Annotated in this window: 107 protein-coding genes and 1 pseudogene (1 of these 108 running past the window's edge); 58 read left to right on the top strand and 50 right to left on the bottom strand. The window is 70.2% G+C overall.

Translation table 11 applies throughout. The annotated features are described in order from the left end of the window. Both ACFC06_RS08310 and ACFC06_RS08305 read right to left on the bottom strand, forming a co-directional pair. Nucleotides 1-227, bottom strand: partial view of a glutamate ABC transporter substrate-binding protein gene (locus ACFC06_RS08310; protein WP_375929109.1) — the 5' end (the start) only. The gene continues 610 nt to the left of window position 1, outside the view; the window shows 227 of its 837 coding nt (coding positions 1-227); the start codon lies at nt 225-227; its stop codon lies beyond the left edge, outside the window. A 37-nt stretch (nt 228-264) separates the two neighbouring features. Then, nucleotides 265-993 (bottom strand): amino acid ABC transporter ATP-binding protein, encoded by a 729-nt coding sequence (locus ACFC06_RS08305; RefSeq protein WP_375935307.1) that lies wholly within the window; start codon nt 991-993, stop codon nt 265-267. A 223-nt stretch (nt 994-1,216) separates the two neighbouring features. Here ACFC06_RS08305 and miaB point away from each other — a divergent pair, with 223 nt between their 5' ends. Both miaB and ACFC06_RS08295 read left to right on the top strand, forming a co-directional pair. Beyond that, complete coding sequence (gene miaB / locus ACFC06_RS08300) at nt 1,217-2,761, top strand: tRNA (N6-isopentenyl adenosine(37)-C2)-methylthiotransferase MiaB (RefSeq protein WP_375929108.1); 1,545 nt, start codon at nt 1,217-1,219, stop codon at nt 2,759-2,761. 125 nt (nt 2,762-2,886) lie between these two features. Further along, nucleotides 2,887-3,465, top strand: a complete 579-nt coding sequence (locus ACFC06_RS08295; RefSeq protein WP_375935304.1) for a hypothetical protein — start codon at nt 2,887-2,889, stop codon at nt 3,463-3,465. 55 nt (nt 3,466-3,520) lie between these two features. On the opposite strand, the gene ACFC06_RS08290 is transcribed toward ACFC06_RS08295, so the two are convergent. Continuing rightward, nucleotides 3,521-4,900, bottom strand: coding sequence for a DUF349 domain-containing protein (locus ACFC06_RS08290; protein ID WP_375929107.1), 1,380 nt, complete (start codon nt 4,898-4,900; stop codon nt 3,521-3,523). A 263-nt stretch (nt 4,901-5,163) separates the two neighbouring features. On the opposite strand from ACFC06_RS08290, the gene ACFC06_RS08285 reads away from it, so the two are divergent. The 7 genes from ACFC06_RS08285 (at nt 5,164) to ACFC06_RS08255 (ending at nt 12,053) form a co-directional block, all read left to right on the top strand. Beyond that, nucleotides 5,164-5,937, top strand: a complete 774-nt coding sequence (locus ACFC06_RS08285) for a hypothetical protein (RefSeq protein ID WP_375929106.1) — start codon at nt 5,164-5,166, stop codon at nt 5,935-5,937. Next, nucleotides 5,934-6,881, top strand: coding sequence for a tRNA (adenosine(37)-N6)-dimethylallyltransferase MiaA (miaA, locus tag ACFC06_RS08280; RefSeq protein WP_375929105.1), 948 nt, complete (start codon nt 5,934-5,936; stop codon nt 6,879-6,881). Before ACFC06_RS08285 ends, miaA begins: the two co-directional genes overlap by 4 nt. After that, on the top strand, nt 6,878-7,714 hold the full coding sequence (locus ACFC06_RS08275) for a TrmH family RNA methyltransferase (protein WP_375929104.1): 837 nt from the start codon (nt 6,878-6,880) through the stop codon (nt 7,712-7,714). Before miaA ends, ACFC06_RS08275 begins: the two co-directional genes overlap by 4 nt. A 44-nt stretch (nt 7,715-7,758) precedes the next feature. Then, complete coding sequence (gene dapF / locus ACFC06_RS08270) at nt 7,759-8,649, top strand: diaminopimelate epimerase (protein WP_375935301.1); 891 nt, start codon at nt 7,759-7,761, stop codon at nt 8,647-8,649. 160 nt (nt 8,650-8,809) lie between these two features. Beyond that, nucleotides 8,810-10,240, top strand: a complete 1,431-nt coding sequence (gene hflX, locus ACFC06_RS08265) for a GTPase HflX (protein ID WP_375935299.1) — start codon at nt 8,810-8,812, stop codon at nt 10,238-10,240. A gap of 97 nt (nt 10,241-10,337) precedes the next feature. Then, nucleotides 10,338-11,216: a lysophospholipid acyltransferase family protein gene (locus ACFC06_RS08260; RefSeq protein WP_375929103.1), complete on the top strand. Its 879-nt coding sequence runs from the start codon at nt 10,338-10,340 to the stop codon at nt 11,214-11,216. Between the two features lie 96 nt (nt 11,217-11,312). Further along, on the top strand, nt 11,313-12,053 hold the full coding sequence (locus tag ACFC06_RS08255) for a pirin family protein (protein WP_375929102.1): 741 nt from the start codon (nt 11,313-11,315) through the stop codon (nt 12,051-12,053). Here ACFC06_RS08255 and lexA read toward each other — a convergent pair. Then, nucleotides 12,050-12,766: a transcriptional repressor LexA gene (gene lexA, locus ACFC06_RS08250; RefSeq protein ID WP_375929101.1), complete on the bottom strand. Its 717-nt coding sequence runs from the start codon at nt 12,764-12,766 to the stop codon at nt 12,050-12,052. The two genes, ACFC06_RS08255 and lexA, sit on opposite strands and share 4 nt — an antisense overlap. Nucleotides 12,767-12,996: 230 nt before the next feature. Between lexA and ACFC06_RS08245 the strand changes: the two genes are divergently transcribed. From ACFC06_RS08245 to nrdR, 3 genes are all read left to right on the top strand, one after another. Then, nucleotides 12,997-13,701 carry a hypothetical protein gene (locus ACFC06_RS08245; protein WP_375929100.1) on the top strand — a complete coding sequence of 235 codons (705 nt, stop codon included), beginning with the start codon at nt 12,997-12,999 and terminating at the stop codon, nt 13,699-13,701. Nucleotides 13,702-13,887: 186 nt separating this feature from the next. Further along, a complete protein-coding gene (locus ACFC06_RS08240) occupies nt 13,888-15,081 on the top strand; it encodes a hypothetical protein (RefSeq protein WP_375929099.1) in 1,194 nt (397 codons plus the stop codon). Nucleotides 15,082-15,132: 51 nt separating this feature from the next. Continuing rightward, nucleotides 15,133-15,603, top strand: coding sequence for a transcriptional regulator NrdR (gene nrdR / locus ACFC06_RS08235; RefSeq protein ID WP_375929098.1), 471 nt, complete (start codon nt 15,133-15,135; stop codon nt 15,601-15,603). Nucleotides 15,604-15,609: 6 nt separating this feature from the next. Here nrdR and hrpA read toward each other — a convergent pair whose 3' ends face one another. Then, nucleotides 15,610-19,692: an ATP-dependent RNA helicase HrpA gene (gene hrpA / locus ACFC06_RS08230; RefSeq protein WP_375929097.1), complete on the bottom strand. Its 4,083-nt coding sequence runs from the start codon at nt 19,690-19,692 to the stop codon at nt 15,610-15,612. Nucleotides 19,693-19,861: 169 nt separating this feature from the next. On the opposite strand from hrpA, the gene ACFC06_RS08225 reads away from it, so the two are divergent. Together ACFC06_RS08225 and ACFC06_RS08220 are read left to right on the top strand one after the other, a co-directional pair. Beyond that, complete coding sequence (locus tag ACFC06_RS08225) at nt 19,862-20,503, top strand: Pr6Pr family membrane protein (protein ID WP_375929096.1); 642 nt, start codon at nt 19,862-19,864, stop codon at nt 20,501-20,503. A 54-nt stretch (nt 20,504-20,557) separates the two neighbouring features. Further along, the gene (locus ACFC06_RS08220) at nt 20,558-21,781 is read left to right on the top strand and encodes an aspartate aminotransferase family protein (RefSeq protein WP_375929095.1); all 1,224 of its coding nucleotides are present in this window, start codon (nt 20,558-20,560) and stop codon (nt 21,779-21,781) included. A gap of 80 nt (nt 21,782-21,861) precedes the next feature. Here ACFC06_RS08220 and ACFC06_RS08215 read toward each other — a convergent pair whose 3' ends face one another. Then, a complete protein-coding gene (locus tag ACFC06_RS08215; RefSeq protein ID WP_375929094.1) occupies nt 21,862-22,344 on the bottom strand; it encodes a GNAT family N-acetyltransferase in 483 nt (160 codons plus the stop codon). A gap of 119 nt (nt 22,345-22,463) precedes the next feature. Here ACFC06_RS08215 and ACFC06_RS08210 point away from each other — a divergent pair, with 119 nt between their 5' ends. Next, on the top strand, nt 22,464-23,051 hold the full coding sequence (locus ACFC06_RS08210; protein WP_375929093.1) for a DUF5134 domain-containing protein: 588 nt from the start codon (nt 22,464-22,466) through the stop codon (nt 23,049-23,051). A 58-nt stretch (nt 23,052-23,109) separates the two neighbouring features. Further along, complete coding sequence (locus ACFC06_RS08205) at nt 23,110-24,177, top strand: hypothetical protein (protein WP_375929092.1); 1,068 nt, start codon at nt 23,110-23,112, stop codon at nt 24,175-24,177. On the opposite strand, the gene ACFC06_RS08200 is transcribed toward ACFC06_RS08205, so the two are convergent. The 3 genes from ACFC06_RS08200 to ACFC06_RS08190 all read right to left on the bottom strand — a co-directional run bounded on the left by ACFC06_RS08200 (nt 24,174) and on the right by ACFC06_RS08190 (nt 26,167). Continuing rightward, nucleotides 24,174-24,875 (bottom strand): PhzF family phenazine biosynthesis protein, encoded by a 702-nt coding sequence (locus ACFC06_RS08200; RefSeq protein ID WP_375929091.1) that lies wholly within the window; start codon nt 24,873-24,875, stop codon nt 24,174-24,176. The genes ACFC06_RS08205 and ACFC06_RS08200 overlap by 4 nt on opposite strands. 120 nt (nt 24,876-24,995) lie before the next feature. Continuing rightward, complete coding sequence (locus ACFC06_RS08195) at nt 24,996-25,535, bottom strand: carboxymuconolactone decarboxylase family protein (RefSeq protein WP_375929090.1); 540 nt, start codon at nt 25,533-25,535, stop codon at nt 24,996-24,998. A gap of 44 nt (nt 25,536-25,579) precedes the next feature. Then, nucleotides 25,580-26,167 (bottom strand): peroxiredoxin, encoded by a 588-nt coding sequence (locus ACFC06_RS08190; protein WP_375929089.1) that lies wholly within the window; start codon nt 26,165-26,167, stop codon nt 25,580-25,582. Between the two features lie 79 nt (nt 26,168-26,246). Between ACFC06_RS08190 and ACFC06_RS08185 the strand changes: the two genes are divergently transcribed. The 3 genes from ACFC06_RS08185 to ACFC06_RS08175 all read left to right on the top strand — a co-directional run bounded on the left by ACFC06_RS08185 (nt 26,247) and on the right by ACFC06_RS08175 (nt 28,213). Next, nucleotides 26,247-27,155, top strand: a complete 909-nt coding sequence (locus ACFC06_RS08185; RefSeq protein WP_375929087.1) for a hydrogen peroxide-inducible genes activator — start codon at nt 26,247-26,249, stop codon at nt 27,153-27,155. A gap of 94 nt (nt 27,156-27,249) precedes the next feature. Then, nucleotides 27,250-27,492, top strand: a complete 243-nt coding sequence (locus tag ACFC06_RS08180) for a hypothetical protein (RefSeq protein WP_278264009.1) — start codon at nt 27,250-27,252, stop codon at nt 27,490-27,492. Nucleotides 27,493-27,565: 73 nt separating this feature from the next. Next, on the top strand, nt 27,566-28,213 hold the full coding sequence (locus ACFC06_RS08175) for a serine protease (RefSeq protein ID WP_375929085.1): 648 nt from the start codon (nt 27,566-27,568) through the stop codon (nt 28,211-28,213). Nucleotides 28,214-28,225: 12 nt separating this feature from the next. Here ACFC06_RS08175 and ACFC06_RS08170 read toward each other — a convergent pair whose 3' ends face one another. After that, nucleotides 28,226-29,311 (bottom strand): helix-turn-helix transcriptional regulator, encoded by a 1,086-nt coding sequence (locus ACFC06_RS08170; protein WP_375929083.1) that lies wholly within the window; start codon nt 29,309-29,311, stop codon nt 28,226-28,228. 131 nt (nt 29,312-29,442) lie between these two features. Here ACFC06_RS08170 and ACFC06_RS08165 point away from each other — a divergent pair, with 131 nt between their 5' ends. Genes ACFC06_RS08165 through ACFC06_RS08155 form a run of 3 tightly spaced genes read left to right on the top strand, consistent with a single transcriptional unit; the run spans nt 29,443 to nt 31,322 of the window. Further along, nucleotides 29,443-30,036: a biotin transporter BioY gene (locus tag ACFC06_RS08165; protein ID WP_375929081.1), complete on the top strand. Its 594-nt coding sequence runs from the start codon at nt 29,443-29,445 to the stop codon at nt 30,034-30,036. A gap of 9 nt (nt 30,037-30,045) precedes the next feature. Then, nucleotides 30,046-30,726: an energy-coupling factor ABC transporter ATP-binding protein gene (locus ACFC06_RS08160; RefSeq protein ID WP_375929079.1), complete on the top strand. Its 681-nt coding sequence runs from the start codon at nt 30,046-30,048 to the stop codon at nt 30,724-30,726. Beyond that, nucleotides 30,723-31,322 carry an energy-coupling factor transporter transmembrane component T family protein gene (locus ACFC06_RS08155; RefSeq protein WP_375929077.1) on the top strand — a complete coding sequence of 200 codons (600 nt, stop codon included), beginning with the start codon at nt 30,723-30,725 and terminating at the stop codon, nt 31,320-31,322. The genes ACFC06_RS08160 and ACFC06_RS08155 overlap by 4 nt, the downstream gene beginning before the upstream one ends. Before the next feature lie 30 nt (nt 31,323-31,352). Here ACFC06_RS08155 and ACFC06_RS08150 read toward each other — a convergent pair whose 3' ends face one another. The 5 genes from ACFC06_RS08150 to ACFC06_RS08130 all read right to left on the bottom strand — a co-directional run bounded on the left by ACFC06_RS08150 (nt 31,353) and on the right by ACFC06_RS08130 (nt 37,954). Continuing rightward, nucleotides 31,353-31,907: a hypothetical protein gene (locus tag ACFC06_RS08150; protein WP_375929075.1), complete on the bottom strand. Its 555-nt coding sequence runs from the start codon at nt 31,905-31,907 to the stop codon at nt 31,353-31,355. Nucleotides 31,908-32,063: 156 nt separating this feature from the next. Continuing rightward, nucleotides 32,064-33,266: an adenosylmethionine decarboxylase gene (gene speD / locus ACFC06_RS08145; protein ID WP_375929073.1), complete on the bottom strand. Its 1,203-nt coding sequence runs from the start codon at nt 33,264-33,266 to the stop codon at nt 32,064-32,066. Between the two features lie 7 nt (nt 33,267-33,273). Beyond that, complete coding sequence (locus ACFC06_RS08140; RefSeq protein WP_375929071.1) at nt 33,274-34,380, bottom strand: type III PLP-dependent enzyme; 1,107 nt, start codon at nt 34,378-34,380, stop codon at nt 33,274-33,276. Between the two features lie 104 nt (nt 34,381-34,484). After that, on the bottom strand, nt 34,485-36,983 hold the full coding sequence (locus ACFC06_RS08135; RefSeq protein ID WP_375929069.1) for a DEAD/DEAH box helicase: 2,499 nt from the start codon (nt 36,981-36,983) through the stop codon (nt 34,485-34,487). 26 nt (nt 36,984-37,009) lie between these two features. Then, entirely contained in the window at nt 37,010-37,954 is a 945-nt protein-coding gene (locus ACFC06_RS08130) for a PAC2 family protein (protein WP_336081751.1), read from the bottom strand. 193 nt (nt 37,955-38,147) lie between these two features. Between ACFC06_RS08130 and ACFC06_RS08125 the strand changes: the two genes are divergently transcribed. Both ACFC06_RS08125 and ACFC06_RS08120 read left to right on the top strand, forming a co-directional pair. Next, the gene (locus ACFC06_RS08125; RefSeq protein WP_375929067.1) at nt 38,148-38,870 is read left to right on the top strand and encodes a sensor domain-containing protein; all 723 of its coding nucleotides are present in this window, start codon (nt 38,148-38,150) and stop codon (nt 38,868-38,870) included. Nucleotides 38,871-39,020: 150 nt separating this feature from the next. Further along, nucleotides 39,021-40,187, top strand: a complete 1,167-nt coding sequence (locus ACFC06_RS08120; protein ID WP_375929065.1) for a DUF4192 domain-containing protein — start codon at nt 39,021-39,023, stop codon at nt 40,185-40,187. Between the two features lie 16 nt (nt 40,188-40,203). Here the strand turns inward: ACFC06_RS08120 and galE are convergent, their stop codons facing one another. Together galE and ACFC06_RS08110 are read right to left on the bottom strand one after the other, a co-directional pair. Further along, nucleotides 40,204-41,184, bottom strand: coding sequence for a UDP-glucose 4-epimerase GalE (galE, locus tag ACFC06_RS08115; protein ID WP_375929063.1), 981 nt, complete (start codon nt 41,182-41,184; stop codon nt 40,204-40,206). Between the two features lie 3 nt (nt 41,185-41,187). Continuing rightward, on the bottom strand, nt 41,188-41,874 hold the full coding sequence (locus ACFC06_RS08110) for a metal-dependent transcriptional regulator (protein ID WP_375929061.1): 687 nt from the start codon (nt 41,872-41,874) through the stop codon (nt 41,188-41,190). A gap of 129 nt (nt 41,875-42,003) precedes the next feature. Between ACFC06_RS08110 and ACFC06_RS08105 the strand changes: the two genes are divergently transcribed. Beyond that, entirely contained in the window at nt 42,004-43,245 is a 1,242-nt protein-coding gene (locus ACFC06_RS08105) for an acetoin utilization protein AcuC (protein WP_375929059.1), read from the top strand. Further along, nucleotides 43,238-45,994, top strand: coding sequence for a GNAT family N-acetyltransferase (locus ACFC06_RS08100; protein WP_375929057.1), 2,757 nt, complete (start codon nt 43,238-43,240; stop codon nt 45,992-45,994). The genes ACFC06_RS08105 and ACFC06_RS08100 overlap by 8 nt, the downstream gene beginning before the upstream one ends. Nucleotides 45,995-46,109: 115 nt before the next feature. On the opposite strand, the gene ACFC06_RS08095 is transcribed toward ACFC06_RS08100, so the two are convergent. The 3 genes from ACFC06_RS08095 to ACFC06_RS08085 all read right to left on the bottom strand — a co-directional run bounded on the left by ACFC06_RS08095 (nt 46,110) and on the right by ACFC06_RS08085 (nt 49,625). Further along, nucleotides 46,110-47,078 carry a sigma-70 family RNA polymerase sigma factor gene (locus tag ACFC06_RS08095; RefSeq protein WP_375929055.1) on the bottom strand — a complete coding sequence of 323 codons (969 nt, stop codon included), beginning with the start codon at nt 47,076-47,078 and terminating at the stop codon, nt 46,110-46,112. A 171-nt stretch (nt 47,079-47,249) separates the two neighbouring features. Then, the gene (locus ACFC06_RS08090; protein WP_375929053.1) at nt 47,250-48,767 is read right to left on the bottom strand and encodes a methyltransferase; all 1,518 of its coding nucleotides are present in this window, start codon (nt 48,765-48,767) and stop codon (nt 47,250-47,252) included. Between the two features lie 114 nt (nt 48,768-48,881). Further along, a complete protein-coding gene (locus ACFC06_RS08085) occupies nt 48,882-49,625 on the bottom strand; it encodes a VOC family protein (RefSeq protein ID WP_375929051.1) in 744 nt (247 codons plus the stop codon). A gap of 351 nt (nt 49,626-49,976) precedes the next feature. Between ACFC06_RS08085 and ACFC06_RS08080 the strand changes: the two genes are divergently transcribed. Continuing rightward, nucleotides 49,977-51,230, top strand: coding sequence for an MFS transporter (locus ACFC06_RS08080; protein WP_375935296.1), 1,254 nt, complete (start codon nt 49,977-49,979; stop codon nt 51,228-51,230). Here the strand turns inward: ACFC06_RS08080 and ACFC06_RS08075 are convergent. After that, nucleotides 51,227-51,643 carry a DUF3099 domain-containing protein gene (locus tag ACFC06_RS08075; protein ID WP_375929049.1) on the bottom strand — a complete coding sequence of 139 codons (417 nt, stop codon included), beginning with the start codon at nt 51,641-51,643 and terminating at the stop codon, nt 51,227-51,229. The genes ACFC06_RS08080 and ACFC06_RS08075 overlap by 4 nt on opposite strands. 84 nt (nt 51,644-51,727) lie before the next feature. Here ACFC06_RS08075 and ACFC06_RS08070 point away from each other — a divergent pair, with 84 nt between their 5' ends. Then, nucleotides 51,728-51,967 carry a DUF3039 domain-containing protein gene (locus tag ACFC06_RS08070; protein WP_189024012.1) on the top strand — a complete coding sequence of 80 codons (240 nt, stop codon included), beginning with the start codon at nt 51,728-51,730 and terminating at the stop codon, nt 51,965-51,967. On the opposite strand, the gene ACFC06_RS08065 is transcribed toward ACFC06_RS08070, so the two are convergent. Next, a complete protein-coding gene (locus ACFC06_RS08065) occupies nt 51,937-52,917 on the bottom strand; it encodes a YihY/virulence factor BrkB family protein (protein ID WP_375935293.1) in 981 nt (326 codons plus the stop codon). The genes ACFC06_RS08070 and ACFC06_RS08065 overlap by 31 nt on opposite strands. Nucleotides 52,918-53,314: 397 nt before the next feature. On the opposite strand from ACFC06_RS08065, the gene ACFC06_RS08060 reads away from it, so the two are divergent. Beyond that, nucleotides 53,315-54,994 (top strand): DEAD/DEAH box helicase, encoded by a 1,680-nt coding sequence (locus ACFC06_RS08060; RefSeq protein ID WP_375935290.1) that lies wholly within the window; start codon nt 53,315-53,317, stop codon nt 54,992-54,994. A 17-nt stretch (nt 54,995-55,011) separates the two neighbouring features. On the opposite strand, the gene ACFC06_RS08055 is transcribed toward ACFC06_RS08060, so the two are convergent. Then, the gene (locus ACFC06_RS08055; RefSeq protein WP_375929047.1) at nt 55,012-55,629 is read right to left on the bottom strand and encodes a TetR/AcrR family transcriptional regulator; all 618 of its coding nucleotides are present in this window, start codon (nt 55,627-55,629) and stop codon (nt 55,012-55,014) included. A gap of 137 nt (nt 55,630-55,766) precedes the next feature. On the opposite strand from ACFC06_RS08055, the gene ACFC06_RS08050 reads away from it, so the two are divergent. Further along, entirely contained in the window at nt 55,767-56,504 is a 738-nt protein-coding gene (locus ACFC06_RS08050) for an SDR family NAD(P)-dependent oxidoreductase (protein WP_375929045.1), read from the top strand. A gap of 58 nt (nt 56,505-56,562) precedes the next feature. Here ACFC06_RS08050 and ACFC06_RS08045 read toward each other — a convergent pair whose 3' ends face one another. Further along, the gene (locus ACFC06_RS08045) at nt 56,563-57,111 is read right to left on the bottom strand and encodes a hypothetical protein (protein ID WP_375929043.1); all 549 of its coding nucleotides are present in this window, start codon (nt 57,109-57,111) and stop codon (nt 56,563-56,565) included. Next, entirely contained in the window at nt 57,111-58,853 is a 1,743-nt protein-coding gene (locus tag ACFC06_RS08040) for a DEAD/DEAH box helicase (RefSeq protein WP_375935287.1), read from the bottom strand. Before ACFC06_RS08040 ends, ACFC06_RS08045 begins: the two co-directional genes overlap by 1 nt. A gap of 125 nt (nt 58,854-58,978) precedes the next feature. Between ACFC06_RS08040 and ACFC06_RS08035 the strand changes: the two genes are divergently transcribed. Next, entirely contained in the window at nt 58,979-59,734 is a 756-nt protein-coding gene (locus ACFC06_RS08035) for a TetR/AcrR family transcriptional regulator (protein WP_375929041.1), read from the top strand. A gap of 317 nt (nt 59,735-60,051) precedes the next feature. Here ACFC06_RS08035 and ACFC06_RS08030 read toward each other — a convergent pair whose 3' ends face one another. Continuing rightward, complete coding sequence (locus ACFC06_RS08030) at nt 60,052-60,246, bottom strand: hypothetical protein (RefSeq protein WP_029903635.1); 195 nt, start codon at nt 60,244-60,246, stop codon at nt 60,052-60,054. A 404-nt stretch (nt 60,247-60,650) separates the two neighbouring features. Between ACFC06_RS08030 and ACFC06_RS08025 the strand changes: the two genes are divergently transcribed. From ACFC06_RS08025 to ACFC06_RS08015, 3 genes are read left to right on the top strand one after another with little or no spacing between them, the layout of a single operon-like run. After that, a complete protein-coding gene (locus ACFC06_RS08025) occupies nt 60,651-61,022 on the top strand; it encodes a DUF952 domain-containing protein (RefSeq protein WP_375929038.1) in 372 nt (123 codons plus the stop codon). A 37-nt stretch (nt 61,023-61,059) separates the two neighbouring features. Beyond that, on the top strand, nt 61,060-61,542 hold the full coding sequence (locus tag ACFC06_RS08020; RefSeq protein ID WP_375929036.1) for a cation:proton antiporter regulatory subunit: 483 nt from the start codon (nt 61,060-61,062) through the stop codon (nt 61,540-61,542). Between the two features lie 5 nt (nt 61,543-61,547). Then, on the top strand, nt 61,548-62,726 hold the full coding sequence (locus tag ACFC06_RS08015) for a cation:proton antiporter (RefSeq protein ID WP_375929034.1): 1,179 nt from the start codon (nt 61,548-61,550) through the stop codon (nt 62,724-62,726). Here ACFC06_RS08015 and ACFC06_RS08010 read toward each other — a convergent pair whose 3' ends face one another. The 3 genes from ACFC06_RS08010 to ppgK all read right to left on the bottom strand — a co-directional run bounded on the left by ACFC06_RS08010 (nt 62,727) and on the right by ppgK (nt 66,343). After that, nucleotides 62,727-63,716 carry an MHYT domain-containing protein gene (locus ACFC06_RS08010; RefSeq protein ID WP_375929032.1) on the bottom strand — a complete coding sequence of 330 codons (990 nt, stop codon included), beginning with the start codon at nt 63,714-63,716 and terminating at the stop codon, nt 62,727-62,729. A gap of 250 nt (nt 63,717-63,966) precedes the next feature. Further along, nucleotides 63,967-65,340, bottom strand: coding sequence for an RNA polymerase sigma factor (locus tag ACFC06_RS08005; protein ID WP_375929030.1), 1,374 nt, complete (start codon nt 65,338-65,340; stop codon nt 63,967-63,969). Nucleotides 65,341-65,584: 244 nt separating this feature from the next. Beyond that, nucleotides 65,585-66,343 (bottom strand): polyphosphate--glucose phosphotransferase, encoded by a 759-nt coding sequence (gene ppgK, locus ACFC06_RS08000; RefSeq protein WP_375929028.1) that lies wholly within the window; start codon nt 66,341-66,343, stop codon nt 65,585-65,587. 97 nt (nt 66,344-66,440) lie between these two features. Between ppgK and ACFC06_RS07995 the strand changes: the two genes are divergently transcribed. Beyond that, nucleotides 66,441-67,337 (top strand): inositol monophosphatase family protein, encoded by an 897-nt coding sequence (locus ACFC06_RS07995; RefSeq protein WP_375929026.1) that lies wholly within the window; start codon nt 66,441-66,443, stop codon nt 67,335-67,337. A 13-nt stretch (nt 67,338-67,350) separates the two neighbouring features. On the opposite strand, the gene cei is transcribed toward ACFC06_RS07995, so the two are convergent. Next, entirely contained in the window at nt 67,351-68,034 is a 684-nt protein-coding gene (cei, locus tag ACFC06_RS07990) for an envelope integrity protein Cei (protein ID WP_375929024.1), read from the bottom strand. A 374-nt stretch (nt 68,035-68,408) separates the two neighbouring features. On the opposite strand from cei, the gene ACFC06_RS07985 reads away from it, so the two are divergent. After that, on the top strand, nt 68,409-68,711 hold the full coding sequence (locus ACFC06_RS07985) for a DUF4193 domain-containing protein (protein WP_110035695.1): 303 nt from the start codon (nt 68,409-68,411) through the stop codon (nt 68,709-68,711). Between the two features lie 14 nt (nt 68,712-68,725). On the opposite strand, the gene ACFC06_RS07980 is transcribed toward ACFC06_RS07985, so the two are convergent. Further along, nucleotides 68,726-69,253 (bottom strand): DUF3093 domain-containing protein, encoded by a 528-nt coding sequence (locus tag ACFC06_RS07980; protein ID WP_375929021.1) that lies wholly within the window; start codon nt 69,251-69,253, stop codon nt 68,726-68,728. A gap of 73 nt (nt 69,254-69,326) precedes the next feature. Between ACFC06_RS07980 and dut the strand changes: the two genes are divergently transcribed. Together dut and ACFC06_RS07970 are read left to right on the top strand one after the other, a co-directional pair. After that, nucleotides 69,327-69,797: a dUTP diphosphatase gene (gene dut / locus ACFC06_RS07975; protein WP_375929019.1), complete on the top strand. Its 471-nt coding sequence runs from the start codon at nt 69,327-69,329 to the stop codon at nt 69,795-69,797. Further along, nucleotides 69,797-70,708 carry a DUF3710 domain-containing protein gene (locus tag ACFC06_RS07970; RefSeq protein ID WP_375929017.1) on the top strand — a complete coding sequence of 304 codons (912 nt, stop codon included), beginning with the start codon at nt 69,797-69,799 and terminating at the stop codon, nt 70,706-70,708. Before dut ends, ACFC06_RS07970 begins: the two co-directional genes overlap by 1 nt. A gap of 104 nt (nt 70,709-70,812) precedes the next feature. Here the strand turns inward: ACFC06_RS07970 and ACFC06_RS07965 are convergent, their stop codons facing one another. Beyond that, on the bottom strand, nt 70,813-71,559 hold the full coding sequence (locus ACFC06_RS07965) for an alpha/beta fold hydrolase (protein WP_375929015.1): 747 nt from the start codon (nt 71,557-71,559) through the stop codon (nt 70,813-70,815). A gap of 74 nt (nt 71,560-71,633) precedes the next feature. On the opposite strand from ACFC06_RS07965, the gene ACFC06_RS07960 reads away from it, so the two are divergent. From ACFC06_RS07960 to shbA, 3 genes are all read left to right on the top strand, one after another. Continuing rightward, nucleotides 71,634-72,029 (top strand): OB-fold nucleic acid binding domain-containing protein, encoded by a 396-nt coding sequence (locus tag ACFC06_RS07960; RefSeq protein ID WP_375929013.1) that lies wholly within the window; start codon nt 71,634-71,636, stop codon nt 72,027-72,029. A 3-nt stretch (nt 72,030-72,032) separates the two neighbouring features. Then, nucleotides 72,033-72,776 (top strand): DUF3159 domain-containing protein, encoded by a 744-nt coding sequence (locus ACFC06_RS07955; protein WP_375929011.1) that lies wholly within the window; start codon nt 72,033-72,035, stop codon nt 72,774-72,776. A 122-nt stretch (nt 72,777-72,898) separates the two neighbouring features. After that, on the top strand, nt 72,899-73,519 hold the full coding sequence (gene shbA, locus ACFC06_RS07950) for an RNA polymerase sigma factor ShbA (RefSeq protein ID WP_375935284.1): 621 nt from the start codon (nt 72,899-72,901) through the stop codon (nt 73,517-73,519). Between the two features lies 1 nt (nt 73,520). Here the strand turns inward: shbA and ACFC06_RS07945 are convergent, their stop codons facing one another. Beyond that, nucleotides 73,521-74,192, bottom strand: coding sequence for a potassium channel family protein (locus ACFC06_RS07945; protein ID WP_375929009.1), 672 nt, complete (start codon nt 74,190-74,192; stop codon nt 73,521-73,523). A 2-nt stretch (nt 74,193-74,194) separates the two neighbouring features. Continuing rightward, on the bottom strand, nt 74,195-74,860 hold the full coding sequence (locus tag ACFC06_RS07940; protein WP_375929008.1) for a potassium channel family protein: 666 nt from the start codon (nt 74,858-74,860) through the stop codon (nt 74,195-74,197). 175 nt (nt 74,861-75,035) lie between these two features. Between ACFC06_RS07940 and ACFC06_RS07935 the strand changes: the two genes are divergently transcribed. Together ACFC06_RS07935 and ACFC06_RS07930 are read left to right on the top strand one after the other, a co-directional pair. Next, nucleotides 75,036-77,033, top strand: a complete 1,998-nt coding sequence (locus tag ACFC06_RS07935; RefSeq protein WP_375929006.1) for an APC family permease — start codon at nt 75,036-75,038, stop codon at nt 77,031-77,033. A 37-nt stretch (nt 77,034-77,070) separates the two neighbouring features. Next, complete coding sequence (locus tag ACFC06_RS07930) at nt 77,071-78,432, top strand: class I SAM-dependent RNA methyltransferase (protein ID WP_375929004.1); 1,362 nt, start codon at nt 77,071-77,073, stop codon at nt 78,430-78,432. A gap of 88 nt (nt 78,433-78,520) precedes the next feature. On the opposite strand, the gene ACFC06_RS07925 is transcribed toward ACFC06_RS07930, so the two are convergent. Both ACFC06_RS07925 and glsA read right to left on the bottom strand, forming a co-directional pair. Beyond that, complete coding sequence (locus ACFC06_RS07925) at nt 78,521-79,180, bottom strand: SIMPL domain-containing protein (RefSeq protein ID WP_375929002.1); 660 nt, start codon at nt 79,178-79,180, stop codon at nt 78,521-78,523. A gap of 75 nt (nt 79,181-79,255) precedes the next feature. After that, on the bottom strand, nt 79,256-81,064 hold the full coding sequence (gene glsA, locus ACFC06_RS07920) for a glutaminase A (protein ID WP_375935281.1): 1,809 nt from the start codon (nt 81,062-81,064) through the stop codon (nt 79,256-79,258). A 292-nt stretch (nt 81,065-81,356) separates the two neighbouring features. Between glsA and dxs the strand changes: the two genes are divergently transcribed. Next, on the top strand, nt 81,357-83,249 hold the full coding sequence (gene dxs, locus ACFC06_RS07915) for a 1-deoxy-D-xylulose-5-phosphate synthase (protein WP_375929000.1): 1,893 nt from the start codon (nt 81,357-81,359) through the stop codon (nt 83,247-83,249). A 23-nt stretch (nt 83,250-83,272) separates the two neighbouring features. Here dxs and ACFC06_RS07910 read toward each other — a convergent pair whose 3' ends face one another. The 5 genes from ACFC06_RS07910 to ACFC06_RS07890 all read right to left on the bottom strand — a co-directional run bounded on the left by ACFC06_RS07910 (nt 83,273) and on the right by ACFC06_RS07890 (nt 87,262). Further along, entirely contained in the window at nt 83,273-84,112 is an 840-nt protein-coding gene (locus tag ACFC06_RS07910) for a class I SAM-dependent methyltransferase (RefSeq protein WP_375928998.1), read from the bottom strand. Nucleotides 84,113-84,241: 129 nt separating this feature from the next. Continuing rightward, nucleotides 84,242-85,003 carry an ESX secretion-associated protein EspG gene (locus ACFC06_RS07905; RefSeq protein WP_375928996.1) on the bottom strand — a complete coding sequence of 254 codons (762 nt, stop codon included), beginning with the start codon at nt 85,001-85,003 and terminating at the stop codon, nt 84,242-84,244. After that, a complete protein-coding gene (locus ACFC06_RS07900) occupies nt 85,000-86,133 on the bottom strand; it encodes a hypothetical protein (protein ID WP_375928994.1) in 1,134 nt (377 codons plus the stop codon). The genes ACFC06_RS07905 and ACFC06_RS07900 overlap by 4 nt, the downstream gene beginning before the upstream one ends. 143 nt (nt 86,134-86,276) lie before the next feature. Continuing rightward, on the bottom strand, nt 86,277-86,705 hold the full coding sequence (locus ACFC06_RS07895; protein WP_375928992.1) for a hypothetical protein: 429 nt from the start codon (nt 86,703-86,705) through the stop codon (nt 86,277-86,279). Continuing rightward, nucleotides 86,702-87,262, bottom strand: a complete 561-nt coding sequence (locus ACFC06_RS07890; RefSeq protein ID WP_375928990.1) for a DUF3558 domain-containing protein — start codon at nt 87,260-87,262, stop codon at nt 86,702-86,704. The genes ACFC06_RS07895 and ACFC06_RS07890 overlap by 4 nt, the downstream gene beginning before the upstream one ends. A gap of 483 nt (nt 87,263-87,745) precedes the next feature. On the opposite strand from ACFC06_RS07890, the gene ACFC06_RS07885 reads away from it, so the two are divergent. From ACFC06_RS07885 to ACFC06_RS07870, 4 genes are read left to right on the top strand one after another with little or no spacing between them, the layout of a single operon-like run. Further along, a complete protein-coding gene (locus ACFC06_RS07885; RefSeq protein WP_375928988.1) occupies nt 87,746-88,081 on the top strand; it encodes a hypothetical protein in 336 nt (111 codons plus the stop codon). Further along, nucleotides 88,081-92,589 carry an HNH/endonuclease VII fold putative polymorphic toxin gene (locus tag ACFC06_RS07880; RefSeq protein ID WP_375928986.1) on the top strand — a complete coding sequence of 1,503 codons (4,509 nt, stop codon included), beginning with the start codon at nt 88,081-88,083 and terminating at the stop codon, nt 92,587-92,589. Before ACFC06_RS07885 ends, ACFC06_RS07880 begins: the two co-directional genes overlap by 1 nt. 8 nt (nt 92,590-92,597) lie before the next feature. Beyond that, nucleotides 92,598-92,993 carry an Imm50 family immunity protein gene (locus tag ACFC06_RS07875; protein WP_375928984.1) on the top strand — a complete coding sequence of 132 codons (396 nt, stop codon included), beginning with the start codon at nt 92,598-92,600 and terminating at the stop codon, nt 92,991-92,993. 34 nt (nt 92,994-93,027) lie between these two features. Then, nucleotides 93,028-93,453 (top strand): Imm50 family immunity protein, encoded by a 426-nt coding sequence (locus ACFC06_RS07870; protein WP_375928982.1) that lies wholly within the window; start codon nt 93,028-93,030, stop codon nt 93,451-93,453. Nucleotides 93,454-94,343: 890 nt separating this feature from the next. On the opposite strand, the gene ACFC06_RS07865 is transcribed toward ACFC06_RS07870, so the two are convergent. Both ACFC06_RS07865 and ACFC06_RS07860 read right to left on the bottom strand, forming a co-directional pair. Then, entirely contained in the window at nt 94,344-95,591 is a 1,248-nt protein-coding gene (locus ACFC06_RS07865) for an HRDC domain-containing protein (RefSeq protein WP_375928980.1), read from the bottom strand. A gap of 22 nt (nt 95,592-95,613) precedes the next feature. Continuing rightward, the gene (locus ACFC06_RS07860; protein WP_375935277.1) at nt 95,614-96,165 is read right to left on the bottom strand and encodes a DUF3000 domain-containing protein; all 552 of its coding nucleotides are present in this window, start codon (nt 96,163-96,165) and stop codon (nt 95,614-95,616) included. Nucleotides 96,166-96,482: 317 nt separating this feature from the next. Between ACFC06_RS07860 and hemE the strand changes: the two genes are divergently transcribed. Together hemE and ACFC06_RS07850 are read left to right on the top strand one after the other, a co-directional pair. Further along, the gene (gene hemE / locus ACFC06_RS07855; protein ID WP_375928977.1) at nt 96,483-97,538 is read left to right on the top strand and encodes a uroporphyrinogen decarboxylase; all 1,056 of its coding nucleotides are present in this window, start codon (nt 96,483-96,485) and stop codon (nt 97,536-97,538) included. A 208-nt stretch (nt 97,539-97,746) separates the two neighbouring features. Further along, the gene (locus ACFC06_RS07850; RefSeq protein ID WP_375928975.1) at nt 97,747-99,105 is read left to right on the top strand and encodes a protoporphyrinogen oxidase; all 1,359 of its coding nucleotides are present in this window, start codon (nt 97,747-97,749) and stop codon (nt 99,103-99,105) included. A gap of 63 nt (nt 99,106-99,168) precedes the next feature. Here the strand turns inward: ACFC06_RS07850 and ACFC06_RS07845 are convergent, their stop codons facing one another. Then, nucleotides 99,169-99,576, bottom strand: a complete 408-nt coding sequence (locus tag ACFC06_RS07845; RefSeq protein WP_375928973.1) for a hypothetical protein — start codon at nt 99,574-99,576, stop codon at nt 99,169-99,171. Nucleotides 99,577-99,712: 136 nt separating this feature from the next. Here ACFC06_RS07845 and ACFC06_RS07840 point away from each other — a divergent pair, with 136 nt between their 5' ends. From ACFC06_RS07840 to hemQ, 4 genes are read left to right on the top strand one after another with little or no spacing between them, the layout of a single operon-like run. Continuing rightward, nucleotides 99,713-100,177 (top strand): RrF2 family transcriptional regulator, encoded by a 465-nt coding sequence (locus tag ACFC06_RS07840; protein WP_375928971.1) that lies wholly within the window; start codon nt 99,713-99,715, stop codon nt 100,175-100,177. Nucleotides 100,178-100,180: 3 nt separating this feature from the next. Continuing rightward, nucleotides 100,181-101,419, top strand: a complete 1,239-nt coding sequence (locus ACFC06_RS07835; RefSeq protein WP_375928969.1) for a globin domain-containing protein — start codon at nt 100,181-100,183, stop codon at nt 101,417-101,419. Between the two features lie 52 nt (nt 101,420-101,471). Next, nucleotides 101,472-101,627, top strand: a complete 156-nt coding sequence (locus ACFC06_RS07830) for a hypothetical protein (protein ID WP_278264119.1) — start codon at nt 101,472-101,474, stop codon at nt 101,625-101,627. A gap of 28 nt (nt 101,628-101,655) precedes the next feature. After that, a complete protein-coding gene (gene hemQ, locus ACFC06_RS07825) occupies nt 101,656-102,351 on the top strand; it encodes a hydrogen peroxide-dependent heme synthase (RefSeq protein ID WP_375928967.1) in 696 nt (231 codons plus the stop codon). A gap of 49 nt (nt 102,352-102,400) precedes the next feature. Here hemQ and msrB read toward each other — a convergent pair whose 3' ends face one another. The 4 genes from msrB to ACFC06_RS07805 all read right to left on the bottom strand — a co-directional run bounded on the left by msrB (nt 102,401) and on the right by ACFC06_RS07805 (nt 106,640). Beyond that, nucleotides 102,401-102,823 carry a peptide-methionine (R)-S-oxide reductase MsrB gene (gene msrB, locus ACFC06_RS07820; RefSeq protein ID WP_375928965.1) on the bottom strand — a complete coding sequence of 141 codons (423 nt, stop codon included), beginning with the start codon at nt 102,821-102,823 and terminating at the stop codon, nt 102,401-102,403. Nucleotides 102,824-102,887: 64 nt separating this feature from the next. Beyond that, complete coding sequence (locus tag ACFC06_RS07815; protein ID WP_375928963.1) at nt 102,888-104,207, bottom strand: glycosyltransferase family 87 protein; 1,320 nt, start codon at nt 104,205-104,207, stop codon at nt 102,888-102,890. 82 nt (nt 104,208-104,289) lie between these two features. Continuing rightward, nucleotides 104,290-105,846 (bottom strand): alpha/beta hydrolase, encoded by a 1,557-nt coding sequence (locus ACFC06_RS07810; RefSeq protein WP_375928961.1) that lies wholly within the window; start codon nt 105,844-105,846, stop codon nt 104,290-104,292. Nucleotides 105,847-105,878: 32 nt separating this feature from the next. Continuing rightward, nucleotides 105,879-106,640 carry a pyrimidine reductase family protein gene (locus ACFC06_RS07805; RefSeq protein WP_375928959.1) on the bottom strand — a complete coding sequence of 254 codons (762 nt, stop codon included), beginning with the start codon at nt 106,638-106,640 and terminating at the stop codon, nt 105,879-105,881. Between the two features lie 35 nt (nt 106,641-106,675). On the opposite strand from ACFC06_RS07805, the gene zapE reads away from it, so the two are divergent. Next, a complete protein-coding gene (zapE, locus tag ACFC06_RS07800; RefSeq protein ID WP_375928957.1) occupies nt 106,676-107,695 on the top strand; it encodes a cell division protein ZapE in 1,020 nt (339 codons plus the stop codon). A 29-nt stretch (nt 107,696-107,724) separates the two neighbouring features. Further along, nucleotides 107,725-108,531: a tyrosine-protein phosphatase gene (locus ACFC06_RS07795; RefSeq protein ID WP_375928955.1), complete on the top strand. Its 807-nt coding sequence runs from the start codon at nt 107,725-107,727 to the stop codon at nt 108,529-108,531. A gap of 3 nt (nt 108,532-108,534) precedes the next feature. On the opposite strand, the gene ACFC06_RS07790 is transcribed toward ACFC06_RS07795, so the two are convergent. Further along, nucleotides 108,535-109,074 (bottom strand): GNAT family N-acetyltransferase, encoded by a 540-nt coding sequence (locus ACFC06_RS07790; protein WP_375928953.1) that lies wholly within the window; start codon nt 109,072-109,074, stop codon nt 108,535-108,537. A gap of 37 nt (nt 109,075-109,111) precedes the next feature. Between ACFC06_RS07790 and ACFC06_RS07785 the strand changes: the two genes are divergently transcribed. After that, nucleotides 109,112-110,620: a flavin-containing monooxygenase gene (locus tag ACFC06_RS07785; RefSeq protein ID WP_375928951.1), complete on the top strand. Its 1,509-nt coding sequence runs from the start codon at nt 109,112-109,114 to the stop codon at nt 110,618-110,620. Between the two features lie 68 nt (nt 110,621-110,688). Continuing rightward, entirely contained in the window at nt 110,689-111,654 is a 966-nt protein-coding gene (locus ACFC06_RS07780; protein ID WP_375928949.1) for a LysR family transcriptional regulator, read from the top strand. Here ACFC06_RS07780 and ACFC06_RS07775 read toward each other — a convergent pair. Beyond that, nucleotides 111,651-113,065 (bottom strand): annotated as a pseudogene (locus tag ACFC06_RS07775) (hypothetical protein); the annotation flags it as partial. The gene ACFC06_RS07780 and the pseudogene ACFC06_RS07775 overlap by 4 nt on opposite strands.

Below are 113,065 nucleotides of genomic sequence, written 5' to 3'. Positions count from 1 at the left end.
CCCGCGACGTAGGTGGCCACGTCGACGTCGAAGCCGCTGTAGGTGCCGTCGGTGTTGCGCAGGCCGAGGCCCGGCTGGTCGAACTTGATGCCGATGGTGAGCTTGCCGTCCTTGGCGTTGTCCAGCGCCGAGTTCTCGTCACCACCGCCGCAGGCCGCGGTCACGGTCGCGGCCAGCGCGACCGCCACGGCGCCGATGCCGACGCGCACCGCACGATTGATCCTCATCGAGTTTCCTTCTCCCTCTTGTGGTGTGGATACAGCGTCAGTGGCTGAGAATCTTGCCGAGGAAGTCCTTGGCGCGATCCGAGGTCGGGTTGGTGAAGAACGCTTCGGGCGCGGCGTCCTCGACGATCTCGCCGTCGGCCATGAACAGCACGCGGTCACCGGCGCGGCGCGCGAAGCCCATCTCGTGGGTGACCACGAGCATGGTCATGCCCTCCTTGGCCAGCGAGACCATCACCTCGAGCACCTCGTTGACCATCTCCGGGTCCAGCGCGGAGGTCGGCTCGTCGAAGAGCATCACCTTGGGGTCCATCGCCAGCGAGCGGGCGATGGCCACGCGCTGCTGCTGACCACCGGAGAGCTGGGCGGGGTACTTGTCGGCCTGGTTGGCGATGCCGACCCGCTCGAGCAGCGCCAGCGCGTGCTTGCGGGCGTCGTCCTTCTTCTTGCCGCGCACCTTCATCGGCGCGAGCATGACGTTGTCCAGGATCGTCTTGTGCGCGAACAGGTTGAACGACTGGAACACCATGCCCACCTCGGCGCGCAGCGCGGCCAGCGCTTTTCCCTCGGCGGGCAGCGCGACACCGTCGACGGCGATGTCGCCGGAATCGATCGGTTCGAGCCGGTTGATGGTGCGGCACAGGGTCGATTTCCCCGAGCCCGAGGGGCCGAGGACGATCACGACCTGCCCGCGGGGCACATCGAGGGTGATATCGCGCAGGACGTGGAGGTCACCGAAGTGCTTGTCCACGTTGCGCATCGAGATCATCGGCGGCGCAGCGGCAGTGGCTGGCCCGTCGGCGTTCCCGGTCGCGGGTGCGGCGTCGTCGGTCATGGACAGAAACCTTAGGCGTTCTTCGGAGATTTGCCCGCCTTTCGGCGACTCGCCGTCCCGGCACGCCGGGCCGCAACCCGCCGGTAACCTACCGGGACCAGGCCCGTCTCCCGACCGCGACGCAGACCACCTCGGGTGCTGCCCGTACCCTGGACGGGTGGATTCGAACGGACAGGACGCGACGCAGCGCGCGCACCCGCAGGCGCGCAGTTACGAGGTCCGCACCTTCGGCTGCCAGATGAACGTACACGACTCCGAACGCTTGTCCGGCCTGCTCGAGGACGCGGGCTATGTGAAGGCGGCACCCGAGGACACCCCCGACCTGGTGGTGTTCAACACCTGCGCGGTGCGCGAGAACGCCGACAACAAGCTCTACGGCACGCTGGGTCATCTGGCCCCGGTCAAGCAGGGCCGCCCGGGCATGCAGATCGCCGTCGGCGGCTGCCTGGCGCAGAAGGACCGCGAGACCGTGGTACGCAAGGCGCCGTGGGTCGACGTGGTCTTCGGCACGCACAACATCGGGTCGCTGCCGGTGCTGCTCGAACGCGCCCGGCACAACGAGCAGGCCCAGGTCGAGATCCTCGAGTCGCTCGAGGCGTTCCCGTCCACCCTGCCCGCCAAGCGCGAGTCGGCCTACGCGGGCTGGGTGTCGATCTCGGTGGGCTGCAACAACACCTGCACGTTCTGTATCGTGCCCGCGCTGCGTGGCAAGGAGGTCGACCGGCGCCCCGGCGACGTGCTCGCCGAAGTGCAGGCGCTGGTCGAGCAGGGCGTGCTCGAGGTGACGCTGCTGGGCCAGAACGTGAACTCCTACGGCGTGAACTTCGTCGACCCGGAGCAGCCGCGTGATCGCGGCGCCTTCGCCCAGCTGCTGCGCGCGACCGGGCAGATCGAGGGCCTGGAGCGGGTGCGGTTCACCTCGCCGCATCCGGCCGAGTTCACCGACGACGTCATCGAGGCCATGGCGCAGACGCCCACCGTGTGCCCGCAGCTGCACATGCCGTTGCAGTCGGGCTCCGACCGCGTGCTCAAGGCGATGCGCCGCTCCTACCGCAAGCAGCGTTTCCTCGGCATCATCGACAAGGTGCGCGCCGCCATGCCGCACGCCTCGATCACCACCGACATCATCGTCGGCTTCCCCGGCGAGACCGAGGAGGACTTCCAGGAGACCCTGGACGTGGTGCGCAAGGCGCGCTTCACCAGCGCCTACACCTTCCAGTACTCCAAGCGGCCCGGCACCCCGGCCGCCGACCTGCCCGACCAGCTGCCCAAGGCGGTCGTGCAGGAACGCTACGACCGGCTGATCGCCCTGCAGGAGCAGGTCTCGCTCGAGGGCAACCAGGCGCTGATCGGCACCGAGGTGGAGCTGCTGGTCGCCGAGGGCGCGGGCAAGAAGAACGCGGCCACCGCCCGGATGAGTGGGCGCGCCCGCGACGGCAGGCTGGTGCACTTCCGGCCCGGTGACGAGTCGGGGATCCGTCCCGGCGACATCGTCGTCGTCGACATCACCGCGGCCGCGCCGCACCACCTGATCGCCGACGGCGTGGTGAAGTCGTACCGGCGGACCCGCGCGGGCGACGCGCACGAGCGAGGCGTCACCCCCAAGACCGCGCCGATCGGGGTGGGTCTGGGCCTGCCGCGCATCGGGGCGCCCGTGGTCGAGCCCGTGACCGAGGGCTGCTCGACCGGCTGCCCGGCGTGAACGCGCCCGCAGGCGGGACCGAACCTACTACCGGTCGTAGTGGGTCGCCCGACGGCAACCCGGCCGGTGATGGCACAGTGGAGACCAGCAACGACCAGCCTGCCGACAACAGGAGCGAGAACGCGGTGACCCGGGTGGACGACGACCAGGATTTCGAACAGTTTCGCGGTGAGCTCGATGCGGTGGAGCGCCGCATCGCCGGGGAGATCGATCCCGGCGCACGCGCCATGGTGGTGGCGGGCGCGGTCTTCGCGCTGCTGATCTCGCTGGTGCTGCCGCACACGGGCACCGCGCGCGGCTTCGACGTGCTGCTCAACACCGACGCCGCCCGGCTCGAGCACATCGGGCTGCCCTCGCGGCTGTTCGTCTGGCTGGTCATCGTGTTCGGTGTCGGCTTCTCACTGCTGGCGCTGACCACCCGCCGCTGGGTGCTGGCCTGGCTGGCGGTCGCCGGCTCGGCGGTGGCCAGTGTGTTCGGCGTGCTGTCCATCTGGCACCGGCAGACCCCCGGCCTGGGCAACTACGAGGGCACGGGTCCCGGCATCGGCCTGATCCTGGGCACCATCGCGATCATGGTGCTGACCTTCCACTGGGTGCGTGTGGTGTGGAGCCGCACCGCGGTGCAGCTGGCCGCCGAGGAACAGCGCCGCAATGCCGCCCGCGAGGCCGAGGAACGCGACCGCAAGCGCCTCAACGGCGAATAGACCCCGCTGACGACGAAGCCCCCGGCCGATTCCGGCCGGGGGCTTCGTCGTGGTCTCACCGATTGCTGACGGCGCCTTCGGCCGCTTCGGCCCATTCGCGCCACTGCTTGGCCTGCTCGAGCGCCTTCTCCGCGTCGCGCTTCTTGCCCGCGGCGGTGGCCTTGGCGGCCTGCTCCTCGAACTGGGCGACCCGCTCGCGGAACTGCGCGGCCCTGGCCACAGCCTCCGGATCGGTGCGCCGCCACTGCTGGTCGGCGGCGTCGCGCACCCGCTTCTCGATGGTGCGCAGCTTGCCTTCCAGCTCCTGCATCCGCTCGCGCGGGACCTTGCCGATGGCGTCCCACTTGTCCTGCAGTTCGCGCAGCGCGGCCCGGGCGGCCTCGAGCCCGGTGGCCGGGTCGATGTGCTCGTAGGCGGCCAGCAGTTCCTGCTTGGCGGTGGCATTGTGCTCGAACTCGGCGTCGCGCTCGGAGACGGCCGCGTTGCGGGCGGCGAAGAACACGTCCTGGGCGCTCTTGAACCGCCGCCACAGGGCCTCGTCGGCCTCGCGCGGTGCGCGGCCCGCGGCCTTCCACTCGGTGAGCAGATCGCGGAACACCGCGGCGGTGCCGGTCCAGTCGGTGGACCCCGACAGCTCCTCGGCGCGCACGCACAGCTCTTCCTTGCGCGTCTTGGCCGAGGCACGCTCCCGGTCGAGCTCGGCGAAGTGCGCGCCGCGGCGGCGGTTGAACGCCTCGCGGGCCTTGGAGTAGCGCTTCCACAGCGCGTCGTCGACCTTGCGATCGACGCCACGGATGGACTTCCACTCGTCGAGGATCTCGCGCAGCCGGTCGCCCGCGGCCTTCCACTGGGTGGATTCGGCGGCGATCTGCTCGGCCTCGGCGGCGAGGGCTTCCTTGCGCTCGGTGTGCTCGTGCCGGGCGCGCTCCTTCTCCTCCTTGGCGTGCGCGGCGGCTTCCTCGGAGTGCTCGGTGATCGCCTGCAGCCGGGTCGCCAGGCCGTCGATGTCGCCGATGACGGCGGCGGTCGGCAGCGTCTCGGCGATGGCGAGCGCGGCGGCCTTGGTCTTGCGCGCGTCGGCGCCCGCGGCCAGCCGGGCCTCGAGCAGGGCCACCTCGGTGGCCAGATCGTCGAAGCGGCGGCCGAAATGCTCGAGCCCCTCGGCGGCGTCGCCCGCCTGCCAGGAGCCGATGACGCGTTCACCGTCGGCGGTCTTGACCCACGCGGTGCCGTCCTCGTCGACGCGACCCCACTTGCTGGGGTCGGTCACGGTCGGCACGACCACGGGGTGCGGGTGCGGTTGATCGGGGCCCGGCGCCGGTTTCACGGCATGAGGCTTCGGCGGACGCGGAGACTGTCCACCGGGCTTGGGGGTACCGGACGGTCGCGGGCCCGGACCGGGGGTGGGCTTCGCGGTTCCGTTGCTGTCGGTCATTGCTCTCCGTCCCTGCCGCGCGTCACGGCTGCCTGGTTACGCCCTAGCACATCCCATTGAACCCGGTTCGCGCCGAGGAAACCATCGATCCGGGGGATCGGATGCCGCGTTTCCTGGGATTTCGTCCCGGGCGACGTGGGTAGTCGCACCAGAAAACACTAGCAATCCCGGCCGGTATCACCGCGCCGGACACTCGCAGTCCACCACCGGGTCACCGTGCGCCGGGTGCGGGGCCCCGCGCGCCGTACGGCTACGGTTACCGCGTGTTCTCGATAGCGGCCCTGGTCCCGTCGCCGCCGATGCTGGTGCCCGAACTGTGCGGACGTGCGCCCGCGCCCGGCGCCGATCCCGGCGACCCGGTCGTGGCGCTGCGCACCGCCGCCCTCGACGCGGCGACCGCGCTGGCCGCCGTGGCCGAGCGCTGGACCGTGCTCGGGGTCGGCGAGCGCGACGGGAACTTCGGTCCGGCGACCACCGGCACCTTCCGTGGGTTCGGCGCCGATGTCGTCGTCGGGCTGGGCCCGGCCGCGGTTCCGCCCGCTCCAGCAGACGTCCAGCTTCCGCTGCCGGTGCTGGTCGCCGGATGGTTGCGGGAACAGGTCGCGCCCACGATCTCGATCCAGGCCCGGCTGCTGGCCGCCGACACCACGCCCGCCGAATGCCTGCGTGCCGGTGCCGCGCTGCGCGCCGAACTCGACGCCGACCCGGCCCCGCACGCGGTGCTGGTCCTCGCCGACGGCGCCGCCACCCTGACCCTGGCGGCCCCCGGCTACCTCGACGACCGCGCCGCACCCGTCCAGACCGCGCTCGACACCGCCCTGCGCACCGGTTCGCGCGCCGGGCTGGCCGCGCTCGACCCCGCGCTGTGCGCGGAACTGGTGCTCGACGGGCGCGCCGCCTACCAGGCGCTGGGCGGGCTGTTCGCCGGTGATCCCGCCGACCCGCGGGTGCGTACCCTCTACCAGGGCGCCCCCTACGGCGTCGGCTACGACGTGAGCGTGTGGCATCCCTGCGGACAGGAAGGTGACGGTCGGTGACCAGCGGGTTCGACCGTCCCCTCGCCGTCGTCGGCCCGACCGCCACCGGCAAGTCCGACCTGGCCCTCGACCTCGCCGAACGGCTCGGCGGCGAGATCGTCAACATCGACGCGATGCAGCTCTACCGCGGCATGGACGTGGGCACCGCGAAACTGCCCCCGGACCAGCGCCGGGGCATCCCGCACCACCTCCTCGACGTTCTCGACGTCACCGAGACCGCCACGGTGGCGGCCTACCAGAGCGCCGCGGTGGCCGTGGTCACCGACATCCTGGCGCGCGGGCACGTGCCGGTCGTCGTCGGCGGCTCGATGATGTACGTGCAGGCCCTGCTGGACCAGTGGGATTTCCCCGCCACCGACCCCGAGGTGCGGGCGCGCTGGGAGGCGCTGCTGGCCGAGGGCGGGGTCGCGGCCGTGCACGCGGCGCTGCGCGCGGCCGACCCGGTCGCCGCGGACACCATCCTGCCCACCGACGGCAGGCGGATGGTGCGCGCGCTCGAGGTCGTGGAGCTGACCGGCAAGCCGTTCGCCGCCTCGGCCCCCACCATCGGCGCCCCGCGCTGGAACACCCGCATCCTCGGCGTCGACCGGGAGACCGCCGCGCTGGATGCCCGCATCGAGGCGCGCACCGCCCTCATGTTCGACACCGGCCTGGTCGAGGAGGTCCGCACGCTGCTCGACGCGGGCCTGCGCGAGGGCCAGACTGCCCGCCGCGCGATCGGCTACGCCCAGGTGCTGGCCCATCTCGACGGCGAATACGATCTCGCCCACGCCCGCGAGCGCACCCTCATCGGCACCCGCCGGTACGTGCGCAGGCAGCGGTCGTGGTTCCGTCGCGATCCCCGGGTGTCCTGGGTCGACGGCGCCGACCCCGAGCTCGCCGCGACCGCGCTGGCCCTGCTCACCGCTGATCAACCAGACCCGACAGGACGGACCGCGCAGTGACCCGACGAGTGAGTACCCGCAATGCCTCGGTGCAGGTGTGGCAGGCCTATCTCAACAACCGGACGAAACGTCATCGTGACGGCCGGTTCCTCGTGCAGGGCGTGCGGCCGATCACCCAGGCCATCGACAACGGCTGGCCGCTCGAGACCCTGCTCTACCGTCTCGGTACCCCGGATCTGTCGAACTGGGCGCGCGAACTGCTCGACACCGCCGATGTCCCGCAGGTCGGGCTGGTGCCCGAGCTGATGGCCGAACTGGGTGAGAAGGCGGCGAGCATTCCGGAGATCGTCGCGGTCGCGGTGTCGCGTCAGCCCGATCCGGCCGAGTTCGCGCCGGGCGAGCCGGGGGAGGACGCGCCGGTCGTGGTGGTCTTCGACCGGCCGAACTCGCCCGGCAACCTCGGCACCCTCATCCGCTCGGCCGACGCCTTCGGCGCGTCCGGGGTGATCGTCACCGGCCACGGCGCCGACCAGTTCGACCCGCAGGCCGTGCGCGCCTCCACCGGCTCGCTGTTCTCCGTCCCGGTGCTGCGTGCCGCGGGCCCCGCCCAGGTCCTCGAATTCCGGGACCGCCAGATCGCGCGCGGCATCCCCACCCGCATCGTCGGCACCGACGAGGGCGCGCCCAGCACGATCTACGACCACGACTTCACCGAGGCCACCATCCTGGTCGTGGGCAACGAGACCTCCGGGATGAGCGCGGCGTGGGCGGATGCCTGCGACGACCTGGTCACCATCCCGATGGGCGGCACCGCCAGCTCGCTGGGCGCGCCCTCGGCCGGGGCGATCGGTCTCTACGAGATCGCCCGGCAGCGGCGCACCTTCGCCCGGTAGCGGGCCCGCCCGCACGGCAGGGGACAATGGCGGCTGTGTCCGACATCGAATTCAGCAAGGGCCACGGCACCCAGAACGACTTCGTGGTGCTGCCCGACCCGCAGGTCCGCCTCGACCTGACCCCCGAGCGCGTCGCCGCGCTGTGCGACCGGCAGCGCGGGCTGGGCGCCGACGGGGTGCTGCGGGTGGCCAAGGCGGCCGAACTGGTGTCGGCGGGCGTGCTCGACGCGCTGCCCGCCGGTGTGGGCCCCGGCGACTGGTTCATGGACTACCGCAATGCCGACGGCTCGATCGCCGAGATGTGCGGCAACGGGGTGCGCGTGTTCGCGCACTACCTCAACGCCTCCGGCCTGGAGACCGCCACCGAGTACGTGGTGGGCAGCCGGGCGGGCGCGCGGCCGGTGGTGGTGCACGCGGCCGGTCCGGTCGACGGCGAGGTCACCGTGGACATGGGCGAGGTCCGCGAGCTGGGCCCGTCCACCGCGACACTGAGCGGGCGGCCGCTGACCGGCATCGGCATCGATGTCGGCAATCCGCACCTGGCCTGCGTGGACACCGCCCTGTCCGCCGAGGCGCTGGCCGGGCTCGACCTCACCGTGCCCCCGGGGTTCGACCCCGACCTGTTCCCGCACGGGGTCAATGTCGAGATCCTCACCGCGCTCGGCCCCGACGACGCCGTCGACATGCGCGTCTACGAACGCGGCGTCGGCGAGACCCGCTCCTGCGGCACCGGCACCGTCGCCGCGGCCGCCGCCGCGCTCACTGCGGCGGGCCGCTCGATCGGGTCGGGCTCCGGCGAGGTCACCGTGCGGGTACCCGGCGGACAGGTCCGCGTCACCATCACCGACGGCCACGCCTGGCTGCGCGGCCCCTCGGTGCTGCTGGCCACCGGCACGCTCTCGCGCGCCTGGTGGGACGCGCGGGAGCGCGGATAACCGGATGCGCGCTGTCACCGTGACGTGGCAGCATGGACTACGTATGACGAAACCAGAAACCCCCACAGAACCCACGGCCGAGCCCACCGGTACGGTCGATCCCGGCGTGGCCGCCGACCGCGGCGACGTCGATGACGCGCTGGCCCGCCACGCGGCGCGGATGCAGCGCCCGGGCTGGGCACCCGAACCCACCGTCGGTGAGATGCAGCTCGACGAGCGCTCCTCGCTACGCCGCGTGTCCGGGCTGTCCACCGAACTCACCGACATCACCGAGGTCGAATACCGGCAGCTGCGCCTCGAGCGTGTCGTGCTGGTCGGCGTGTGGACCACCGGCAGCTCCGCGCAGGCCGAGGCCAGCATGGTCGAACTGGCCGCGCTCGCCGAGACGGCGGGCTCGGAGGTGCTCGAGGGCCTGATCCAGCGCCGCGACAAGCCCGACCCGGCCACCTACATCGGTTCCGGCAAGGCCGAGGAACTGCGCACCGTGGTCCTCGAGACCGGCGCCGACACCGTGATCTGCGACGGTGAGCTGACCCCGGCCCAGCTCACCGCGCTGGAGAAGGTCGTCAAGGTCAAGGTCATCGACCGCACCGCGCTGATCCTCGACATCTTCGCCCAGCACGCCACCTCCCGCGAGGGCAAGGCCCAGGTCGCGCTCGCCCAGATGGAATACATGCTGCCCCGCCTGCGCGGCTGGGGTGAGTCGATGTCGCGGCAGGCCGGTGGCCGTGCCGGTTCCAACGGCGGTGTGGGTCTGCGTGGTCCCGGTGAGACCAAGATCGAGACCGACCGCCGCCGCATCCGCGAGCGGATGGCCAAGCTGCGCCGCGAGATCCGCGAGATGAAGACCGCCCGCGACACCATGCGCGCGCGCCGCAGTGCCAGCGGGGTGCCGTCGGTGGCCATCGTCGGCTACACCAACGCGGGCAAGTCCAGCCTGATGAACGCCCTGACCGGCGCGGGCCTGCTGGTGCAGGACGCGCTGTTCGCCACCCTCGATCCGACCACCCGCCGGGCCGCGCTCGACGACGGTCGCGAGATGGTGTTCACCGACACCGTCGGTTTCGTGCGCCACCTGCCGACCCAGCTGGTCGAGGCCTTCCGGTCGACGCTGGAAGAGGTCACCGGCGCCGATCTGCTGCTGCACGTCGTGGACGGGTCCGACCCGCTGCCGCTCGAGCAGATCAAGGCCGTGCGCGAGGTGATCACCGACGTGATCAAGGAGCAGGGCACCGCGGCGCCACCGGAACTGCTGGTGGTGAACAAGATCGACGCGGCCGACCCGAACGAGCTCACCCGGCTGCGCGGCATGCTCACCGACGCCGCGTTCGTCTCGGCGCACACCGGCGCCGGAATCGAGGAGTTGCGCGAACGACTTTCCGAGGTGCTCGGCGGTCTCGACGTCGACATCACGGTCCTGCTGCCCTACAGCCGCGGCGACCTGCTCGCCCGCATCCACGCCGACGGCCGTATCATCTCCTCCGACCACGAGGAAGGCGGAACGCGGGTGCGTGCCCGGGTGCCTCACGCCTTGGCGGCGGCACTGTCCGAATACGCCCATTCCGGGCCCGCCGAGCCGGTGCTCAGCTGATCTTTTTCGCTGATTAGCCGACCGTTTGCGGTCGAATGTCGATGCGACACGGCCTTTTTCGGAAGCTATGGTCGAGTATCGACAGCAGGAGGGTGTTATGTCGAACGACGATAAAGGGACAGGACGGGCCGAGCAGGGCGGCCCGATCCTCTCCGACGGGGCGCCGCTGGATCCGGCGCCGAGCGAATGGGAGATCCGGGCCTTCGAGGCGTTCTTCGCGCCGTTGCGGGCCTGGACGAGTCCGCGCTTCTTCGGCCTGGAGAACATCCCGGCCGAGGGACCGGTGCTGATCGTGGCCAACCACAATCTGCTCGGCGGCATCGACGCGCCGCTGCTCATGCCCGCGATCCTGCGCGAGCGCGGCCGGCTGGTGCGCGGCCTGGCCGAGCACGTGCTGATGCAGCCGGGCGTGCGCGAGATCCTGCACCGCTTCGGCGCGGTGCGCGGTACCCGCGCCAACTGCCTGACGCTGCTCGAACGCGGCGAGGCCGTGGTGGTGTTCCCGGGCGGTGGCCGCGAGGCGATCCGGCGCAAGGGCGAGAAGTACGCGCTCAAGTGGGAGGGCCGCACCGGTTTCGCGCGGATGGCCATCCAGGCGGGTGTGCCGATCGTGCCGCTGGCCATGATCGGCATCGACGACGCCTACGACATCGTCTTCGACGGCCAGCATCCGGCGATGCGCCCGCTGCGCTGGACCTGCGAACTGCTGGGCATCAACCCCGAACTGAACCCGCCGCTGGTCAAGGGCATCGGTCCGACCCCGATCCCGCGTCCCGAGCGGTTCTACTTCTCCGCCGGCGCCCCGATCGACCCGACGCCGTGGCTGGAGGCCGAGGATCTCGACAGCGCGGCCGCCGACCTGCGCGATGTCGTGCGCAAGGGCCTGGAAGAAGAGCTGCAGTTCCTGTTCACCGAGCGCGAGCGCGACAGCGGGCGCAGCCTGTTCGGCCGCCTGCGGGGTGCGCTGCCCTGGTGACGGTCACTGCCTGAGCGCGGCGGCGTGGAATGCCCGCGCCGCCCGCGGGGTTACCCGCTATACGGACTCGAGTCCGGATAGTGAGAGGTGACGGCGATGACGACAGCGCAGGTCCAGGTGATCCCGGGCGCGGACCGGTGGCACTGGCGCAACGAATGGCTCGTCTCGAAACAGTCGTTCCCGGCGACCGGCAATTTCGTGCTCGAGGACTACGCGCACGGTCTGTTGCTGGTGCACAACGAGGACACCGTCGACCCCGGCGAGGGCTTCGACACCCACCAGCACCGCGACACCGAGATCCTCACCTGGGTGCTGGAAGGCACTGTGGTGCATCAGGATTCGACCGGTCACTCCGGGGTGATCCATCCCGGGCTGGCACAGCGGATGAGCGCGGGTACCGGCATCCGCCACTCCGAGCGCAACGGCGCGGGCTACCGGGAGACCGAACGCCTGCACGTGGTGCAGATGTGGATTCCGCCCGACACCGCGGGCACCGCACCCGGCTACCAGGAACTCGACATCGAGGGCGACCTGGCCCGCAACACCCTGGTCCCGGTGGCCTCCGGCATGCCGCGCCATCGCGCCGACGCCGCGATCGGCATCGGCAACCGCCACGCCACCTTCCATGTCGCCCGGCTCGATCCGGGTCACACCATCGCCGTGCCGGACGCGCCGTACGGACACGTGTTCGTCGCACGCGGCGCCGTGGACTACGAGGACCACGGCCGGCTGGACCAGGGCGACGCGGTACGGCTGACCGCGACCGGCGGCCACCGCGTGACCGCCGTGACCGCCGCCGAACTGCTGCTCTGGGAGATGGACGCGAGCGTGCGCTAGATCTTGCGGATGACCGTGACGACCTTGCCGAGGATCTGCGCGTCGTTGCCGGGGATCGGCTCGAAATGCGGGTTGTGCGGCATCAGCCAGACATCCTTGCCGGTGCGCTTGAAGGTCTTCACGGTGGCTTCGCCGTCGATCATCGCCGCGACGATGTCGCCGCCCTCGGCCACGTTCTGCTGACGCACCACCACCCAGTCGCCGTCGCAGATGGCCGCGTCGACCATCGACTGCCCGACGACCTTGAGCAGGAACAGCGATCCGTCACCGACCAGCTCGCGCGGCAGCGGGAAGACCTCCTCCACGGCCTGCTCGGCCAGGATCGGACCGCCCGCCGCGATCCGGCCGAGTACCGGGACGAAGGTGGGGGTGGGGCGGCTCGCGGCGGCCTCGTCGGGCTGTTCGGCCGGCAGTGTGGTCACCGAACGGACCGCCTCGTCGAGCCCGCGGACATTCACCGCGCGCGGCCGGTTCGGGTCGCGGCGCAGGTAGCCCTTGCGTTCGAGCGCGCGCAGCTGATGGGCCACCGAGGAGGTGGAGGTGAGCCCCACCGCGTCGCCGATCTCGCGGATGCTGGGCGGATAGCCGCGTTCGGTCACCGAGGTACGGATGACCTCGAGGACCGTGCGCTGACGCACGGTGAGATCCGCGCCGGATCCCGATGTGACGGTGCCGGTAGCGCTTTCGTCACCCGTGTCGTCTGTGTGGGTCACCTGTCCCGCCCTTTCCCTGGTCGAATTCGCGCTTCCGAGGCTAGTCGGGCCACGCCGAACTATCAAACATCTGTTCGAGCATGTCGGGCGTTTCGTGCTGACATCGGCGCCGCCGCGTGGTAGAAATCGAACATCAGTTCGTCGCACACATGTTCGAACAACCGGAGGCGTCCTCGCCTCACCAGCGGTTTTCTTCAGCAGCGGAGCACACCACCCCGGAGGTTCTTCCGATGAGCACAGCGACCGGCGCCCTGCGTTCCTTCGATCCCGTTCCGGGCCGCGAGCCCGTCCTCCGGCGCCGCCGGACCGCCCGCGCGCCACGACCTTTCGCACTCGTGCGCGGTACCTCGCGCACCCGGCCCGAGCGTGTCGAGCCGCCGGTGGTGGAGGCCGCGCACGCCGTCGAGCGGGAGTCCGGTGGAGCCGGTCCGGTGCGGGAGGCTCGTTCGGTCCTGGTGCGCACCGCCGCACCCGCGCCGGTGCGGATCGAGTCGCCGCGCGAGCTCGTGCGCACCGAACGGCGCACCAGGATCTTCGATCTCACCGATGCCGAGCTGGATCTGGCCTTCGCGACCGTGCCGCGGTCGGAGCCGTTACCCGGGCCCGCGGGCCACCCGCGCCGGGTGGGTACGCGCGCGACGGCGCCGCGCGTCGACCGCGGGCCGCGCAGCGAACTGGCGCTCTACGGCCGAGGTTCGGTACCGGTCGCGCGCCCGGCGCGGGGCACGCATCCCTTACAACGGGTGGAGCGCGCGCAGCGCGGGTTCGCCGCGCTGGCCGTCACGGCCCTGGCGACCGCACTGATCGTCGTCGCGTTCCTCGGCCTGGCGCACCTGCGCGCGGGCGGTTTCGGTGAGCGGCTCGACGCGCCCGTCCCGGGGATCACACAGCCGGTGGACGTGCCGTCCAGGGGTCTTGTCCCGGGGCAGGGCTAGCGGCGACGGCGCTGCGTAGTAGAGGTTTTCCACCGTCGGCCGCACGAGTCGGCCAGTACTGTCCCAGACGAAAATCGTTCCAAAACTAGAACACGTTGCTACCGTGACGGGCATCCCGAACCGGGGCGCGGTCGCCTCGGCCGATATCGGATGCGAGGTCCTGTGCGCCGCTGTTCGATCGTCCTGTTGCTCGGTTTTCTGCTCGGCACTCTGCTCGCGCCCACCGCGCAGGCCCGCCCGGCGTACGCCGATTTCCTCGACCTGCCCGCCCTCAATGCCGAAGGTGAATTCGGGGGTGGACTGCATCCAGCCCTGCCACTGTCCCAGGAACCGCTGCGGGCCGCGCTCGACGAGGCCAGGGCCGCGGGGATCGCACCCGAGCGCTACGCGACCCTGCTGCACCAGTACTGGCTCGTCGTCGCCGCCGACCACGCCGGCATCGATCTGGCCGGGTGGGCGCCCTACCGCGGTGTCGCCGCGGGCACGGCCACCTTCACCCAGGTGTATGTGAACTACTTCCGCATCGCCGCCGCGCGTCCCGACTTCTACTGGGCGGGACTGGCAGGCATCGCGGGCGGCTCGTTCGCGTCGGGCTTCTTCGACGTCGGCGACATCGGCGGGGTGCTCTCGGTCGCCGGCATCCACGAGCTGGGCACGGCCGTCGCGGAGGTGCTGCGCGCGGTCCCACCCGAACTGCTCGCCGAGGTACCCGCCGACATCACCGGCCTGGCCCAGCGCGGCCCGCGCCTGACCACCGCGGACCTGGCCTGGTACCAGACCCGGCTGATGATCATGCAGAAGCACATCTTCCTCGACCTGGTGCCGATGCACGAGGCCTACCTCGCCGAGGGCATGGCGGGCATCGACGAGATGCGCGCCGCGGGCCTGCTCGACGACGGTATGCGCGCCGCGTGGGCCGGAATCGACGCCGGGACCACCGAGGGCCGCACCGACGCGCTGCTCCGGATGACCGACCGCGAACAGAACCACATCGTCGCCGACCAGTGGGACGCCACCGCGGCGGGCCGCGACGGCCTGGGCCGGGTGCTCACCTACGTCACCACCATCGCGGGCAAACCGGCCGTACCCGGCACCCGGGCGCCGGGGGTGTACGCGCCGGTCACGGTGGGGGCGCCGGGCACCACGCTGGCCCTGCGCATGCCGCTACCCGCCTTCGACTGGGCCGACCGGGCCGATCGCTGGGCCTACATCACCGCCGACCTGGTGCCCCGCCACCTCGACCTGGTCGCCGACGCGACCCGCGCCGGCGGGGTGTATCGCGAGCCGTTCACGGTCAAGCTCGATCGGGGCCGGATGATCGCCCGGTTACCGGAGATCATCGCGGACTTGACCACGCAGTGGCAGCTCGTGCAGTCCTGAGCGGTATTCTGTCAAGTGCCATGGAGTGCGCCTCGACGAAGGAACCCTCGGATGCATTGCCCGTACTGCCGACACCCTGACTCGCGCGTAGTCGATTCGCGGGAAGCCGAGGAGGGTACGGCCATCCGCCGTCGTCGATCCTGCCCGGCCTGTGCTCGCCGGTTCACCACCGTCGAGACCGCGATCCTGTCGGTGGTCAAGCGCAGTGGCGTCACCGAGCCGTTCAGCCGGGAGAAGGTGATCGTCGGTGTCCGGCGCGCCTGCCAGGGCCGCGAGGTCGACGACGACGCGCTGAACCTGCTGGCCCAGCAGGTCGAGGACGCGGTGCGCGCCAAGGGTTCTCCGGAGGTCCCCAGCCACGAGGTCGGCCTGGCCATCCTCGGCCCGCTACGCGATCTCGACGAGGTGGCCTACCTGCGGTTCGCCTCGGTGTACCGATCCTTCACCAGCGCCGCGGATTTCGAGCGGGAGATCACCGAGATGCGGGCCGCGCGCGCCGCGGCGGCCGTATCCGCCGACTGACCTCGCTCAGCGCCGGATCGCGCCGATCGCCTTCTCGATCCGCTTGGCCGACACCGGATACGGGGTGCCCAGCTTCTGCGCGAACAGGCTCACCCGCAGTTCCTCGATCATCCACCAGATCTCGGTGACGTCACGCGCGTGCTTCCGGTTCTCGGGCAGACTCCGCACCAGCTTGTCGTAGGCGGCCAGCATCCGGTCCACCTCGACCATGCCCTGCCGGTCGCGCACGGCCGAGCCCGGCAGCGATTCCAGGCGCTGGGCCGCCGCGAGCAGATAGCGCGGGAGTTCGCGCAACCGCGCCCGGCCCCACTCGGCCACGAAGCCGGGGAACAGCAGGTCGTCGAGCTGGTGGCGGACGTCCTCGGCGATATCGGTCTCGGTGGTCTCCGCCAGCGCCGCGCGCGCCCGGTGTGCCGCCGACAGTACCGGCGCGACCGTTCTGATCAGGCTGCCGACGGCCCCGGCCAGCTGCGGCCGTACGGTGGCCACGAGCTGGTCGAACTGCTCGGGGCTGCGCACGGGCCCGCCCGCTTTCGCGATCAGTTCGTCGGCGGCGGCGACCCGGCAGTCCTGCACGAGCTCGTCCAGGGAGCCGTCGGGATTCTGGCTCAGTGCCAGCCGGTCGGCCGCAGGCAAGCCCGAGGTCACTGCGCGGGTCGAGGTGGGAATCGCGGCCAGCAGCAGTGTGCGCACACCCGCGCGCATGGCCGCGGCCTGTTCGCCGGGCGAGCTCAGCACGCGCACCGCGACGCCCTCGCCTTCGGGCACCAGGGCCGGATAGCCGGTGACCGTCTGCCCGGCCACCTCGCGGCGCACCGTCTCGGCCACCGAGCCCAGCGACTCCGAGGTCCACACCGTGGCGGGTGCGCGCTCGGCTCCCGCGGTGGCCCGGGCGACCGAGGCCGAAACCTGCTCGGCCAGGCGCGATTTCAGCTGCGCGAGATTCTTGCTCTTGGCGAGTACCCGGCCGTCGCGGTCGACCGCGGCGAAGGTCATCCGCAGATGATCGGGCAGCGCGGTGGGGGACAGATCCTCGGCGGTGATGGTCACCGAACCCAGCCGCGACAGCTCCCGGGACAGACCGGTGCGCAGCGGCTCGGCGCGCGGGGTCAGCCCGCGCAGGGCCGCCGTGGCGAAGTCCGGTGCGGGCACGACGGCGCGGCGCAGGGGCTTGGGCAGGGTCTTGATGAAGGCGGCGGCCAGCTCCTCGCGCAGCCCGGGTACCAGCCAGTCGAAGCCGACGGCGCGCACGTGGGCGAGCTGTTCGACCGGGATGCGTACGGTCACGCCGTCGTCGTCCCGGCCGGGTTCGAACTGGTAGGTCAGCGGGAAACTGAGTTCGCCCTGCCGCCAGGCGTCGGGGAAGTCGGTCGGGTCCAGCGCGGCGGCACCGGCATTGGTGACGGTCTCGGCCGAGAAGTCCAGCAGCGTGGGGTCCTCGCGTTCGGCCTTGCGCCACCAGCTGTCGAAGTGGCGCACCGAGACGATGTCGGCGGGCACGCGCTGGTCGTAGAACTCGAAGAGCACCTCGTCGTCGACGAGGATGTCGCGGCGGCGGGCGCGGTGTTCGAGATCGGCCACGTCGTCGATCAGCGCGCGGTTGCGGGCGAAGAACCCGTGCCGGGTCTGCCATTCGCCCTGGACCAAGGCGTGGCGCAGGAACAGCTCGCGCGAGAGTTCGGGGTCGATGCGCCCGAAGTCGACGGGACGGCCGGTCACCAGCGGCACACCGTAGAGTGTGGCCCGCTCGTAGGCGCGCGCGGCGCCACGCTTGGACGACCAATGTGGTTCGGAGTAGGTGCGTTTCACCAGCTCCCCGGCGAGCCGCTCGGCCCACTCCGGTTCCACCTTGGCGGTGATGCGGCCCCACAGCCGCGAGGTCTCCACGAGTTCGGCGGCCATCACCCAGCGCGGGGGCTTCTTGGCCAGCGAGGAGCCGGGGAAGATCATGAACTTGGCATTGCGCGCGCCGAGGAATTCCCGCGACTCGGCCTCGCGGACACCGATGTGCGAGAGCATGCCCGCCAGCAGCGCCTGATGGATCTGCGCGGCGGGCCACGGCATCGCCGCTTCGGCGTCCTCGCTCACCTGACCGGCCTTCGGGGCCTTCGTGTCCTGGCCACGCGCAGCCCGATCGCCGCCGCGCCGCCGATCGCCTCGGCCTTTCGCGCCGGCTTGTGCGCGCCCGGGGGCCGCGGTGCCCGCCTCGTTCCAGCCGAGCCCGCGGGTGATGGTGCGCAGCTGGCCGTGCAGGTCCTGCCATTCGCGGATGCGCAGGTAGTGCAGGAACTCGTCGCGGCACATGCGGCGGAACTGGTTGGACGACAACGACTTGCGTTGTTCGGTGAGGTAGTCCCACAGGCGCAGGTAGGTCAGGAAGTCCGAGCCGTCGACGGTGAAGCGGGCGTGCTGGGTGTCGGCGGCCTGCTGGTGTTCGACCGGTCGCTCCCGCACGTCCTGGATGGACAGCGCGGCCACGATCACCAGCACCTCGTCCAGGCAGCCGTTGCGGTGCGCCTCCACCAGCATCCGGGCCATGCGCGGGTCCACCGGCAGCTGGGCCATCTCGCGTCCGATGGGGGTGAGCGTGAGATGCCCACCCGAATGCGCTTCGCCGTCCACGGCTTTCGCGCTGCCGTGCGCCAGCGCGCCGAGCTCCTCGAGCAGGGCGATGCCGTCGCGGATGGCCCGGCGATCCGGTGCCTCCACGAACGGGAAGCTCTCGATGTCGCCCAGACCCAGCGCCGTCATCTGCAGGATGACCGCGGCCAGATTGGTGCGCAGGATCTCCGGTTCGGTGAACGCGGGCCGCGACTCGAAATCGTCCTCGGCGTAGAGCCGGATGGCGATACCGTCGGCCACGCGGCCACAGCGCCCCGACCGCTGCCGGGCCGAGGCCTGCGAGATCGGTTCGATCGGCAGCCGCTGCACCTTGGTGCGCATCGAATACCGGGAGATGCGGGCGGTGCCGGGGTCGACCACATAGCGGATGCCCGGCACGGTCAGCGAGGTCTCGGCGACATTGGTGGCCAGCACCACCCGGCGGCCGGTGTGCGGAGTGAACACTTTGTGCTGTTCGGCGGCCGAGAGCCGCGCGTAGAGCGGAACCACCTCGGTGCGCGGCAGCCGCCGGTCCCGCAGCGCGTCGGCGGTGTCGCGGATCTCGCGTTCGCCGGACAGGAACACCAGCACATCGCCGTCGCCCTCGGCGAACAGTTCGGTGACCGCGTCGGCGATGGCGTCGGTGGGGTCGCGGTCCACGACGCGGGTGTCCTCGTCGTCCTCGTCGGACCCGGGCAGTTCCAGCGACAGCGGCCGATAGCGCAGCTCCACCGGATAGGACCGGCCCGACACCTCGACGATCGGCGCCGGTGTTCCCTCGGCGTCGGCGAAATGCCGGGCGAACAGCTCCGGGTCGATGGTCGCCGAGGTGATGATCACCTTGAGGTCGGGTCGCTTGGGCAGCAGTTGCTTCAGGTAGCCGAGCAGGAAGTCGATATTGAGGCTGCGCTCGTGTGCCTCGTCGATGATGATCGTGTCGTAGCGGCGCAGCATGCGGTCGCGCTGGATCTCGGCGAGCAGGATGCCGTCGGTCATGAGCTTGACCAGCGTGCGGTCGGAGGCCTGATCGGTGAAGCGGACCGTGTAGCCGACCACATCGCCCAGCTCGGTGCCGAGCTCCTCGGCGATGCGCTCGGCGACGGTGCGTGCGGCCAGGCGGCGTGGCTGGGTGTGGCCGATGGTGCCGCGGATGCCACGGCCCAGTTCCAGGCAGATCTTCGGGATCTGGGTGGTCTTGCCCGAGCCCGTCTCGCCGGCGACGATCACCACCTGGTGCGCGGCGACGGCGGCGGCGATGTCGTCGCGGCGCGCGGAGACCGGCAGTTGCTCGGGGTAGGTGATCGGCGGAAGCGCCGCGCGGCGGTTGGCCACGCGGGTCACGGCGGCGGCGATCTCGGCCTCGAGGGCGGGTAGGTCGTCGGGGCGCGCACGGTCGAGCTTGCGCTGGAGCCGGTGTTCGTCGCGCAGCGAGACCTCCGCCAGGCGGGTGCGCAGCGCGCGGGTACCGGTGCTAGCTGTCCTGGTCATTGCATCTGTCAGCCTAGCGAAGCCCGCCAGCGGTTTTCCGTCGCGTCGCCCGCGGGGCGGTCCGGCGAGACCAACGACACACCACGGCGCACGCCCGCGATCGTCGGTGTGCCGCGACGCGCAGGGCGAGGTGGCCGTCGCGGCTGTACGCGCGTGCGACGATCCCGGTATGAGCGCAGCGGCGGGCACGGCGTGGTGGATCAGGGCGTACCGGATCGGGTTCGCGGTGCTCGGCCTGGTGGCGCTGTTGTGGATCCCGCTGCGGAATATGGACTCCGCGACGTTCTCGCTCACCAACTACCTGAGCTACTTCACCATCGAATCGAACATCCTCGCGGTGGTGGTGCTGGCCGTCGGTGGCGTCCTCGCCCCGCGGGGACCGCGCTGGCAGATCTTCCGTGGCGCGGTGACGCTCTACATGCTGATCACGATGGTCGTCTACGCGGTGCTGCTGGCCAAGGTCGACGTCATGCTGAACGACCGCTGGATCAACGACGTGCTGCACCGCGTCCTGCCCCTGGTGCTGCTGCTGGACTGGCTGCTGGTCGCCATGCCGCGGCGGCTGCGCGCGGACCCGGAGCTGATCGCCTGGTGGCTGGCGTTCCCCCTGGTCTACGGCATCTACACGCTGATCCGCGGCCCGATCGTGGACTGGTATCCCTACCCGTTCATCGACCCCCGCGGCCAGGGGTACGTCTCGCTGGTGATCGGCCTGGTGGTGCTCACCGTGGTGTTCGCGGTACTCGCGGTAGCCATGGCGTCGCTGGGGGATCTGCCCGCGCGGTGGCGTGATCGCCGGTCCGCGGACTGAGACGCCGCGCGGGTCCGCGCGCGCCCCGGCCCGGGTTCGGGTAAGTGTGGAGTCATGAATGCGCTCTGGCATGGATTCGCCGATATGGGTGCCGTCGACCGCGACGGCGCGTTCGTCGTCGCCCGGGGTGACGGCGCCTACGTCTACGACACCGCGGGCACCCGCTATCTCGACGCCACCGCGGGACTGTGGTTCGCCAACGTCGGGCACGGCCGCGCCGAGATCGCCGACGCGGTCGCCGCGCAGTTGCGCACCATCGCCCACTACTCCAACTTCGGTGACCTCACCGAGCCGCCGGTCCAGGAACTGGCCGAGAGACTGGCCACCATCGCCCCGGTGCCCGGCAGCAAGATCTTCTTCACCTCCGGCGGCTCGGACTCCATCGAGACCGCCGCCAAGCTGGCCCGCCGCTACTGGTTCGAGCAGGGCCGCACCGACAAGACGATCCTGGTCGGGCGCAGGCTGGCCTACCACGGCATGCACTACGCGAGCACCGCGCTCGGTGGCCTGGCACCCAACCTGGAGGGCTACGGCACCCTGGTCGCCGACACCCGCACCGTCGAATGGGACGACGCCAAGGCGCTGCTGGCCCTGATCGAGGAGATCGGCGCCGAGCAGATCGCCGCGTTCTTCTGCGAGCCGATCATCGGCGCGGGCGGGGTGTACCTGCCGCCGCGGGGCTACCTCGCCGAGGTCCGCCAGATCTGCCGCGATCACGACATCCTCTTCGTCGCCGACGAGGTCGTCACCGGCTTCGGCCGCATCGGCGGCTCCTGGTTCGCCTCCACCCGCTTCGATCTGCAGCCCGATCTGATGACGACCGCCAAGGGCCTCACCTCCGGGTACGTGCCCATGGGCGCGGTGTTCGTCGCCCCGCACCTGGCCGAACCGTTCTTCGGCGGCGGCGTCTGGTTCCGGCACGGCTACACCTACGGCGGCCACGCCGGTGCCGCCGCGGCCGCCCTGGCCAACCTCGCCATCATCGAACGCGAGGGCCTGATCGAGGAGGCCGCCCGCCTCGAACAGACCCTGCACACCGCCCTGGCACCGCTGGCCGAGCACCCCCGTGTCCGGGAGGTCCGCAGCGGTCTCGGCGCGGTGGCCGCGGTCCAGCTCGCCGACCCCGCCGAGGCGCCCGGGTTCGTCAAAGCCCTGCGCGCCGAGGGCATCTCCGGTCGCGCCGCCGGCGGTGGCGCCCTGCAGATCTCCCCGTCGTTCGTCATGACCGACGCCCAGGTCGCCGACCTGGCCGCCGGTTTCGCCCGCGCCCTGGGCTGACCCCCACGACCGGCCCCACGGATCGCGACACCACGATCCGTGGGGCCGGTCGCCCTCGTCACGCCGCCGAGCGGAACGGGTCAGCCGAGCTCGAGGGTGAAGAACCGGCTGTTCGGGTCGAGGACGTACTCCGCGAACGGTCCGCACTCGGCGAACCCGTGGCGCCGGTACAGCCGCCGCGCGGGCGCGAAGAACGCGCTCGACCCCGTCTCCAGACTCACGCGCCGGTAGCCGCGCTGCCGTCCCGTCGCGACGAGATGGGCCAGGATCGCCGCCCCCACCCCGCGACCGGTGTGCCCGGCGGCGGTCCGCATGGACTTGATCTCGCCGTGCGCCGCGGCGAGTTCGCGCAGCGCGCCGCAGCCGACCAGGTTCGTACCCGACCACGCGCTCCACACCGTCACCGCCGGATCGCGCAGACCGGTCAGGTCGAGCGCGTGCATGCTGCAGGCGGGGGAGTTGTCCGCCATCTGGGCGCGGTGACGGGTCAGCAGGTCGGTGATCTCGGGGCCGGTCAGGTCGTCGATGGTGATGCGCCAGTGCGTGGTGGCGGGGTCGCTCATGTGTTCATGGTGCCCGTCCGACGGCGTTGTCGCAGGTGGGGATCGGTCGGAAACGGTAGTGGGGGCGTGCGGTCGGTGCGAGCATGGTGGGGCGGGTGTCGACTCGAAGGTGGTGGGGTGTGGCCGAATTCGTGCAGGACAGCGGGATGGTGCGGTGGTGGGTGGTCGCCGCGTTCGTCGTCGCGGGGGTGATCGTGGTCGGGCGGTTGACCCGCCCGCGTGCCGGTCAGCGGGTGGACGCCGCCGCCGACGGGGCGCATCTGCTGATGTGCCTGGTGATGCTGACCATGTTGATCTTCCCGGTGGCCAGTGATCCGCACGCCATGCGCGGCATCCTGATCGCGCTGACGGTGACCTTCGCGATGTTGTTCGGGGAGCGGCTGTTCCGGTGGCGCACCGGCGCGCTGCCCGGCACCGAGGACCTGTTCGCGCTCGGCTACCACACCGTCGCGGCCGCGGCCATGCTCTACGCGATGAGCGGGCACGGCGCCGGACACGGGGCGGGTGCCCCCCTGTGGCCCGCGCTCGGGCTGGCCGCGCTGTTCGTCCTCGACGCGCTGCTGGTGCTCGGCACCGCCGGTCACCGGCCACGGCTGCTGCGCTGGCTACATCCCCCCGGCGGCCACCGGCTGACCTCGGCGCTGGTGCCGCATCTGGTGATGGATTTCGGCACCGCGTTCATGCTGATCGCCGCGATCGGCCGGTGAATACCGATCCACAACCGCTCGGGCTGCGAATTGCCGTTGTGCGGACAGGAATTCGACGATGAATGGACAGCGTGGTCCCGAAAAGGCGCGGCGTGGGGTACCGGCGGCCGCCCCGGAAATCCTGTCCGGTGCCGAGGATCGTGAGGCGGTGCGCGAGCTCTACCGCACCACCGGCGCGGCGGCGTTCGGGCTGGCCCTGCGCGTGCTGCATCGCCGCGGGCTGGCCGAAGAGGTTGTCCGCGAGGGGTTCCGGCGCGTGCGCGCGACGCCGTGGATCACCGCCGAGGACGACGAATTACCCGACGAGCCTGCCGAACCCGCGGGCCCGCCGGTCCCCGACCTCGGAACACCCTGGGGCCGTTCGGCCTTCGTCGCCACCCGCCCCGACACCCATGATCTGGACCGCCCCACCTACGATCTCGCCTTCGGCAGCGGCGTCGTCTACGGCCGCGACGGTGACGAGCTGCCCGACCACACCGGCGCGGACCTGGCCCCGCCCCGCCCCGAACCCGTCGTGTTCGGTCCCGAACAGACCTGGCTGCTGGCCCAGGTACACCGCCTGGCCGTGCAGCGGCTGCGCCTGGACCGCAACGACGGCGAGGACATGCCGTGGCTGGCGGTCTCGGCCCGCCTCGGTTTCGACGACCCGCTCGACAGTCACTGCGAGGTGTTCGTCCTGGCCTACTACGGTGGCCGCACCTATCGCGCGATCGGGCGTGAACTCGGCCTGCGCGTACCCATGGTCACCCGGCTGCTGGCCGAGGGCGTCGAGCGGCTGGCCGAACAGCGACTGGCGCGCTGCGCAACCCGGCCGCCCTGGTGCCCGCCCGGTTCGGTGCTGACACTGGCCGACGCCTACGCCCTCGACGCCGTCGCCGAACTCGAGCACCACCACATCGAGAACAAACTCGCCGCGACCGCCCCGCACAGCCTGTCGATGTTCGCCGAGCGGGTCCGGGCCGTGCACGACGTACTCGCCCGGCTCGCCGACGACGACCAGCGCCCGCCCCCACGCCAGCTCGAGGCGAAGATCCTGGCCGACGTGGGCGCCCCCACCCCGCGGCGCGGCCACTGGAGCGCCCGGCCCCCGTGGCTACGCCGCTTCGGCAACCCGCCCGGCGGCTAGAGCACCATCACATGGTCTTCGGAGACCCGCCCGCCCAACCGGACCCAGCCGTCGGAGTCCCAGGCGGTGTAGAGCTGCGAACCCAGTCCCTGGGTGAGCACCAGCCCGCGCCGCAACCGCGCGGTGAGCGCGACGGCCGCGGCGCCGGTGGCCTCGTCCTCGGCGATGCCCATGGCGGGGGCGAACATTCGTGAGCGGATGGCGCCGCGGGGCTCGTCGGTCCACACCCAGTAGTAGTGCTGTCCGGTGGTGATGTCGCCGGGACGCAGCAGGGCCAGTTCGTCGAGCGAATCCAGTTGGTGGAAGGTGAATTCCGGTGTCCACTCGGCGCGGGCGGTGACCCAGGTGATGCCTTCGTTGCGGGTCACCGCGACGGGACCGGCGGGTACCTGCAGGGTGTGCACCGCCAGGCCCTGCTCGGCGAGCCACCACGCGGTGCCGACGGTGGGATGCCCGGCGAAGGGCAATTCCGTGGTGGGAGTGAAGATCCGGACGAGGGCGACCCCGTCGACCGGGTCCTCGTAGACGGTGGTCTCGCTGTAGCCCAGACGCGCGGCCAGCTCCTGCTTGTCGAGGGCGACGACGTCGCCGGCCCTGGCGATGCCCAGCGCGTTGCCCAGATGACCGGCGGGATCGGTGAACACTCGGACGACCTCGACCTGGATGTCCGGGGCATCGGGCACATCATGTGCGTTCATGCGGGCGAGCCTACCGGCGCGTCCGCGGTCCTCCGGCCAACCACGACGCGGTCGTGTCCCGAGGAAAGGACCGGGGCCCACCAGCGCATACGCGCCGATGGGCCCCGGTTCCACGGTGGCTCAGACCGCGGCGCCCGCCAGCGCCTCGGTCGAGGCCACGGCCTGGCCCACACCGGCCACGATGGCCGCCGCGCGCAGCGACTCGAAGATCACCTCGCGCGAGACACCGGCCTCACGCAGGGTCTTCTCGTGCGCCTCGAGGCAGTGCGCGCAGCCGTTGATCGAGGACACCGCGAACGACCACAGCTCGAAATCGGCCTTGTCCACGCCCGGGTTGCCGATGATGTTCATCCGCAGACCCGCGCGCAGATCGTCGTAGCGGCCGTCCAGGAACGCCTTGCCGCGGTAGAACACGTTGTTCATGCCCATGATCGAGGCGGCGCCGAGGGCGGCCTCGTAAGCCTCCGCCGACAGCGTGTCGGCGGCTTCCTCGGCGATCTCGCGCAGCGTGGTGGCCGAGCGGGTGGCGGCGGCCGAGGCCAGCAGGGTGCCCCACAGCTGCTGCTCGGACAGCACCGTGGTGCGCGCGAGCGAGGACAGGTTGAGCTTGAGGTCCTTGGCGTACTCGGGAAGGGAGTTCTTCAGGTTCTCGATGCTCATGACAGTGGGGCTCCTCTGGGGTGAATCGGTGGGGAAAGGGTGGATCAGACGCTGGCGGAGAGCAGTTCGCCCGCGTCGATGGTCGGATCGCCCTTCTTCCAGTTGCAGGCGCACAGCTCGTCGGACTGCAGGGCGTCGAGCACGCGCAGCACCTCGTCGACGTTGCGGCCGACCGAACCGGCGGTCACGGAGACGAACTGGACCTCGTTGTTCGGGTCGACGATGAAGGTCGCGCGGTCGGCGACACCGTCGGCGTTGAGCACACCGGTGGCGGTGGCCAGCTCACGCTTGAGGTCGGACAGGATCGGGAAGGGGAGGGTCTTGAGATCCTCGTGCTGGGCACGCCACTGGAAGTGCACGAACTCGTTGTCGACCGAGGCGCCGAGGACCTGCGCGTCACGGTCGGCGAACTCCTCGTTCAGCTTGCCGAACGCGGCGATCTCGGTGGGGCACACGAAGGTGAAGTCCTTGGGCCAGAAGAACACGATGCGCCACTTGCCCGCGTGGTCGTCGCTGGTGATCTGGGTGAAGTAGTCGTCGGGCTGCTGCGCGTCGACCTTCGACAGGTCACCTCCGATGACGGCCTTGAGGTTGTATGCCGGGAACTGGTCGCCGATGGTCAGCAGAGCCATGCTCATCTCCTCATTCGTGGTGTGGTTGGGGCCAGCGTACTAAAAGGTAAAGCCGATTGCTTGTCGTACACTGATAGGCGTGACTGATCAGACTTATCAGCCAACCCTGTCGCAGCTGCGTGCGTTCGTGGCCGTCGCCGAATACCGGCATTTCGGCACCGCCGCAGCGCGTTTGACTGTGAGCCAACCCACGTTATCGCAGGCCCTGGCATCACTGGAAAACGGGCTGGGACTGCAGCTGATCGAGCGCAGCACCCGCCGGGTGCTGGTCACCGCCGCGGGCATGCGGCTGCTCCCGCAGGCGCGCGCGACCCTGGAGGCGGCCGACCGGTTCGTCGCCTCGGCCGCCGGCGACGGGCTCGGCGGTGTGCTGCGGATGGGCATCATCCCGACGGTCGCGCCGTACGTGCTGCCGGAGCTGTTACCCGAGCTGCGTCGCAAACTGCCCACCCTGGTGCCGCAGGTGGTGGAGGACCAGACCGCGCGTCTGCTCGACGGCCTGCGCACCGGCGTGCTCGACGTGGCGCTGCTCGCGCTGCCCACCGAAGCGCCCGGGCTGGTGGAGATCCCGCTCTACACCGAGGAGTTCGTCCTGGTGACCCCGCGCGGGCACGAACTGGCCGGGCGCACCGACCTGGCCGCCCCGGTGCTGGCCGAGATGCCACTGCTGCTGCTCGACGAAGGCCACTGCCTGCGCGACCAGACCCTGGAACTGTGCCGCAGCGCCGAGGTGCACCCCGGCGCGGTCGGTGACACCCGCGCCGCCTCGCTGACCACGGTGGTGCAGTGTGTCGCAGGTGGACTCGGAGTAACACTCATTCCCGAGATGGCCGTGGCCGCCGAGACCGCGCGCGGCACCCTCGAGGTCGCCCGGTTCGCCGCGCCCGCTCCCGGCCGCACGATCGGGCTGGCCTTCCGTGCCTCCTCGGCCCGCGCCGACGACTACGAGTATCTGGCCGCGGTGATCCGGTCCAAGCGGCCGTTCTGAACTGATCTCATCTGTTCGAACGACGCGCCCGCCGTTCATCGGTGCTGTTCTGGATGAGGTGACGAACCCGCCACCTCAGTTCTAAGGAATGGCAATGATCAACAACAAGATTCGCTCCACCATCGCGGTGTTTGCTTGTGCGCCGTTGATCGCTCTCGGTGCCGGCGTAGCCGGTGCAGCACCCGCGGCGGACCCTGCCCCCGTCCCCGTCGCACCGGTGCCCGTGGAAGTGCAGCCCGTCGTGCTGTCGCCGTTCATCACGATCCCCGGTGCACTGCTGACCTGTGTTCCGATTCTCGTGACCCTGCCCATTCTGTACCCGGTGTGCGTGGTCTGACCCGCGCATGATCGAGCCCAGGAATGACCGAGGCACTCCCGCACTCCGGTGCGAGAGTGCCCCGATTGTGTCGGTGCGGCGATGGTGGATCCTCGCCGCCGCGCTCGTCCTGGCGTGGGCGAGCTTCGGGACCGCGAACGCGCAGGCCCCGGTAGCACTCGGCGGTGGATCGGGCATCGTCTTCGACGACGGCTCGGTGTGCACACTCACCACCATCGGCTACGACGGCGCGGGCCAGCTGGTGGGTTTCACCGCCGGGCACTGCGCGGCGGCCGGTGCCGGTGTCGCGGCCGAGGCGGACCAGCAAGCCGGCACCGTGGGCAGTGTGTCGTTCGTCAACGACCAGCTGGACTACGCGCTGATCAGCTTCGACGCGGGCCGGGTGAACCCGGTGAACCACGTCGGCTCCACCACGATCACCGGGGTCGGGCTGCCTGCCGAGTTCCCGGCGGTCGCCTGCAAGGAGGGCCGGACCACCGGGCAGACCTGCGGCCTGGTCTACGGTGACGTCTTCGGCGGCGCGACCTGGACGCTGAGCCAGATCTGCGTGATCGTGGGTGACTCCGGCGGGCCGGTCGTGGTCGGTTCGACACTGGTGGCCATCGTCAACGGCTACATCGCGGTGCCCTGCCTGGGCCCGCAGGTCGGCGCCAATTTCACCCGCATCCTCGACGACGTGGCCTACCGTGGCGGACCCGGCGTCGGATTCCATCCCATCTGAGGGGGAGGGCTGCTACTGCGCGGAGATCGCGCTGGTCAGCAGGAGCCGGACCAGCTCGGCCTGCCGGTGGGTTCTGGTCTTGGCGAAGATGTGCTGCAGGTGGGTGCGCGCGGTGAACAGCGAGACCGACAGCTGATCGGCGACCGCCGGGAGGCCGTCGCCGCGCAGCACACCCATCGCGACCATCGTCTCGGCATCGGTGAGTCCGTACAGATCGTGCAGCGCGGTCGGCTCCGGTTCCGGATCGTGTTCCGGGTCCACCACCAGCAGCAGCACCGCGCGCTGCCACGGACCGTCCTCGCGCACCCCTTCGAGTGGGGTGACCCGCACGATCAGCGGTCGGCCGCCGGAGGCGCGCGGCAGGGCGATGTTGCCACTGCTGCGCTCGGGTCCGGCCGCCTGGCGGATCAGCTCGCACAGCGAGGCCGGTGCCGCCGCCGCGGTCGCGCGCAGTCTGCCGCTCGTGTCGACGGTGAGCCCGTCGGCCTGCTGGGTGATCTCCTCGGCCATCGCGTTGGCGAAGACCAGCGCCGAGTCGGCGGTGACGATCATGATCCCGTATTTCGCCTTCTCCAGCGTGGCCAGGGCGAAGTCGCGGTCCCGGGACAGTTCCACCAGCCGTGAGTGGGTGTGCAGCGCCCCGCGCAGGTGCGGGACCAGCACACCGAGCAGCGTGCGCGCGGCCGATTCGCCGGTGAGCGCGCGGGCGTCGGGCATGGCCAGGCAGATCCAGGACGGGGGGAGTTCCTCGGTGAGCCGGGCGACGAAACAGTCGCTCAGCCCGGCCGGTTTGAGCGGTTCGGCCGGGAGCAGGCCGCGCTCCCGGGGCGCGAACAGGTCGTCGCCGGTGACGGTGGCCCCGATCGGCAGCGTGTGGACCCGCCCGGCGAGCGCGCCGAGCTGGGTGGTGCCGTAGCCGGTCCCCGCGGTGATCACCGAGACCTCGCCGGTGGCGGGCTCGGTGAGGACGAGCTGGGTGTGCACCGCGCCGAAGGTGTCGGTGATCTCGTGGACCACCGCCTCCCAGCGGTCCGGGTCGTCGCCCGCGGTGTAGATCGCCGCGATCAATGTCGAGAAACGTTGTAGCGCAATCGCCATGGTGGCCCTTCCTCGGCGTCTGTCTCCGAGTTGCTCCAACCCCCGAATCCTAGTCGATCTTCGCCGACCGCGAAATCCTCTCCGGGCAGCTGGGCTGCTATTTTGAACATCGTTCAATTCTGTTGTGAAGGATGTCTGCGGTGCCCGAAGTCGACAATGCCCCCAAGTCAGCGGCCGGATTCGCCGCCAGGGATCTGGCCCAGATCGCGGTGTTCGCGGGGCTGATCGCCGCCCTCGGCCTGCCCGGCGCGATCACCGTGGGCTTCAGCGGGGTGCCCATCACCCTGCAGACCCTCGGCGTGATCCTCACCGGCGCGGTACTGGGCGCGCGCAAGGGCACCGCCGCGGTGCTCGTGTTCATCGCGCTGACCATGATCGGCCTGCCGCTGCTGTCCGGTGGCCGCACCGGCCTGACCGCGCTGGCCTCGCCGACGGCGGGCTATCTGCTCGGCTGGATCCCCGCCACGCTGGTGATCGGTCTGCTCACCGCCGCGATCCTGCCGAAGTACCCGCTCGTGCTCGGTCTGCTGGTCAACGCGCTGGGCGGCATCGTGATCATCTACCTGTGCGGCACGATCGGGCTGCTGATCCGCACCGATCTGGGCGTGTGGGCGGCGGTGTCGACCAACTTCGCGTTCGTGCCGGGCGACCTGGCCAAGGTCGTGATCGCCACCGTGGTGGCCAAGGGCGTGCACCGTGCCTATCCGGGACTGATCCGTGGCTGAGCGGGTCGCGTGAGCGAGATCGTCGTCGCCGGGGTCGGGCACCGCTTCGGCGAGCGGACCGTGCTGCGCGGGATCGACCTGCGGATCACCGAACGCCGGGTCGGCCTGATCGGGGCCAACGGCTCGGGCAAGTCGACGCTGGCCCGGATGTTCAACGGCCTGCTGGCGCCGGCCACGGGCACGGTCACCGTCGACGGGATCGATGCCGCGCGCAAGGGCGCCCAGGTGCGGCGCAAGGTCGGTTTCGTCTTCACCGATCCCGACACCCAGATCGTGATGCCGACCGTCGGCGAGGACCTGGCCTTCTCGCTGCGGCGCAGCGGCCTGACCAAGGCCGAGATCGCCGAGCGGGTGGCCCGGATGCTCGACCGTTTCGGCCTGGCCGGGCACGCCGATCACCCCGCCCACCTGCTCTCCGGCGGTCAGAAGCAGCTGCTGGCCATCGGCTCGGCGCTGATCCGCGAGCCCGAGGTGCTCGTCGCCGACGAGCCGACCACCCTGCTGGACCTGCGCAATGCCCGGCGGGTGTCGGCGGCGCTGAACTCGCTGGATCAGCAGGTGATCGTGGTGACCCATCAGCTCGCGCTGCTCGACGGCTTCGATCGCGTCATCGTGCTCGACGACGGCGCGGTCGCCTTCGACGGCACCCCCGCCGACGCGGTGGACGCCTACCGCCTGCTCGTCGCATGATCGGGCTCTACCAGCCCGGTGACTCGCCGCTGCACCGGCTGCCCGCCGGGGTGAAACTGTTGGGGCTGGTCCTGGGGATCGTCGCCATGACGGTGTTCGTGCGCGATCTGCCCGGCGTCGCGGCGGTCGTGCTCGCGGTGGCCGGTCTGTTCGCGCTCGCGCGGATCTCCTGGCGGGTGGCGCTGGCCCAGTTGCGGCCGGTGCTGTGGATGACGGTGATCATCGGGGTGTTCCAGCTGCTCACCACCTCACCCACCCGCGCCGTGGTGGTGTGCGCGGTGCTGCTCGTCTCGGTCGCGCTCGCGGCCCTGGTCACCGTGACGACCCGGGTCACCGACCTGCTCGACGCGCTCATCCGGGCCCTGCGCCCGCTGCGCCGAATCGGGGTCGACCCGGAGCGGACCGCGCTGCTGCTGGCCCTGGCCATCCGCTGCGTGCCGCTGCTGGCCCAGATCGTGCACGAGGTCGCCGAGGCCCGGCGCGCCCGCGGAGTCGGCTGGTCGGCGACGGCCCTGCTCACCCCGGTCCTGGTGCGGGCGCTGCGGACCGCCGACGCGATGGGTGAGGCGCTGGCCGCGCGCGGCGTCGACGACTGACGGCGCGGTGCGTGCCCGCCGGTCGCGTGCTCAGGCCGGACCGTCGAACGGGACCGAGGCGTCCAGGGCGAACCAGCCCATCGGCACCCGCTTGGCCCCGGTCAGGAAGTAGCTCGGTCCGAGCCACAGATCCGGTTCGATCTCGCGCAGCTCGTCGTAGATGCGGCGCGCCGGTCGGCGTGATCCCACGCGCGGGTCGTCGTAGTCGAACAGCACCGCCGCCCGGCCGTCGATCACCGAATCACCCACCCTCGCCACGAAATTCAGCGCGCGTACACCGCCGAGCACGCGGAAGACGTTGTGCCCCACCGCGGTGCCGTCATCGAGATGGCGCAGCGATTTCGCCACCCAGAAATAGGACGGTCGCGCCATCAGCGGGCCGAGCACGCGCTCGGCGGCGCCGGGGAACGACCGCATCGACACATCGCCGTCCAGGCGCGCGAAGTCGGCGGCCGAGGTCGCGGGAGCCCGGTCGAACAGCGCGCGGAACGTCGCGACGCCCGCCGCGGACAGCCCGTCCAGGCGGGGGCGGTGATCGGAGGGGCGGCGCACCGGCATCAGGCCGGCGGCGGACAACGGTGTCATGGGACGACTCGATTCTGCTCGAAGCGGTGCACTTCGCATGGTGCCAACATCCGGTGCCCCGCGGCACCGGATTCACGGATCGGCGGGCGAGTCCCGGCAACGACGAAGGCGGTGACCCGGACTGTCCGGATCACCGCCTTCGGTGTCGTCGTGCGCTCAGCGGCGCAGGGCGTAGGGCTCGATCGCGCCGCGCTCGAGTGCCCGCGCGTCGATGGTCTCGGCGCGGTAGGGGAGCAGGGCCAGCCGGTCGGTCATGCCGCGCACCGGGTCGTCGATCTTCTCGTTCAGGCCGAACAGGAAGGTCCACTCGTGCTCGTCGCTGCCGTAGGGCACCACGGTGGCGAACTGCTCGTGGAACCGGCCCCACGAACGCTTGAGGGTCTCGTTGCGCCACATGGTCGCGCACCCGGCCTGGGCCGACAGCACACCGCCGGGAGCCAGCAGCGCCTTACATCGGGACAGGAACTCCGCCTCGTAGAGCCGGTTGTGCTGGGCGTCCTCGACGCGCTCGTCGGGCAGGTCGATGACGATCACGTCGTAGCGGGTGCCCGCCTCCTGCGCCTTGGCCAGGAAGTCCCAGCCGTCGGCGTAGTGCACGTGCACCGGGCCCTCGCCCGCCACGGCCGCGGCCAGCTCCTGCGGGGTGTAGCCGTAGGGCAGGTGCCGCGCGCACAGCTCGACCTCGCGCTGGTCGATGTCGACGTGGTCGACCAGGCTCGCCCCGGCCGCCACCGACATCTGCGAGGCCACACCCTCGCCGGAACCGATGATCAGCACCCGGTCCAGCTTCTCGGCCAGCACGAACGCCGGAACCATCATGGCCTCGTGGTAGGTGAGCTGGGAGAACTCGGTGGACTGGCGGTCGTCGTCGGAGAACAGGGAGATGCCCTGATCGGTGCGCGCGATCACCATGTGCTGGAACGGGGTGTTCGTGTCCACGATCACCTCGTGCAGATCCCAGATCCGGGTCAGGCCGTCGCCCACCGGTTCGTAGATCTTCTCGGCACCGTGGCCGCGCTGGACGACCTTCATCCGAACTTCCTTGGGAGACAGCTTGTCTCGCAGGAGTTCCACCGCCTTCGTCGCGCCCGCGCCGATGCTGCCGCAGGTGAAGACGTCGACGAAGATGTCGCCGGACTCCGGATAGGTGTGAATCGAGGCGTGGGACTCCGACAACAGGGCGAGGACGGTCACCCCCTGCGGATCGAACTTTTTGTGAACGACATCGCAGATGGTGACGCCCGCCGCGATCAGAGACTCACGCAACGCCGATTCGAGTCGTTCGAGATCGTCACACAGGTCTGTGTCGACACCACCGAACTCGGCCAGCACGTGCCAGCCGGTGAATTCCGCCGTCATGGCAAACTCACTCTCGCTCAGCGCCCGAGACATGAACGGTCAAGGGCGGAAAACCATTGAAGGACACCGACGAATAACTCGCGGTATAGGCGCCGGTGTCGAGGATCTGGATCTGATCACCGGCTCGCAACGTGGTCGGCAGAAGGACCTTCGTGCGTTGATACAGTACATCGTCGCCGTCGCAGGTCGGACCCGCGACCACCGCCTCCGACACCGGATCGCCGTCGCGATCGGTGACGAAGCGATAGGCGATGTACTCGTTCTCCGTCTCGGCCATACCGTTGTACCGGCCGATGTCGAGATACACCCAGCGCCGCCCGTCCGGCGCGAATCGCACGCCGACGACCTCGGCGTGAATCGTGCCCGCGTCGCCCACCAGCGCCCGGCCCGGTTCGACGATCAGGGCGGTGTCGGCGGGCAGGAACCGCGCGGCGGCCGCGCGCATCGCGGCCGTGATCGCGGACAGCTCCGGCGCCGCGTCGGCATACGAGATCGGCAGTCCGCCACCGACATTCACCGCCGGGACGGTGATGTCCTTGGCCGCCAGCGCGCTCACGATCTGCCCGGCCTGCTCGATCCCGATCCGCCAGGCGGCCGGATCGAGCTGCTGGGAGCCGACATGGAAGTAGGGGCCGCCGACGGCCAGGCCGAGATCGCGGGCGCGCACCAGCAGGCGCAGCGCCTCGGCGGGCGCGCAGCCGAACTTGGTGCCGAACGGGGTGCGCGACTGCGGGGCCGAGGACAGGAACCGGCACTCGACCTCGGAGCCGGGCGCGTGCTCGGCGATCCGGGTGAGGTCGTCCTCGGTGTCGAAGGCGTAGCGGCGCACACCGAGGGCGAAGGCGCGCGCGATGTGGGCGCTCTTCTTGATCGGGTTGCCGTAGCACAGCGTCGCCGGGTCGATGCCCAGGCGCAGGCACTGGTCGATCTCGCCGAGGCTGGCGACGTCGAACTCCGCGCCCTCGTCCGCGAGCAGGGTGAGGAGCTCGTCGACCGGTGCCGCCTTCACCGCGTACCTGATCCGGGTGCCCGGTGCCGCCAGTGCGGCGTCGAGGGCTCGGTAGTTGGCACGTACCCGTTCGGGGTAGATGACAAGGTACGGGGATTCGGGCATAGTTGAACTTTCGGTCGGCGGCCGGGAGAGAGTATCAGCGGCGCCTACCCAAAAACGAATCCGTCAAACATTCGTCATATGGGTCCATGCGGATCCGGTATGACTCATCCCGCCGACACTGTGACCTCGTCGAACACGACCTCGCCCGCGGCATCGGACTCGTCGAGATCCACGATCGCCGTCAGCGCCCAGCCGTGGTCGCCGGCGGGGTCGTCGAGCACCTGGCGCACGTGCCAGAAGCCGGGACGCTTCTCCACTTGGAACAGCTGCGGCCCGCGCGCGTCCGGACCGGTGCCGAGCGTGTCGTACTCGTCGAAATAGGGCGCCAGGTCCTCGGCCCAGTCGGGGCCGGGGCCGAGTTCGTCCAGTTCGTCCCAGCGTTGCCGCGACGCCAGTTCCACCCGGCGGAACATGGCGTTGCGCACCATCACCCGGAAGGCGCGTTCGTTGGCCGAGATCGGGCGCACCGCCTCGGCGCCGAAGGCGACCTGCTCGGTGTCGGTCTCCGCGCCCGGGTTGGTGAGCTGTTCCCATTCGTCGAGCAGGCTCGAGTCGACCTGGCGGATCAGCTCGCCGAGCCATTCGGTGAGGTCGTCGAGTTCCTCGGTGCGCGCGGCCTCGGGCACGGTGCGCCGCAGCGCGCGGTAGGCGTCGGCCAGATAGCGCAGTACCACGCCCTCCGAGCGCGCCAGCTCGTAGAACGAGATGAGCTCGGCGAAGGTCATCGCGCGCTCGATCATGTCGCGCACCACCGACTTCGGCGACGGCGTGAACTCCGAGACCCACGGGTGCCCCGCGCGATAGGTCTCGAAGGCGGGCTCGATCAGCTCGGCCAGCGGCTTGGGCCAGGTGACCTCTTCCAGCAGCTCCATGCGCTCCTCGTATTCGATGCCGTCGGCCTTCATCTCGGCCACCGCGGCACCGCGCGCCTTGTGCTGCTGGGCCATCAGCAGCTGACGCGGGTCCTCGAGGGTCGCCTCGATCAGCGACACGACATCGAGGGTGTAGGTGGGGCTCTCGCGGTCGAGCAGTTCGAAGGCGGCCAGCGCGAACGGCGACAGCGGCTGGTCGAGGGCGAAGTCGCGCTGCAGGTCGACGGTGAGCCGGGCCATCCGGCCCTGGGCGTCGGGTTCGGAGAGCTGTTGCACCACACCGGCATCGCGCAGCGCGCGGTAGAGCCGGATGGCGCGCAGGATGTGCCTGCGCTGGGCGGGGCGCGGCTCGTGATTGTCCTCGAGCAGGTGCCGCATGGCGTCGAAGCAGTTGCCGGGGCGGGCGATCACATTGAGCAGCAGCGAGTTCGTCACCCTGAACCGCGAGACCATCGGCTCGGGTTGCGCGGTGACCAGCCGGTCGAAGGTCTCCTCGCTCCAGGACACGAAACCCTCGGGTGGCTTGCGGCGCTGGACTTTTCGCTGTTTCTTGGGATCGTCGCCCGCCTTGGCGAGCAGGCGGGCGTTCTCCACCTCGTGCTCGGGGGCCTGCACCACCACGGTGCCCATGGTGTCGAACCCGGCGCGTCCGGCGCGTCCGGCGATCTGGTGGAACTCGCGGGCCTTGAGCCTGCGGGTGCGCACGCCGTCGTATTTGGTGAGCCCGGTCAGCAGCACGGTGCGGATCGGGACATTGATGCCGACGCCGAGGGTGTCGGTGCCGCACACCACCTTCAGCAGCCCGTCCTGGGCCAGCTTCTCCACCAGCCTGCGGTACTTGGGCAGCATGCCCGCGTGATGCACGCCGATACCGTGGCGGATCAGGCGCGAGAGCGTCTTGCCGAAGCCCGCCGCGAAGCGGAACTCGCCGATGGCCGCGGCGATCGCGTCCTTCTCGGCGCGGGAGGCGAAGTTCACACTGGTCAGCGCTTGGGCGCGCTCGAGGGCGGCCGCCTGGGTGAAGTGCACGACATACACCGGCGCCTGATGGGTGGTGACCAGCTCTTCGAGGGTCTCGGTGATGGGGGTGCGCACGTAGGAGAACGTCAGCGGGACCGGGCGCTCGGTCCCGGCGACGACCGCGGTGCTGCGGCCGGTCCGGCGCTCCAGGTCGGTGGCGAAGAAATCGACCTCGCCCAGCGTGGCCGACATCAGCAGGAACTGCGCGCGCGGCAGCTCGACGATCGGCACCTGCCACGCCCAGCCGCGGTCGGGGTCGGCGTAGAAGTGGAATTCGTCCATCACCACCTGGCCCACCTCGGCGGCCGCGCCCTCGCGCAGGGCCAGGTTGGCCAGGATCTCGGCGGTCGCGCAGATGATCGGGGCGTCGGCGTTGACCGCGGCGTCACCGGTGACCATGCCGACGTTCTCCGCGCCGAACACCTCGCACAGCGCGAAGAACTTCTCGCTGACCAGCGCCTTGATCGGCGCGGTGTAGTAGCTGCGCTGCCCGTTGGCCATGGCGAACAGGTGCGCGCCGACCGCGACGAGCGATTTGCCCGACCCGGTCGGCGTCGCCAGGATGACATTGGCGCCCGAGGCCAGCTCCATCAGCGCCTCGTCCTGCGCCGGATACAGGGTGGTGCCCTGCTCGTCGGCCCACAGCGCGAACGACTCGTAGAGGGCGTCGGCGTCGGTCCCGGGAATGTCGAGCAGGTCGGTCAGATCCACTCCGACCACCCTAGTGGGTCGGGTGCTCAGTCCTTGCCGTCGGCGGCGGTGTCGCCGTAACCGCCCTGTTCGGCCAGGAAACGCTCGAACTCGGCGCCCAGTTCGTCGCCGCTGGGCAGCTCGCCGTCACCGGCCAGCAAACTCGACTGGCCCTCTTGCGCGGTCACGAAACTGTCGTACTGGCGTTCCAGCGCGTGGACCACCGTCTCGACCTCCTCGTTGCCGGCGATGTGCTCGGCGACCTGCTCGCGCACCCGCGCCGCGGCCTCACCCAGCGCCGCCAGCGGCAGCTCCAGGCCGGCGTTCTCGGCGACGTTCTCTAGCAGGGTCTGGGCGGCCTCGGGATAGTCGGTCTGGGCCAGGTAGTGCGGCACGTGCACCGAGAACCCGACCGATTCGTGCCCGTGCTGGGCCATCCGGAACTCCAGCAGCGAGGAGGCGCTGCCCGGCACCTGCAGCTCACCGGGCCAGCGCTGATGCTCGCCGATCAGCGACCGGTCCGAGGAGTGCGCGGTCACGCCCAGCGGACGGGTGTGCGGAATGGCCATCGGGATGGCCGACAGGCCGATCGTGCGCCGCACACCGAGCTGTTCGGCCAGCAGCCGCACCGCGGTGGTGAACTTCTCCCAGCGCAGATCCGGCTCCAGGCCGGACAGCAGCAGGAACGGGGTGCCCGCGGTGTCGCGCAGCGCCCACAGGTTCAGCTCGGGCTCGGCGTAATCGGAGAAATGGTCGGTCTTGAACGTCATCAGCGGACGGCGCGAGCGGTAATCGAGCAGCTCGTCGACGTCGAAGGAGGCGACGAGCTCGGATTCGAGGCTCTCGCGCAGGTGTGTGGTCGCCAAGCGGACGGCGTGTCCGGCGTCGGTGAAGCCTTCCAGGCCGTGGACCAGCACCGGGCCCGCACCGTCGTCCGAGGACAGCTGCGGCGCCGGGAACTCCAGCTCGTACATGTGCGACTGGTCATCCATCGCGGTTCTCCTTCCTGCGCGGTCCACCATCGCTCGCGGCGGGGGAGGCGTTCTCCATTGTCCCCCATACGAGCACTCGCCCTGCACACGGCCGGAGGACGGCTCGTCTCCGAGGGTCAACAGCGTGCGGCGCCCCCGAATTCCCGGCGTGGCGGCCGCGGCCGGATCCACGCCGTGCGGCACAGTGGAACGTGTGAACGTGGTGGAGACGACACCGGGCCGTGCGCTGTGGATCGCGCGCGGGCTGCTGGGCGGCCTGGCCGTCGGCGCGGTCGCGGTGCTGGCGGGATGCGGTCAGAGCGTCAGCGGCACGCCGGTGGCCGGCAGCGCGGTCGCCGTGCAGCACGTCGAGGGCGCGCTCGCCGATCTGCTGCCCGCCCCGGACCGGTTCCCGGCTCGCTATCCCGCGGTCGTGCTCCCGCCGCAGGCGGCCGCGGCGGCGGTCGGCGACCTCGACGGCGTGGGCGCCGGGGCGACCGTGCGACCGGCCACGTGCACCCCGCCCGACCCCGAACCCGGTGCCGAACCGGCCGCGGTGGCCGTCGGCAACGACGACGCCACCAGGACCTCGCTGACGGTCGAACTGTCGCGGACCACGGAAACGCTGGGCGAACTGCGCGCGCGGCTCGTCGGTTGCGAGCAGATCCGGGTCAGCCGGGCCGGGGCGGAATCGGTGGTGTCCACGACAGTCGGCGCGACGGTGCCCGCGGGCGCCGACGACGCGGTGTCGTTGCGCCGCACTGTGGTTCCCGAGGTGGGCGGCGCCGGGCTGACCCAGACCATGCAGACCTCGGTCGGCCAACTCGGTGATGTGCGAATCACGGTGACGTCCATGACATTCGGCGATACGGCGCCGGACGCGGCCGCGGTGGACGAGCTGTTCGCGACGACCGTGCGCTCGGTGCGCGGCGAGTGAGCCGGGCCTCTACCACGCCGGTCCGACAGATCCGTCCGGCCGAACGGGCTCGTACACCCGGTGTTCCACAGGCGAACCGCTGTCCACAGGGCAACTGAAAGCCCTGGTCGCGCAGACGGGATCGTGGTAGGCGCGGCGCACTGTGGAGTCATGACCTCTTCGACGAACTCGCCCCGCCGGACCCTGCGCACCGGCCCCTTCCCCCGGGCGCTCACCTGTGCCGAATCGACCCCCGTCTATCCCGGTGAGATACCGCGCAGGCTGCTGCGGGTGGCGGACGCGGGCGAACTGATCGCCGCGCTACCCGCCATGCTGGGTTTCGTTCCCGAACGCTCGCTGGTCGTCGCCGTCCTGCACGGGCCGGGCCAGGTGGGTGGGGCGGCGATCGAGGCTGTCGTCCGCTTCGATCTCGACGGCGCGGGCGATCCCCGCCACATCGAGCAGTTCACCGCCTGCGTGAGTGGGGTGGTGGTCCGGGAACAGGGGACGGGGGTGCTGGCGATCGTCGTCGACGATCGCGCGCCGTCCTCGGCGGCGGCGCTGCTGCGGACCGCGGTACTGCTGGACGCGCTCGGCGCCGAGGGGATCGCGGTGCGCGGTGCCTGGTCGGTGCCCGCCATCGCGGCCGGTCAGCGGTACCGCAATCTGTTCGAGCCGGGCGCGGACGGCTACGTCGGCGACCCGGCGGCCTCGATGATCGCGGTGTCGCAGGTGCTCGACGGCAGGCAGATCCGCCGCTCACGCACCGAACTGACGGCCTTGGTCGCGGCCGACGAGCTGCGCTGCGCGCGGCTGCGCCCACTGCTCGACCCCGCGGTCCGGCACTATCGCGACCGGCTGGCCGCCGCGCAGCGGTCCGGTCAGGGGCCCGCCTTCCAGCGGCGCGCGCTGGAATGGGTGCTCTGGCAGATCGCCGACACCGAATCCGGGGTGCCGCGCGACGAGCGGGAACTGGCCCGGCTGGCCGCCACGCTGCGCGACCGGCCGATCCGCGACGCGATGTACGGGCTGGCGCTGGGCGATCACGCCGAGGCCGCCGAGCAGTTGTGGGCGCAGCTGGCCCGGGCGACACCGGGCGCCGACCGGGCCGAAGCCGCCGCGCTGTTGGGCTTCAGCGCCTATCTGCGCGGGGACGGCCCGTTCGCCGGCATCGCGCTGGCCGCCGCCGTCGACGCCGACGCCACCCATCCGATGGCGGTCCTGCTCGAGACCTCGCTGCAGAGCGGGCTGCGCCCCGAAAGCCTGCGCAAGCTCGCCCACTGCGGTCACCAGATCGCCGCCGATCTCGGCGTCGACATCGGCCCGGTCGAGCCGTGAATCCGCGCCGCGGCGATCAGCGGGCGCTGTGCGCCGCGTCGCCCAGCGAACGCAGGAATTCCCAGGCGTCGGTGACGATCTCGTCGAGATCGTTGTGCTCGGGCCGCCAGCCCAGCTCGGCCACGGCACGCTCGCTCGAAGCGATCAGCACGGCCGGATCGCCGGCGCGGCGCGGGGCGTCGATCGCCTCGATCGGCAGACCGGTCACCCGCTCGCAGGCCGAGATCACCTCACGCACCGAGAAACCCGTGCCCGAACCCAGGTTGAGGATCCGGTGGCTGCCCGGCTGCGAGGAACCCAGCGCCAGCAGATGCGCCTGCGCCAGATCACGGATGTGGATGTAGTCACGCACGCACGTACCGTCGGCCGTCGGCCAGTCGGTGCCGTAGACCGAGATGGCCTTGCGGTGCCCGAGGGCCACCTGCAACACCAGGGGGATCAGATGTGTTTCCACGACCCGGTTCTCACCGAGTCCGCCGTAGGCGCCCGCCACGTTGAAATAGCGCAGGCTCGTCGCCGCCAGACCGTGCGCCACCGCGTAGGAGGTGATGGCGTGGTCGATCGCCAGTTTGCTCGCGCCGTACGGGTTGGTCGGGCGGGCGGGCGCGGTCTCGGTGATCGGCACCTGCTCGGGCTCGCCGTACACCGCGGCGGTGGAGGAGAACACCAGGCGCGGAGTACCGGTCTCGCGGATCGCCTCGAGCAGCGTCAGCGTCTTGACCACGTTGCCGTGCCAGTACTTGGCGGGCTGTTCCACCGACTCGCCGACCAGCGACTGCGCCGCGAAATGCAGGACACCGTCGAAGGATTCGGCCCGCAGCAGCTCCGGCGCCGCGACCGCGATGTCGCCCTCGACGAACCGCGCGCCCGCGGGCGCGCCCGCGGCGTTACCGGTCGACAGATCGTCGACGACGACCACCTCGTGGCCCTGTTCGAGCAGGACCGCGGCGCAGACGCCGCCCACATAGCCGGCTCCGCCGGTGACCAGGAGTTTCACGGATCAGACCAGCCTCACCTGGACGGCGTGCGCCATCTCCTCCGACAGTTCGAAACCGCTGTGTCCCGGCACCGTGATCAGCACCGCACCCGGCTTGGTCTCCACGGTGACACGCGCGTCGGGCACCACGCCGGCCTCGCGCAGCCTGCCGATCACCTCGGGATCGGTCTGGATGTGCTCGGCGAGCCTGCGCACGACCACCGCGTGCAGCGAGCCGTTGGGCAGGTCCGAGAGCCGCACCAGGGTCTCCTCGGCGGCCGGGGCGTCACCGAGACCCAGTTCGTCGAGGCCGGGGATGGGGTTGCCGTAGGGGGAGGTGGTCGGGTGGTTGAGCACCTCGATCAGGCGCCGCTCCACCTCCTCGCTCATCACGTGCTCCCAGCGACACGCCTCGGCGTGCACGTTCTCCCAGTCCAGGCCGATGATGTCGACGAGCAACCGCTCGGCGAGCCGGTGCTTGCGCATCACCGCGATGGCCATGGCGCGGCCCTTGTCGGTCAGTTCGAGGTGGCGGTCGCCCGCGACGAGCAGCAGTCCGTCGCGCTCCATCCGCGCGACTGTCTGGCTCACCGTCGGACCACTCTGCTCGAGTCGTTCGGCGATGCGCGCGCGCAGCGGCACGACGCCCTCCTCCTCGAGGTCGTAGATGGTACGGAGATACATCTCCGTGGTGTCGACCAGATCCTTCACCTGTTACCCCTTCGTCGGCAGGAATTCTACCCGCGCGCGAACACCTGTTCGCCCGCTGGACCGGCGGCCCTATTTCTACTGCATGTCAACGCCGCACGGGGTCCGCTGCTTCCGGCTAGCGTGGCGGGCATGGTCACATCGCCGCGCCGTGTCGACGCGGGCACCGTCGTCTGGACCGAGCGATTCCTCGGTTACACGTGGAGCCCGGAGCATCCGATGAAACCGGCGCGCCTGCAGTTCACCATGTCACTGGCCGAAAGTCTGGGCCTGCTCGACGGTGTCGAGCTGCTGGCCCCCGGTGCGGCGACCCGCGCGGAACTCATGCGGGTACACACCAGTTCTTACATCGACGCGGTACGCCGGGCCGGATCGGGGCCACCCTCGGCCGAGGACACCCGGTACGGACTGGGCACCGCCGACAACCCGATCTTCCCCCGGATGCACGAGGCGGCCTCGGTGATCGTCGGCGGCACGCTGGCCGCGGCCGCGGAGATCGCGGCGGGCCGGACCCGGCGCGCGGTGAGCATCGGCGGTGGAATGCACCACGCCATGCCCGATTCGGCGGCGGGGTTCTGCGTCTACAACGACGCGGCGATCGCGATCTCGTGGCTGCTCGACCACGGCTTCGACCGCATCGCCTACCTCGACGTCGATGTCCACCACGGCGACGGCGTGCAACGCGCGTTCTACGGCGATCCCCGGGTGCTCACGATCTCGCTGCACCAGCATCCGGCGACGTTGTGGCCCAACACCGGCTGGCCGGAGGAGACCGGTGTGGGCGAGGCCGAGGGCACCGCGATCAATCTGCCGCTGCTGCCCGGCACCCGGGATGCCCAGTGGCTGCGCGGTTTCCACGCGGTGGTGCCCGGTGCGGTGGCCGCGTTCGGCCCGCAGATCATCGTCAGCCAGTGCGGGGTGGACACCCACCGGGAGGACCCGCTGGCCGATCTGGAACTCACCGTCGACGGCCAGCGCGCGGCCTTCCTGGCCATGCGTGAGCTCGCCGACCGCTACGCCGAGGGCCGCTGGCTGGCGATCGGCGGGGGCGGCTACGGGGTGGTCCGGGTGGTTCCGCGGGCCTGGACCCACCTGCTGGCCGCCGCGCTGGACCGGCCACTGGATCCGTCGACCCCGATCCCCACCAACTGGATCGACCAGGTGCGCGCGGCGGCCCCGCGCGTGCAACCACCCACGACCATGGGTGACGGGGGTGACACCGCCTACCGCCGCTGGGACGGGCCCGGCGGCACCCCCGAGATCGGTGACGCGGATCAGATCCGGGCCCAGCGCGCGGTCGACACCGCCATCACCGCCACCCGGCGCGCGAGCTTCGGTCTGCTCGGCCTGGACCCGGAGGATCCCCGTGACTGAGCCCCTGCTGCCCGACACCCCCGACACCCCGGCGAATCCGCCCGCGCCCCCGCCGCAGTGGTTCGGTGACGTGCTCGCCGCCGACGGTGGCGTGGTGCGGATCCGGCCCATCGTGCCCGCCGACGCCGAGGCGCTGGCCACCTTCCACACCGGCCTGTCCGAACGCACCCGGTATCTGCGCTATTTCGGTCCGTACCCGCGGATCTCGCCCAAGGACATGTACCGCACCACCCACGTGGACTACCACGACCGGGTCGGGCTGGTGGCGGTGCTCGGCGAGGCGATCATCGCCGTCGCCCGCTACGAGCTGCTGGATCGCCCCGGCCCACGGGCCGCGGAGGTGGCCTTCGTCGTGGCCGACGAGCATCAGGGCCGCGGGCTCGGTTCGGTGCTGCTGGAACATCTCGCCGGCGCCGCGGCCGAGAACGAGGTGGTCGCCTTCGTGGCCGAGGTGCTGGCCGAGAACGAGGGCATGATCACCGTCTTCCGCGAGGCGGGCTACCAGTTGCAGCGCAGCCGCGACGGTGCCGAGGTGCACCTGGAATTCGCCATCGACCCCACCGAAGCGCTACGGACCGTACGGGATTCGCGGGAGGCGGCCTCCGAGGCGCGCAGCGTCGGTAACCTGCTGACCCCGGGCTCGGTCGCGGTCATCGGCGCCTCGCCCGAACCGGCCAGGGTCGGCGGCGCTGTGCTGGCCAACCTGCTGGCGGGTGGGTTCAGCGGGCCGGTCTACCCGGTGAACCCGAACCGGCGCTCGGTGCGCGGGGTGCGGGCCTACGCGACGGTGCGGGAGATCCCGGGCGAGGTGGACCTGGCCGTGGTCGCGGTGCCGCCCGCCGCGATCGGCTCGGTGCTCGACGACTGCATGGCCAAGGGCGTCAAGGGGCTGGTGGTGCTCACCGCCGGTTTCGGTGAGACCGGCGCCGACGGGCTGGCCGCCGAGCACGATCTGGTGGCCGCCGCGCGCGGGCACGGGATGCGGGTGGTCGGGCCCAGCGCGCTGGGGATCGCCAACACCGATCCCGCGATCGGGCTCAACGCCACGCTCGCCCCGGTGCTGCCCGAGCGGGGGCGCATCGGATTCTTCTGCCAGTCCGGGCCGCTCGGCGCGGCCATCCTGGGCGAGGCCGCGGCGCGCAACCTGGGCCTGTCGACCTTCGTCTCCGCGGGCAACCGCGCCGATGTCTCGGGCAACGACCTGCTGCAGTACTGGGACACCGCCGCCGACACCGAGGTGATCCTGCTCTACCTGGAGAGCTTCGGAAACCCGCGCAAGTTCTCCCGGCTGGCGCGGCGGGTGGCCCGCGGCAAACCGATCGTCGCGGTGAGCAGCGGCCGGCTCGCGGCGGGCGCGGACATGGACCGCACAGTGGTCCGGGACCTGTTCGCCCAGGCCGGGATCATCCAGGTCGACTCCATCTCCGAACTGTTCGACTGCGCGGCTCTGCTGGCCACCCAGCCGCTGCCGCGCGGGCCGCGGGTGGCGGTGATCGGCAACAGCGCCGCACTGAACTGGCTGGCCATCGACGCCGCGCACAGCGAAGGTCTGCGGGTGCACCGGCCCGCGACCCGCGTGGACCGTGGGCCCGGTGCCCGGCCGACCGAACGCGACGCCCACGCGGGCCACACCCACGCGGTGGGCGGACCGGTCGATCTGGGTCCCGAGGCCACCCCCGCCGACTATCGCGAGGCGGTGCAGGCGGCCCTGCGCAGCGAGGACGTGGACGCCGTCATCGCCGTCGTGGCCCCGCCGGTCCCGGTGCCGATGGGCGGTTTCGCCGACGCTTTGCGCGCGGCCGCGGCGTCGGCCCCCGGGGACGGCAAACCGGTGCTGACGACCTTCGTCGCCGAATCGGGCATTCCGCGGCTGCTGGCCGTCCGTACGACGGGAGCCGCGCCCGCCCGTGGTTCGATCCCGTCCTATCCGGACCCCGAGCGCGCGGCCAGGGCGCTGGCCCGGGTCGAACGCTACGCGCGCTGGCGGGACCGGCCGGTGTCTCCGGTGCGGCGCCCGCCGGGCATCGACACCGCGGCGGCGGCCGCGCTGGTGGAGGGCTGGCTGGCCGAGTCGGGGGGACGCTGGCTCACCGACGACGAGGCGGTCCAGTTGCTGCGCTGCTACGGCATCGAGGTGGTGGCGTTCCGGGCGGTGCGCAGTGCCGAGGAGGCGGTCGCGGCCGCTGCCGAACTCGGTTATCCGGTCGCGGCCAAGGCCACCGGTGAGCTGTGGCGGCGCCGCCCCGATCTGCTCGGTGTCCGACTGGATCTCTGGGGTCCGGAGGCGGTGCGCCAGGCCTACACCGATCTGGTCGAGATCTGCGGCGATCCGCTGCTGCACGTGCAGCAGATGGCCACCAAGGGGGTGGGTTGTGTCCTGCGGGTCACCGACGATCCCTCGTTCGGTTCGGTCATCCAGTTCGGGCTCTCGGGCATGATCATCGACCTGCTGGGGGATCGCGCCTACCGGGCGCTACCGCTGACCGAGGAGGAGGCCTCCGCTCTGATCGACGCGCCCCGTGCGGCGCCGCTGCTCTCGGGTGGGGCGGGCGGTCCCGCGGTCGACAAGGCCGCCTTGGCCGAACTCGCGCAACGCATCTCGGCGTTGTTCGACGACCTGCCGCAGCTGCGTGAACTGTCCTGCGACCCGGTGCTGGCGGCGCCCGCCTCGGCGGAGATCATCTACGCCCGCGCGCGCATCGGCCCCGAGCCCAGCCGCTTCGACACCGGTCCGCGCCGGCTGGCCTGAGCGAGGGCGGGTCCGCGCACGGCAACGCCGACCGGCTCGCGGCCCTGGAGGGGGCGGGTCGCGGACACCGGTCGGCGTTTCGGAAGACGACCCCGCGGGGCCGTCGGGTCGGGGATCAGCTGGCGTAGGCGCGTAGGCGGTCGGCGCGCTCACCCTTGCGCAGCTTGGCCATGACTTCACGCTCGATCTGGCGCACCCGCTCGCGCGAGAGGCCGAACAGCTTGCCGATCTGGTCGAGGGTGCGCGGCTGGCCGTCGTCGAGGCCGAAGCGCAGGCGGATGACCTGCTGTTCGCGTTCGTCCAGGGTCGCCAGCACGCTGCGCACGTCGTGGTGCAGCAGGCCCGCGATGACGGCGCTCTCGGCCGAGGTGGCCTCGGAGTCCTCGATGAAGTCGCCCAGCGGGGCTTCCTCGTCGTTGCCGACCGGCATGTCCAGGCTCACCGGGTCGCGGCTGTGGTCGAGCAGGTCGGCGATCTTCTCCACCGGGATGCCCGACTCGTTGGCCAGTTCGGCGTCGGTGGCCTCGCGGCCCAGCTGCTGGTGCAGTTCGCGCTTGATCCTGGCCAGCTTGTTCACCTGTTCCACCAGGTGCACGGGCAGGCGGATGGTGCGGCTCTGATCGGCCATGCCGCGGGTGATGGCCTGACGGATCCACCAGGTGGCGTAGGTGGAGAACTTGAAGCCCTTGGCGTAGTCGAACTTCTCCATCGCGCGGATCAGCCCGAGGTTGCCCTCCTGGATCAGGTCGAGCAACGGCATGCCGCGGCCGGTGTAGCGCTTGGCCAGCGAGACGACCAGGCGCAGATTGGCCTCGAGCAGATGCGAGCGGGCTGCCTGCCCCTCGCGGACCAGAATCGCCAGGTCACGCTTGCGCGTCGCCGATAACCGCTTACCGGTCTCGAGCAGGTGCTGGGCATACAGGCCCGCCTCGATACGCTTGGCCAGCTCGACCTCGTCGGCCGCCGTGAGCAGTGCCGTGCGGCCGATCCCGTTCAGGTACACGCGTACCAGGTCGGCGGCGGGGCTCTGGGCGTCGATATCGGACTCGCTGGGGCGCACACGAGTAGTGGCGGGGCTTGTCATGACTTGCCTCCTGTCGGTGGTGTCTCACTCCGTTCAACGGAACCGACATAGGGAAAGTTCCCGATCCTGTCGGCGGTAAACAGCTCTGAGCTGCGGATTCCTACCCCGACGGCTGAGAAGTTCCTGAGAAGCAGAGCTACCGGGAACCGGTGGGCACGCACACCGTGCCACTCACACCGGAATCACCAGTCCGTGACGCACCAGAGCGCTGACCACACCGAGCGCCTGGCCGGCCAATTCCGGGGTCACCTCGTCGGCGCCGTCGGCGAAGGCGAGGAGTTCGATCAGTTCGGACAACGGCAGACCGTCCGGCCGCATTCCCGCCACCAGCGCGATCGTCGACTCGTCGACCTCGTGCTGCCAGCGCGGCCCGTCGCCGCGGTGCAGGCGCGCGACCTGCTGGTCCCAGCCGGAGGCGCCGTGCAGATACACCCGTTCCAGCGCGGTCGCCGGGCTCGGCGAGAACCGGGCGTTCCACGCCAGGTCGGGATCGCCGGCGACGGCCCGCAGCCAGGCCGACCGGGCGAAATAGCCGTCCACCTCCTCGCCCAGCGGGTCGTCGAAGCCGTGTGTGAGGTCCTCGGCGAGCAGTTCGGTGGGCCCGTCGATCGAGCGCAGGTACACGAAACCGAACCCGACACCGGTCACCTCGGCGGCCTCGAAGGCGTCGAGCCACTGTTCGGCGCGCGCCTGGGCGGCCGGATCGCGCGGGTCGAGCCCCGCGTCGCGCAGCCAGGTGCCGACATAGAGCGCCGGGTCGGCCACGTCACGCTGCACCACCCAGGCGTCCACACCGTGCGCGGGCAGCCACGACGAGACCCGCTGACGCCAGTCCTCGCCCTCGACGTGCACCCACGCCGCCAGCATGGACGCGGTGCCGCCGGGAGCGAGCAGAGCGGGCGCCTGCCCGATCACCAGCTCACTGGCACCGTCGAGCGCCAGACCCGAGTCCCGGTAGGTGTGCTCGATACGCGCCGGGCCGACCACGAACGGGGGATTGGCCACGATCCGGTCGAAACGGCGACCCGCCACCGGCTCGAACCAGGAACCCTCGAGCAGCTCGAGCTCGAGCTCGTTGAGCGCGGCGGTGGCCTCGGCCAGCCACAGCGCCCGCGCGTTGACATCGGTGGCTGTCACCTTGCCCGCGTAACCCGCCGCGTGCACGGCCTGCACGCCACAGCCGGTGCCCAGATCCAGCACGGTGCCGACCGGCGCGGTGGGCGTGGCCCGCAGCAGCGACAGCGAGGCGTGCCCGACGCCGAGCACGTGGTCCTCGGTCAGTGTCCGTCTGCGCATCGAGTCGTCGAGGTCGGACAGGATCCACCGGGTGCCCGTGCCGGTGTCGAGCGGGCGCAGATCCAGCGCGGCCCGGATCTCGTCGCCGTCGCGGCCCAGCAGCCCGGCCTCGATCGCGGCGTCGACGCGCACCGGGGCCAGCGCCGCGCCGACCTCGCGGTCGGGCAGGGCGTCGCCGAGCAGGAACAGCCGGATCAGGGTGCCCAGCTCGCCCGCCGCCCGCGCGGCCCGGCGTACCGGCACCGGCTCCGAGCGGCTCAGCGCCGCGTGGACATCCACGCCGAGCGCCTCGACGAGGGTGTCCGCGTCGTAGCCGACCCGCAGCAGCGCGGTCCGCAGATCCGGGCACAGCGCGGTGAGCGGGGAAACGGTCGTGGTGGGGTTCGTAGGCACCCACCTACTCTGCCAGGACCGCACCCGGCCCGAACCGCCAGCTACACCACGCGTCGCACGCCGGCTCTACGACCGTGGCACCCGACTCGTCGGCGCAGGTGGATCGTGTCGCGTTCAGCCGGTGTAGGGGTCGCGGCCGGTGACGCAGTAGTGCGTGGCGCCGGGGTCACGCAGCACGATCCACTGCGGGGTCTCGGCGATCCGGGTCGCACCCAGCGATTCGTGCCAGGCGGCGGTGGCGGCGATGTTCGAGGAGGCCAGGTCGGCGTGCGCGCTGGCCGGGCGTGGATCGTCCAGCCGCTGTAACAGCAGGTGCAGCGGCTGGTCGTGACCGCGCAGGCGGGAGAACTCGGCGCGACGGCCGGGCCGGTGGGTCCAGCCGGTGAGCGAGTGCCAGAAGTCGGTGTCGGCCGCGAGGTCGGCGGGGGACAGGTCCAGGCACACCTGGTCGAGGCGGGTGACCGTGCCGTCCGGCGCGGTCGACACGGTCACCGGCGGGACCTCCGGGCGCGCGGACGGGCCGCGGTCGGCCGGGGTGAAGCAGAACGTCTGCCCGGCGGGCGACCGCAGCACGGTGTAGTCCTCGGCGACGGTGAGCACCCGGGCACCGAGCGCGGTCGCGGTGGCGACGGCGGCGGGGATGTCGTCGACATCGAGGTCCAGGTGGATGCCGCCGTCGTCGCCGACGCGCTGCATCTTCAGCCAGGCGGGGCCGTCGGCGGGGAGCAGGGTCACGAATTCGCCGTGCTCGCCGCGGGGTTCGGACACGGTCGATCCGGTGACCGTCGCCCAGAAGCGCACGCACTCGTCGAAACCCGTTGCGGGACGGTCGAGGAATGCCCAGGTCCAGCGAATCATGCTGTCTCCCTTGCGGTGTGGATCGAACGGTCACGAACCGGCGCGCTCGCGGGTCACCCTGCCCGACGGTAGGCCGTGTGTGCGGCGCTGTCGATGCTTTTCCGCGGACCGAGCGAGTTGGCAGGATTTCGGCGAAAGATGTCATCCCGGCCACTCGTTCCTACCCCGGCCATCCGGCACCCTGATCCGGTGACCGATCTCCGCCCGCCCCTCGACGACGCCACCGACGCGCAGTCCACCGGCCCGGCCCCGGCCGCCGAACGTGACACCAGACGCGACGGCCTCGCTTCCCCGGGTGACCGCACCGGGCATACCGATGTCGCTCCCGGCGCATCAGCACCGAACAGCGAGGTGCGTACGCGCCGTCCCGGCCGCCTGCACCCCGCGTGGATCGTGGCGGGCGTCGGCTTCGTGGCCCTGCTGGGCGCGGCCGCGTTCCGCTCGGTGCCCAGCGTTCTCATGGAGCCCCTGCACGCCGAATTCGGCTGGTCACACGCCACCATCTCGGCCGCGGTCTCGCTGAACATGCTGCTCTACGGCCTGATCTCACCCTTCGCCGCCGCGCTGATGGACCGCTTCGGCATCCGCCGCGTGGTGTGCGCGGCCCTGGTACTGATCGCGGCGGGCAGCGGTCTCACGGTGTTCATGACCCAGGCCTGGCAGCTGGTCGCGACCTGGGGGCTGCTGGTGGGCCTCGGGGTGGGGTCGATGTCGATGCCGTTCGTGGCCACCATCACCGGGCGCTGGTTCGTGCGCAGCCGTGGCCTGGTCACCGGCGTGCTCACCGCCGCGGGCGCGACGGGACAGCTGGTGTTCCTGCCGCTGGTGTCGACGCTGGCGCACGAGCACGGCTGGCGGCTGCCCTCGGTGCTGGTGGCCGTGGTGGCGCTGGCTGTGGTGCCGCTGGTGTGGCTGTTCGTGCGCGACTATCCCAGCGACGCCGGGGTCCGGGCCTACGGCGCCCCGGCCGGCTCGGACGTGGGCGTGCGGGCGTCTGTGGCCGGTGGAGCGGGCCGGGCGCTGCGGGTGCTGGCGAACGCGGCCCGCACACGGGGCTTCTGGCTGCTGGCCGGGGGTTTCGCGGTGTGCGGGGCCTCGACGAACGGGCTGGTCGGCACGCACTTCGTCACCGCCGCCCACGACCACGGCATGCCGCCGACCACCGCGGCCGGGCTGCTGGCCCTGATCGGGATCTTCGACGTCGCGGGCACCATCGCCTCGGGCTGGCTCTCCGACCGCGTCGACCCGCGCTACCTGCTGCTGGGCTACTACTCGCTGCGCGGCCTGTCGCTGCTGATCCTGCCCTCGCTGCTGGGCCCGCACACCCAGCCCAGCATGTGGGTGTTCGTGATCTTCTACGGCCTGGACTGGATCGCGACGGTCCCACCGACGGTGCTGCTGTGCCGGGAACTGTTCGGCGCCGACGGCCCGATCGCCTTCGGCTGGGTGTTCGCCGCCCACCAGGTCGGCGCCGCGATCGCGGCCACCGGGGCGGGTGTGGTCCGTGACCTGCAGGGTTCCTACGACCTGGCCTGGTATCTGGCGGGTGCGCTGTGCGGTGCGGCGGCGCTGATGTCGATCCTGGTGCGCAGACCGGTGCGCTAGTCGATGGCCTTGCGGTGCCCGGATTCCAGGGCGATCTGATTGTTGCGCCCGTCCCAGCGGCTCGGTTCGTTCTTGGTGCGCGGGGGCCGGTCGTTGGCGATGAGCACCGCGATCCACGGCAGCGGAACCGAGGCCACGATGATCAGGATCGAGATCAGCGGATTCTCGAACATGCTGTAGGTGATCGCGGCCAGTACCAGGCACGGGATCCGGAACGCCATGATGATGGTGTAGCGGCGCACGCGGGCCCGATGCTGTTCGTCGAGCGACGGGGCCGCCTCGGTGATCAGGACCGGATGCCGCTCGTCGGCGCCGGGGAAGTACCCGCGCGAGGAACGGGCCGCGGCGGGCTCGGTCACCGCCGGGTCCGGGGTGGGCTCGCCGGCGCCGGAGGTGTCGCCGTTGGACTGCATACCCCCGAGTCTTCCACTCACCTCCGCGGCGCGCACACGCGGCTGGTCAGCGGGGCGGGCCGGGGATGCGGCATCATGGAAGGCGTGAGTACAGACACTCTGGTACGCCCGGAAACCACGACCGACGAGACGACCGGCGACGACGTCCCCAAGTTCTTCCACTACGTGAAGAAGGACCGGATCGCCGAGAGTGCCGTGATGGGCACGATGGTCGTCGCCCTGTGCGGTGAGGTCTTCCCGGTGACGCGCTCGCCCAAGCCCGGCTCGCCCGTCTGCCCGGACTGCAAGAAGGTCTACGACGGCTTGCGCAAGGGCGGCGACTGAGCGGTCCGATCGACCGGTGAGGCCGGCGCCCCCGAGGAGGCGTCGGCCGGTGGCTCGTCGTCGCCACGGACCTTGCTCAGCCATTCCTTGACCTGCTCGATCCGGGTCGCGCGGGCGGGCCAGAACTCCTGCACCGCCGCGTTGAACTCCGCGCCCAGGATCACCGCGAAGCCGAGGAAATAGGTGAACAGCAGGAACGCGATCGGGGTGGCCAGCGCGCCGTAGCTCACGCCGGTCGCGGTGATCCAGGCCAGATACCGGCGCAGCAGATCACTGGCCGCGAGGAAGAACACCCCCGCCACCAGCGCGCCGCCGAAGAGCCGGTGCCAGGGCAGCGATTTGTGCAGCGCCAGCTTGTAGAGCGTGGTCAGGCCGACGATCAGCAGCATGCCCACGATCGGGTAGTAGAACGTGTCGATCAGGCGCAGGCCCGGCTCACGCCAGTGCTCCGGCAGCACCTGCCCGATCCGGGTGGGACCGAGCGCGATCAGCGGCAGGATCAGCACCGCCGCCACCAGGAACTGCACGTAGAGCAGCAGCGCGAAGATCCGCTGCCAGACCGGATGCCGGGCGTCCTGCTGGCCGTGGGCCTCCACGATGGCGTCGACGAAGGTCGCCATCGCCGAGGAACCGGCCCACAGCGACAGCACGAAACCCACCGACACCACCGCGCCGCGACCGCGTCCGAGCACGTCGTCGACGGTCGGTTCGATCAGGTCCGAGACCACCGACGGGCTGAAGAACTCCCGGCTGAACGCGATGATCTTGGCCTCGACGATCTGCACGGTGTCCGGCCCGAACAGCCCGCCCACATAGCCCAGGCTGCCCAGCAGCCCGAGCAGCAGCGGTGCCAGCGACAACGTCTGCCAGAAGGCGGCGGCGGCGGATTTGGCGAAGATCGAATTGTCCCAGCACTTCTGGGCCACCCGGACCACCAGCCGCCACGCCATGAGCAGCCACCGCACCACCCGGGTGTGTTCGCGGGGCTGTTGCCCGGTGGCCCCGCTCCCGGTGGTGGGCGGCACGGCGGACCCGCCGCGCAGGGGTGCCTGCGGCGGGTGCGGCGCGTCGGCCGCGCGGACCTGGTCGTTGCTCATCTCGTCTCCAGCATCCCGCACGACAGGGGTCCGTGTGGTGCGGCCCGGGCATCGTGTCGGCGGGTAACAGGTAAATGGCCGGTGACCTCGGGGTCGTTTGTGATGCCGGTCGCGCACCCCGCGTCGGTTTGGCGACACGCCGCCTCGGGCGGCTAGGGTCGTCTGCGTGACTGGGTCGGGTGGCGTCGCTGCGGCGAGAGAAGCGGGTACACCGGGCGATGCGGCCGCGGGGGGTGCGTCGGGGGGCTCCCTGCGCGCTTGGCAGCGGCGCGCGCTGACGAAATACCTGGCCACCAAGCCGCGTGACTTCCTCGCCGTCGCCACGCCGGGCGCCGGTAAGACCACCTTCGCGCTGCGCGTTGCCGCGGAGTTGCTGGCCGACCGCACGGTCGATCAGATCACCGTGGTCGCGCCCACCGAACACCTCAAGCACCAGTGGGCCGCCTCGGCCGCCCGCTCGGGCATCCAGCTGGATTCTCGCTTCTCCAACTCCACCGGCGGCACCTCCGGTGACTATCACGGCGTGGTGGTGACCTACGCGCAGGTCGCCGCGCATCCCACCCGGCACCGGGTGCGCACCGAGAACCGGCGCACCCTGGTGATCCTCGACGAGATCCACCACGCCGGCGACGCCAAGACCTGGGGTGAGGCCACCGAGGAGGCCTTCGGTGACGCCACCCGCCGTCTCGCGCTGACCGGAACCCCGTTCCGCAGCGACGATTCGAAGATCCCGTTCGTCACCTACGAACCCGACGAGGCCGGTTTCCCGCGCTCGCGCGCCGACCACTCCTACGGCTACGCCGACGCCCTCGCCGACGGCGTCGTGCGCCCGGTGGTGTTCCTGGCCTACTCCGGCGACGCGCACTGGCGTGACAGCGCGGGCGAGGAGCACACCGCCCGCCTCGGTGAGCCGCTCAGCGCCGAACAGACCGCCCGCGCCTGGCGCACCGCCCTCGATCCGGCCGGTGACTGGATCTCGGCGGTGCTGCGCGCGGCCGACACCCGCCTGCGCCAGTTGCGCGCCTCCGGCATCCCCGACGCGGGTGGCCTGGTGATCGCCACCGATCAGGAACGTGCCCGCGACTACGCCGAACTGCTCGAACACATCTCGGGCGAGCGGCCCGCGGTGGTGCTCTCCGACGACCCGCAGTCCTCGAGCCGCATCGACGAGTTCGCCAAGGGCACCCAGCCCTGGATGGTGGCGGTGCGCATGGTGTCCGAGGGTGTCGACGTGCCGCGCCTGGCCGTGGGCGTGTACGCCACCAGCGCCTCGACCCCGCTGTATTTCGCCCAGGCCATCGGCCGGTTCGTGCGTGCCCGCAGGCCCGGGGAGACCGCGAGCGTGTTCCTGCCGTCGGTGCCGGTGCTGCTGGACCTGGCCGCGCAGCTGGAACTGCAGCGCGACCACGTGATCGGCAAGCCGCACCGCGAGAAGAACGCCCTCGACGACGAACTGCTCATCGACGCGAACAAGACCAAGGACGAACCCGGCGAGGAGGAGAAGTCCTTCGTCGCGCTGGCCGCCGACGCCGAGCTCGACCAGGTGATCTACGACGGTTCGTCCTTCGGCACGGCTACCATCGCGGGCAGCGACGAGGAGGCCGACTACCTGGGTATCCCCGGCCTGCTCGACGCCGAGCAGATGCGCGCGCTGCTGCGCGAGCGCCAGACCCGTCAGCTCGCCGACCGCAGCGCCCAGGAGACAGCGGCCCCCCGGCCCGCCGCGGTCGCCGAGCGGATCGCCACCTCCGACAAGCTCGGCGAGCTGCGCCGCGAGCTCAACAGCCTGGTCGCCATGCACCATCACCGCACCGGCAAGCCGCACGGTGTGATCCACGGTGAACTCCGGCGCGAATGCGGTGGTCCGCCGACCGCGTTGGCGACCGCCGATCAACTCGGCGAGCGCATCGCCGCCCTGCGCAAGCGATGACGCGCCGCCGCCGACCGTCAGGCGCGCAGGTCCTGCGGTACCGCCGCGGCCAGCACGCGTAGCGCGCTGTCGACCGCGGCGCTCAGTTCGGCGTGCCCGACGCCGTCCCTGGCCTGGATCGACAGTCCGTAGAGCACGGTGCTGTAGAACGTGGCGAGCGCGGCGGTGTCGGTGCCGGGTGCCAGGTCGCCCTCGGTGACGCCGCGGTCCAGGCGGGCGCGGATGTCGGCCTCGGTCGCGCGGCGGGCCTCGACGAGGAACTCGCGGACCGGCGCGTTGCGGCTGGTGTAGGTGGCGCCCGCGAGCACCACCATGCAGCCGTGCGGCAGTTCCGGATCGGTGTAGGCGACGATGTTGTCGCGCAGCATCGCCTCGATCGCGGCGTAGGCGGTGGGTTGCTCGCGCAGGGCGCGGTCGGTGAGGCTGCCGTCGGTGCGGCCGTAGAGGTCGATCGCGGCGCGGAACAGTGCTTGCTTGTCGCCGAAGGCGGCGTAGAGGCTGGGGGAGTTGATGCCCATCGCCGCGGTGAGGTCGGCCATCGAGGCGCCGTCGTAGCCGTGTTCCCAGAACACCTCCATGGCACGCCGCAGGGCGAGGTCGCGGTCGAAGCCGCGCGGTCGGCCGCGTTCTGCCATGGCGCACCTTTCTGTGTCGATCGACAAATATACCCGCCCGAAATTCTGTATCGATCGATAAGAAACTCTTGACGACAGTGCCCGTCATGCGCTTGTCTATTTGTGTATCGACCAACACAAAAATAGGAGAGAGCCCGATGACGAGCACCGAGACAGTGGCCCTGGTGACCGGCGGCAGCCGGGGGATCGGCGCGGCCATCGCCCGCCGGCTGGCCGCCGCGGGCACCGATGTGGCCCTGACCTATCGGCACGACGAGACGGCCGCGGAGTCGGTCGCCGCCGACATCGAGGCGCTGGGGCGCCGGGCGGTGCCGATCCGGGCCGACAGCGCCGACGCCGCCCAGGTGGTCGCCGCCGTCGACCGCACGGCGCGCGAGCTGGGCGGGCTCGACGTGCTCGTGAACAACGCGGGCATCTTCCCGGCCAAGCCGTACGAGGAGTTCACCCTCGACGAGATCGACAACGCGCTGAACATCCACGCGCGGGCCGCGTTCGTGGCGGGCCAGGCGGCGCTGCCGCATTTCGGCGCGAGCGGGCGGATCATCTCCATCGGCACCAACCTGTCCGAGCACGCCCCCTTCGGCGGGCTCGCGCTCTACAACCTCAGCAAGTCCGCGCTCAACGGCTACACCAAAGCCCTTGCGCGCGAACTGGGTCCGCGCGGAATCACGGTCAATCTCGTGCAGCCTGGTTCCACCGACACCGACATGAACCCCGCGGGCGGTGAGCACGCCCCGCTGCAGCGCGAACACAGCGCGCTCGGCCGATTCGGCACCGCCGACGACATCGCCGAGACCGTCGCGTTCCTGGCCGGGCCCGCGGGCCGGTCGATCACCGGCGCGTTCTTCACCATCGACGGCGGCACCAACGCGTGAGACGACCGTCAGGAACCGCGCCACGGCGGTGCCTGATGATCGTTGCGTGGGGCGAGCGTCAGTGGGTGGAGCTGAAGAACTGCGCGGGGTCGAGGGTGTGCAGGCTGGTCCAGCGCGCCTCGGTCGTGGGGGACTCGGTGTTCACGCTCGCATCGAAGTAGCCCTGGAGTTCCAGTGCCAGGCGCGGATTCTCGTCCACCTGCCCGGCGATCGTGTACAGCACCGCGAGCACGTGCACGCACCGGTCCGTCCGCGCCGAGCACGAGCAGTCGACGCTGACCAGGGTCGGCGCGGGGGAGTGGCCCGCGTCGACCAGTGCCCGGTGCATCTCGTCGGTGAGCACGGTCGGATCGGGAATGATCCGCGCGATCGCGGTGGCGCTCGCGCGGTCCAGCGGTGCCACCTCGACATGCGCGACCGAGGCCTGACCGCCGCGATGCAGGTGCGCGCGCACGGTGCGTTCGCCGATCTCGGTGCGCACCCCGTGGTTGCGGGCGATGCTGCGGGCGCGCGGCAGCAGCGGTTCGGGGCGGGTCTGGCGCAGCGGTTCGGCCAGGCGCACCCAGTCCCGGCCCCAGGCTGTATATCCGAATTCGTTGTCGGCCATCAGTTCTCTCGCTTCCGGCGCAGGATGTCGACGAGGGCGTCGTCGTCGAGGCGGGCCAGCTCGGCGATGCCCGCGGCATCGGAGAGATCGGTCAGCGCCGACTTGCGGGTGTGCATGGCCGCGATGTGTTCCTCGACGGTGGTGGCGCTGGTCAGCGTGGTCACTGTGACCGTGCGGGTCTGCCCGATCCGGTGCGCCCGGTCGGAGGCCTGGGCCTCCACGGCCGGATTCCACCAGCGGTCGAAATGGATCACGTCGGCGGCGCGGGTGAGAGTGAGCCCGGTGCCCGCCGCGCGCAGGCTCAGTATCAGCACCGGCGGGCCGCCGGGGGACTGGAACTCGGTCACGATCTCCCCGCGCCGGTCCGCGTCGAGTCCGCCGTGGAAGAACGGCGCGGTGATCCCGAACTGTTCGGCGAGGTGGCGCACCAGCAGGTCGCCGGTCTTGCGGTACTGGGTGAAGATCAGCGTCGGGTCGCCGGTGTCGAGATTGGTGGCGACGATGTCGGTGCACAGGTCGAGTTTCCCGGAGCGCCCGGCGAGCTCGGCCAGGTCGCCGGAGACCAGGCCGGGATGGTTGCACACCTGTTTGAGCTCGGTGAGCGCCGCGAGCACCCGCCCCTGGCGTTGCAGACCGGACCCGAATCCCTCGTCCACGGCCCGGGCCAGCGCCGCGTCGTACACCCGCTCCTGCTCGGCGGACAGATCACAGAGCAGATCGGTGTGGATCTTGGCGGGCAGCGTGGCCGCCACCTGGATCTTCTTGCGCCCCAGCACCACCGGCTCGACCGCATCGCGCAGCCGGGCGGCCGCGGCGGCCGACCCCTCCTCGATCGGGCGCACGAACCGGCGCCGAAACTGCGTGCGGTGCGCGAACAGTCGCGGCACGGTGAGATTGAGCAGGGCGAACAGCTCGTCGAGATGGTTCTCCACCGGCGTGCCGGTGAGCGCGACCCTGGCCGCGGCGGGCAGTGCCCGCGCCGCCTTCGACACCTGCGTGCGCGGATTCTTCAACGCCTGCGCCTCGTCGAAAACCACTGTCGCCCACTCACGCTCGTGCAGAAGCGCGCCGTGCAGACGCAGCGTCGGATAGCCGGTGACCACCACCGCGCCCGCCTCGGCCGTGACTTCGCCGCCACGCCAGGCGTGCGCCTTCAGCCCGGGAGAGAATCGCGCGATCTCGTGCACCCAGTTGCCCACCAGCGAGGTCGGGCACACCACCAGCTGCGGCCCCTCGGCTCGCCCCTGCAGGAATCCGATGGTCTGGACGGTCTTCCCGAGCCCCATCTCGTCGGCCAGCACCGCACCGCCGTACGCGGCGACCGTCTCACGCAACCACCCCACGCCCCGCACCTGATACGGCCGCAATGTCGCGTCCAGCACCCGCGCGAGCTCGGTGTCCAGCGCCGCGGTCTCGCGCAGCACCCGCAATGCCCGCTCCGCCGACACGATCGCTGAACCCACCGCGTCCGGCACGGCGTGCGCCGCCGGAGGCAGCGCACCGACCGTCACCGATGCGGTGTCACCGCGGGCGAGCAGGGCGCGCCAGGCCAGGGCGGAGGGGGCGAGGGTGCCGTTCATGACCGCGAGCTCGCCGGGTGTGACGACGGTGGTCGGGATCGCGACGGGTTCGATGGCGCCGTGCTCGCCGACGGGCAGGGCCAGGACCAGCTCCTCGGGGTCGCCGAGGCCGGTCGGTGCCGGGCCGGGGGCGTGGCCGGTCCAGGTCCACAGGGCGAACAGGTGGCGGTCGGGGAGATAGGTGGCCTGGGTGGCGGGCAGAGCGGTCTCCTCTGATCGGGCGGCGGGAACGATCGAACAACGTACACTGTACCGAGTTTGTTCCCGCTTGCCAGAAAGGCGAAATCGTGCCCATCGACGGCGCCGAGAAGTCCACCGCGCAGGCCGGCCAGATCCTCGAACTGCTGTGGCGGCACGTCCTGCCCGCCAAGCCCGGCGCCCGGGGGCCCAAGCCCGGTCTCACCGTCGATGCCGTGGTCGCCGCGGGGATCGCCCTGGCCGACCGCGACGGCATCGCCAAACTCACCGTGCGCGCGGTCGCCGCCGAGCTCGGAGTGCGGGCGATGAGCATCTACACCTATGTGCCGAGCAAGGAGGCCCTGCTGGCGCTCATGGTGGACGCGGTCGCCGCCGAGGACGCGCCCGTCCCCGCCGACCTGCCGATCCGCGACCGGATGATCGCCGTGGCCACCGGCGTGCGCGCCGAACTGCTCACCCACCCGTGGCTGCTCGAGGTGTCGCCGTGGCGTCAGGTGCTCGGTCCGGGCCGGATGCGCCGCTACGAGAACCAGTTGCGCGCGATCGACGGCGCCGGACTGAGCGATCTGGCGTTGGACCGGGCGATCGCGGTGCTCACCGACTTCGCCACCGGCAACGCCCGCCTCGCCGTCGCCGCGGCCGGTGCGGCCGAGCTCCTCAGCGACGCGGACTGGTGGGCCGTGCACGGCCCACTGCTCGCCCGGATCGTGCCCGCCGACGAGTTCCCGCTGGCAGGACGGGTCGGCGCGGCGGCGGGCGAGCACCACCAGGCACCCGCGGACCCGGACGGCGCCTTCGCCTACGGGGTCGCCACGCTCGTCGACGGCATCCTTGCCGACCGCTGACCGCTGACCGCTGACCGACCGCTGACCGCTGACCGGCTGCTGACCGATGACCGGCTGCTGACCGATGACCGGCTGCTGACCGATGACCGGCTGCTGACCGCTGACTGGCTGCTGACCGCTGACTGGCTGCTGACCGCTGACCGGCTGCTGACCGCTGACCCACTGCCGACCGCCGCCGCTCACTGACCGCGGTGCGCGGAACCGCGCCGGCCACGTCAGCCCGACCCCCGATACGGCGACAGCGGGCGCCCTGTCCGGGTCGCCCGCTGTCGGGATGTTCTGTTGTCGGATGCTGTTGTTTCGGACGCGAGGAGGGGTCAGAGAGCGGGAGCGGATTCCGTGTCGATCACGGCTTCGAGCTCGCGCAAGCGATCCATGTGTTCATTCGCGTGGTGCTGGCAGAAGAGCAACTCGCCACCCGCGGGAAGAACGGCACGCACTCGGGCAGCCGCCCCGCAACGATCGCAACGATCGACGGCGGTCAGTGGGGTGCTGGTCAGGGTTCCTGGCATGACTCCTCCGTCCCGGCTCCCGGCGCTTCGTGGCCGTTCGCCTAGGTGTGGGCCCCGTGGTCACTCCACGAGGCTCGCATCCGCTACTTCCCAGCAGTGGTACGACTACTCTGTCAGACGTTCGGGGTTCAGGCTTTGTTCCCGGAAGTGAATCTTTGTGTTTTCGATAACACGACCTGCGGTTTCGCTGAAAGCGAACAGGATCAGGCCGCGGTTTTCGAGCACTCGCCGAACACCTGCGGAGCCGTTGCGCCACCTCCCACTCGAGACCGTCACTCACCGATATGTCGCTCGCTGCGGTGTTGCTCGTTACGTACCGAGCGTGACCGCCACAACGAGCGTGGAACCCGGTGTTGTGACAGCGTCTTGTTCGTCCGAACCTGTTGTCTACCCGGAGATTACCCGTGACCTCTGACACTCACACGCTGGTTCACCTGTGTACTTCCCAAGAATGGTTGCAACTGCGAAACGACGGCGAACGCAGGCCGCCGTCGCTGGCCGAGAGCGGCTTCGTCCACCTGTCCACTCCCCAGCAGGTGCACCTGCCCGCGAACCGCCTGTTCGCCGGACGCGCCGACATGATGGTGCTGTGGCTGGACCCGGACAGGTTCACCGCGCCGGTGCGCTGGGAGCCGGGAGTGCCGACCGATCCGGACTCCATGCTGTTCCCGCACCTGTACGGCCCGCTGCCGCTGGCGGCGGTGCTCGCGGCCGAGGACTACCGCCCCGGTCCGGAGGGCGAGTTCGGCACGCCCCGGCGCGGCACAGTGACGTAGGCCACATCCGGGAGCGGGCGCGACTACGCTGGACGGGGTGAACGTCGACGTCACAGCGCTACCGGGAATCGGAGTGCGCAAGGATTTCGAGGTCAGGTCGGGTCGCCGCGTCGGGGTCGTCGCGCACCGCGACGGCGACATCGACCTGATCGTGTCCAAGCCCGAGGACCCCGACGCCATCGCCGCCCAGGTGCCGCTGTCCACCGACGAGGCGTCGGTGCTGGCCAACCTGCTCGGCGCACCGCAACTGGTCGCCAAACTCAACGACGACCACCGCGACCTGCCCGGCATCACCACCCGCCAGCTCGCGGTCCACGACGAATCACCCTATGCCGGGCGCACTCTCGGTGAGACCGGGATGCGCACCCGCACCAAGACCTCGATCGTGGCGGTGATGCGGGCAGGTCAGCTGCACCCCTCGCCCGGCCCCGACTTCACCTTCACCGAAGGCGATCTGCTCGTCGTCGTCGGGACGCCGGACGGCCTGGACGCGGCCGCGAAGATCCTCACCCACGGCTGACCGCCGTGACCTCGCAGGCACTGGCTCTGGTGGAGCTCGGTGTGATCCTGTGTGCGCTGGGTGTGTGCGGGCGGGTGGCGGGCCGGTTCGGGATGTCGCCCATCCCGCTGTATCTGCTGGGTGGGCTGGCCTTCGGACAGGGTGGGTTCATCGACTTCGACGCCGCCACCGAGTTCGGTCATCTCGCCTCCGAGATCGGCGTCGTGCTGCTGTTGCTGCTGCTCGGGCTGGAGTACACCGGACCCGAGCTGATGACCGGCCTGCGGCGCTCCTGGGCCGCCGGAGTGCTGGACCTGGTGGCCAATGCGCTGCCCGGCGCGGCGGTGGCGCTGATCCTTGGCTGGGGCGCGGTCGGCGCGGTGGTGCTGGGCGGGGTCACCTACATCTCGTCGTCGGGCATCGTCGCCAAGGTGCTCGACGACCTGGGCAGGCTCGGTAACCGCGAGACCCCGGTGGTGCTGTCGATCCTGGTGTTCGAGGACCTCGCCATGGCGGTCTACCTGCCCATCCTCACCATGATGCTGGCGGGGCTGAGCCTGCTCAGCGGGCTGGTGTCGCTGGCGATCGCGCTGGCCACCATCACCGTGGTGCTGGTGGTGGCGCTGCGGTTCGGGCGGGTGGTCTCGGCGGTGCTCGACAGCGCCGACCGCGAGGTGTTCCTGCTGCAACTGCTCGGCTCGGCGCTGCTGGTGGCCGGGGCGGCCTCGGCGCTCAATGTCTCCGCCGCGGTCGGGGCGTTCCTGCTCGGCATCGCCATCTCGGGGTCCACCGCGCACGAGGCCACCAAGGTGCTCGAACCGCTGCGCGACCTGTTCGCCGCGCTGTTCTTCGTGGCCTTCGGCCTGTCCATCGATCCGGGCGCGGTCCCACCGGTGTTCGGGTGGGCGGTGCTGCTGGCGGTGGTCACCACGGCCACCAAGCTGGCCGTCGGCTGGTGGGCGGCGGGCAGGCAGGGCATCGGCACGATGGGCCGGGCCAGGGCGGGCGCGGCGCTGGTGGCGCGCGGCGAGTTCTCCATCGTCATCGCCGGCCTGGCGGTCGGCTACGGCACCGCCGACGCGCGCCTGGCCGCGCTCGCCTCCGCCTATGTGCTGCTGATGGCGATCCTGGGACCGGTCGCCGCCAGGATCGTCGAACCGGCGGTCGAATTCACCCGTCGCCGTGCGGATTCGGCGCCGGTGTGATCAGTCCACGACCCGGCGCGGCCAGGCGCCCGCCCCGTCGTAGACCAGTTCCTCGGTGCGGTACTCGATCGGCTCGCCGCCCGGTGCCACCGGTGTGGTGGACGCGGGACGCGGGGCCGTGGGCTGTGGAGCCCGGGCCATGGCGGGCTGCGCGGCCCGGGCCGCGGCGGGCGGGGTGATCCGCGCGTCGGCGGGCGGGGCCGACGGGGTCCGGCGGGCCGGGCGCGGCTGGTGCCGGGAGGTCAGCCACATCCGCGGCAGCGCCTCCTCGTTCTCGATCTCGGTGAGGCTCACGCTGATCAGCACCAGCATGGTGACGATGCTGCTCACCCCGATCAGCGGCGCGAGCAGATCCATCGCCCCGGCACCGGTGGGCGGGGCGGCATGGTGGTTGGAGTGCGCGTGCATCGCGGCCATGCCGGTGTAGTGCATACCGCACACGGCCACGCCCATGATCAGCGCGGCACCGACGGTCGCCAGGAAACCCTTGACGCGCAAGGTGAACCACAGCGCCACCACCGAGGCGACGACCGCGATCAGCATCGACAGTGCCACGGTGCCCGCGTCGTAACTCAGCGTCGCGGTCGATTTCATCGCGTACATGCCGGTGTAGTGCATGGTGCCCACGCCCAGGCCCGCGATCGTGCCGCCGCCCAGCAGCGAGCGCAGCGTCGGCTGCGGCTTGTTGACCATGAACAGCCCGATACCGACGACGACCATCGCGGTCACCGCGCTGAACAGCGTCAGCGGAATGTCGTAGCGGATGTCGGCGCCACGAATGGTGAAGCCCAGCATGGCGATGAAATGCATGACCCAGATGCCGGTTCCGCCGATGGCCACGGCCGCGCCGATGAGCCAGCCCGTGCGTCCCTCGGTCGCGTTGCGGCCGCGCGCGGCGCACTGCAGTCCGAGCAGGCATCCGGTGACCGACATGAAGTACGCGAGAACGGGGGTGATCCAGCCGTAGCTGAAGTGATAGATGTCGAGCACGCCGCGAAAACCCTCAATGCCGGTCCTGCAGACCGGCAGCAGTAGAACGAAAAAGCCGCCTGTGACGATACGGTGAAGATCGTGAATCCGCGTCACTCACAGCGCAATACAGCACTGTGGGGTTGATCACGAAACGATTACCGCCGGGCGTGGCTGGATAATACAAACCATTCGGAATGTTCATTTGGAAATAAAAAGAGGCCCGCGTCCTCCCCGGAGGGAGAACGCGGGCCTCGTCGCGAGTGACGACTCAGTCGAGGTAGTCGCGCAGCACCTGCGACCGGCTCGGGTGGCGCAGCTTGCTCATCGTCTTCGACTCGATCTGGCGGATGCGCTCACGCGTCACGCCGTAGACTTGGCCGATCTCGTCGAGGGTGCGCGGCTGACCGTCGGTCAGGCCGAAGCGCAGCCGCACCACGCCCGCCTCACGCTCGGACAGCGTCTCCAGCACCGACTGCAGCTGATCCTGCAGCAGGGTGAAGCTCACCGCGTCGACCGCGACGACGGCCTCGGAGTCCTCGATGAAGTCGCCGAGCTGGCTGTCGCCCTCGTCGCCGATGGTCTGGTCCAGCGAGATGGGCTCACGCGCGTACTGCTGGATCTCCAGCACCTTCTCCGGCGTGATGTCCATTTCCTTGGCCAGCTCCTCCGGCGTGGGCTCGCGGCCCAGGTCCTGGAGCAGCTCGCGCTGGATGCGGCCGAGCTTGTTGATGACCTCGACCATGTGCACCGGGATACGGATGGTGCGCGCCTGATCGGCCATCGCGCGGGTGATGGCCTGACGGATCCACCACGTCGCGTAGGTCGAGAACTTGTAACCCTTGGTGTAGTCGAACTTCTCGACCGCGCGGATCAGACCCAGGTTGCCCTCCTGGATCAGGTCCAGGAACGCCATGCCGCGGCCGGTGTAGCGCTTGGCCAGCGAGACCACCAGACGCAGGTTCGCCTCGAGCAGGTGGTTCTTGGCCCGGTTGCCGTCGCGCACGATCCAGTTGAAGTCACGACGCGTGGTGACCGAGAGCTTCTCGCCCGCCTCGGCGAACTCGCGCATCTTCTCCGCGGCGAACAGGCCCGCCTCGATCCGCTTGGCGAGTTCGACCTCCTCCTCCGCGTTGAGCAGCGCGACCTTGCCGATCTGCTTGAGGTAGGCACGCACCGAGTCGGCCGAGGCGGTGAGCTCGGCGTCCTTGCGGGCCTGCCGCAGCGCCTCGGACTCCTCCTCGTCCCAGACGAAATCGCCGGAGGCCTTGTCCTTCTCGGAGGGCTCCTCGGTCTCGGTCTCGGCTTCGGCGGTGTCCTCGGCGGCCTCCTCGACCAGCGCGTCGCCGTCGGTGAGCTCGTCCTCGGAGACCTCGAGATCACCGAGGTCGTCGAGTTCGATCGACTCGTCGTCGAGCTGCTCCTCGCCACCCTCGGCCGAGGTCGCCTTCTTGGCAGCGGCTTTCTTCGCCGGGGCCTTCTTGGCGGCAGCCTTCTTCGCCGGGGCCTTCTTGGCAGCGGCCTTCTTCGCCGGGGCCTTCTTGGCAGCGGCCTTCTTCGCCGGAGCCTTCTTGGCCGGGGTTGCGGCGTCGTCGGCCTCGGCGTCGGCCGAGTCGGCGGTCTGACGGGTATTCGTGGCTACCACGTACGCCCTTTCGTGACGGTCTCGTGCGGCGTCACGCCAGAGTGATTTTCCGGCGGAGCGGTCGGTCGGGTTGCACCGGCGGTGCGTCGGTCGGGTGCGGCCGGCGGAAGCACCGGCTCGAGCGCGACCGGCCGCGGCCGGAAGGTTTCACCGGCTCACCGCCGGACGTGTTCCATTGTAACGATCCAACCAGGGTACTCATGGCACGATGCCACCCAGGCGTTGCGCCGCCTGTCGTGGCGGGCTAGGGCGCGAGGCCCTGATCGATGGCCATGGCAGCGCCGACGATACCCGCGGTGTTCTTCAACACAGCCGGAATCACCGGAGTTCGGTTGGTGAGCAACGGGATCCACTGCTCGTGGTCGCGGCTGATGCCGCCGCCGGCGATGAACACCTTCGGCCAGAACAGGTCCTCGATGGTGCCGAGCACCGTGCTCACGCGACGCGCCCAGGCGGGATAGTCGAGCTCCTCGCGATCCTTGATCGAGGCGGCGGCCAGATGCTCGGCCTCGGCCGCGCCGACCAGCAGATGACCGAGCTCGGAGTTGGGCACCAGGGTGCCGTTGTAGAGCAGCGCCGAGCCGATGCCGGTGCCGAAGGTGAGCACGATGGTCAGCCCGTGCAGGTCGCGCGCCGAGCCGTAGCGGTCCTCGGCGAGCCCGGCCGCGTCGGCGTCGTTGACCACCGTCACCGCGCGCCCGCCCAGCGCCGCGGAGAACAGCGCGCGGGCGTCGGTGCCGATCCAGCCCTGGTCGATGTTGGCCGCGGTCCTGGCGTGGCCGTCGAGCACCACGCACGGCATGGTCAGCCCGACCGGGCCGTCCCACTGCGCCTTGGCCACCAGTTCGGCCACGGCCGCGGCCACCGCATCGGGTGTGGACGGTTGTGGCGTGGCGATCTTGATGCGGTCGTGGGTGAGCAGGCCGGTGGACAGGTCCACCTCCGCGCCCTTCACCCCGCTACCGCCGATATCGATGCCGAATGCGTGCCCCCGAGCGGACATGGTGCAACCCCTTGCCTGACGCGGTCGATGTGCCTGACAAAGAGTAGCGGTTGTCACTCCCGGCGACCGTCGCCGCGACATGTGATCCGATGGAGTCGTGCCCGACTACACCGCATCCCCGGCCCCGACCGTTCCCGCCACCGCCGACGACGAGCAGCTGCGGCTGCTGGCCGTCGAACTGGCCGAAGCCGCGGCCGCGCACGTGCGCGCCCGCAGGCCGCAGGTCTTCGCCGCGGACGGCCCGGTCGACGGGGCGGTGACCACCAAGGGACACGTGACCGATCCGGTCACCGTCGTCGACACCGAATCCGAGCAGCTGATCCGCGGCCTGCTCGCCGAACGCAGGCCCGCCGACGCGATCCTCGGCGAGGAGGGCGGCGGCGACGTGGGCGCCACCGCGGCGGGCGCGATCACCTGGGTCGTCGATCCGATCGACGGCACCGTGAACTTCCTCTACGGCCTGCCCGGCTACGCGGTCTCGGTGGCCGCGGTGCGCGACGGGCAGCCGGTGGCGGGCGCGGTCGTCGACGTGGCCGCCGCGACCACCTACAGCGCCGTGCGCGGCGGCGGCGCGCGCTCGGTGCGGGCCGACGGCACCGTCACCACGCTGGCCTGCGCCACCGAGGACTCCCTCGACGTCGCACTGGTCGGCACCGGCTTCGCCTACGGCCGGGCCCGGCGCGCGAGCCAGGCCCGGGTGCTCACCGAGGTGCTGCCGCGGATCCGTGACATCCGCAGGCTCGGCGCGGCGGCGATGGATCTGTGCCATGTCGCCGCGGGCAGGCTCGACGCCTACTACGAGCACGGCCTCAATGCCTGGGACTGGGCCGCCGGTGCCCTGATCGCGGCCGAGGCCGGTGCGGTGGTGCGGGTCCCCGCGGTCACCGTCGGTGGGGCCGAGGGGGAGCTGACCGTGGTGGCCGCGCCGGGGGTGGCGGACGCGCTGACCACCGTGCTCGAGCGAGCGGGCGCGTTCACCCCGCTGCCGGACTGAACCGCCCGCCGCCTCAGCAGGAGACGGTGCGCGCGGCCTCGAGCAGGTCGGGATCGATGGAGGACGAACTCGACCCGGGCGCGAGGTTCTTCAGCGAGCGCAGCACCTCTTCGGCGTCGGCGCCGGGCCGCAGCGATTCGCCGAAGGCGACGCCGAGCACCAGGTCCACGGTGTCGTCGGTGCGCGAGTCCTCGATGAGCTCGGCGCACGGGGCCACCAGCTGCACCGAGGCCGCGGCGGGCCTGCCGTTGACGCCGAAGCGGATCTGGCCGGTGCAGGTGAGGTCCCCGTTGACGTAGACCGGATCGTTACCGACCTGTGTCCCCGGCGCGCCGGCGAAGCCCAGGTCGCCCAGGGCCGAGGCGATGTGACCGGCCTGTCCGCTCTGGCCGTTGGCGTTGAAGACGCGCACCTTCGACTCCGACAGGGCGGCCGGGTCGACGCTGTCCAGGCGCGACGGGCTCACCCGCGAACCCAGCGGCGCGGGCTGGGGCGCGCTCGTTCCGGTCGGTGTGCTCGGCGCGTTGCAGGCCATCGGCTCGTTGCTGTCGTCATGGGTGCGAAACGCCGTGATCCAGACGAACAAGCTGAGCAGAGCCAGCACGAGGACGAGCACGAGCCAGAGCTCGGGCCGCCGCCGCGGGAAGGGGTTGCCGTCGCGATCGGTCGCGCTGCCTTCGGTGATCAGTGAAACCACGCGCTCACTCTACGAGTCCGGCGTGGGTGCGTGAGTGCGGGATGTCTCGGCGAGTTTCCCGCGAGGTGAAGATTCGTCGTCGGTTTCGACTCGGCCGGGTTTTGATTGCGACATTTGTCCGTAGGTCCGCTATTGTCTGCCCGCCCAGATCGAATAATCACCGGTGAAACGGTGGTCGGTCGCGGGAACAACAAGGGCATGTCCTGCGTTAACCGAACGCTGTCGGAGTTGATCCTCGCAGATCGGCGCTGATAGGCGGCCGGTGTACGTGTGAGGTGCACCACCGGCGGGGCGGTACGAACGCCGGACCCTCACGGGGTACGGCAATCGCACTGATCCGGGATATACGGAGTAAGGACTGAGGGGAAGACGACATGGCAACCGACTATGACGCACCGCGGCGCACCGAATCCGACGAAGTGTCGGAGGATTCGCTCGAGGAGCTGAAGGCCCGCCGCAACGAGGCGCAGTCCGCCGTCGTGGACATCGACGAGTCCGATACAGCGGAATCGTTCGAGCTTCCCGGCGCGGACCTGTCCGAGGAAGTGCTCAGCGTTCGGGTGATCCCGAAGCAGGCCGACGAGTTCACCTGCTCGAGCTGTTTCCTCGTGCACCATCGCAGCCGACTGGCCAGCGAAAAGGGTGGTCAGCTCATCTGCATGGACTGCGCCGCCTAGACGAGAACGACGGGTCAGCCCGCGCTCGGGAGTCCGAGCGCGGCCAGAACCCGGTCCGGCCTGCGCGTACTGATCAACCAGTACGGCGTCGGGTCGTCCGGGTCGTCGAGGACCAGCAGCGCCATCGGACCGATCCAGGCCCGGTGCTGCACATAGGCGGCGGGGTCGAGCTGACGACCCAGTGCCGCGCTCTTGGCCGTCGGTGCGACGGCCGCCGCGCGCGCGACGAAGCTCACCGGCAGATGAGCCCGGTCGACGCGCAACTCCGCGGCGCCCTCCGGCGTCACGGTGACCTCCAGGCGATGCCTGCTCATCCACAACAGAATCCAGACCGGCACCGGCGCGAGCAGCACATACGGCAACCAGGCACGCACGCCCGGGGCGCCCATGTGGATCTCGGCGGCCAGCAGTCCGGCGATCGCGAAGCCGATCGGCCACCACCACAGCGGCACCCACAATCGCTCCCGATAGGGCGACGGGCGCTGCGCGGACGGCGCGGGCCGGTCGGTGTCTGTGGTCGCTGCGTGGGGCTGGTCGGGCACCCGTCCAGAGTAAGCCACCGCGCCGGGACGCTAATCGCAAGGTCGGGCGCTCGAACGCGTAGGCTCGACCGATGTGAACGCACTTGCACCGATTCCGCTGCGGCGGCTCGATCCCGGCATCCCCGTGCCGACGCGTGCCCATCCGGGTGATGCGGGCGTCGATCTCTGTACCACCGAAGACGTGATCATCGAACCGGGCGAGCGAGTGCTGGTCGGCACCGGGATCGCGATCGCGCTCCCGGTCGGCACGGTCGGCCTGATCCACCCCCGATCGGGCCTGGCCGCCAAGGCCGGCCTGTCGGTGGTCAACACCCCGGGCACCGTCGACGCGGGCTACCGCGGCGAGATCGAGGTGTGTCTGATCAACCACGACCCGCGCACGGCCATCGAGCTGCGCCGCGGGGACCGCATCGCGCAGCTGCTGGTGCAGCGCGTCGAGCTGGTCGATTTCACCGAGGTCGACGATCTCGACGAGACCGCCCGCGGCGCAGGCGGATACGGGTCCAGCGGCGGGCACGCGAGCCTGACCGGTGAGGAGGCGTAATGGGTCTGTTCGGGAAGAAGAAGCGCGCTCCGCGCGAGGAGCAGCCCGCCTACGACGCGGCCTACGACGACGACAACTACCTCGACGACGCCTATGACGACGGCTACGACGAGGACGAGTACGACACCGACGAGTTCCCGCGCCCCGACTTCGCGCACCTGGACTTCGACGACGCCCCGACCGACGAGCGCATCTACGGCAATTTCGATCACGAGCCCGACGCCGCGGCAGGCCCCTACGACATCAGCGAGGTCACCGACGAGGTCGTCGCCCAGCGCCTCGACCTCGGGTCGGTCCTCATCCCGGTGCCCCAGGGCGGCCAGCTCCAGGTGGAGATGAGTCCCGACGGCACGCCCCAGGCGGTGCACCTGGCCACCGAGCACGGCAGGCTCACCGTCGCCGCCTACGCCGCGCCGAAGTCGGCCGGGCAGTGGCGCACGGTCGCCGCGGACCTGGCCGAATCGCTGCGCGGTGACGGCGCGAGCGTCGCGGTGGAGAAGGGCCCGTGGGGACGCGAGGTCAAGGCGATCACCGAGGGCGCCGACCTGCGCTTCATCGGTGTCGACGGACCGCGCTGGATGATCCGCCTGGTCGCCGCGGGCCCCTCGGGCGCCGTCGACGATCGCAGCCCGCTGATCACCGCGGCCCGCGCCGTGCTCGCCGACGCCGTCGTGCGCCGCGGCACCGAACCGCTGCCGGTCCGCGACCCGCTGCCCGTGGTGCTGCCGCAGGAACTGGCCGAACAGCTCGCCGCGGCCCATCAGCAGCAGGTGCTGGCCCAGCAGCAGGCCCTGGCAGCCCAGGCCGCCGCGGCCGCGACACCGCCTGCCTCGGCGCTGCCGCCGCAGCTCCCGGACGAGCCGCGTCGCGGTGCGGACGGTTCGGCGATGCAGCAACTGGGCCTGAACTAGGCTCATCCGCCTCCCCGCGACTTTTGCCGGTCGTGGGGAGGGGGTGGAATAGGTCGGCGGGCCGACGGGTGGTCTCGGGGTGGGTTCTGGGCGTACCCGGTGAGTTACCCGTGTGCTTGCGAAATCTGTTGGACGGTAGACACCGTTCGGGTCAGCTGTTCGAGGGCCGCGAAACCGGTGTTCCCGAGGACGGCCGGGTTCTCGCCCAGTTCGTCCAGGGTCACTCTGGCCAGGTCGGCCAGTGGAAGGGTGTCTGCCCACTGTTCCGCGATGGCGATGGGGTGGACGGGGTCGTCGGTCGCGCCCACCACGGCTACCGGTGTGCGCGTGCTCGCCAGGTGGTCGAGTTCGGGCCAGCGGTAGGCGGCGGCCTCGTCGAGAGCCCGGGGGAGATGGGGCCACTGCCCACGCCAGGACTGGGTGAGGGCGGCGGCCAGCCAGGGTGGGCTCGACGCGCGCATCCGCGCGATCACAGCTTCGAGGCCGTCGGCGCGCAGTTGCTCCGCGGTAACCGCGGCACTGAGCGCGGCGGGGCAGGCGGCGGTTTCGGCGCCGGTCCAGGCGGGTAATCCGGCGATGACACCGACCACCGCGGACGGGTGTTCGGCTGCCCAGCCGAGCGCCACCGCGGCGCCGAGGGAGATCCCCGCGGCCAGGACGGGACCGCGTGCCGCGGCGGCATCCAAAGCCGCGGTGTAGCTCGCGATCACGGCCTGGGGGTCCGGTTCCACGGCGTGCAACGCCCATCCGCGCGCGGCTGCGGCCGGTCCGAAAGCGCGGGCGGCGAAATCGGCGTCGGAGCCGGTTCCGGGCAGGGCGACCACGGTGACCTGGGGTGGGGTGCGCAACACAGGCCGAGCGTAGCGGCCGACCGTTTGCCCATCTACAGTGGCGGTGTACGGCCAACTAGCGGGAGAAGCGTGTCATGTCGTCAGCCAGGTCGGGATCAGGTCCGGACTCGGGATATTTCCGTCGGCTGGGCCGCCGTCTCACCGCCGATATCGGCGAGCTCGACGCCGAGGAGCTGGCGGAGACCGCCGACGCCTCCGGTGCCCGGCGCGCCGCGGATTGTTGTCGCGGTGAGGAAGCCACCATCCTCGGCAGGCTCCGCAGTGTCGAGGCGTGTCCGAAGGCCGCGGGTGCGACCGTGCAGGCCGAGTTCTTCGACGGCACCGACGCGATCACCCTGGTCTGGATCGGGCGCAGGCGCATTCCCGGGATCGAACCGGGCAGGCGCATCCTGGTCCGCGGCCGCGTGGGCGACCGCGACGGCCGCAAAGTGATCTTCAACCCCTACTACGAATTGCGCGGGAACAGCTGACGTATGCCCTCCAGCGACGACTACCGCGTGGGCGCGGACCCCGAATCGACCGTGGTGCTGCCCGTGGCCACCGCTGATCCGGTCGACCCGGACACCGACGCCGAGGTCGAGCAGGCTGAACAGACCCTGCTCGAGCAGCTCGGCGGCTTCAGCGGCCTGATCTACTCCACCCTCCCGGTCCTGGTCTTCGTGCCGGTGAACACCGTCGCCGGGCTCACCGCCGCCATCTGGGCCGCGCTCGGCGTCGCGGCGGCCGTGCTGATCTGGCGCCTGGTGCGCCACGATCCCGTCCAGCCCGCCATCTCCGGGTTCCTCGGGGTCGGCGTCTGCGCGTTCATCGCCTACCGGATGGGCGAGGCCAAGGGTTTCTTCCTGTTCGGCATCTACACCAGCCTGATCTACGCGGGGCTGTTCGCGCTGTCGATCCTCATCCGCCGCCCGCTGGTCGGGGTGATCTGGGGCGCGCTCAACGGGCACGGGAGCTCCTGGCGCAACGACCCGCGCGTGCGCAAGCTCTACAACCTGGCGACCGTGGTCTGGGTGGTCGTCTTCGGCGCCCGCTACCTGGTGCAGTCGCAGCTCTACGACACCGACCACACCACCTGGCTGGCCGTGGCCCGCATCGCGATGGGCTGGCCGCTGACCGCGGTGGCGCTGGTCGTCACCGTCTGGGCGGTGCGCCGGGCCGGGCACCTCCCGGTCGACAAGTCCGGCGCCGGAACCGATTCCGCGCCCACACCGAAGTAACCGAATCGCCGCCGGAGGTGGGGCAGTACCCACCCTGGGGTGCCTGGTTCCGGCCGGTCTCCCGGCGCACGATCAATGCGTAGGACAACAACGCACTGATCGTGAGAGGACCGGCGACCATGATGGCTTCCGAGCACCGACCGTCCGGCGCAGCCGAGAGCACCACCCCCGTGCTGTCGGAGAGCAAGCGGGTCGCCGCCGAGCTCGAGGTCCACATCGGCGCGGCCGCGCGCGGTGACCGCGAGGCCGTCGCCGAGATCGTGCGGCTGGTCCACCCGCTGGTGCGCCGCTACTGCTCGGCCCGGATGGGCGCCACCGGCCATCTCACCGTCACCGCCGACGACGTCACCCAGGAAGTGCTGATGGCCACCGTCACCGCCATCCCGCGCTACCGCGATCAGGGCAAGTCGTTCCTGGCCTTCGTCTACGGCATCGCCGCCAACAAGGTCTCCGACGCGTTCCGCCGCGGCAAGCACGTCGCCTATCCGATGGCCGACCTGCCCGACACCGCCAGCGGCGCCGCGGGTCCGGAGGAGTGGGCGATGGCCTTCGAGCGCCGCGCCGCCACCCACGAACTGATGAAGGTGCTGGCCCCCAACCACCGCGAGGTGCTGCTCATGCGGATCGTGCTCGGCTGGAGCGCCGCGCAGACCGCCGAGGCCATCGGCACCAGCCCCGGTGTGGTGCGGGTGATGCAGCACCGCGCGCTCAACAAGCTGCGCGCGGAGCTGAAGACCGCCTGAGTCAGGGGCGGATGCCGTGCCCGGCCAGCGCCAGGCGCAGGTCCTCCTCGGCCTCCACCGAGGTGACGAACAGCAGCTCGTCCTCGCCCTCGAACGGGTCGTCGGGCTGGGGCACGATGACCCGCCCGCCGCGCAGGATCGTCACCAGCGCGGTGTCGCGCGGCATGCGCAAGGTGCGCACCGGCTTGCCCGCCAGCTGGGTGTCGGCGGGCAGGGTGATCTCCACCAGGTTGGCCTGGCCCTGGCGCAGCGTCATCAGCCGCACCAGATCACCCACCGACACCGCCTCCTCGACCAGCGAGGCCAGCAGCCGCGGTGTCGACACCGCGACATCGACACCCCACGCCTCGTCGAAGAGCCACTCGTTGCGCGGATCGTTGACCCGCGCCACCACCCGGCGCACCCCGAACTCGGTCTTGGCGAGCAGGCTGTGCACCAGATTCGCCTTGTCGTCGCCGGTGGCCGCGATGACCACCTCGTAGGTCTCGAGCCCGGCGTTCTCCAGCAGCGCGAGCTCGCAGGCGTCGGCGTGCACCCAGATCGCGTCGGGGATGGCGGCCGGGTCGATGTGGTCGAGCTGGCGTTCCAGCAGCATCACCCGATGCCCGCCGCGCAGCAGTTCCCTGGCGATCGAGCGCCCGACCGCGCCCGCTCCGGCGATGGCCACCTTCATGTTCAGTCCTCGCTCACGGGGGGCTTGGCGGCCAGCGCCACGATCTCACCGACACTGCCGGAGGTGGCCGCGACATAGACCACGTCGTCGGCCTGCACGATCGTCTTGGAGTCGGGCAGCACGCCCCGCCCGAAGCGCAGCAGGAACGCCACCCGTACGCCGAGATCGCGTTCCACGTCACGCACGGTGCGCCCGGACCACTCCTCGTGCAGGGTCAGCTGGGTGATGGCCACCGCGCCGGTCGGCTCGCGCCAGGTGGTGGTGGAGTTGTCGCCGATCAGGGTGCGCAGGAACCGGTCGGTGGTCCAGGGCACGGTCGCGATGGTGGGGATGCCCAGGCGCTCGTAGACCTCCGCGCGCTTGGCGTCGTAGATCCGCGCGACGACCCGCTCCACGCCGAACATCTCGCGGGCCACCCGGGCCGAGATGATGTTGGAGTTGTCCCCGGAGGACACCGCGGCGAACGCGTCGGCGCGTTCGATGCCCGCGCGGGTGAGCACATCCCGGTCGAAGCCGACCCCGATCACCTCCTGGCCGGGGAAACCCTCACCCAGCCGCCGGAACGCACTGGGATCGCGATCGATCACCGTCACGTCGTGCCCGACCCGGACCAGGGCCCGCGCCAGCGACGAACCGACCCGCCCGCACCCCATGATCACTACGTACACCGTGCACCCTCGTTCCTTGGCCACCGCAGTGGCACGTCCGGCAAGGACCGTACCCGCCGGTCCTCCCTTCGCCCATTTTCCCCTCGCCGCCACGGCGCAAACCCGCGCCACGCCGCCGTCGCGGCCCGGTGGCGTGCGCGCGAGGGGACCGATCAACTCCTCTATGCTGACCCCGGTGTCCAAGTTGACGACGGCAGCCAAGCGTGTGCTGCTGGGCAGGCCGTTCCGCAGCGATTCGCTCGGCCACACGCTATTGCCCAAGCGTATCGCTCTTCCGGTGTTCGCCTCCGACGCGATGTCGTCGGTGGCCTACGCGCCGGAGGAGATCTTCCTGGTGCTGTCGGCGGCGGGCATCTCGGCCTACGTGTACGCGCCGTGGGTGGGTCTGGCGGTGGCGCTGGTGATGGCCGTGGTGGTCGCCAGCTATCGGCAGAACGTGCACGCCTATCCGTCCGGCGGCGGTGACTACGAGGTCGCGACCAAGAATCTGGGCCCCAACGCGGGCCTCACGGTCGGCAGCGCGCTGCTGGTCGACTACGTGCTCACCGTGGCGGTCTCGATCTCCTCGGCCGCCTCCAACATCGGCTCGGCCATCCCGTTCGTCGCCACGCACAAGGTGCTGTTCGCGGTGGTCGCCATCGCCGTGCTCACCGCGATCAACCTGCGCGGCGTGCGCGAATCCGGCAAGGCCTTCGCCATTCCCACCTACGCCTTCATCATCGGCATGGCCGTGATGCTGGGCTGGGGCCTGTTCCGGATCTACGTGCTCGGCGACGACATCCACGCCGTGTCCGCCGGTTTCGGGCTCGAGGCCGAGGACGAGCACCTCTACGGGCTGGCCTTCGCCTTCCTGATCGCGCGCTCGTTCTCCTCCGGCTGTGCCGCGCTGACCGGTGTGGAGGCCATCAGCAACGGGGTGCCCGCCTTCCGCAAGCCCAAGTCGCGCAATGCCGCGACCACCCTGCTGATGCTGGGCACCATCGCGATCGTGCTGCTCATGGGCATCATCATCCTGGCCCAGAAGATCGGCATCGTCTACGCCCACGACACCGCGCACCTGGTCGGCGCCCCCGCCGACTACCACCAGAAGACCCTCATCGCGCAGCTGGCCGAGGCCGTGTTCCACGGGTTCCCGATCGGGTTCTTCTTCATCACCATCGTCACCGCGCTGATCCTGGTGCTCGCCGCCAACACCGCGTTCAACGGTTTCCCGGTGCTGGGTTCGATCCTGGCCCAGGACCGCTACCTGCCCCGGCAGCTGCACACCCGCGGCGACCGGCTCGCCTTCTCCAACGGCATCCTGTTCCTGGCCGGCGCGGCGATCGCGTTCGTGGTGCTCTTCGGCGCCGAGGTGACCAAGCTCATCCAGCTCTACATCGTGGGCGTGTTCGTCTCGTTCGTGCTGAGCCAGACCGGCATGCTGCGGCACTGGACCCGGCTGCTGCGCACCGAGACCGATCCCGCGGTGCGCGCGAAGATGAAGCGCTCCCGGGTGATCAACGCCATCGGCCTCACCGCGACCGGCGCGGTCCTGGTGATCGTGCTGATCACCAAGTTCTTCGCCGGCGCCTACATCGCGATCGCGACCATGGTGGCCATCTTCGTGGTGATGAAACTGATCCGCCGCCACTACGACTCGGTCTCGCGCGAGCTCGACGAATCCGACTGGGACGGCGTGCTGCCCAGCCGCACCCACTCCATCGTGCTGGTCTCCAAGCTGCACCTGCCCACCCGCCGCGCGCTGGCCTACGCCAGGGCCACCCGGCCCGACACGCTCGAGGCGATCACCGTCAACGTCGACGACGCCGACACCCGCAGGCTGGTGCGCGAGTGGGAGAACAGCGAGATCAACGTGCCGCTGAAGGTGATCGAATCGCCGTATCGCGAGATCACCAAGCCGGTGCTGGAATACGTCAAACGGGTCCGCAAGGACGCCCCCCGCGATGTGGTCACCGTGTTCATCCCCGAGTACGTGGTGGGCCACTGGTGGGAGCAGGTGCTGCACAACCAGTCGGCCCTGCGGCTCAAGGGCAGGCTGCTGTTCGAGCCCGGTGTGATGGTGACGAGCGTGCCCTGGCAGCTCAGTTCCTCCACCCGGGCCAAGCAGGCCGCCGAGGGCAACGCGCCGGGTTCGGTGCGCCGGGGATTCGAAGAGCCGGGTCGTCGCGGATGAGCCGCGCGCAGGTCGAGACAGTGAGCAGGTATCCCTCGTGAGTGACTGGCGCGGACAGGAATTCGAGATCCGGCTGGGCCCGCCCGGCCACGGCGGATTCTGTGTCGGACGGCACGACGGCCGTGTGGTGTTCGTGCGCCACGGCCTGCCCGGCGAGCTGGTGCGCGCGCGGGTCACCGAGGACCGCGGCGGCTCGTTCTGCCGCGCCGACGCCGTCGAGATCATCGAGGCGTCCCCGGACCGCGTTCCCGCCACCTGCCCGGTCTCGGGCCCCGGCGGCGCGGGCTGCTGCGATTTCTCCTTCGCCACCCCCGCCGCCCAGCGCGCGCTCAAGACCACGGTCGTGGCCGAGCAACTGCGCAGGCTGGCCGGTATCGAACCCGAGTTCGCCGTGGAGCCGATCGCGGGCGAGGACCCCGCGGTGACCGGCGGCTGGCGCACCCGGGTGCGCCTGGTCGTCGACGACGCGGGCCGCGCCGGCGTGCACCGCTACCGCAGCACCGCCGTCCTGCCCGACCTGCGCTGCCCGCAACCGGTCGCGGGTGCCCTCGACGGCATCGCCGACCGCGCCTGGACCCCCGGCAGCGACCTGGTCGTCGCCGTCGACGGCGACGACGTGCGCCACATCGTGGAATTGGCCGCCGCCGACGACACCACCCGTCCCGGCGGCCGCCCGGCCACCCCGCGCGGCGCGACCCGCGGCCGCGGGCAGCATCCGGCCCGCCGCCGACACTCCGGTGCCCCCGCGCGCGACGACCACGGCGCGATCCGCGACCGTGCCGCGGCCCGCAAGTCGGCCACCAACGCCCCGCGCGAGGAATGGGTGCTGGCGGGCACCGGCCGCGCGGTGGAATACGTGGCGGGCAGACGCTGGGAACTCGCCGCGACCGGCTTCTGGCAGGCGCATCACCGTGCCGCGCAATGCTATTCCGACCTCGTCGCCGACTGGTCGGGCCTGGCCCCCGGCGGTTCGGGCTGGGATCTCTACAGCGGTGTCGGCGTGTTCGCCGCCCGCCTGGCCGAGCAGACCGGGCAGACCGGCGCGATCGCCGCGGTGGAATCCGCCCGTGGCGCCGTCGCCGACGGCACCGCCGCCCTGCGCGACCTGCCCTGGCTCGAACTGCGCACCGACCGGGTCGAACGCTGGGCCCGCGCCGCCACCGGCACTCCCGATGTCGTCGTCCTCGACCCGCCGCGCGCGGGCGCGGGCAAGGAGGTGGTCGCCGCCGTCGCCGACGCCGACCCGCGCCGCATCATCCACATCGGCTGCGACCCGGCCTCGTTCGCCCGCGACCTCGGCCTGTATCTCGACGCCGGCTACCACCTGGCCGAGCTGCGCGCCTTCGACGCCTTCCCGGGTACCCACCACGTGGAATGCGTGGCATTGCTCGACCGCTGACGAACGCCGCCGGGCGAGTGCCGAGACACCATGCGCGACAGCAGAGGGGGCGCACCGTGCGGTGTGCGGTGGATTCCGCCCTGCCTGTTCAGTCCAGAGCCCAGGTGACCTGCACCGTCGCCCCGATCTCGGTCTCGCCCGGCACCACCGGCACCGGGGAACTACTGGCGGCCATCCGCATCGGCGCCATGTCGCCGGCGATCTCGTAGGCGCGTGGGGGAGCGGACCCGGTGTCCTCGACGATCCGCACGACCGCGCCCAGCGCGATGCCCGCCCTGGCCGCGTACTGCTCGGCCTTGGTCTTCGCCTCGTCGAAGGCGGCATCGCGCGCCTGCGCGAGCAGCGGCTCCGGATCGGCGATCGTCCTGGTCAGCCCGCCGAGCCGGACGTCGTCGCCGCCTGCGGTCACCGCCGCGGCCACTGCCTGCGCCGGCTCGGTACTCTCGCGCAGCGCCACACTCAACCCGGTGGTGGCCAGATAGCCGGTGATCTCGGTGCGCCCGTTGTCGGTGTAGACGGTCTCGGTGCGCACACTCAACCCACTCGTGGCCATGTCCGCGTCGCCCACTCCCGCCGCGCGCAGCGCCGCCACCACCGCGTTCACGCGCTCACCCGCGCGGTCGTAGGCGGCCGCGACCGTCGCGGCCCGCGACTCGACCGACAGCGTGACCCGGATCAGATCCGGGACCGCGCGCACCGTGCCGCGCCCGAACATCGTGACGCTCGCCTGCCCGGATTTCTTGCCCACGCGCTGCTCCCGTCGGTCGAAACGATCCTGTGCTGCCCAACGTCCCACGCCCGCCCCGGGTTCCGCCGCCCGGACTCAGTAGTTGCTCGCATTGCCCGACAACGTCCGCAGCGCCGCGTCCATCTGTGCGTACGCGCCCGCCGCCAGCCGCTGCAACAAGGCCAGCTTCAGCTGCGGATGATCCGCGGCCAGCGCGTCGAAGGCGGCCGGGCTCAGCACCGCCACCCGCACCGTCGTCTCGGTGACGACATCGTTGACGAACGCCTCCCCGAGCAACAGCGGGATCTCCCCGAACGACATCCCCGCCGACAGCGTCACCAGCCGGTGCGCGTGCCCGTCGGTGCCCGCGAAGGTCATCCGCACCCGCCCGTCCAGGATCAGATACAGCCCCGAGCGCGCGTCGCCCCGCTCGGCGATCACTTCCCCGCGCGCCAGCGTGCGGCACTCGAAGTCCTGGACGAGCCGTTCCCGGTCGTCCCGGTCCAGCCCGGCGAGCAGTGGATGTTCGTCGAGCGTGAGCGACCGGTGCGCCTGCGCCCCGGCGGGCCGCAAGCGGTCCAGGACGATGTCCTCGCACCATTCGGTCGCGGTGTCGCGGTCGATGAACACCCGCCCGCGCGGGTCCGTGGGATCGAGGCTGGACACTTCGTGCCCGAGCTTGGCCTCCGGGTCCACCAGCGCCACCCGGATGTCCCGGCCCACCAGCGTGGCCTGCAGCTTCTCCAGCATCTCGCGGGCCACCGCGCTGACGTCACCGACCCGGCGCAGGTCGATCACCAGCGCGTCGAGCGAACCCGCCTTGGCCTCGATGGCCCGCACGGCCCGCTCGGCACCGGAGAACAGCAGGTCACCGTGGAGTTCGCAGACCCGGGCCCGGTCGCCGTGCGCGTCGAGCAGCCGGGCGTCCTCGGCCGGGCGCCGCAGCCGCGAGGGCACCTGCGCCACCGAGTAGTCGGCGCGGATCGCCGTGCGCGCCGAGCGGGTCACATGGCAGAAGTGCAGTTCCAGCCGCCGCGACAGCTCCCGGCAGGCGGCCACCCCGCGCACGCTGTTGCCGTGCGAGTCCAGCCGCGGCGAGTACACCGAGATCCCCAGCTGCCCCGGCAGCACCGCGATGATCCCGCCGCCGACGCCGCTCTTGGCGGGCAGTCCCACCGTCGTCACCCAGTCGCCCGCCGCGTTGTACATGCCGCAGGTCGTCATCACGCTGAGCACCCGCTCGGTCATCGGCGCCGACAGCGCACGCTCCCTGGTCCTCGGGTTGACCCCGTTGTCGGCCAGCGTCGCCGCCATCACCGCCAGGTCCTCGCAGGTCACCTCGAGCGAGCACTGCCGGAAGTACCGGTCCACCGCGTCGTCGGGATCGACGTCGAGAATCCCGACCGAGCGCAGCATGTACCCGATCGCGCGATTGCGATACCCCGTGCGCGCCTCCGACTCGTACACCGCCGGATCCATCCGCAGCTCGCGCCCCGCGAACCGGGAGTAGCTGCGGCGAACGCGCTCGAACTTCTCCTCGGCGTCGCGCCCGTGGATCAGCGAGGCCGCCGTGATCGCCCCGGAATTGATCATCGGATTGCTCGGCCGCTGGGTGTCGGGCTCCAGGCTGATCTCGTTGAACGGCTCACCCGAGGGCTCGACGTCGATGTGCGCGGCGACCCCGTCGATACCGTTGTCGGCCAGCGCCAGCGCGTAGGTGAACGGTTTGGAGATCGACTGGATGGTGAAGCCGGTATCGGTGCTGCCCACCCGGTAGACCAGCCCGTCGGCGGTGGCCAGGCACAACCCGAACGCGTCGGGGTCGACCGCGGCCAGCTCCGGGATGTAGTCGGCCGGCGCGCCCGAGCTGTCGGCGCGGCAGGCCGCGTACACCTCGTCGAGCATCCCCGCGACCACACCCGGGTCGATCGTGCGCGCAACACCCTCCGGTTCGGTCACAGCGTCACTGTAGGTCTCCCGCTCGCACCCGTCGGCGGGACGCGCGGGAGACTGCCCTCACAGCGCCCCGGGAGCCGTCGCCGGCGCCCGCACGCAGATCAGCGGCCCGCCCGGGCCCGATCGGCGCGACCGCGACCATGGAAAACGCCGACGCCGGAAGGGCCCGCGAGCCGGGGCCGGTCGCGCGGACAAATACACTGGGCGCATCAGTGATGTTGTCCGGAGGGAGCGAGTTCAGGTGGGAGTGCTGTCGCGGGTGGATTCACCCGAAGATCTGCGCCGGCTGAGCGTGCCGCAACTGCGCGAACTGGCGGAGGAGATCCGCGAGTTCCTCGTGCAGAAGGTCGCCGCCACCGGAGGACACCTCGGCCCCAACCTAGGTGTCGTCGAGCTGACCATCGCGCTACACCGTGTCTTCGACTCCCCGGCCGACCCGTTGATCTTCGACACCGGTCACCAGGCCTACGTCCACAAGATCCTCACCGGCCGCAAGGACCGCTTCGACTCGCTGCGCATGCGCGACGGCCTGTCCGGCTACCCGAGCCGCACCGAGAGCGAGCACGACTGGGTCGAGTCCTCGCACGCCTCGGCCGCCCTGTCCTATGCCGACGGCCTGGCCAAGGCCTTCTCGCTGACCGACCGCAACCGCACCGTCGTCGCGGTCGTCGGTGACGGCGCGCTCACCGGCGGCATGTGCTGGGAGGCCCTCAACAACATCGCCGGTGCCCCCGATCGTCCCGTGGTGGTCGTGGTCAACGACAACGGCCGCTCCTACGCCCCCACCATCGGCGGCCTGGCCGACCGGCTCACCGCCCTGCGCACCCAGCCCGCCTACGAGCACGCCCTCGACACCGGCAAACGCATCCTGAAAAGCATTCCCGCCGTGGGGGATTCGGCCTACTCGATGGTCCACGCGCTCAAGGCCGGGATCAAGGACGCGGTGAGCCCGCAGGAACTGTTCGGCGATCTGGGCATGAAGTACGTCGGCCCCGTCGACGGCCACGATCTCGTCGCGCTCGAGGCGGCCATGCGCCGCGCCAAGGACTTCGGCGGCCCCGTCGTCGTGCACGTGGTCACCCGCAAGGGCAACGGCTACGAGCACGCCGAGAACCACGTCGCCGACCAGATGCACGCCTGCGATCCGATCGACCCGCTCACCGGCCGCCCGCTGGCGGGCAAGAAGGCCAAGGGCTGGACCGCGGTGTTCTCCGAGGAACTCGTCGAGCACGCCACCCGCCGCGACGACATCGTCGCCATCACCGCCGCCATGCCCGGCCCCACCGGCCTGGCCGCCTTCGGCGAGCGGTTCCCCGCGCGCATGTTCGATGTCGGCATCGCCGAACAGCACGCGATGACCTCCGCCGCGGGCCTGGCCCTGGGCGGCATGCACCCGGTCGTGGCCATCTACTCGACCTTCCTCAACCGCGCTTTCGACCAGCTGCTCATGGATGTGGCCCTGCTGAAGCAGCCCGTCACCGTCGTGCTCGACCGCGCGGGCATCACCGGCCCCGACGGCGCCAGCCACAACGGCATGTGGGATTTCTCCCTGCTCGGCATCGTCCCCGGCATCCGCGTCGCCGCCCCGCGCGACGGCGCCACCCTGCGCGAGGAACTCGCCGAGGCCCTCGCCGTCACCGACGGCCCGACCGTGCTGCGCTTCCCGAAGGGCAGCGTCGCCGAGGACATCACCGCGGTCGAACGTCTCGATGGGGTCGACGTGCTGCGCCCCGCCGTCCCCGGCGGTGGCTCCACCCAGTCCCAGCACGGTGACGTGCTGCTCGTCGCCGTCGGCCCGTTCGCCGAGACGGCCATGCAGGTCGCCGAACTGCTGGCGCCGCAGGGCATCTCGGTCACCGTCGTCGACCCGCGCTGGGTCCTGCCGGTCTCCGACACCCTGGTCAAGCTCGCCGAGAACTACCGTCTCGTCGTCACCGTCGAGGACGGCGGCCTGCACGGCGGCATCGGCTCGACGATCTCGGCGCGCCTGCGCGAGGCCGGCCTGGACGTGCCCACCCGCAATCTCGGTGTGCCGCAACAGTTCCTCGACCATGCCTCCCGCGCCGAGATCCTCGACGATCTCGGTCTCACCGCCGAAGCCATCGCTCAGCGCGTCGGCGGCTGGCTCCGGTAACCCCGCCGTCCCGGGGGCTGGGCTCAGCTGAGGGGGCGCCGGGCCACCACCGCGAAGTTCAGCGGGATCCGTGGCTTGCCCTCCGGCAGGGTCCAGCCCTGCGGGCAGGGGACCAGTTCGTCGAACGGGCGCCAGTCCATGTAGGGCAGTTCCACCAGCGCCTCGATCACCAGCCCGGCGCCCACCAGCGCCCCGACGACCTCGCCCAGGTCGTGGCGCCACTCGTGGTTCGTGGTGTGGGTGATGGTCCCCGACGAATCCTCGGTATAGGTCCCCGAATCCGAATACGTGCGCACCCCGCCACCGGACAGGTAGTCGTCGGTGATCTCCCACGGCGTGAAGTCCAGCGCACCCAGAATCGGGTGATCGTCGCGCACGAGGAACACGCCACCCGGCGCGAGCAGGTCGCGAATCGAGCGCGCCCACGCCGTCAGCTCGGGCAGCCACACGATCGTGCCCGCACTCGTCACCACCACATCGAAGTGCCGCTCGATCACCGAGGACGCGAACCGCGCGTCCCCCTCCACCCAGCCGATGTCGCGCCCGTCGGCCGCCGCGATCCGCGCCGCGTGCCGCAGCGAATTCGGCGAAAGATCCAGCCCGTGCACCTCGACCGCCCCCAACCGGGCCCACGACACGGTGTCGGTCCCGATATGACACTGCAGATGCAGCAGCGACCGGCCGACGATCCCGCCCTCCGGCAGGTGCGCAGCCAGCACCGCCAGATCATTGCGCACCACCGACGAGACGGCCTGCGGGTCGCCCAGGAAGGCGTCCACGTCGTACATCCGCGACCGCACGTGCACCTCGGCCCGATCGTCCCAGTTCGCGCGATTGGCGGCGATCGCCTCGACTTCGGACACAGCGAATCTCCTTCGACGGCAACACGGCGAGCCCCACGCTAGTTCCGGGCCGCTCCAGCGTCGACGGATTTTCCCCGCCCTCATCGATCCGGCCGATCCCGCCCGATCGGCTGCGGGACCAGCCGCCTGCTACCGGTACGCCGGCTCGTTGTCCTCCCGATAGATCGCGATGGCCGACTTCATCACCCGCACCAGCGCCTGCCGCACCTGCGCGGTATCGGCGGGCCGCGCCTCGACCATCGATCCCCGCTCGGTCACCAGGTAGCGCCCGTCCGGGAAATCCATCACATGGAAGCCCTGGCCCGGTTCCGGCCGATTGTCCACCGCCGCACCCGGATACCCGGCCACATACACCAGCGTCGAGCGCGGCCGCCCGAAGAACGCGTCGGCCTTCTGCTGCGGAGTGCGCCGATCCGCCGCCCACGGGTCGTACGGCGTCTCCTCGTCCAGCTCGTCGGTGTTCATCGTGAACACGTCCCCGGAGCCCGCCGCCGCCCGCGGCAACCGCGCCACGAGCTTGTCCGGCAGCGCCGCGGTCTCGAGCAACGTCATCCGGATGTCACCCCCGTCGCGATCCACCGGCACCCGCTGCTGTTCGACCAGCACCGTCGACTGCTCGTGCACTGCCGCGAACGACCGCAGCTTCTCCCCGTCGCCGTATCCGGCCAGCTCGAACCGCGCCTCCGGCGCCAGCAGGATCCGCAGCGCGGTCTCCATCGACGCGTCCCACAGCGGCAGGATCCGCTGCGCCTCATGCTGCCACTGCCGGTCGTAGTCGTCGACCGTCTCCGCCTCGGTGTAGGTCTGCAACGGATACGGCAGCACATCGCGCTGCACCGACCGCATCAGCACCGTGAACCCCAGCGGGCTGAACTGCCACTGCCCGCTCATTCGCCGATCACCGGCGGCACCGTCCGCGCCCGCTGATCCTCCGACAGCCCGGTCAGTTCCTCGCCGTTCTGCTGGTTGATCAGGTAGTCCTTGGTCCCGACCTCGTTGTCGTCGTCGCCCTTGCCCCGCGCACCGCCCGCACCCATACCGCCCATGCCCGCCATGCCGTTGCGGCCCGCGCTCCCCGCACTCGTGCCCGCACCGGCCCCGTTCGGCTTGCCGGTGCCACCCGGCGACCCCGGCTGCGTCGCACCCGGCGTGCCACCGCCCGGCGTCCCGCCACCGGGCGACCCACCGGTGGGCAGTCCGCTGGTCCCCGCGGGTTGCGTGCCCGCGGGCGTGGTCCCCGGCGTGGTGGGCGTCGTCGGAGTGGTCGGCGTCTCCGGCGTGGTGGTGGCCGGAATCGTGCTCGACGGCGAGGTGTCGTCGTCGTTGTCGTCCCCGTCGTCGGCCGGGTCCTCGGTGGTGGGCTGCTCGGTCGTCGGCTGCTGCGTGGTGGGCTGCTGGGTAGTCGGCTGCTGGGTGGTCGGCTTGTTCGTCGACCCGTCCGGCTTCGTCCCCCCACCCGGCGTATCGGTGTCCTTGTTGACCGGGTTGTACGGCTGCGGCACCTTCGGCACCTGCGTATCGGCCTCTCCGACCGCCTTGTAGAACACCCCCCGAACCACTTCCGCCCCTTCGGCTTTCGCGGTCTCCTCGTTGTGGCTGTCCATCTTCCAGGTGGGACCGGGAACGTAGCTGAGGACCTTGCTCGTCGTGGAACTCTCGTGCGGCTGCACCCGATCCTTGGTGACCTGCGCCGCCGACTTCACCAGTTTCACCTTCTCCGCGACCATCTGCGCCGAGGTCAGCAGACTCCCGGACTTCTCCACGTACTGCGAGATCCCCTCACCCGCACTGGCCGCCGCGTTCCCACTCCACTTCTCCGCGATCGCCTTGCTGATCTCCGCGTCGTAGGTCTTGAACCCGGTTTCGAGCTGATTCCGCAACGACTCCCACCGCGTATGCAGAGTGGTGATATCCGCGACATTCATCGCCTGCACCCGCTCGTACAGATCCGACATCGTGGTCGGCTCTTCGTAATCATTGACCTGCGAGCCCTGATACTCCCCGTCGAACCCGTTCTTCAAGTCCGCCAGCCGATTCCGCGCGATCGTCGCATCCGGACTCTCATCGGTCGACCGCTCCGGTTTCGTCCCGTTCGCATACGACGACAAGCCCGCATAGGCACCGCCGACCACCGCCGCAGCCGCGAGGATTGCGGGAAGAGCCATCACTTACCCCCGTTGTCGAGATCATCGGCCTTGTTGTTCGTCGCCGCGGTCTGCGCGAGCTGCTGGTCCTCGTACTTCTTCACCGAGATCTCGATGGTGTCGCGGATCAGCTCGAGGACTTCGATGTGCTCGGTGAACGCGGTGTCGAAGTCACGCTCGCCGCCAACGGCTTTCATGCCGAGCATCTTGGCAAGTTGATCGGAGCAGTTGAAGCGGCCGAGTCCGGTGACCGTCGACAACCTCCTGAGGTCACCCTTCAGAGTTTTGAAGAGGTCGATCTGCTTGTTGCTTGCGTCACGGCAACTTTTCGCAACCGACGCGTCCAAGTAGAGACGTCCAGCCTTGGCTTCCTCATTGAGGAACTGCCATCGTGACTTTTCTTCATTTGCGGCCATGGCTACCCCCTTTTTTTGTTCAGTCAGGATCACTGTGGAAAAAGTGGAACAAGTGCATCAGCGATTGGCTGAAGCAGGTCGCATGGTTGTGCGCTGCGATTGCGTTTAGAGCTTGTCTGCAGGAGGTCTACCTGCACTAATCCAGTTTTGGTCTGGAATGCGAACGCGCAATCCTCGTCCGATTCGTAGTGACTCTGCCGGTAGTGCACTCCATTGCGTCCGGCGATTGTCATTTCCTGGAAATCGATGTTTTCCGGCTTGGCGCGGAGATCATCGATTGTGTAAATCGTTGAGTAAACCCCGACACCATAGTTCGATGGAAAGGAATCGTCCTCCCAGCTGCAAATTTTCCACCCTGGCTCTTCAGCCCCAAGGATCCCGGACCGCTTCGAACCGGGGTTCAACCCGAGCCCGGTCAACGTCGACTCGGGAATCTCCGAACACGGATCCCACAACGCCGCGGTAGCCGCCGCCACATCAGTAGTCGAGCTCGGCTGAGCCTTCCCTTCCTCTGTCGTCGAGCACCCCGCCACCGCGAGCACTCCACACATCACCGAAGCCACCACCACAGACCGTCGCCGCACGAACATCCTCCGTCTCCCCGTTCCACCGGCCCAGACCCCACGGCCCAGCCCCCGAGACGCCCGAGCGCTCCCCGCACCCGACCGCCACAGATCCCGCCCACCTTACGACATCCAACCCACCCCCTGGCCTCTGTCCCTGCCAAGCCATCGAACCTGCCCCACACCACATCGCCCGAACGATTCGTCAACCGCCCTCCTCGCCTCTCCGGGATCTCGACCCCGGAGATCCGATCAATGACAACATTGCACCTCCGTGTAGCCCTGTTGCTGTCGCCGAGACCCTTAGACGCACCGAATCACCCCCTGGTTCCGTCGAATTCACAACAGCGTCGCACCCGACAGCCTCCGCTAGGCTCGATGGTCGGCACTTCGTGCCATAGCTCATCGACCAGCAGCCTTCAGCTGGACGGCCAGAACGAACACTGCAGGTCGGGGGAGGGCAACACCCGCCGACCGGGTGGAACAAGGATTCACAGGGGTGGGACAACGATGACAAGTGCAGGCGGTGCCGGGGAAATCAACATCTCCCCCGACCAGATCAAAACCCACGCCACCAACATCACCACTGCCGGTTCCGGGCTGACCGAAGCCTTGGAAGCCGCCCAAGCCGTCTCGGCCCCCTCCGACGCCTTCGGCAAGATCTGTGCCTTCCTCGGCCCGTTGTTCGTCGACTCGGTCGAAACCGACGGCATCGACGCCATCCAAGCCGCGATCGATTCCTTCACCACCACCACCAGCACCAACCTGTCCACCGTCGTGGACTCGTTCACCACCCGCGACACCACCAACGCCGCCGCGTTGAAGTCGCAGGAGTCGGGTCTGTAATGGCTGCCAACCCGCTGATCGCAGCCAAAGAAGATTCCACCACCGCCTACAGCGGCATCAGCTGCATCGAGACCGTGACCGGTGTCTCCGACGCGATCTCCTCCGGTTCCTGGATCGAGGCAGGCCTCGGGGTCCTCGGCGGCGCCGCGGACCTGTTCTCTATGGCTGTCGACCCCCTGGGGACCCTGGCCTCCTACGGTGTCGGCTGGCTCATCGAACACTGCGAACCCCTGCAGAAAGCACTGAACTGGATCGCCGGTGATCCCGACCAGATCGAGGCCTACGCCAAAACCTGGGACAACGTCGCCACCCGCATCACCGAAGTAGCCAACACCCAGAAATCCGCCGTCGAGAAAGACGTCGCCGACTGGACCGGCCAAGCCGCGACCGCCTACAAATCCCACGCCGGCGACACCACCAACCTGCTCTCGGCCGCCTCGGGCGCGGCCACGACAGCGGCATCAGCGATCCGGCTGGCCGGCGGTGTGGTGGCCGCGGTCCGCCAAACCGTGCGTGACCTGGTCTCCCAAACGGTGGCGCGTCTGGCGGTCTGGGCGGCCGAGGCGGTGTTCTCCCTCGGTTTGGCCACCCCGGTGATCGCGGTCCAGGCCACCGCCTACATCGCCAAGACCACCGCGATGATCTCGAAACTGTTCTCCAAGCTCGCCAAGACGATGTCGAAGCTGATGCCGCTGCTGAAAAAGCTGAAATCGGCGTTCGGTGACATCTCCAAAGCGTTCAAGAAGACCAAGACCGGCGGCAAGAACGCCGACACCACCCCCGCCTCGACCAAGCCGAAAGGCAAAGGCGGCGACAGCGATTCCCCCGACACGACTCCCGCCGGAACCAAAGGCGACGACACCAGTCCCGCCTCGACCCCGGACAGCCCCAACACCCCACGCGACCCCAGCGACACCAACTCCGGCGCCCCGAACCAGGCACGCAAAGGCGATTCCCCCGACACCCAGGACGCGAAAGGCACCTGCGGGCGAATCGAACCGGTCGACATGGCCACCGGGGAGTACTTCGTCCCGATCGTCGATCTGGAACTACCCGGCATCCTGCCGGTCGTGTTGTGGCGGCGCCACCGCTCCAACTATCGCTACGGACGCTGGTTCGGCCCGTCCTGGTCGACCTTCCTGGACATGCGGCTCATCGTCGACCACGCCGGGGTCACCTTCATCGGTGAAGACGGCATGCTGCTGTCCTACCCCCACACCGCCCCCGGCCTCGAGGTCGTGCCGCAACACGGTGACCATCCCTGGCCGCTGACCCTCACCGGCCACGGCTACCGCATCCACGACCCGGAACGCGAAATCACCTGGCACTTCGCCGCGTTGGACCCCGAGTCCGAAGCCCTCGGCGACTACCCGATCGCCGGCATCTCCGACCGCCACGACAACTGGATCCGCCACCACTACCACCCCAACCGCCACCCCAGCCACCTCACCTCCTCCGGCGGCTACCACGTCACCTTCACCACCGCCGAAGACCGCGTCACCACCATCACCGTCGACGGCACCGACGAACACGGCACCCCCGTCTCCACCCTGCTACGTGAATTCGCCTACCAGGCAGGCGATCTCGTCGTAGTCACTAACAGCGTCGGGGCCACCACCCACTACACCTACGACCGCGCTCACCGCATGCTCACCTGGCGCGACCCCGACAACACCCACTTCGCCAACACCTACGACGAACTGGGCCGGATCGTCCGCCAAGAAGGTACCGACGGCATCCTCAACGCCACTGTTTCCTACGAAACCCTGCCGGCAGGGCAAGGCACCCGAACCCACGTTGTCAACTCCGTCGGCGCGTCCTGGACCTACGAATTCGACTCCCAGAAACGCCTCCTCGTCGAAACCGACCCCCACGGCGCCGCAACCCGTACGGACTACGTCGACATGGAATCACGGCGTCCATTTCGCATCGTCGAGCCAGACCTCGCGACCACGTGTGTGTACCGCGATCGCAACAACAACGTCGTAAAAATCGTTCGCCCCGACAGTACCGAGATCCGGATCAGCTACCACGCCCGCAACCGGCCAGCCACGATTACCGACGCTGACGGTGCGGTCACCACCTACCACTACGATGATCGCGGTGAACTCGCCAATTGCATCGACCCAGACGGGGTCGCGCGCCGATACACCTACCACAGCAATGGTGCACTCGAGTCGATTACCGAGTCAGGATCTATTTCGAAGACTATAGAGGTCGATTCAGCGGGGCTCCCGGTTGTGGTTGAAATCGGACTCACCTACTCGTCGCGCATCGTACGCGATCATTTCGCCCGTCCTATTGCCATCACGAACTCGGATGGTGACACCACCCAGTACACCTGGAACCCTGAAGGCCAACCCCTGATACGGATCGACCCTGATGGCCACGCTGAGGCTTGGAGTTGGAACATCAACGGGAAGATCCAAAGCCACACCGACCGTGCCAGCAATACCCAGAGCTATGCCTATGGTCCTTTCGGGATGGTGGAAAGCCATACCGGCACGGATGGTTCTGTCACCAGGTACAAATACGATACCGAACAGCAATTGACCGCTGTCATCAACCCGCTTGGCCAATCCTGGATTTACGACTACGACCGATCCGGTCGACTCATCGCCGAATCCGATTTCAATCAAGCTACCACCACATACCAATATCAGCCTACGGGCCAACTCGGGATCGTGACGCCTGCCAGTGGGGTGCCCCGCCACCTCTCCTACAATCAACTCGGCCTACTCTCCAGCATCCACGCCGAAACTGGAGAACGCCTCACCTACAGTTACAGTCCAGCGGGAAACCTCTGCACCGCGACGAGTGGAGGCGGTGACGATGAACACGTACTGCACTACAAGCGAACCCCCGGCGGGAGAATTCTGAGTCAGCAACTAGACGACCGCCCGCCTATCACGGCTCACTACGATCGTCACGGCCGCGCCGTCTTTCGCGCGACGCCGAGTGGAAAAACCACGGCATGGGATTACGACGAACTCGGCAGGGTAAAAACCGTCACTGCCGATGACCGCGCAATCGCTCTCGGCTATGACAGGATCGGCCGTTCGGTGGGCTGGCGAGTCGGGGATCTCGCCCACACTCACGCCTACGACAAGGCGGGTCATCTCACTGCCGCTGTCTTGATGCATCGCAACGGCGGCAAGATCTCCCAACTGCGGTATGACGAATATCAATGGCGCCCAGACGGATACGTCACGCAGCACAAGATCACCCATGCAGCCCGGCAGACCATGTCTCGTACCTATGACCTCGACTCTGCAGGGCGAATCACCACCCTCGCCAGTGTCGGACGAAGTGGTGCGAATATCGCCCGGTATGCATACGACGCTCTCAACAACATCACCGACGAACCATCCACCAGCCTGAGCTCCCCGCCAGTGGCGCAATCATCAGGTGCCGCCCATTCCGAAGCCGCTATGGCTACACAACCCCCTCGTGAGCATTACCGCAACCTGTTGGTACGCCGGGGTCGCACTCACTACCGCTACGACGATGGCGGCCGTCTTGTCCATAAGAAGACAACCCGCGTCTCTCGTAAACCCGACCACTGGCACTACCGGTACAATGCCTTCGACCAACTAACCGATATCTACACACCCGACGGGCAGTGGTGGCATTACACTTACGACGCGCACGGCCGCCGCGCCACAAAACAACGTATGTCCCGTGACCGTGAAATCCTGGAACGTCACGACTACAGCTGGGACCATACAGGGCTGATCGAGCAGTCCACGTCAGCAGCAGTCACCTCATGGGACTATCATCCCACCACAGGCGCCCCCCTCACTCAAACGACCTGCCACGGAATCCCGAATCTCGCCCGCGTGTTCCACCTCATTGTCACCGACCTGATCGGCACCCCCACCGACCTGGTGAACGTTGATTCGGCGTCTGTCGATGCAACCGCTGAAACCGACCTCTGGGGCCAGACCACCTGGATCGGTGTTGAAGCAACACCGATCCGCTTTCCTGGTCAACAATACGACCCAGAAACTGGTCTGCACTATAATCACCATCGGTACTATGATCCCGAAACTGGTCGCTATCTCACCCAGGATCCCCTCGGCTTGGCGCCCGCCCCTAATCCCAACACATACACGCACAATCCCGTTACGTGGATCGACCCGTTGGGGCTTGATTGTGGCGACGGGTCCGATGCGGGGTTGCCATCGCGCCGCGAAGCATTTCATCAAGCTCTACGAGATGCTGGAATACCGACCAGTCAGCAACCGGACGCGTTCAGGCGTGTACCGATGACGGACAGGAATGGTCGGCAGATTTTTGACAGCAATTATCGCGAGATAATGACGCAAGAATACGACTACACAACCCCGAGTGGCCGGCGAATTACCATCCAGGATCATAGCGCTGGACATCAGTACGGTGAAGGGGGCGTCGGCGATCAAGGGCCACACTTCAATGTCCGGCCTAGCGAGAACACTCGGAATGGTAATGTCGAAGGAACGCTCGATCACTACCCGTTCCGAAGATAGGGATACAAATGACCTGGGTCGACCTTCTCGATGACTCACGCGGGATTCGTGCAATCTTTGGAAACGAGCTGCCCTCGTTTCAAGGCTCTGCCCTGCACTCGGCGCGGCTGCATCGCGACGGACCAACGCTGAAGTTGGTGTGCGATACACGAAATTTTCCCTCCAGGCCGCCTAGAAAATGGCTTGGAGCCAACACTGCACGAATTGAGCTCTGGTTCACTGGCGTTGAAAGCGTGAGAATCGCGATAGATGCAATTACTGAGCCCATCGATTTGAATATTGCGAGAAGTTGCGTCGCCGGGTCTGATCTTATCAGGGTGACAGGAATCGTCGAAGGCGTTGCAAAAATCGAAGCAACCGCTACGAGGGTTCATTTGTCTCGAATTTCTGCACATCGATGCTAAGCATCGTAGTTGCTTCGACGAATATGGAGGTAGGATGGGCTGGATAGACTTACTCGATGACTCCCGCAGCCTGATGGGCATTTTCAAAGAGAAAGTTCCATCGCTGACGTCATCGACTCTTCATGAGATCGAACTACAGCGTGACGGCCCCCTGCTGAGGCTGAGGATCGACCTGAATGACTTCCCTGAAGATCCGCCACGCGAATGGAAGGAGGGGCGATTCGATACTGTCCAGATCGAGTTGGAACTGTCTGCGGTGGCGAATGCGGAGATTATCGGAATCAGCAATCGTTCGATTGTAGATCTAGATATATCAACAGTCGCTACCGATGGGGTGAACTCGATACGAGTACGAACATCCGGGAGTTCCTCCAGTCGCATCGATGCAATCGGAGGACGGCTGAATGTATCGAGTCTGTCCGCTTACCAAGTAGGTGGCGGGGGTGTGGATTGTATGTAATTGGGTAGTCGTGCTTGAACGATACCGGGGTGGAAATGTCAAAGGCGTCGGCCCGAGGTGAGTCCACTCACTGGATTTGCCGGTCGATTGCACGAAGGGGGGTTCGGGGTGTGCGATGGGCCTGTCGGCTGCCGCCGCTTTGGTCGTCCCGAGAGTGAACTGGAGTTCCTTGACGATGTCGAGGGGGAGACGATCAATCGCCTACTTATCTTCGCTTCGGTCGACACTCTTATTGACGCCTTCGTAAACGAATAACCCCGTAGCCGCAGACATCTCCGCATGGTATCTGTGAGCGACTGGTGGCATTATGGGCCCTTTTCGGGCCAAGGGCCGGAGTTCAATGATGGCAGCAAGTGGCTGCTTCAGGCGCGATTCTGGATCGGTAATCGAATCGCCGGAGATTCGGTACACCAAGTTCAGGCGAGGGCTATCGCCTGCATTTGAATTTGTTCGTTCCGCCCTGCCCGGGGCCTTGGTCGGTGTGGAGTTGAGCCGGCGGCACTCGGTCGACGCGACGGTGTGGATCACGGCGTCGGTGGCCGACGTCGTCGCTCGGCACAGCGGTGACGGTGCCGGGAAGGTCGTCTGGCGACATGTTCAGGTTGTTATCGAGGGCGTCACGGCCTATCGATTCCACGACGGACGCCGGGCGAATTGTGCCTTCTCGGATGGCATTCAGCTCTCGGTCGAGGAGGACCTGTGTGTACTCGACCTCAACTCTGGGCCAAGCCCTGATTGGGCACCCGACAGGGCCCGGGCCGGGATCCTGGTCACCGGAGGTCGTGTACGAGGCGATGAATCAGCCGGATCACTTTGACGGGTACTCCAGCCAGCACGTCCTCGGGCGACGTATCAGCTATAGGGTCGCCGAGATCGTCTGACACGGAGCGTCAAGTCGACGGGGTCAGGGCCTCGGTCAGGGTCGGGACGGTGAGGGTGAGCTGCCAGGGGCGGGCGCCGCCGGTGTGGAGGAAGGACTCGATGCGGGCGGCGAGGGCTTCGGGGGTGCCGACGTTCTTGTAGTCGGGCAGGGCGTCCCAGCAGAGGCGGCGGACCAGGTCGGGGGACAGGAGGTTCTCGACCGGGATGGCGTATTCGGTGGAGAGTTTGCCCATGGCGCTGCGGGCGGTGTTGAGGCGGGCCGCGGCGGCGGGATCGCGGCGTTCCCAGCGGTTGACCGGCGGGGGGCCGTCGAAGGGGAGGGTGAGCGGGGGGAGTTCTTTGTCGGGGAGGGTGCGGGCGCGTTCGACGGCGGCGAGCCAGTCGCGGGAGTAGCGGCGCTGGCGGGGGCCGCCGAAGACCGGCAGGTTGCGCAGTTGGGCGATGGTGCGCGGCTCGGCGGTCGCGGCGGCGACGATGGCGGAGTCGGGCAGGATGCGGGCGGGGGCCACGTCGCGGGCGCGAGCCAGGCCGTCGCGGGTGGTCCACAGTTCGCGGACGATGGCCAGCTGACGGGTGCGGCGCAGGGTGTGGATGCCGGAGGTGCGGCGCCAGCGGTCGGCCTTGGGGGTGGGCGGGTCCAGGGTGCGCACGTGCTCGAATTCCTCGGCGGCCCAATCGATCTTGCCCTGAGTGGTGAGATCGGCGGCGACGGTGTCGCGCAGTTCCAGGAGCAGTTCGACGTCGAGGGCGGCGTAGTTGAGCCACTCGTCGGGCAGCGGGCGGGTCGACCAGTCGGCGGCGCCGTGGCCTTTGCGCAGGGAGCGGCCGAGCAGGTTCTCCACCATGGCGGCCAGGCCGACGCGTTCGTAGCCGGCCAGCCTGCCGCCGAGTTCGGTGTCGAACAGGCGGGCGGGGCGCAGGCCGAGTTCGGCGAGGCCGGGCAGGTCCTGGTCGGCGGAGTGCAGGACCCACTCCAGGCCGTTGATCGCCTCGGCCAGCGGGGTCAGGGCGTCGGTGATCGGGATCGGGTCGATGAGGAACGAACCGGCGCCCGCACGGCGCAACTGGATCAGATAGGCGCGCGCGGAGTAGCGGAAACCGGACGCGCGCTCGGCGTCGACGGCCAACGGGCCGGTGCCCGCGGCGATCGTGGCGGCGGCCGCGGCGACCTCGCCCGCGGTCGCCAGCACAGGTGGAACCCCCTCGGCGGGGGCGAGCAGGGGCTCTGCTGCGGTGGGTTCCTCGGCGACCGGCATAACCGTGAACTCTACGTGGCGATCACGGGCGATCGGTGCGGGTATAGGTCTCCGGTCGCAAATGAGTGATACCGGCGGGCGGTAGTCCGGCCGCGAACGCGAGCACCTCGCAGAAGGCCTCCACGTGACGGCGCATCTCGGTGTTCATCGCCGTCCAGGACGCGCGCAGCTCCAGTTGATGGGCGCGCGGCGGACCCGCGATGTCGCCGTAGCGGACCGAACTGGTCGCGGTGACGGTGCCGCCGAGCGCGGTGAACGGCTCGCCGCGCGACTCCAGCGAGTCGACCAGCCAGCTCCAGGCGACCTCGGGAAGTAGTGGGTCGGCGGCGAGGGCGGCGTCGATGTCGGCCTGGATGTAGGCGACCAGGCGGAACACGCCGTTCCAGGCCTCGTCACCGTCCGGGTCGTGGAGCAGGATCAGCCTGCCGAAGGCGTCGCCCTCGGAGTCGATGGGCACCGGGCCGCCTTCGGGGTGGGTGACCTCCGCTCCGAGCGCATAGGAGAACGGCGCCAACCGTTGCGGGGGACGGATAGGCGCCAGCTCGATTCGGGGGTGCACTGTTGCGGTGCCCATCGCATCGACCGCCGCCCGGAAAGAAGCAGGCTCGCGGGGCGTTCCCCCGGTCGGTGCGGCGCCGTCGCGGATGTCGAGCGGTGTCACGAGGAGCAACCGTAGACGGTGGGCGGCCGGTGCGCGCGGAGGCGCGCCGCCGTGCGCGTGGCGTGCGGGGCGCGTTGCGAAGGATGCATTTTCCGGGCGCTGACGGTGCACGATGCGCGATGCGGAACGGGTGATGGGCGGTTCGTCCGTTTCCGGCCGGTGGGGTGGCGATCGGTGCGGTGCGTCACCGTGAGCCGGGAGCGTCGTCAGGTCACTTACTATGAGCGGTGATGAGCACTTACACCCGCCGCCGGTTGACCGATGCCCCGTTCCTGGCCGCCGCCACCGGCGCGACGCCCAGCAGGCGCCCGGTCTGGTTCATGCGTCAGGCAGGTCGGTCGCTGCCGGAGTATCGGGAGCTGCGCAAGGGCATCGGCATGCTCGAGTCGTGCTTCGACCCGGAGCTGGTGTGTGAGATCACCATGCAGCCGATCCGCCGGCACGGCGTCGACGCGGCGATCCTGTTCTCCGACATCGTCGTTCCGCTCAAGGCCGCGGGCATCGATCTCGACATCGTGCCCGGTGTCGGCCCGGTCATCGCCTCGCCGGTGCGCACCGAGGCCGATGTGCGGGCGCTGCCGCGGTTGCGGCCCGAGGAGGTGGGCGCGGTCTCCGAAGGCGTGCGGCTGCTGACCGACGCGCTCGGTGACACTCCGCTCATCGGTTTCGCCGGTGCGCCGTTCACGCTGGCCTCCTACCTGGTCGAAGGCGGGCCGAGCAAGCAGCACGAGCGCACCAAGGCGATGATGCACGCCGACCCGCAGACCTGGCACGCGCTACTCGGCACCCTCACCGACATCACCATCGCCTTCCTGCAGGCCCAGCTCGCCGCGGGTGTGGACGCGATCCAGCTGTTCGACTCGTGGGCGGGCGCGCTGTCGCTGGCCGACTACCGCGAGTTCGTGCTGCCGCATTCGGAGCGCGTGTTCGCCGAGGTCGCCGACGCGGGGGTGCCGCGCTTCCACTTCGGTGTCGGCACCGGTGAACTGCTCGGCGCCATGGGCGAGGCCGGCGCCGACGTGGTCGGTGTCGACTGGCGGGTGCCGCTGACCGACGCCGTGCGGCGGGTCGGAGCCGGAAAGGGCTTGCAGGGCAATCTCGATCCCGCGATCCTGTTCGCCGGATTCGACGCGGTCGAGAAGGAGACCCGCCGGATCGCGCGCGAAGCGGACGAGGCGATCACGCTCGGGGCGAGCGGGCACATCTTCAACCTCGGGCACGGGGTGCTGCCGGATACCGATCCGGGTGTGCTGACGGCGCTGGTCGAGTTGGTGCACTCGCTCTAGATACTCCCGGATCACCGCGCTGCGGTGGTTTGCGCTCGCTCGAGCGGGCTGTCGAGCAGTACGCGGAATGTCGCAGCTCGGCGACCCTGGGGTGATCGTGCCCGCCTCCGGTGGTGGTCCGCGCCGCAGGCGTGTGGTGACGTGGGGGGTGATCCGCCCGACAGGGTCGGAGTACGCCGGGCTGTGCGGGCGCGGCTACGGTCGAGGTATGCGGATCGCGGTTATCGGGGGCGGTATCAGTGGGCTCGTCGCGGCATACCGGCTGCGGCAGCGGCTGGGGGACGCCGCCGACATCGTCGTGCTCGAGCAGGGCGCACGGGTCGGCGGGGTGCTGTACACCGGTGAATTGGCCGGGGAGCCACTGGATCTCGGTGCCGAGGCGTTCGTCGGGCGCCGGCCCGAGGTGATCGAGCTGATGGGGGAGCTCGGCATCGAGGACCAGCTGGTGCGGCCCGCGGGCAAGCGGCCGCTGGTGTGGGCGCAGGGCGCGGCGCATCCGCTGCCGGGACGCACCCTGATGGGGATCCCGTCCGACGCCGACTCGCTGCGCGGGCTCGTCGACGAGGAGACCCTCGCCCGAGTGGCCGCCGAACCGCAGCGGCCGCTGCACTGGGAGCCCGGTGGCGACATCGACGTGCACGGCCTGGTCGCCGAACGATTCGGTGCCCAGGTGGTGGCCCGCAGCGTCGACCCACTGCTGGGCGGTGTCTACGCGGGGATCAGCGCGTCCATCGGCATCAGGGCCGCCCTCCCGACGCTGGCCGCCGCCCTCGATCGCGGCGCCACCAGCCTGACCGAGGCGGTCCGGCAGGCGATGCCCGCGCCCAGCACCGCACCGGTCTTCGGCGGGCTGCGCGACGGCTACGGTGCGCTGCTCACCGCGCTGATCGAAGCCTCGGGCGCCCGCATCGTCACCACCCTCGCGGCCACCCGGATCGCGTCCGCCCCCCGTGGCTGGGTGGTCGATCCGCTCGGCCTCGTCGACGGTGTCGTCCTCGCGACGCCCGCTCCGGTCACCGCGCGGCTGCTGCACTACGTGGCACCGGCGGCCGCCGAGGCCGCAGGCGGAATCGAACTGTCCTCCTCGGCGCTGGTCGCACTGGCCCTGCCCCGCGACACCGCCCTGCCGGACAACTCCGGCATCCTCGTCGCCACGGGAGAACCCTTGCGCGCCAAGGCCTTCACCCTGTCCAGCCGCAAATGGCCACACCTCGCCGACCGCGAGGTCGCCCTGGTCCGTGCCTCCTTCGGCCGCTTCGGCGACGAATCCCCCCTGTCCTGGACCGACGACGACCTCACCGCCGCCGCCGTCGCCGACCTCACCACCGTCACCGGCGTCCCGATCACCCCACTCGCCACCGTCGTCCAACGCTGGCCCGGCGGCCTGCCCCAATACGCCCCCGGCCACACCGAACGCATCACCACCCTGGAATCCGCCCTGGCCCCCCTCGACGGTCTCGCCGTGGCAGGCGCCTACCTCCACGGCGTCGGCGTCCCCGCCTGCGTCGCCACCGGCACCGCCGCCGCCGAGCGCATCGCGGCGACCCTCTCCTCGCGCGCCGGGTGACCGCGTGCCGGTCATCACGGATCAGGTGACCGGACATGCGGCCGAGAACCGCGTGGTCTCACATCAGCGTCGTAACGACAACCAATCCCGGTGCAGCTGAGTGATTTCCGGGGCGACCGCGTCGTAGATCTCCCACGAATCCGGCGCCGAGTACATCGGGTCGTAGGCGGCGACGCCGGGAATGTATTCGTAGGCACCGAGATACATGCGATAGGTGGCAGCGGTGAAAGCGGCGCCGGACTCGGTGAGCATGGAGCTGTCGATCTCACCGGCGCACTGGTCGAACAGGAAGGAACCGGGCGTGATCGAACGATCGCGCAGACCACCGGCGCGGGCGGTCATCTCGGCGGTCGCCTGGTCGTGCAGGACCAGCCAGGCCATGTACATCGCGATATGGGTGCCCGCGGCTTCAGGGTCGAGCCCGAGATCGTGGACGGAATCGGAGTGCCAGCTCGCGTCGTCGTAGGTCATGACGTGACGGTAGCGGTGGGGACCGACAGAGATTGCGGGGAATTCGCGGTGACGGAAAATACGCACGCGGAGACGTAATTGATCGCACGGGGTTCGGGGGGCGGAAACTCGGGGCCGCGCCGATACGCTCGGTGGCATGCAGCTCTCGCCCTCGACCGACATCGCGCTGCGGGCCGTCATGCGGCTGGCCGCCGGTGACGATTCGGGTGGGCGGGTGACGACCGGGATCATCGCCCGGCAGGTCGGCGCGTCGCCGCGGCATACGTCCAAGGCCATCGCCCGGTTGGTGGCGATGGGGCTGGTCGAGGCCCAGCGCGGGCGGATGGGTGGGCTCACGCTCACCCGGGCCGGGCGCGAGATCGGGCTCGGCACGCTGGTGCGTGAGCTCGAGGGTGACCGCGAGGTGGTCGACTGCGACGGCGCGCATCCGTGCCCGCTGATCGCGGCGTGCCGGTTGCGCAAGCTCCTGGCCGAGGCGAAGGCGGCGTTCTACGTCGAACTCGACCGCTATGTCGTCGCCGACCTGGTGTCCGGTCCCGCCGGGCGTTTGCTGCAGCTGCTCGCGCACCCTGGCGCGGGCACCGGTAATTCCCAGGAGTGAACCATGAGCACATCCGTCCGTCGCGGCGCCCCCGAACTCACCCCGGCCCACGCCGACACCGTCCGCGCGACCCTGCCGCTGATCGGCGCGAACATCGACGCCATCACCCGCACGTTCTACGCGACCCTGTTCGAGCAGCACCCCGCGCTGCGACGCGACCTGTTCAACCGCGGCAACCAGGCCCAGGGCAGCCAGCAGCGCGCCCTGGCCGCCTCCATCGCGACCTTCGCCGGCTACCTGGTCGACCCCGAGCTGCCGCACCCCACCGCGCTGCTCGCCCGGATCGGCCACAAGCACGCCTCGCTGGGCATCACCGCCGACCAGTACCAGGTGGTGCACGACAACCTGTTCGCCGCGATCGTCGAGGTGCTCGGCGCCGACGTGGTCACCGCACCGGTCGCCGAGGCATGGGACGCCGTGTACTGGATGATGGCCGACGCGCTCATCGACCTGGAGAAGCAGCTCTACGTGGCCGCGGGCGTCGAACCGGGGGAGGTGTTCCGGAAGGTCCGGGTGACCGCGCGCGCCGACGACGCGGCGGACACCGCCGTCTTCACCGTCGCCGCCACCGATTCCGGACACCCGCTACCGGAGTTCCTTCCGGGGCAGTACATCTCGGTCGGCGTCCGGCTGTCCGACGGCGCGCGTCAGCTGCGGCAGTACAGCCTGGTCGACGCTCCCGGTGCTGGCCTGCTGGAATTCGCGGTCAAGCGGGTGCAGGCGGCGCCGGGCTGCCCGGCGGGGGAGGTGTCGAATCACCTGCACGACACTGTCTTCGCCGGTGACGAACTCGAGATCACCCTGCCCTTCGGCGATCTCACCGTCGACACCGATGCCGACACCCCGCTGGTACTGATCTCGGCGGGCATCGGCAGCACCCCGATGATCGGTGTGCTCGAACACCTCGCCGCGCGCACCCCGCACCGGCCCGTCCAGGTGCTGCACGCCGACCACGCCCCCGGCACCCATCCGCTGCGCGAGCGGATGCGCACACTGACGGACAGGCTGACCGCCGCGAGCCTCGAGCTCTGGTACGGCGAGCCCACCCCGGGCGCCCACACGGGCAGGCTCGACCTCACCGGGGTCGTCCTGGCACCCGACGCCGAGGTCTACCTGTGCGGCGCCACGGGCTTCCTCGACACCGCCCGCGCCCAGCTCGCCGCCGCGGGCGTGCCCGCCGAACGCGTGCACGTCGAACAGTTCACGCCCACCGATTGGCAGGCGCTGAGCTGCCCGGTCTGAGCCGCGGCGTGTCACCGGTCACGGCGGTAGCGATAGGGCATGATCGCCCGCTGTGACCACCAGCGACGAGCACGGACACCGCACCCTCATCCTCGACCCCGACCTCGGTCCGGTCGAATTCCACGCCGATCGGGTCAGCACCGTCGTCTCGATCTTCGGCACCGACGAGAACCGGCCGTGGCGAACGGACCGGGCCACCCCGAGCTGACCGGCACGACAGTGGCACGATAGGAATCATGGCGCGACTCGATTATCAGGCTCTCAACTCCACCATCCGCTACCTGATGTTCTCGGTGTTCCAGGTGCAGCCGGGCGTACTCGGCGAGGACCGTACCGCGGCGCTCGAGGAAGCGCGGGAGTTCTTCGACGGCCTCGCCGACAAGGGCGTGGTGCTGCGGGGCATCTACGACGTGGCGGGCATGCGCGCCGACGCGGACTTCATGCTGTGGACCCACGCCGAACGCGTCGAGGACCTGCAGGCGGCCTACGCCGACTTCCGCCGCACCACCGAGCTGGGCCGGGCCAGCGCGCCGGTGTGGAGCAATGTGGCCGTGCACCGGCCCGCCGAGTTCAACAAGAGCCACATCCCCGCCTTCCTGGCCGGGGAGGACGCGGGCAACTACATCTGCGTGTACCCGTTCGTGCGCTCCTACGAGTGGTACCTGCTGCCCGACGAGGAGCGGCGCAAGATGCTCGCCGACCATGGCAAGGCCGCGCGCGGCTACCCGGACGTGCGGGCCAACACGGTGAGCTCGATGGCCCTGGGCGACTACGAGTGGATCCTCGCCTTCGAGGCCCCCGAACTGCACCGCATCGTCGACCTCATGCGCGACCTGCGCGCCACCGAGGCCCGCCTGCACGTGCGCGAAGAGGTGCCGTTCTTCACCGGCCCGCGCGTCGAGGTCGAGAAGCTCGTCACCGCCCTGCCGTGAGCTGATCCACGACGAGGCCCGGTCGAGCTCGACCGGGCCTCGGTCGTGTCTATTCGCCCTTGGGCTGCAGGCGCAGGGCGATGGAGTTGATGCAGTAGCGCTGGTCGGTGGGGGTGGGGTAACCCTCGCCCTCGAAGACGTGGCCGAGGTGACTGTGGCAGTTCGCGCACAGCACCTCGACGCGGCGCATGCCGAGGGTGTCGTCCGGGCGCAGGATGACCGCGTCGGAGTCGGCGGGGTCGAAGAAGGACGGCCAGCCGCAGTGCGAGTCGAACTTCTCGGTGCTGCGGAACAGTTCGGCGTCACAGGCCCGGCAGGTGTAGACGCCCTCGGTCTTGGTGTCGGTGTATTCGCCGATGAACGGGCGTTCGGTGGCCGCCTCGCGCAGGACGGCGTATTCCTCCGGGTCCAGTTTCGCCCGCCACTGCTGCGGCGACAGCTGGATGCGCGGCGTGGGCAACGATGAGCTCATCACTCCACGCTAATGGTTTCCGTCGACGCGCGCCGCGAGGGCGACGGCACACCGGCGGCGAACGCTACTTCAGCGCGGGCTCGCGATCCTCGACCGGCTCCTCCGGGGCGACCTGGTCCTCGTCGTGGGCGGCGGCGCGCGCGGTGACCGCCGGGGTGGCGCCGCGGGGAGCGTTCGACAGCCAGACCGGGTCGATGCCGAACTGCAGCCTGCCCTCGCGGCGCGCGGCCAGGTAGCGGTCGCCCAGGACGCAGAACACCACGATCAGCAGCAGCCCCCAGCCGAAGGTCACCCGCAGGTATTCGAGGGTGCGCCCGACGCTCTGCCAGCGGTCCGAGAGCCACTTGTCGTAGGTCATGAACCCGAAGATCGCCAGCCAGGCGGGCCAGTTGCGCAGCACCGAATTGCGCAGCACCACCGACATCAGGAACGGGAACAGCATCATCGAGTAGTACATCTGGCCCAGCGAGAGCAGCAGGAACGACGCGGTGAGCAGCACCCCGGAGAACGTGGTGACGAAGAACAGCTCGTCGTGGCGGTAGTAGCGCCACAGCAGCCACAGCGTGACGGCCACGATCGCCGCCATCAGGCCCTGGGTGAGCAGGATCAGCCAGTGCGGCAGGCCGTAGTAGGCGCCGTTGCCGCCGATCGAGCTGTTGAAGTAGTCGCGGGTTTCCGCCAGATACGGCACCACCCGGGTGAAGAACTTCTCGGGATCCGCCGACAGTGGCCAGGCGATGGCCGTCAGTGCCACCGGCACACCGAGCGCGGTGATGAAGACCTTCCACTGCCCGCGTACCGCCGCGAGCAGCAGCAACGGCGCCAGCGTCGGTTTCACCGCGATGCTCAACCCGAGCGCTACACCCGCCCAGAGATCGCGGCGTTTGAGCAGCAGGTGCAGGAACACCAGTTCGGCCAGCAGCAGGCAGCCGTTGACATTGGTGAAGACCAGCGTGTTGGTCACCGTCTCGGAGGCGAACATCGCCAGCAGCAGCGCGGGCGCCGCGATCGAGCCGAGCCCGAACTTGAACAGGCGAAGCAGCAGGTACCAGGCGATCAGGATCGCGGCGGCGTTGAGCGCGATGAACAGCCAGCGCGACAGCTCGTACTCGATGACCGCCACCGGCGCGATCAGCAGCGTCCCGCTCGGATAGTAGAGATAGTGCGGGTCGACCGAGGAGAAGTCGGCGGTGTACAGGGGCCTGCCGTTGAGGAACTCGAACGACGCGTTGTAGACCGGCCGGTAGTCGTCGGTGATGAACCCGTTGATCGCCTTGATGAAGACACGGTTCAGCACCGTCATGACCGCGAAGGGCCAGAGTGCGAACTTGATCACCTCGGCGGAGGTGCGAGCGGTACGGGGCTCGAGCTGTCGGAACAACACTGGGGCACGGTACACCGAATCGCCGGGTGATGGTGTCGCCGGACCCGTCCGACGCGCCGAAACGCCGGGGTCAGCGCGTCGGTCAGGCCGGGCAGGCGCCGCCGTCGCCGGGCAGTTTCGCCTCCGCGAGATAGGCGTTGGCGGCCTTCTGCGCGCACCCGGAATGCGCGAGCACCGGATGGCCCCAGCCCTGCCAGGTCATGGTGGCGTGCCGGGCACCCGCGACACCGAGCGCGCCGGTGACCGAGGCCGCGGGCCCGCCGACGACCGGATCGGCCACCCCGGTGAACACCAGCACCGGCATGTCCAGCTTGCTGGGCAGCGGCGGCGCGGTGGAGACCGGCCAGGCCGAGCAGACCATGAGGCCGACGGCCGCGGTCGGACCGAACACGGGGTACTTGCTCGACCAGGTCTGCAGCAGTTCGCGGGCCTTGTCCGGGGTGGGGGACTGCTGGCTGTCGGTGCACCGGTTGACGAACTCGCCGTCGGAGTTGATCGCGGCCGTCTCGCGCGCGACCAGCGCGGACAGCGGGCCGCGGTCGCCCCGGTCGGCGGCGGCGAGGATGTCGGCCAGCGCGGTGACCCGGGTGGCCTGGTCGCCGCGCGGGCTGGACAAGAACCCGGTGAGCGCGGTGGACAGGTCGGCGGCGGAGATGTCCCCGAGCTCACCGGCGTTCGCCTTGGTCATCAGCGCGGTGACGCTCGCGCGCGGATCGGCGCCCAGCGCGCAGTTGGCGGCCTTGCAGCGCTGCGCGAACGCGGTGAGCGCGGCCTCGGCGCCGGTGACGCGGGCCTCGGTCATGGTGGTGGCGTCGGCGTTGACCGGTTCGGGGGCGTCGAGCACCAGGCGGGCCAGGTGATCGCCGTAGCGCCGTGCGTAGCTCAGCGCCACTTTCGAGCCGTTGCCGGTGCCGAGCAGATTGATCTTGTCGACCTGCCACTGCTTGCGCAGCTGCTCGATGTCGTCGGCGGCGTGCGGCGCGTCGAAGGTGCCCTCGTAGGGCTGCAGGAAATCGCGGCAGGCGATGGTGGCGTCCTGGCTGTACCCGGCCACCGCGCCGACCCGGTCGTCGCTGCCGACACCGAACTGGCCGAGATCGGTGAACACCGCGCGCAACTGCGCCGGAATGCAGTCGATGGGCTGGGAGGCGCCGATGCCGCGCCGGTCCACCGCGACGATGGGCTGGGCGGCCAGCAGCGCGCTGTCGGGGCCGATCGCGAGACCGGCCAGCGTCGAGGACGAGGAACGGTCCGAGCCGGAGGTGAGCACCAGCGGCGGGGCGTCGGCGGGGGTCTGCGGCAGCCGGGCGCGCAGCGCGCCGGTGCGGAAGGTGCCGATCACAGTGCCCGCGGTGTCGATCGGGGTGGAGAACTCCGCGCAGTCGAGCACCAGCCCGGCCGGGGCGGGACCGAAGTCGAGCGAGCCGAGGGTCGCGGCGGTGCAGTCACGCCAGGCCAGGTCGGTCTTGGGGACCTCGGCGGTGGCCGGTTCCGGTGCGACGGGTGCCTCGGTCTGCGCACCGCCGCCCGCGCCCGGACGTTCGACCGCGACGCCGGGCCGATCCGACGGGCCTGCCCCACATCCCGCGAGCATGATCGACAGTGTCGCGGCCGTCGCCGCGGCCCGAGTCCAGCGCATGGGCTACACACTGCCAGGTTCGGCGCCAGGTTTCATCGACGGGCCCATCGGGCCAGGACGGTGCCGTCCTCGGCGAGGACCAGTTGCTTGCGGGCCATCGGCTGATCGAAACCGCTCGCCGACAGCGAGATTCGCCCGCCCGCCCCGCCGACCAGCACCGGCGAGGTGCTCAGGCACAGCTCGTCGACCAGCCCCGCCTCGGCCAGCTGCCCGAACAGATGCGGTCCGCCCTCGCACAGCACCCGGTGCAGATCGCGCTCGGCGAGCACCCGGACCAGCGCCTGCGCGGTGATCGCCGCCTCGCCTGCCACCACCACCTCGGCGCCCGCGTCGCGCAGCGCGGCGAGCCGGTCGGCCCCGGCGTGGGCGGTGGTGATGATCAGCGGCGCGGTCTCGGCGTCGGTGAACAGCTTCGCCGCGGGGTCCAGGCGCGCGCTCGCGGTGACCACCGCGACCGGCGGCGGGGACCCGTCGGCACTGCCCCCGATCCCGTGCTGGAAATGGGTCCGCCGCCGCTGCGGATCGGGGTGCGCGCCGCCATAGTTCTCCGCGCGCACGGTGCCCGCGCCGACCAGGATCACCTCGGCCAGTTCGCGCAGGATGTGGAACACCCGGTGATCGGCGTCGGTGCCCAGCCCCTTGGACACGCCGTCGACCGCGAAGGCCCCGTCGATGCTGCTCACGAAGTTGGCCCGCACCCACGGACCGGCCAGCTGGCGCGGGTATGCGTAACACCTGGCCAGTGCGTCGTCGTCGAGGTCTGCGAGCTGGGTCACATTGTGGATACGCTGCATAGGGTCCGATGCAACCACGTCCGTACGATTTGTCCATGCAAGAACGCCTCGTCGATCGCCATCCGGAGGTCCCGGCCGACCAGCTCGTCGCCCAGATGGTGCCTCCGCCCATGTTCGACGAGGTCAGCTTCGCCTCCTACATTCCCGACCCCAAGGAACCGAGCCAGGCCGCCGCGGTCCGCAAGGCCGAGGAATTCGCCGGTCAGGTGAACAAGATCCACAAGGCCGCCTCCAAGAAGAGCCTGTTCGGCAAGAAGAAGGCGATCTCGGGCGCCGGGCTGTACCTCGACGGCGGTTTCGGTGTCGGCAAGACCCACCTGCTCGCCTCGATCTTCCACAGCGCGCCCGCGCCCAAGTCCTTCGGCACCTTCGGCGAGCTGACCAACCTGGTCGGCGCGCTGGGCTTCGTCAACGCCGTCGAGCGCCTCTCCGCCAACAGCCTGCTGTGCATCGACGAGTTCGAGCTCGACGACCCGGGCGACACGACCATGGTCTCGCGCCTGCTCACCGAGCTGTCCGCCGCCGGTGTGTCGATCGCCGCCACCTCCAACACTCTGCCCAGCCAGCTCGGCGAAGGCCGCTTCGCCGCCCAGGACTTCCTGCGCGAGATCAAGAAGCTGGGTTCGATCTTCGAGCCGGTGCGCGTCGACGGTCCCGACTACCGCCACCGCGACCTGCCGCCCGCTCCCGAGCCGACCTCCCCGGACGTGCTGGCCGAACGGGCCGCCGCCACACCGGGTTCCACGCTCGACGACTACGACTCGCTGCTCAAGCACCTGAGCACGCTGCACCCGTCGAAGTACGGCGCGCTGATCACCGGAGTGAGCTCGGTGTTCATCTCCGGCGTGCACCCGGTGACCGACCAGGCCGTCGCGCTGCGCATCGTCGTGCTGGCCGACCGCCTCTACGACGCGAGCATCCCGGTGACGGTCTCCGGCGCCAAGCTCGACGAGATCTTCTCCCAGGAGATGCTCGACGGCGGCTACCGCAAGAAGTACCTGCGCGCCATCTCGCGGCTGCTGGCGCTGTCGCGATTCGAGGCCGCCGCCGCGTGATCGTCGGTGCCCGGGTGTAGCTTCTGGGCATGCTGACAGTGCCCCGAGTCCGTGCCGTGCGTGCGAGCCTGTCCGTCGCGACCGCCGTGGCCCTGCTCATCGGCCCGGCCGCCGGGCAGGTGCTCGCCGCGCCCGCACCGGCCGAGGAGAACACCGCCGCCGTCCGGTTGCTCGGGCTCTCCGGCGTGCCCAATGCCAGGGATGCGGGCGGCTATCGCACCGTCGACGGCCGGTGGGTGCGCACCGGGCTGGTCTTCCGCTCCGGCGCGCTGGACAAGGCCGCCCCGGACGATCTGGCGCGGCTCACCGCGCTGGGCGTCACCGTCGTCGACGACCTGCGCACCGGCTACGAACGCTCGCTGGCCCCCGACAAGCTGCCCGTGGGCGCGACCGGGCACTCCTACGACGTCATCGGCCAGGCACCGCCACTGATCCTGGCGGGCGCCCTGTTCGGCGGGGAGGGCATGTACCGGGCCTTCATCACCGCGCCCGGCGCCGACGAGGCGTTCGCGGCGGTCCTGCGCGGCATCATCGCCGCCGAGGGCGGGGTGCTCTACCACTGCAGCGCGGGCAAGGACCGCACCGGCTGGACCTCGGCGGTGCTGCTGAGCCTGCTCGGCGTGGACCGCGCGACCGTCACCGCCGACTTCCTGCTGTCCAACACCTACCGCAACGCCGTCCCCGGTGACCCGCTCAACGGCGTGCAGGGCGAATGGCTCGACGCGGCCTTCGACCAGGTGAACCGCTCCTACGGCAGCTTCGACGCCTACGTGCGCGACGGCCTCGGCCTGACCCCGTCCGAGATCACCGCGCTGCGTACGAAACTGCTCGCCTGAGGCTCACAGCTCGCGTTCGAAGACGAAATCGTCGTGCAGCTGGTTGCCGACGAGGAAGGTCTTGGTGCCCACCCGGGTGAAACCGTGCTTGGCGTAGAACCTCTGCGCGCGCTCGTTGGCCTGGTTGACCCCCAGCCACAGCGCCTGCGCGCCCGCCTCGCGCGCGACCGCGACCACCGCCGTCATCAGCGCCGCGGCCACCCCGCTGCCGTGATGGCCGGGCAGCACGTACATCTTGCTCACTTCCACCACCGTGCCGGGACGGACCAGCGCGTCCACCTCCGGGTCGGCCGGGCGTCCGGCGACGAGCATCGCGTAGCCGACGATCTCGTCACCCTCGACCGCCTTGAGCACCGTCCGGTCCGGATCCGAGAGGTATTCGCCGAAGCGCTCGCCGGAGAGCACCTGCTCGAGGAAGATCTCGATGTCGCCCGGGCTGGCCTCCGGCGGGCAGGCCAGCGGAAAGGTCGCCGCGGCCACGTCACTGAGCGCTTCGGCGTCCCAGAGCCCGGCCCGATCGACGACGACGGAACTGTTGGTCATCAATCCAGTACAGCACGGGTCGAGTAATCTCTCGGCCATGACGAGCGGTAGCCGCATCGGGATCGTCGGTGCGGGAGTGGCGGGTTTGGCCTGCGCGAAGGTTTTGAGCCAGGCGGGTTTCCCGGTCGAGGTCTACGACCGGGCGCCCGATGTCGGCGGTGTGTGGAGCGCCACACGCCGCTATCCGGGGCTGAGCGCGCACAACAGCAAGTACACCGGTCAGTTCAGCGACCACCCCATGCCGGAGGACTATCCGCGCTGGCCCGACGCCCAGCAGATGCAGGCCTATCTGGCCGGGTACGCGCAGCATTTCGGGCTGTCCGACGCCTTACGCCTGGGCACCCAGGTGGTGGCGGCCGACCCGGTCGACAGCGGCTGGCTGCTCGAGATCCGCGACCGCGACGGGGTGCACCACACCTCCTGCGATCACCTGATCGTCGCCAACGGCGTGCACAGCGACCCGGTGCTGCCCACGCTCCCCGGTGAGGCCGCCTTCCGCGCCGCCGGGGGACAGCTGGGCCACGTCTCGCAGTTCCGTGACGCCGAGCAGGCGCGCGACCGGTCGGTGGTCGTCATCGGGTACGGCAAGTCGGCCTGGGACGTCGCCGAGGCCGTCAGCCACTTCGCCGACGAGACCACCGTGGTGGCCCGCAGGCTCTCCTGGAAGATGCCGCGCACCTTCGGCGCCGGCATCGACTACGAACGCCTGCTGCTGACCCGGGCGGGCGAGGCGCACTTCCGCTCCCGCCTCCCGCACCGGGCCGAACGCCTGCTCGACCGGCTCGCCCTGCGCCAGACCAATATGGACCTGCTGCAGGAGCGGGTCATCCGCAAGCTGCGGCTGCGCGAGCTGGGCCTCGAGCCCGAGGGCTCGATCACCGATATCGCCACCAGCAGCGCGAGCCTGGCCACGGAGGGCTTCATCGACCAGGTCGAGGCGGGCCGCATCCAGGTCTGCCGCGACACCGAGGTCACCGAACTCATCGGCGGTCAGCACGGACCCGCGGTCCGCCTCGCCGACGGCAGCGTGCGGCTGGCCGAGCTCGTCGTCTGCGCGACCGGCTACAAGCAGGAGGTGCCCTTCCTCACCCCCTTCGTGCGGCGCGCGCTCACCGACGACGCGGGCGACTTCCGGCTCTTCCGCAACATCCTGCCCGTGGACGTCCCGAACCTGACCTTCGCCGGCTACAACAGCTCGAACCTGAGCGCGCTGGGCGCCGAGGTCGGCGCGCACTGGATCGCCGGCCTGCTCACCGGCAAATTCGTGCCGCCCATGCCGGAGCTGATGAACTCAGAGATCGACGAGCAGCTGGCCTGGTCACGCGAGCGCACCGACGGCAGGCACGCGCACGGCGCCTCGGTGAGCCCGTTCTCACTGGCGGCCATCGACGAGATGCTCGAGGACCTGGGCCGGACACTGCCGTGGAGCACCCGGGTGGGCCAGTGGCTGCGCCCGGCGCGGCCCGCGTCCTACCGGGGTGTGCTGCGTGGTCCGGTCGTCCCCGTGGCCGCGGCGCCCGCGCCGGCCGCGGTCACCGAGGGATAGCGCCCGACACGCCGGTTCGTGGTCGCGCAACGCCGCGAGGCGATACCGGCAATGGTGATAATCCTCGCGTGGATGCGCTGGATCTGAACCTGTTGCTCGCGCTGGACGCGCTGCTCGACACCAACAGCGTGACCGAGGCCGCCCGGCGGCTGCAGACCTCCACCTCGGCGATGAGCCGCACCCTGACCCGGTTGCGCGCCGTGCTCGACGACCCGCTGCTGGTGCGTTCCGGCCGGGCCCTGGTGCCCACACCGCGCGCGCTGGAGCTGCGCCACGATGTCGCGCACCTGGTCGAGCAGGCACGCGCGTTGCTCACCGCGCGCGAGGGCGGCGGGCCGGGCAGGCACCGCGACTTCGTCGTCCGGGTGGGGGACGCGGTGGCGGCGCGGCTGTCCGGGCCGCTGCTGGCCGCGGTGCGGGCCGAACTGCCCGGCGCGAGTGTGCGGTTCCTGGCCGCCGATCCCGCCGACGGGTCCGTCGCACTGCGGGACGGACGCGTCGACGTCGAGGTCGGCATGCTCGGGCGCACCGACCCGGAAACGGTGGTGCAGCGCCTGTTCGCCGATCGCTGGATCGGGGTGGCCGCCGCGCGTCACCCGTTCGCCGCGACCCGACCCACCGTCGCCGCCTACGCCTCCGCGCTGCACCTGGAGGTCTCGGCGACCGGCCGCACCCACAGCCCGATCGACGACCGCCTGGCCCTGCACGGCCGCACCCGGCGGGTCATCGCGACCGTGCCCGATCTGTCCACCGCGCTGTTCACCGTCACCACGACCGAACTGGTCTGTCCCGCACCGGAACTGCTGACCGCACCCGCCTGCGCGGCACTGGGCGCGACCGTGTTCGACATCCCGCTGCCACTGCCCGACCCCGTCGTGGCCATGGCCTGGCATCCGCGCAATACCGCCGACGCGGGCCACCGCGCGCTGCGCGAGCTCATCGCCGAGGTCCTCGCTACGCGCGCACCCACCGTCGAATTGGTCGCGCCGCCGGTCGAACTCGTCGCCGCGCGCGCCGAACCGGCCTCGGCCTAACTCTCGGGCGTCGGCGGCCCGAACACGTCCCGCCGCCCCGGCGGCAGCCCCGCCGACCGCTTCAGCTCGTCGAGCATGGCCTGCAGCTTGTCCACGTGCGCGCGTTCGATGTCGAATGCGCGGAACGTACCCGTCACCGTGATCCCCGCCGCGTCGGTGGCCGTGGGCGGCGCCGGATCGGTGGGCGCGGTGAGATCGCGATCCTTGGGCAGACCGATGGTGGGCGGATCGTATTCCACCGGCGGGGTGGTGAGCTCGGGGGCCGGGCTCGGGTTCGTCGGGGGAGTAGGCGCGTTCTGTTGTCCGGCGGCGTCGCCCGCGCCGGTGGACGTTGCCGTCGATACGTCCTGGAGCGGCGCGAGCCGAGCGGGAGGATTCGCGGCGGGGGAGCTCACCGATGCGTCGGCCGCCGCCGCGTTGGTCGGCTGGGGCGTGATCAGCCGCTGCGTGCCGGTGCCCGGTTCGTCGGGAAGGGCGGCGAAGGGAGCCGTCGAATCCGGGGCCTGGGTGACGGACGGCTCGGGCGCCGGGTGCCGGTTCGGTGCCGTGTCGAGCCGGTCCGGTACCTCCGTCGCGGTAAGTGGCGTGGTCAGGCGGTCGCGCGGTGTGAAGTCATCGAAGAGAGAATCGGCACGACGCGCCGAATCGGTGGTGAAGCCATTGCGCACGTGCCCATTTCGCGGCGCGACCGGTTCCGTGGTGGCGGTCTCCTCGGCGAAGGACCAATGGAACCCGTTGGCGGTGCCGCCATGATCGGAGTGCTCGCTACGATCCCCGGCAGTCAACCCGGCGGCACGCGGGTCCCCCGCGATGGGGCCGACACCATCGCGAGTGTCCGCCGAGAAATCGCCGCTGCTCTCGAGCGCTCCCGTCGTCGCCGATTCGTCCCGGGTGAACGCGGTGTCCGTCGGGTCCGGGACAGCCGACCGATCCGGGCTGACGGAACGGTCCAGGCCATTGGAATGGGCCGGGCTGTCGGTACGAACCCGGCTGTCGGAACTGGCCGGGCTGTCGGAGCGACCCAGCCCGTCGGTAGGGGCCAGGCTGTCGGAACTGCCCGACCCCTCGGAACGAGCCCGGCCGCGGGAACCGGCCAGGCTTTCGGAATGAGCCGGGCCGCCGGAATGAGCCAGCCCGTCCGTACGGGCCAGGCTGTCGGAACCGGCGAGGCCGTTGGAACCGGCCAGGCCGTTGGAACCGGCCAGGCTGTCGGAGCCGGCCAGGCTGTTGGAATGAGTCGGGCCGCCGGATTGAGCCAGCCCGTCGGTACGGGTCGGGCTGTCGGAACCGGCGAGGCCGTTGGAACCGGCCAGGTCGTTGGAACCGGCCAGGCTGTCGGAGCCGGCCAGGCTGTTGGAATGAGTCGGGCCGCCGGATTGAGCCAGCCCGTCGGTACGGGTCGGGCTGTCGG

Origin of the sequence: Nocardia sp. NPDC056064 (assembly GCF_042266925.1) — a bacterium.
Lineage (GTDB): Bacteria > Actinomycetota > Actinomycetes > Mycobacteriales > Mycobacteriaceae > Nocardia.
This window is presented reverse-complemented; position numbering and strand designations above follow the sequence as displayed.

Excerpts from the sequence above, each read along its gene's own strand:
- ACFC06_RS07905 (WP_375928996.1), bottom strand. The coding sequence starts at position 85,003 with ATGAGCGGGCAGTGGCAGTTCAGCCCGCTGGGGTTCACGGTGCTGATG.
- ACFC06_RS08290 (WP_375929107.1), bottom strand. The coding sequence starts at position 4,900 with ATGACCGACAGCAACGGAACCGCGAAGCCCACCCCCGGTCCGGGCCCG.
- ACFC06_RS08245 (WP_375929100.1), top strand. The coding sequence starts at position 12,997 with ATGAGCACAGCGACCGGCGCCCTGCGTTCCTTCGATCCCGTTCCGGGC.
- ACFC06_RS07850 (WP_375928975.1), top strand. The coding sequence starts at position 97,747 with ATGCGGATCGCGGTTATCGGGGGCGGTATCAGTGGGCTCGTCGCGGCA.
- ACFC06_RS08045 (WP_375929043.1), bottom strand. The coding sequence starts at position 57,111 with ATGGCCGACAACGAATTCGGATATACAGCCTGGGGCCGGGACTGGGTG.
- ACFC06_RS07805 (WP_375928959.1), bottom strand. The coding sequence starts at position 106,640 with ATGCAGCGTATCCACAATGTGACCCAGCTCGCAGACCTCGACGACGAC.
- ACFC06_RS08085 (WP_375929051.1), bottom strand. The coding sequence starts at position 49,625 with ATGATTCGCTGGACCTGGGCATTCCTCGACCGTCCCGCAACGGGTTTC.
- ACFC06_RS07845 (WP_375928973.1), bottom strand. The coding sequence starts at position 99,576 with ATGACCTACGACGACGCGAGCTGGCACTCCGATTCCGTCCACGATCTC.
- ACFC06_RS08200 (WP_375929091.1), bottom strand. The coding sequence starts at position 24,875 with ATGAACGCACATGATGTGCCCGATGCCCCGGACATCCAGGTCGAGGTC.
- hflX (WP_375935299.1), top strand. The coding sequence starts at position 8,810 with ATGCAGCGCCCGGGCTGGGCACCCGAACCCACCGTCGGTGAGATGCAG.
- ACFC06_RS08180 (WP_278264009.1), top strand. The coding sequence starts at position 27,250 with ATGATCAACAACAAGATTCGCTCCACCATCGCGGTGTTTGCTTGTGCG.
- ACFC06_RS08075 (WP_375929049.1), bottom strand. The coding sequence starts at position 51,643 with ATGCAGTCCAACGGCGACACCTCCGGCGCCGGCGAGCCCACCCCGGAC.
- ACFC06_RS08030 (WP_029903635.1), bottom strand. The coding sequence starts at position 60,246 with ATGCCAGGAACCCTGACCAGCACCCCACTGACCGCCGTCGATCGTTGC.
- ACFC06_RS08055 (WP_375929047.1), bottom strand. The coding sequence starts at position 55,629 with ATGGCAGAACGCGGCCGACCGCGCGGCTTCGACCGCGACCTCGCCCTG.
- ACFC06_RS08150 (WP_375929075.1), bottom strand. The coding sequence starts at position 31,907 with ATGACACCGTTGTCCGCCGCCGGCCTGATGCCGGTGCGCCGCCCCTCC.
- ACFC06_RS08065 (WP_375935293.1), bottom strand. The coding sequence starts at position 52,917 with ATGGCGTGGCGGCTGGTGGTCCGGGTGGCCCAGAAGTGCTGGGACAAT.
- hemE (WP_375928977.1), top strand. The coding sequence starts at position 96,483 with ATGAGCACTTACACCCGCCGCCGGTTGACCGATGCCCCGTTCCTGGCC.
- ACFC06_RS08225 (WP_375929096.1), top strand. The coding sequence starts at position 19,862 with ATGAGCGCAGCGGCGGGCACGGCGTGGTGGATCAGGGCGTACCGGATC.
- ACFC06_RS07985 (WP_110035695.1), top strand. The coding sequence starts at position 68,409 with ATGGCAACCGACTATGACGCACCGCGGCGCACCGAATCCGACGAAGTG.
- ACFC06_RS08195 (WP_375929090.1), bottom strand. The coding sequence starts at position 25,535 with ATGAGCATCGAGAACCTGAAGAACTCCCTTCCCGAGTACGCCAAGGAC.
- ACFC06_RS08140 (WP_375929071.1), bottom strand. The coding sequence starts at position 34,380 with ATGCCCGAATCCCCGTACCTTGTCATCTACCCCGAACGGGTACGTGCC.
- ACFC06_RS07795 (WP_375928955.1), top strand. The coding sequence starts at position 107,725 with ATGCTGACAGTGCCCCGAGTCCGTGCCGTGCGTGCGAGCCTGTCCGTC.
- glsA (WP_375935281.1), bottom strand. The coding sequence starts at position 81,064 with ATGCTCGACGAGGTGTACGCGGCCTGCCGCGCCGACAGCTCGGGCGCG.
- ACFC06_RS07835 (WP_375928969.1), top strand. The coding sequence starts at position 100,181 with ATGAGCACATCCGTCCGTCGCGGCGCCCCCGAACTCACCCCGGCCCAC.
- ACFC06_RS08155 (WP_375929077.1), top strand. The coding sequence starts at position 30,723 with ATGATCGGGCTCTACCAGCCCGGTGACTCGCCGCTGCACCGGCTGCCC.
- ACFC06_RS08130 (WP_336081751.1), bottom strand. The coding sequence starts at position 37,954 with ATGGATGACCAGTCGCACATGTACGAGCTGGAGTTCCCGGCGCCGCAG.
- ACFC06_RS08170 (WP_375929083.1), bottom strand. The coding sequence starts at position 29,311 with ATGGCGATTGCGCTACAACGTTTCTCGACATTGATCGCGGCGATCTAC.
- ACFC06_RS07870 (WP_375928982.1), top strand. The coding sequence starts at position 93,028 with ATGGGCTGGATAGACTTACTCGATGACTCCCGCAGCCTGATGGGCATT.
- ACFC06_RS07960 (WP_375929013.1), top strand. The coding sequence starts at position 71,634 with ATGTCGTCAGCCAGGTCGGGATCAGGTCCGGACTCGGGATATTTCCGT.
- ACFC06_RS07790 (WP_375928953.1), bottom strand. The coding sequence starts at position 109,074 with ATGACCAACAGTTCCGTCGTCGTCGATCGGGCCGGGCTCTGGGACGCC.
- hrpA (WP_375929097.1), bottom strand. The coding sequence starts at position 19,692 with ATGACCAGGACAGCTAGCACCGGTACCCGCGCGCTGCGCACCCGCCTG.
- ACFC06_RS08255 (WP_375929102.1), top strand. The coding sequence starts at position 11,313 with ATGACGACAGCGCAGGTCCAGGTGATCCCGGGCGCGGACCGGTGGCAC.
- ppgK (WP_375929028.1), bottom strand. The coding sequence starts at position 66,343 with ATGTCCGCTCGGGGGCACGCATTCGGCATCGATATCGGCGGTAGCGGG.
- ACFC06_RS07955 (WP_375929011.1), top strand. The coding sequence starts at position 72,033 with ATGCCCTCCAGCGACGACTACCGCGTGGGCGCGGACCCCGAATCGACC.
- nrdR (WP_375929098.1), top strand. The coding sequence starts at position 15,133 with ATGCATTGCCCGTACTGCCGACACCCTGACTCGCGCGTAGTCGATTCG.
- ACFC06_RS07875 (WP_375928984.1), top strand. The coding sequence starts at position 92,598 with ATGACCTGGGTCGACCTTCTCGATGACTCACGCGGGATTCGTGCAATC.
- ACFC06_RS07860 (WP_375935277.1), bottom strand. The coding sequence starts at position 96,165 with ATGGGCACCGCAACAGTGCACCCCCGAATCGAGCTGGCGCCTATCCGT.
- msrB (WP_375928965.1), bottom strand. The coding sequence starts at position 102,823 with ATGAGCTCATCGTTGCCCACGCCGCGCATCCAGCTGTCGCCGCAGCAG.
- ACFC06_RS07785 (WP_375928951.1), top strand. The coding sequence starts at position 109,112 with ATGACGAGCGGTAGCCGCATCGGGATCGTCGGTGCGGGAGTGGCGGGT.
- ACFC06_RS07885 (WP_375928988.1), top strand. The coding sequence starts at position 87,746 with ATGACAAGTGCAGGCGGTGCCGGGGAAATCAACATCTCCCCCGACCAG.
- ACFC06_RS08190 (WP_375929089.1), bottom strand. The coding sequence starts at position 26,167 with ATGGCTCTGCTGACCATCGGCGACCAGTTCCCGGCATACAACCTCAAG.
- ACFC06_RS08105 (WP_375929059.1), top strand. The coding sequence starts at position 42,004 with ATGGTCACATCGCCGCGCCGTGTCGACGCGGGCACCGTCGTCTGGACC.
- ACFC06_RS08215 (WP_375929094.1), bottom strand. The coding sequence starts at position 22,344 with ATGAGCGACCCCGCCACCACGCACTGGCGCATCACCATCGACGACCTG.
- ACFC06_RS07865 (WP_375928980.1), bottom strand. The coding sequence starts at position 95,591 with ATGCCGGTCGCCGAGGAACCCACCGCAGCAGAGCCCCTGCTCGCCCCC.
- ACFC06_RS08260 (WP_375929103.1), top strand. The coding sequence starts at position 10,338 with ATGTCGAACGACGATAAAGGGACAGGACGGGCCGAGCAGGGCGGCCCG.
- ACFC06_RS07840 (WP_375928971.1), top strand. The coding sequence starts at position 99,713 with ATGCAGCTCTCGCCCTCGACCGACATCGCGCTGCGGGCCGTCATGCGG.
- ACFC06_RS08165 (WP_375929081.1), top strand. The coding sequence starts at position 29,443 with ATGTCTGCGGTGCCCGAAGTCGACAATGCCCCCAAGTCAGCGGCCGGA.
- ACFC06_RS08205 (WP_375929092.1), top strand. The coding sequence starts at position 23,110 with ATGAATGGACAGCGTGGTCCCGAAAAGGCGCGGCGTGGGGTACCGGCG.
- ACFC06_RS08305 (WP_375935307.1), bottom strand. The coding sequence starts at position 993 with ATGATCTCGATGCGCAACGTGGACAAGCACTTCGGTGACCTCCACGTC.
- ACFC06_RS08095 (WP_375929055.1), bottom strand. The coding sequence starts at position 47,078 with ATGACAAGCCCCGCCACTACTCGTGTGCGCCCCAGCGAGTCCGATATC.
- ACFC06_RS07810 (WP_375928961.1), bottom strand. The coding sequence starts at position 105,846 with ATGCGCTGGACTCGGGCCGCGGCGACGGCCGCGACACTGTCGATCATG.
- ACFC06_RS08120 (WP_375929065.1), top strand. The coding sequence starts at position 39,021 with ATGACCTCTTCGACGAACTCGCCCCGCCGGACCCTGCGCACCGGCCCC.
- shbA (WP_375935284.1), top strand. The coding sequence starts at position 72,899 with ATGGCTTCCGAGCACCGACCGTCCGGCGCAGCCGAGAGCACCACCCCC.
- ACFC06_RS08050 (WP_375929045.1), top strand. The coding sequence starts at position 55,767 with ATGACGAGCACCGAGACAGTGGCCCTGGTGACCGGCGGCAGCCGGGGG.
- zapE (WP_375928957.1), top strand. The coding sequence starts at position 106,676 with ATGCAAGAACGCCTCGTCGATCGCCATCCGGAGGTCCCGGCCGACCAG.
- hemQ (WP_375928967.1), top strand. The coding sequence starts at position 101,656 with ATGGCGCGACTCGATTATCAGGCTCTCAACTCCACCATCCGCTACCTG.
- speD (WP_375929073.1), bottom strand. The coding sequence starts at position 33,266 with ATGACGGCGGAATTCACCGGCTGGCACGTGCTGGCCGAGTTCGGTGGT.
- ACFC06_RS08220 (WP_375929095.1), top strand. The coding sequence starts at position 20,558 with ATGAATGCGCTCTGGCATGGATTCGCCGATATGGGTGCCGTCGACCGC.
- ACFC06_RS07945 (WP_375929009.1), bottom strand. The coding sequence starts at position 74,192 with ATGAAGGTGGCCATCGCCGGAGCGGGCGCGGTCGGGCGCTCGATCGCC.
- ACFC06_RS07970 (WP_375929017.1), top strand. The coding sequence starts at position 69,797 with ATGGGTCTGTTCGGGAAGAAGAAGCGCGCTCCGCGCGAGGAGCAGCCC.
- ACFC06_RS07890 (WP_375928990.1), bottom strand. The coding sequence starts at position 87,262 with ATGTTCGTGCGGCGACGGTCTGTGGTGGTGGCTTCGGTGATGTGTGGA.
- ACFC06_RS07880 (WP_375928986.1), top strand. The coding sequence starts at position 88,081 with ATGGCTGCCAACCCGCTGATCGCAGCCAAAGAAGATTCCACCACCGCC.